Raw genomic sequence first — 115,343 nt, 5'->3', positions numbered from 1 at the left:
GAAACATTTAAGGCTTTTTCAAAGGAGACCGTTGAGGGCGAAGAAGATAAAGAAATTTTATTTCAGTGTGGTGTCTATGATTTTACAGGAGAGGAACTCTTTCATCTTGATTTTGTACGTCAGTTTACAATTTATGAAGAAGATGATTATTCTCACATGGAACAACTGCACTGTGAATTTTTATTTAAACCAACAAGCGAGTTAAAAAAGTTAAAGGTAGTAGAAGAATGGTCAATGGATTATGACGATATAGATCATTTTTTTCATCATATTGAAAGTATTCATGAGTTTAAAATTCCTTTGACTTTAAAGCCGATAAAATCAGCAATATATCAAGAAGAACTTTAACTCTTATTTCATTAACAGCTGCTTTACTTTCAGAGGGTATACCTTGCCTTTTTGAAATCATTTATCACGGAGTGCCGGTTCGACCCCGGTCACCGGTATCTATTAAAAGTTTGGTTTTTACCATGAACCTAACGTTTCACCCTCGTAGTGAAACGTTTTTTTGTGGTTTAAATGAGTTATTTAGATGAAAATAGAATCCTATTAGAACAGAATGAGCATGTACTACTTTTAACAGAATAAACTTTAGATGATTTGCAACATTTGGTACGATACATTTAACCATATAAGGAAACAGAATGGATTGGCGCATTCACATAAAACAGTGAATTACCTTTGTGTAACTAAATGAATATTTGTGGGTACATGCACATCTTTAGCTTGCATCATCATTGTGACCCAGTTTGGGGGAGAATTTATGAAAAAACAAAATGATCATGAAGAGTTATTGACAGGTGGAAATGTCTCCAACGTATATCGTTCGGGAGATACGGTTCGCAGAGAGGTAAAGTCAGACAATATGAATATACAAAAGCTGCTAAAGCATTTAGAAAAAAAGAATTTCTCCTATGCTCCAACATTTTTAGGGGTTGATGAAAAAGGTAGAGAGATCTTGTCCTTCATTGAAGGGGTGGCCGGTCATGATCCCTTAAAAGAATACATGTGCTCTCACAATGCTTTAAAAGAAATAGCGAAAATGCTTAGACTGTATCATGATGCTGTTTGTGATTTTCCCATTTCAGACGATTGGGAACGAATGGACAATACGCCTAACAACATAGAGGTTGTGTGCCATAATGATTTTGCGATGTACAATATTATTTTCAAAAATAAAAAGCCAGTGGGAATCATTGATTTTGATGTAGCCGCCCCTGGTCCAAGGCTTTGGGATATTGCATATACTCTCTATACTTGTGTCCCTCTCAGTAGGTTTTTTCGTACAGTAACAGGGGAGGTCGTAAATTATCATTCGTTAGAGCATGCAGCCCATATAAAGTATAGAGTCAAACTGTTTTTTGAAGCTTATGGTGAGGAAATACCAGAAGATTATGTGGACATGGTGTTGCTGCGTTTAGAAGGTCTATGTCAATACATGAAGCGAAAAGCGAATGAAGGGGATAGAGCCTTTCAAAAAATGATTCATGACGGGCACCTTGAACATTATCAAAAAGACATACAATTCATTCATGAACACAGAAAAGAATGGATTTGAGGATGCCAAGGGTTTTATAAAAGAAAAAGGACAACTCATTTTTTTACTAGTTTCATGTGGATGTTACAATTGGTTATAATAGTTCAATAAAATGAATGTAAAGAGGCGGAGTTGTTATCTTGCAAATGAAGACGATATTACAGACTATGATTGAAGATGAGCGATCACATGATTATCCGCTTTTTAGACAGTACTGTGTAAGGAAAGAACAGGGGCTGCGTAAAGATGCGTTAAAGGTTCTTCAGTCTTTTGTTGAAGAGATGAATAAGAATGAATTTGCAGCACGGCGTTCATTTGTTGCTTGGCTGTTTGATTACATTGAACGTTTTGAGGATGGTCATTTGCTTGTGTATCCATTGGTACATGGGGTGATCCACCCTGTTCTTCGCGAGTGGGAAAATATTGATCCAATGGATGTGAGACCGTATCGCTGGCAAGGCTTGTTTGTGCATCAGGGGGAAGGTCTGCCCTATTTATTGAAGGCATTAGAGATGGGAGGCAGCAAAGAGCAGCGAGTGATTGTTCAAATTTGCGAAACCTATTTCTCGGCTTTGTGGTATTCGTTTCATCATATACATGAAGATCTTTATTTAAGCACCTATGAGAAAGATCATGAGCGAATTCAAGGGATTCAAGATGTCATGAAACTGATCGAAGATAAAAATGTTCAAAGCAATGTTGAAAAACTAGCAGTCTACTATAACCAGCTTTTATCGGACTGGAAGGAATTTCAGCAGACGGAGACAAGAGGCTTTGTGAAATGGTGTGCGGATCGTAAGAAGCCCTATGAGTGGGTACAGACATTTTACTATAATCAATAGTTGTTTTTCATAAGAAAAAGGCTGGGGTCAACCCTGCCTTTTTTATTTATGCCATATTCTTTCTATTTCTACATGGTCTGCTTTAAAATATTTCAGGATGTAGACATCTGGATTGCTTAGTTGTTCCCACTCCTTGAATCCAATTGCGGGATCGGCGTGTTTTAGAAGCAGGCTCATAATATTGCCATGAGTGGCGAATAAAGTATGATCTCTTCCTAATTTTATTTGTTCATAGAGTGCCTCTACAATACGATTCATCGCTTCTTGGCTCGACTCTCCGCCTTCACAGGTCATATGCATGTCCGAAAAACTGAGCTTTAGTTTTTCATACCAATCTTCCATTGGTTGACTGCTTAACCTACGTTCAGAGAGCCGTTTGTCAATTTGTACCTTTATCTGTTTGGCATGAGCAAGGGGCTCAGCGGTTTGAATCGCTCGTTTATAAGGACTTGAGATGATCTGGTTGAGCTGAATGCCGGAAAAAAACTGTGCGAGTTCATGCGATTGTGTGATGCCTTGAGGCGTTAAAGACGCATCCTCGGATTGTCCATCTGCTTGACAGTGTCTGACGAAATAATATGTCTTCATAGGGGGGACACCTTCCTCTAAGTATAAAAAAATCATCCAATATTGGATGAGGGTTCACGAAAGTTGAGGTTCTATTTGTTCGTGTCTGCTTCTTTGTATGGATTTATCAGTTTTGAGGTTAGGTCTAAGTTGAACAAAAAATCATCTATGGTGTCTGTGCCAAAGGGAAGGGTGGAAAAATTAATTGGGATGCTGTCTTCTTGCGTATCTGAAGTAATCGGCTGTTTGTGCTGCTTTTTTCTCCAGTTCTTAAACAAGCGCATGTGAGGCCCCCTTTTCTAAAAAAAAAGATGGATTTATACATAATATACGGGGAGAGTTGTCCGAGCGTCAATTGTTTTCTTCAAAAGGATTTATTACATTTGTACGGAAAGAGCCACAGCTAAGTGCGGATCTTCCCGTGTTTTGACATGGCACGGTGTATGGCTTGTTGTACCTTTCGTTCGCATCTGATGTTGTATGGCTTCTTATGGAGTTTACTCGTCTTAAATTGACCAATTACACGGCGGACTCCTTGATCATAAATGATCAGCTCTCTGCTCGTTTGATCACTTAATAACGCTTGAAACCAGCTGTATTTTTTTAGCTGTGCTGCATTCCGTGATATATCATCTTCATCTACCTGTAAAAAAGGGATATACAGAGCAAGATTGAAGATGTCTAAAATGAATCCCATATCACTGACCCCCTTCATATCGTTTATTACGTTTAGAAAGGGGAATGGTTCCTTTCAATTGGTTTTAAAAACAATCCCAGTGCATGAACCATTCTTTATTTTCTTTGTCGTAATAGAAATACATCGTCCCGTTATCACCAATCATGAACCGAGGTTTTTCTTCTGATGCGATTTGCAGCATGAATTCTCCTGACATCTGGTGGGGAGGAGATTGGATGTAAGCTCCGTATCCACCGATTTTTGTAAACGAGTAGTTTGAGTAATGCTCGAAGAAATGATCTGTCGCTTCTTCACTTTCATTAACCTCTGATAAGTCAACGTATGACCAAGCTTCCTCCCAGCATGGATAATCCGGTTGTTCCCCTTCGAGCCACTCTATCTGGAAAGGTTTCATTCCTTTCACGTCTTCAGGGGGCTCAGCGATTTCTAATCCTTCCATTGATGAATATTCAATGAGTTTCCAGCCCTCACCGTTTTTGGCGATATCGATCGGAAGGGTTTTCTTGTTGATGAAAATTTGAATCATCTTATATTCATCAAAGCCGTTCATTCCCCCTGGTACTTCGGGTAAATACATTTGTAAAATGGGAATCATAGCTCCATCTTGATCTGCCGGCCACCCTTTATCACGTTGGATGAAAAAATGACCAGCAAACCAGCTGTACTTAGATGGATCAGGGCGAAACCCGCCTATTTTGGCTACAATAGGAGTTTTTCCTAGTTGATTTAATTCGTCAAAAGCTTTGATCTTCATTTATCCATCCCCCATTCTTTAGCCAGCAATGTGTGCATCTTGAAACGTTCCATTCATATTGCCAGAGACAATGATGACATGTCCCCAAAATAAATCTCCGTCATGATAGTAGGCTTCGAATTCTCCATTTGGATAAGCATGGAGGCTTTCAAGAGAGATGCGGCTGATAAATTGATCCGGTGTGATCTCTTCTGAATTTTCAGCGGAGTCGTCTTGTTCCTGCCAATCTTTTGCTAGTTCAAGCAGCTGATTTGCTGCATATGACTTCATGGAGGCATCCCATGTTGTCTGCTCTTCTACGAGTTGTCTAGCCGTTTTCAGAGAGTCATTCGTTTCTTCCTCTTCTTCAAGATTGAAGTAAAGTAGGCACTCCTCATTGCCCCACTGGATGGTTGTTTCAAATAAGTCTAGTCCTTTCACTAATTCAAAGGTACCCAGCTTGTCATCGTGGTAAAAGATAGGTTGTTGAGCTTCTTCTAATATTTCTTGAAGTTCCTTATCTTCAGTATCTGTATCAACAAGTGAAACGAGCATAAATTCACCTTCACCTTTACGTACTTGAAGTGTGACGATAGATTCTTTATGTAATTGCGCTTGTTTTTCTCGTAATCCCTTTTCATCTGTTAACCAGCACAGTCTCACTTTTTCGGTTATGATGCGGTCTTTTTCCTTCCATGCAATGAGTGGGATTGAAGCAGTCCAAAGAGTTTCTTTTCCTGCTTTTCCTGCGCCGACTCCAGAAGGTCCTGTAACAGCCATGATGTCTATCACTTCTTCTGAGAATCTTTGTTCAAATATGTTGATTTGTTTGTTTGATTTCATAGGATGTCCCCCAGCTTGATTTATTTGATGGAGCTATACCTTTATCACACCGTACATTGGCAGAGGAAATCAAGCTTTTTTTGTTTAAAACTGTTTTTTAGGTTTGTGGCAACAGAGAGGATACATGGATTGCTGGAGGTTGAGTCACAATAAAAAAGCAAATCGGTTCGGATTTTGTATAAATTTGGCTAAGTGAGTCGAAAAGCCTAGGTGATTCTTCCTTTTCTTTATAATTACTTTGACACGATTAGATGAAAAAAGTAAAGTAGTACTGAGTGATTTACAAAACCTTCATCATTCTCTCAAACATGAAGCGGCAGTAAATTTAATGTAAATGGATATTTTTCCTTTTATTTACTCGTATTTTTTTGAAACTTATGATGCTTCTTATTCGTTATATTAAAGGAGCACATGTAACCTGCGGAGAAAAGAGCATCGGAATGCTTGGTGCAGAAGATTTACATTTGCAAAATCAATGTAAATTTTTTATGATTTCATTTATATCAGATCGAAAATAAGAAAGAAGAGGTTTTATGAAAAAAATATTTGCGAACAAATATAGCTTTTTTGTTTTGGCTGTCCTTTTATTTTGGGCAAAATCGTACACAGCCTACAAAATGGACTTTAATTTAGGAGTGAAGGGATCTTTTCAAGAGGGTCTTCTCTTATTAAATCCATTCAGTTCAGCCATCGTGTTTTTAGGACTTGCTCTCTTTTTGAAGGGGCGTAAATCGGCCATTGTTTTAATTGTCATTGATTTTATTATGACCGCACTTTTATATGCGAATGTAGCGTACTATCGTTTCTTTGATGATTTTTTAACATTCCCGACAATGAAACAAGCCGGTAATCTTGGGGGAGGTATGACTGGCGGTGTGTTAGCAAGTATTAAGCCGCATGACCTTTTGTACTTCCTAGATATCATCATTTTAATTGCCATTGTCATTTGGAGACCAGAAGTGAAGAAGTTCCAAATGAAAAAAACTTTCGCACTGCTGATTGTGGCTACAGGTGTTGGACTGTTCTTCGTTAACCTACACTTAGCTGAAAAAGATCGTCCAGAATTATTGACGAGAACATTTGATCATAAGTACATTGTGAAATATTTAGGTGTTTATAACTATGCGATTTATGACGGCGTGCAAACCGCACAAAATGCAACGCAGGTAGCAAATGCGAGCAGTGATGATTTAACGGATGTCGTGAACTATACGACTTCTCACTATGCGAAACCAAATGCAGAATACTTTGGTCAAGCTAAAGGGAAAAACATCATCAAAATCCATTTAGAAAGCTTCCAGTCATTTTTAATTGACTACAAGTTAAATGGAGAAGAAGTGACGCCGTTTTTAAACAAACTAGCTCATGGAAAAGAAGATTTTACGTATTTTGATAACTTCTTCCACCAGACTGGTCAAGGGAAGACTTCTGATGCTGAGCTCATGATGGATAATAGTATGTTTGGCTTACCAGAGGGTGCAGCGTTTGTGACAAAAGGTGAAAATACCTTCCAATCACTTCCTGCCATCTTAGATCAAAAAGCAGGCTATACGAGTGCAGTGCTTCACGGGGATTATAAATCTTTCTGGAACCGTGATACGATTTATAAACATATGGGAATTGATCAATTCTTCGATGCATCTTATTACAACATGGATGAAGAAAACCTTGTAAACATGGGTCTGAAGGATAAGCCATTCTTTAAAGAATCAATCCCAATGTTAGAATCAATGAAAAAGCCATTTTATGCACACTTAATGACATTGACCAACCATTATCCATTTAATTTAGATGAGAAAGATGCGACAATCGCTAAGGCAACAACTGGCGATAAAACAGTGGATAATTATTTCCAAACAGCGAGATACTTGGATGAGTCATTAGAACAATTCTTTAAGGACTTGAAAAAATCAGGTCTATATAAAGACTCAGTGATTCTATTATATGGTGATCATAACGGTATTTCTGAGAACCATAACCGTGCAATGAGTGAGATTCAAGGGAAAGAAATTACGCCATATCAAAATGCACAAAATCAGCGTGTACCGCTCATGATTCGGATCCCTGGGAAACAAGGCGGCGTGAATCATACGTATGGCGGTGAAGTAGACGTGATGCCAACGCTTCTTCACTTACAAGGTATTGATTCAAATGAGTACGTGAATTTTGGAACAGATTTATTCTCTAAGAAGCATGATCAAACTGTTGCATTCCGTAACGGAAACTATGTGACACCAAAATATACCCTTGTAGATAATACGGTCTACGATACAAAAACGGGTAAAGTGGTGAAACAAAACAAAAAGACAGAAGCGATTAAAGCCCGTGTTGATAATCAGTTAAGCTTGTCAGATAAAGTACTGTACAGGGATCTTCTTCGATTCCATAAGCTATCTGATTTTAAACCAGTGAATCCATCTGATTATTTCTATGGTAAAACAAACAAAGAGACAGAAGCGGATTCTTCTGCTAACTAACTGAGTTTTGGGCAAGCACAGAAAGGTGCTTGCCTTTTTCTCTCTTACAGCTTGATTTGTTGGCAAAATATGTTTATATTTAGGGAGAAACAAGCGTGGCGTCAGCGGTCAGCTGGCGATAACTCATTTTGTCCTAGGGGATTTCAGGAGGAGCTTATGACAACAAATACAAAAACACAAAAAAAGAAATCAGAATTATGGGGCTGGATCAAAGCCATCTTAATCGCATTTATTGCTGTTTTTATCATTCGTAACTTTTTATTCGCACCGTATATTGTAAAGGGGACTTCTATGGAACCGACACTGCATAATACAGAGCGGGTGTTTGTGAATAAAACAGTCGATTACTTCGGCGATTATAAACGCGGACAGATCATCGTTCTTGATGGGGAAGACCGCAGTACTCACTATGTGAAACGATTGATTGGTTTACCTGGTGATAAAATCGAAATGAAAAATGACCAGCTATATGTGAACGGTCAAAAAGTGGCGGAGCCTTATTTAGCATCAAACAAAAAGAAAGCTGCCGCAGATGGCACCTTGCTGACACCTGATTTTGGTCCTCTTACAGTCCCTAAAGGAAAGTACTTTGTCATGGGTGACAACCGCCAAAACTCAATGGACAGTCGCAACGGTTTAGGTCTTTTTACAAAGAGTGATATTCAAGGGACAACATCATTCGTGTTTTATCCCTTCCAAGATATTCGATTAATCAATCACTAGTCAATAAGAAAAAGCACACAGGTGTGTGCTTTTTTTGTTTGGTTAAGACTGGCTTTTTGAAATCGCCTGTTCTAGATCTGCCAGAATATCTTCAATCGCTTCTGTTCCAACAGATAAACGAATAAGTTCTGGTGTCACCCCTGTGGCTTTTTGCTCTGCTTCACTTAATTGCTGATGCGTTGTGCTGGCAGGGTGGATGATGAGTGACTTAGAGTCGCCTACGTTTGCAAGATGTGAGAAAAGCTGAACCGAATCAATGAGTTTTTTTCCTGCGTCTTTGCCACCTTTAATGCCGAATGTGAGGATGGCGCCTTGCCCTTTTGGTAAATAAGTTTGAGCCAGCTCAAAGGATTCATGGCCTTCAAGACCTGGATAGCTGACCCATTCTACAAGAGGATGATCTTGTAAAAATTGTGCTGTCTTCAATGCATTTTCACTGTGGCGTTCAAGGCGAAGATGCAATGTTTCTAAGCCTTGCAAGAGTAAAAATGAGTTGAATGGTGATAAAGCCGCCCCTAGATCACGTAAGAGCTGTACACGTGCTTTTGTGATATAAGCTGCTTCGCCAATCGCTTCTGTATACGTCAGGCCATGATAGCTTGGGTCTGGTTCAGTCAGGCCTTTGAACTTATCGCTATCACCCCAAGGAAACTTGCCGCTGTCGACGATGACTCCGCCAATGGATGTGCCGTGGCCGCCGATGAATTTCGTCGCTGAATGGACGACAATGTCTGCGCCAAATTCAATCGGTCTTAACAAATAAGGGCTGGCAAGTGTGTTATCCACAATTAGCGGGATATGGTGCTTGTGTGCAATGGCTGATACGGCTTCAATATGTAAAATGTCGCCTTTTGGATTTCCGATGCTCTCTGCATACACTGCTTTTGTTTTATCTGTAATGGCTGCTTCAAGTTCTTCAAGGTTTGAGGAATCCACAAACTTTACTGTTATTCCAAGCTTTTTCAAGGTATGAGCAAATAAATTATATGTGCCGCCATACAGACTGCTGGAGGATACGATTTCGTCACCAGCTCCTGCAATGTTTAAAATGGAGTAAGTGGTCGCTGCTTGTCCTGAGGAGACAGCAAGTGCACCAATTCCACCTTCAAGCTCAGCGATCCGTTTTTCAAACACATCATTTGTCGGGTTCATAATACGTGAATAAATATTACCGGGTTCCTGAAGTCCGAATAAATTCGCCGCATGCTCACTATCTCTAAAACCGAAAGAGCTTGTTTGGTAAATAGGTACAGCTCTTGAATAGGTGGCTGAATCCAGTTCTTGACCTGCGTGTATTGCTTTTGTTTCTAAACGAAATTGAAGTTCTTCTGACATGTGTGTATCCTCCTTTTGTTAGATAAAACCAACTACTTTAATAAGAAATATTTAATAAGACTATAAATCTTGTTTACTGCCCGGTCAATCATTTTTTAGATAAATCTGAAAAAACAATAAATATAGTTGACATGTCGGAATAGTATGTATTAACATAAGCATACTGAAAATACCAACAAGAATTGCTGATCGGTCAACCGAAGGCTCGTTCACTCAGGCATGAGTGAAGGGCCTTTTTTTATTTTAATCTGAAGGGAAGATGAAGATGGAGAAAAAGAAAAAACGAAAAAAATACAGAAAACATTTGGATATCACATTAGACATTTTGATTGAGCGGAACAAATATGAAATTTACAGCAATCAAGAACGAATAGAAGAGATTTACGATCGTATTGATGAAAAGCATACAAGGTCGAAATAACTATTTTATAAAATATAGTTGATTTATAGGAATAATATGATTTAGGATGGTGCTAACAACTCAATATGAATAGCTGATCGGACAACACGAAGGCTCTTATCTCTCTTTTGGGATAAGGGCCTTTCTGTGTATCTATCTGATGACAAGAGGAGTGAACTTGCATTGACTATTTCCGTTGATATTGTGGATAAGTCTTTTTGGAAAGACAAACAAACCATTCAAGTGCTTGAAAACGTAAGGTTCACCATCGTTCCTGGTGAATTCGTGACGGTGATTGGTCCGAGCGGTTGCGGGAAAAGTACATTGCTGAAGATGATTGGAGGCCTTGATACAGATTATGATGGGGAGATCGTGATAGGAGAAAGGCGTGTGGTAGAACCAGGAATGAAACAGGGCTTTATCTTTCAAGAGCATCGCTTGTTTCCATGGCTGACGGTCGAAGAAAATATCGCTGCCAATTTCAATTTAAAACAGGCGGCTGTTCGCCGCAAAGTGGATGAATTAATTGAAATTGTTCGGTTAAAAGGTTTTGAACACGCCTATCCACATGAGCTTTCAGGCGGGATGTCACAACGTGTTGCTATTGCAAGAGCACTCCTGCATGATCCGGAGATTTTATTGCTTGATGAACCTTTTGGTGCGCTAGATGCATTTACACGGAAACACTTACAGGACGTGCTGCTGGATATTTGGCAGGAGAAAAGAACAACGATGGTGCTTGTCACTCATGATATTGACGAATCCATTTATTTAGCCAATGAAATTGTGCTGTTACAAGCAAGACCCGGCCGAATTCATAAAATCCTTCCCGTGAACTTACCATTCCCGAGGAATAGAACGTCAACAGCTTTTCAGAGCTTAAGACAAAAGGTGCTTTCAGAATTTGAGAAAACAGATGAGCTGTTACTGACGAATGGCTCAGGAATTTAAGGAGGTCAAATCGAATGAAAAGGCAAAAAAGGATCGTTCTCTTTCTGGGTATCCTCCTTGTATTAGCTGGGTGTGGTCAAGCAGCGAATGGATCAGAAGACAAGCCGAAAGAGGTTCGGATTGGGATTCAGCAAAGTCTAAGCCCACTTCTTTTAGCAAAGGAAAAAGGGTGGTTTGAGCAATCATTTGAAAAAGAAGGTGTGAAAGTCAAGTGGGTGGAGTTCCAAAGTGGTCCTCCCCAATTCGAAGGGCTTGCCGCCAATCAATTAGATTTTTCACAGGTTGGTAATTCACCTGTTATAGCTGGTCAGGCAGCAGGTATTGATTTTAAGGAAATTGGTTTATCTCAGGATGGGTTAAAGGCGAATGGGATTTTAGTGAATAAGAACAGTGAGATTCAAAAAGTAGAAGATTTAAAAGGGAAAAAAATCGCCGTTGCCAAAGGAAGCAGTGGTTTTGACTTTTTATACAAAGTATTAGATCAGGCAGGTTTATCTGCAAAGGATGTCCAGATCATTCAGCTTCAGCCGGATGAGGCAATATCTGCGTTTGAAAATGGGTCAGTTGATGCTTGGTCGATCTGGGAGCCGTTCTTATCACTTGAAACGATAGAAAAGGGAGCAAAGCTACTGGTTAATGGAGAAGCGACCGATTTATATTCACCTGGATTCACACTTGTCAGAACCAAGTTTGCCGATGAACACCCTGAACTAGTGGTGCAATTTTTAAAAGTATATGACAAAGCGGTGAAATGGCAGAAAGATCATCAACAGGAAGCCATTACACTTTATGCTCGTTTGAAACAATTAGATCAGAAGGTGGTGACACAAGTATTAAACAATACAGAGCCGCTCAATGAGCCCATTTCTAAGAAAATCATAAACGCCCAGCAGCATACAGCTGATTTTCAATATCAAACAAAGGCGATTCAGCGGAAGATTGATGTCAATCAGGTGGTAGATAATTCGTTCATTGAAAAAATGCTGAAAGAGGAGAAGAGTTGATGAAAGCTGCATCTAACCCAGCCCTTGTGACTAAAACCGAGCGAATGAAGAAAAAAAGGAGAAAAGCTTCATCCTTCATCATATTAAAAGGACTTGTTTTACCTGCTTTACTCATTGCAATTTGGCAGGGAGCTGCTGCTTCTCAAATCGTTTCTTCTACTGTACTACCTGCACCCACTGTCATTGCGGAATCTTTTCGTGAGTTGATTCGTTCCGGTGAGCTGTTTGGCCATCTTTACATCAGTCTCTACAGAGCAATATGCGGGTTTTTACTTGGGGGAGGTTTAGGACTTGCGATGGGTCTGTGTGTCGGTTTTTCTAGGAAAACCGAGCAGTATGTAGATCCGACCTTGCAAATGCTGAGAACAGTTCCTCATTTAGCGGTGACTCCTTTATTTATTCTTTGGTTTGGTTTTGATGAATCAGCGAAAATTTTATTGATTGCACTTGGGGCTTTTTTTCCAATCTATATCAATACCTTTCTAGGAATTCGCAGTGTAGATAACAAGCTGTTCGATGTGGCTCGCGCTTTAGAGTTTAATCTGTATCAAAATATCACAAAGCTCATTTTACCTGCTGCCCTTCCTCATATTCTTCTGGGCGTGAGGCTTTCATTAGGCATTGCCTGGCTTGGTTTAGTGGTGGCTGAATTGATGGGGTCGAGTAGTGGAGTTGGCTACATGATTATGGATGCAAGACAATTCTCGCAAACGGATAAAGTGTTTGTAGGGATTATCATCTTTGCGGTAGTTGGTAAGATGACTGATTCATTTGTACGGCTGTTAGAAAAGCGACTGCTCAAATGGCGCACAAGTTATCAAGGTGGAAAATAATAGGAGGCGATATGATGAATATTCTATGGTTTATTCCAACGCATGGGGATGGGCGTTATTTAGGATCATCGAAAGGGGCAAGACAGGCAGACTATCCGTATTTTAAACAAATTGCTCAAGCTGCCGATCAGCTTGGGTACACAGGGGTCTTGCTGCCTACTGGTAGATCTTGTGAAGATCCATGGCTGACAGCGACCGCTTTAGCTGCAGAAACAACTCATTTAAAGTTTCTTGTGGCTCTTCGGCCAGGGTTGATGCAGCCGTCTGTTGCTGCTAGAATGACCTCCACATTTGATCGGCTTTCAGGCGGGAGACTGCTGATCAATGTTGTAGCGGGAGGAAGTAAAGAAGAACTTGAAGGAGACGGGCTATTCATTTCTCATGATGAACGCTATGAGGCAACAGAAGAATTTTTGACCATCTGGAAGCGGTTATTGAAAGGAGAGAATGTTCAGTTTCAAGGGAAGCATCTGCAAGCACAAAATGGACGTCTGCTATTTCCACCAGCTCAAACACCACATCCACCCGTTTTTTTTGGAGGATCATCAGAAGCAGGCATTCAAGCCGCTGCAAAACATACAGATGTTTATTTAACTTGGGGCGAGCCGCCTGCACAAGTAAAAGAGAAAATCGCACAAGTGAAAAAGCAGGCTGAAAAGGAAGGAAGAACGGTGAGGTTTGGTATTCGACTTCATGTGATCGTGAGAGAAACGGAAGATGAAGCTTGGCAGGCAGCGGAACATCTGATTCGTCATTTAGATCAAGAGACTATTGATGAGGCGCAAAAGACTTTACAAGGGATGGACTCAGTAGGGCAAAAACGAATGGTTGAATTACATCAAGGGAATAAAGAGAAGCTTGAAATTAGCCCTAATCTTTGGGCAGGCATTGGCTTAGTTAGAGGCGGGGCAGGAACAGCGCTCGTCGGGGACCCGCATACAGTAGCAGAACGTATAATAGAATATCAGTCTCTAGGTATTGATACATTTATCTTTTCTGGTTATCCGCACTTAGAAGAATCTTATTATTTAGCAGAACTTGTTTTCCCGCTTCTCCCATTTAAAAGAAATGGTGATGCAGGACCACACGTTCCTGCTGGTGAAATTATTGGGAACAATTACTTTCCTGATACAGCCTCTGCTGCAAGTTCCTCATAAATGAAAGCAAAGCAGTCATACTTGTGTCGGGCTGCTTTGCTTTTTTTATAGAAAGAGATGCAAGTAAAATGATATGTGCTGTGGAAGAAGGCAAGGGCTTTTTTCCCAACAGAATTTCTTGTATATACATATTTTAAGAGACAAGAGAAGAAGGAAAATATGCTCACTCTTTTGTCGGAATTATCAGTTAATATGTCGTATTTGATGTGATAACAACATATAATTAGGACTTTTATATCTGATATATCGGGGGAATTCTTTCTATCTCAAAAAAATGAAAGATTAAATAGAAGAGATGATGAAAATGAACTATTTGAAAAAAGGCAGAAAAAAGATGGATTTATTGCCAATATTTGGGTCTTGTGGTTCTTATGTTGTGGTGAAAACTAGTAAAAAAGGGAGAATTTATACAGTTGAACATGAACAATTGAATAAAAAGTCACATTTTACACGAAAATATGTTCGGTCAAAAATGGGATCTTCTGTTGATGTTTGGAGTGTGACGCCTATGATACGATCATCATAAGCTGGGAGGTGAAAAGTATGACTTATGCAGCGCCGCAAGTTGACTATTCCACTATGGAACCTGCTATTATGGACCAAGCTTGGTTCTTAGTATTTGTTGCTGTCCTTCTTGGATTGGGAGCAACAGTTGTTCTAGGAGCAGCAGTTTGGTGTTTAGCAAACGGCAAGGGTAGCTTTACAGGAGCCGTTCAGTGGGAAAGTGGCTTAAAAGTCCAAATTGAATGTAAGTAGCTATACTTAGGATTCATCTTTTTACTTCTTAGATAAGACACCAGGGCTAAACCGTCTGTGGCGGGCGGTTTAGCCTGATCTGTTTTTAAAGAATATGCAGACACTTGGAGGTTATATGTTTACGATCGAGAATTTAACCAAGACGTATAAAAATAACGTGACTGCTGTCAATAATTTTCATTTAAAAATTGCCCCTCATCAAATCGTTGCTGTGGCTGGACCAAATGGATCCGGTAAAACAACGATGATTAACTGTGTACTCGGCATCATTAAGCATACAGAAGGAACCATTCATATCAAGGACGTCACAAATGATGATCCATCCTTTAAAAAACAAGTCGCCTATGTTCCAGATGATCTGCTGCTCCCTGAAGCATTGACTGGTGCTGAATATTTAGATTTCGTTTCTTCTATGTATGAATGTAAAACAATTCAAAGAAGAAATCAACTAATTGAATTGTTTGATATGGAATCAGCTTTATCAAGACCGATTGAAACCTATTCCCATGGAATGAAAAAAAAGACACAGCTGATTGCTGCCTTTATGCTTGAGAGTCAATTAGTGATCATGGATGAGCCCTTTAGAGGACTTGATATTGAAGCGGTTATAAACACAAAGAAACTAATGAAACGTTATGCCGAGCACCATGGTGCAATCTTGCTTTCAACGCATGATATGCTTTCAGCGGAAGAGCTGTGCCACAAGATCGCCATTATTTCTAAAGGAAATAAAATGGATGAAGGGACGGTTTCAGCCTTAAAAGAAAAGTATCAATCAAGCACATTGGAACAGGTGTTTCTGAAAGCTTCAATGTTAAGTGATAGGGGTGCACATTTTGATGAAATCATTAATCATTTCTAAAATGATGCTTAAAATGTGGCAGCAGGAGATGTATAAGCTCTTTGATACTCAAACGAAGCGAATCATTGTGGTCTTATTCTTTTTGTTTGCAGTCACAATGGGAGCCATCATCGGATACAGTTTTACGGGTGTCTTTATGAAGGCTTTCTTAAATGGAGATGAACGTTCACTTGGGTTGTTGGTTGTGTCGATGGCAATCAATGCATCCATTTTTACAAGCTTGTTATTTGTGCTGATCAAAGTCAGAACACCTGAACAAGATCGTTTTTCTATGCAGCTCAGCTGGTTTCCGCTGTCTACCTTTCAAAAAAGTCTTGGTTACTTCATTCCGATGGTGACAGTCGTGACAGGGCTTGTTTTATTTTTCATCGGGATCTTGCTTTTACCTAATTTTATTGCACAAGGGATCGGTATTTTCTTTATTCTTACGTTCTTTTTGATGGTGCTGTTGCAATCGCTCTTTGTCTTAACACTGCTTCAGCTCATTTACAACGTGACTTATTTACTCGTACTAAAATTAAAATTACCGTTGCAAAAATTTGCAGCGATATTTGTTTTATTAGCGCTAGTTGTAGCGTATGGAATGACACATTTCGACATCAATCAAATACAGCAATCATATGTACAGTTTGATTATCATTTGATGTATTTTACAGCACCGTTTTTCTTAGCGGCACAAGGGATGTCTCCTGACGGGGTGAATTATGCGATGTTGATCCTCTTCATCCTATTATCTGCGGGAGGCGCATTTATTTCTCTTGCTTTAATGCCAATTATGGCTGAGAAAAAAGCGTTAACCTTTCTGCACAAACTGCCATTTTCATCTTCGAAAAAGTGGTCACTCATTGTAAAGGAAATAAAGTCACAAGTGAGAAATGAAGAAAATATTTTAAACTTTCTCATTCTCCTTATTGTCATTTTATTTGTCCGTTATCAGTTTGCCTTCCGCTTTGAAGGAGAAGCTTATTTTGTCTTATGTGCGCTAGCTGGGTTAACAGCTTTTAATTCATTTGGCAATGACAAACGTATGCTTGGGATGTATAAAACGTTTGGTCTAAGGCCGTGGGAAGTGGCTCTTTATAAGTTCCTCGGGCTTTTGCTCGTTGGTGTGATCCAAATTGTTTTATTTATGATCACAACACTGACGCTCCCGGATCAGATATGGATCGTGTTGATTGGCGCTGCTGTCTTGTGTAATGCAACGGCTCTCTTTTATGTGGTAGGTATTTTATTGCCCCTTGATCGAAATAATCCATACACAGGTATTTTCTCGTTTGGAGCGCTTATTTTAATCATGATTCCGATTGTATTTATTGGAAACTATGTGATAGGGGAATCGAGTCAAATGCTTCAGTGGCTGCTTGTGGCAGGATTTGAATGTCTGCTCATCTTTGCCATATATAAAGGTTTTTCATGGAGGTATTCACATGATTCAACTTCTTAACAATAAGCTAAAGATTGAGCGGGTGCCGGCACTTGCGCCATATGTGACTTTACAAAAAAGGCATTTGACTGATACGCAGTACGGAAGCTCACTTCCAATTAACGAAAGTGCATATCATATGTTAACGAAAGTGGATGGTCAAAGGACAGAGGCGAGTATTACGGCAGAACTCGCCGATTTGTTTCAGGTCGATGAGTCTGTGATTGCCCGCGATTTTTATCAATTGATGATGGGGCTGAATCAGCATCACTTGCTGTCGATTCATTATCAATCGCCATATCGGACTGTCACAGCCTTCTGTCAATTTTTTAAGCAGTATCAAGTAAAGATGAAAGAGCGGTTTGACTGCACGGGTCATTCATTTCTTCACATATTGGGTACGGCTCTGCTGATGGTGACGCGCAAAATCATCTTTTTCTGGGTGCTCTTTATGATCATGGCGGGAATCGCCTTTTTATTTATTCCTGATTCATCGATTGCGGCCATTGCGATTTATTTTACGATTATTTATTTCGGATTAATTACTGGAACTGCCTTGCATGAGGCGGCACATGGGTATGCACATCGGAAGTTCGCCGGCCGGGATGGTCCTCAAGGCTTTTTTGCGAGCGATATGATGTCTGTGAAATTTGTGAGGCCTGTTTTAGACCCGTTTCAGAAAAAACAGGTGTGGATTACACTGCTTGGTCCGCTTTTGCCGGGGCTCATTGGCGCAGTCGGAATCATTGTGACTGTTTTATTTCTAAAAGAAAATCCAATTTCGACAGGGTTTTTCATTTTTTCAATCACGTATTTTATTCAATTGCTCTACCTTCTTCCGTTTATGGGGGATGGTAAGTCTATTATGAAGCAGTTATTGCTTGGTGGAATGGGAGGACAACGATCATGAACGTTCAGGCAATGAAACAAGGTGCAATTGTTGGTAGTTTCCTAGGTTTCTTAGGTTTTCCGATGCTGACCATTGGTGTTCTGTTCTATCACTTATTTCAATCAAAAACAAATAATGAATTATTATTTAACAGTCTTGCTTTTGAGATGGAAGGTTCGTCTGCATTTACGTTCCAAATCAAACCAAACTTTTTTATTTATATGGTTGTCATTTTTGCTGTCAGTTTTTTCATTGTGGCATTCCTATCAGCCATGAAACAGAAAAAAGCGAAAGATTAGGAGAATTCTCCTAATCTTTTTTTGTATATTAAACCAAATTTTAGTATAATAAAAAATAAATGTATAAAAGGGGATATCAATGATTAAGAAATGGAGCATTCTTTTATTGACTGTTTTTCTATTAGCAGGATGCGGCGAGAAGGCTGCAGAAACAACAACGACAGAGAAAACGGTCTCTAAAATAGAAACAGAGTCTGACTCTAAAAACCAAGTAACTATTGAAAAAATGAAATTGACAAAGAAAGAAAAAAACTTACTAGAGGCATCAACGACGAATGAAATAGTAGCTCTTACACTTAAAGGATTAACGAAGAATGATAAGAGTATTACTTTTATCGGGAGCCACTACAAAAATGGCCGGCTAGTTAATAAAGAGGCATCTTCTTCGACTTTTACGTTACATCAGGATGGTACCGACCAAACGATGAATGTACTTTTACAATTAAGGCATGAGAAAGATACATATGAATCACAATTTAGTATGTGGTCAGATAACAAGAATGAGGGAATGACAAAAGCAACAGCAAGCTTTCCATTCAAAGTAAGTGATTATGTTTTTTCTGCACAATCTGATACTGTCAAAGTAACTTCTGGAGGAAAGGCACTGATTGCGTATACAGCGGCAATGGGGAAAGACGGAAATTCACCGATGCTTGAAGAGATTGAGAAAAATCCTAAGCAAGCGCTGAAGAATAAGTCACATGCCTACTTATTTTATATCCAGCTAGACAAATAACTATCGTAATATATATGGAGAATATGAAATTTTTTGACGAAAAATCTTCATATTCTCTTGACGAATTGTTAAGAAAGTTGTAACATAATAAAAGTCAACGCAATGACGTTGTCTTTAAAAGATTGATGCGGGTGTAGTTTAGTGGTAAAACCTCAGCCTTCCAAGCTGATGTCGTGAGTTCGATTCTCATCACCCGCTCCAATACATAATTTTGTTTATAACGCAGTATTTCGTTTCATAGATAAACGAAGTGTTGCGTTTTTTATTATGTCAGTATAATGTAAAAAGCACTGTGACCTACAGTGCTTTTTCAATGAGTTCATATTTGCTTTCTCCACCATGTATTTGTATAAACATCTTCGTCAAGGATTGTATAAGTGCCTCACTCTTTTCCCGGTAAATAGATGGTGGGAAGAGAATGATTTGAAGAATGTTTTTTGTGTCTTGAGAAATTTGAGCTTTACTTGCTTGAGAAAATAACCCTTTAAGCTCTGCGCCATCCTGCCATTCAATATGACCAGTTTCATTTTTGGATAATGAAAGAGGCCCTTTCAATTGATCGGCATCTAATGTGAGGATAGGCAAGAAATATTTTAGTGAGAAAAATATCGACAAATCCTGTACGGAATTGGTCGAGTTAATAAATTGTTCTTTTTGAATATCAGCAAGAAGCGGAAGAAAGGGGATACCTTCTAGAAGATTCGTCCATTCTTTGATCGCTGGTACTTCTTCCAAAGTTTGATCTTCATATTCAAAAAACAAAGATTCTTGAAACAGGCGCAGTCGGCCTTTTAACATTTGAGGGGATTTCCCTATCTCAATATGTGAATATTCAATCTGTCCAACATGGATAGACGGGCTTTGAGGTTGGGAGATTTCCAGTTGTATCTTCACAGTGACTCACTCCAATCGGTCATGATACACTCGTATTATACTGAAAACAACTGAAGAAACAAAGAAAGGAGGTTTGCAAGGTGATTCATGTTGGACAATTAAAAGAAGAATTAATTCAATATGCGAACGAAATTGGTGTCGATAAAATTCGATTTGCAAGTGCTGATACATTTGATTCATTAAAGGACCGCCTCATCTTACATGAATCGTTAGGGTATTTGTCCGGTTTTGAAGAACCTGATATCGAAAAACGAACAAATCCTGCTTTGCTGCTTCCAAAAGCAAAATCAATTGTCGCCATTGCGCTCGCATACCCTTCCAAAATGAAAGATGCTCCCCGAAGTACAAAGGATGCAAGAAGAGGGATTTTTTGCAGGGCTTCATGGGGAACTGATTATCATGTTGTGCTGAAAAAAAAGCTCGACATGCTTGAAGAATTTTTGCGCAGTAAACACGAAGATATACGGACAAAATCAATGGTGGACACAGGTGAATTGTCTGACCGTGCTGTAGCTGAACGTGCTGGCATTGGCTTTAGCGCAAAGAACTGTATGATTATCACACCAGAGTTCGGATCTTATGTCTATTTGGCTGAGATGATTACAAATGTTCCATTTGAACCGGATGAGAAAATAGAAGACCAGTGCGGAACTTGTAATAAATGTGTGGATTCATGCCCAACGGGTGCTCTTGTGAATCCAGGCCAGCTCAATTCTCAAAGGTGTATTTCGTTTTTAACACAGACAAAAGGGTTTTTACCTGACGAATTTCGCTCGAAAATAGGGAATCGGTTGTATGGATGTGATACGTGCCAAACGGTCTGCCCAATTAATAAAGGGAAAGACTTTCATCTACATCCTGAAATGGAGCCGGACCCTGAAATTGCAAAGCCGCTCTTAAAGCCACTGCTGACAATCAGCAATCGTGAGTTTAAAGAGAAGTATGGTCATGTTTCTGGATCATGGCGAGGGAAAAAGCCTATTCAGCGGAATGCCATTTTGGCACTTGCTCACTTTAAAGATACATCTGCTTTGCCAGATTTGGTTGACCTGATGCATAAAGATCCAAGACCGGTCATTCGAGGCACGGCTGCTTGGGCAATCGGTAAAATTGGCGATGGTCAGCAGCTTTCAGAACTCGAAAAAGCCCTTGAACGGGAAAGTGATGAAGAAGCAAAACAAGAGATCATCAAAGGGATTGAATTGTTACAAACACCTTTAAATACTAAATAACCTCCCATTGAACATAGAATGAACCAAACAGAGATGTTAAAAAAAGTTTGGTGGTGTCTGTGTGAAACAATTATTAGAACAAACGTTAGAAGACAGACTGGCATATTTATTAAATGGCAGTACGATCAAACAGCCGCAGCTGATGTCTGATGTGGATGCTGTGGAGCGAAAGAAAGAGCTGTTTGCAAGAAGACAAGTTGAGATTGTCAAGGCGAAAGCAAAAGCAAAACTTCTCGATTCAGCTATTCAAGATGATGGAGCTCAGCAAGTACAATATCTCGCTCACCTCACTTATGTCTGTAAGGATATAGACGATTCTTTTTATTTAGAGGAACAGGTTGAGAAAAGAGAAGCGTTTCTTTATAACGACATGCTTGTGAAAGATCGGATGATGTTAGAAGAACGACAAAAGGAAGATCAGGTGGATGAGCGCTTCCAAAATGAAGACCAATTTGGAAGAGCTTTTCACTATGACCGGCGTGCAGCTGTTCAATATGCTGAGACGTATTGGAATAAACGGAATCCAGCCTATAAAAATTTCGAAGATAACTGTACGAATTTTATTTCACAATGTCTAAAAGCAGGGAATGCGCCAACGAGAGGATATCCGAACCGTGGATCTGGCTGGTGGGTTCGTCCACATACATGGAGCTACAGCTGGACGGTGGCACATTCGATGAAAAATTATTTAGCGAATTCCAAAGCGGGGTTGAGAGCGAAGAAGCTCAAGGAGCCGCAAGAGCTTCAAATAGGTGATGTGATTTGCTACGATTTTGAGGGTGACGGTAGGTATAATCATACAACCATTGTCGTTGATCATGATAAAGGCGGAATGCCTCTAGTGAATGCACAAACGTATGACAGCCGTATGCGTTACTGGTCGTATGAAGATTCAACGGCTTATACACCTAGTATTCGTTATACGTTTTTTCACATTTTGGACGATGCTCCAAAGGGTAGTTAATGGTATAATGTTGAGCGGAAAAGAAAATTAGAGGTGAACTTTTTTGGGACTTCATGTCGTTTTATATCAACCAGAAATTCCAGCTAATACTGGAAATATTGCGCGAACATGTGCAGCAACAAATACAACACTTCATCTGATTCGTCCGCTTGGTTTTTCGACAGATGATAAAATGCTGAAGCGTGCAGGACTCGATTATTGGAAATATGCCAATGTCGTCTATCATGATTCATTAGATGAATTGTTTGAGGCTCATCCGAAGGGGCAATTTTTCTATATCACTAAGTTTGGGCAAAAGCCGCATACAACGTTCGATTACTCGCAACTAGATGAAGACTACTTCTTCGTATTTGGCAGAGAGACAAGTGGATTGCCAAAAGATTTGATTGAACGGAATATGGATCGCTGTCTACGTTTACCAATGACAGAGCATGTTCGTTCACTGAATCTATCGAATACGGCAGCGATTCTTGTGTATGAGGCGCTTCGCCAGCAACAATACCGAGATTTGATATAAGAACATGATAAAAGCCGAGATCCCATCTCGCTTTCAGTGAATATGTAAGTGCTGAAAATATGAACGAAATGAAAAAGGATGTTCCGCTGATGGAACATCCTTTTTTTCATTTGCCAGGCTTGCCTTCGTAGCCAGCTGTGAAAATGGATACTAAAAACGTAATGATGACGCCCATCATAATGACCGTTCTCATATAAGCTCCCCCTTATCCCTTTGTTCCTTTGCTGCCGGTTTCATATGTTGCGAAGTTCGCCTTGAAAAGCAGGAGATGAAGATCATTTTTCTCCTGTTTTTCCTTTATTATGAAGGGTCTTGCGGATGGTTGTCAATTCAGTTTGCCAATTCGTCATTTTGAAGAACGAAAGCATGTAATAGGACGCCTCCGCATAGATTGTAAAACAGTATCTGATTTCTAGCTTCAATCTTGAAAGAGGAGGTTCATATGGATATTTTAAAGAAAATTGAACAGCACAGAGAAGAAGAGCAGCGACTGAAATGGGAAGGTACATTCAGCGAATATCTAGATATTATTAAAGAAAATCCACTTGTCGCTCAATCTGCTCATTCTCGCGTTTATCATATGATTAAGGACAGCGGGATTGAAGAGGAGAATGGGGTCAGAACCTACAAATTTTTTGATCAGGAGCTTTTTGGATTAGAGGAATCATTGGAAAGGCTAGTGGAAGAGTATTTTCACCCTGCGGCTAAACGTTTAGATGTCAGAAAGCGTATTTTATTGTTAATGGGTCCAGTCAGCGGCGGGAAATCGACGCTTGTCACAAGGCTGAAAAGAGGGCTGGAAGAGTATTCACTAACAGATCATGGCGCAGTCTATGCGATTAAAGGCTGCCCAATGCATGAAGATCCGCTTCATCTTATTCCGCAAAATCTGCGGGAGGATTTCTATAGAGAATACGGCATACGTGTGCAGGGGAATTTATCACCTTTGAACTTGATGAGGCTCGAAGAGGAATATGGCGGCCGCATTGAGGATGTGAGAGTGGAACGAATTTTTTTCTCAGAGGACAAACGGACCGGCATTGGTACCTTCAGCCCGTCTGATCCGAAATCTCAGGACATTGCCGACTTAACAGGAAGTATTGATTTTTCAACGATTGCTGAATTTGGTTCAGAGTCAGATCCGCGTGCGTACCGGTTTGATGGAGAGCTCAATAAAGCGAACCGTGGAATGATGGAATTTCAGGAGATGTTGAAGTGTGATGAGAAATTTCTATGGCATCTTCTTTCATTAACGCAGGAGGGAAATTTTAAGGCAGGGCGTTTTGCGTTGATTAGTGCGGATGAATTGATTGTTGCACATACGAATGAAACGGAGTACCGGTCATTTATTTCGAATAAAAAGAACGAGGCTTTACACTCAAGAATTATTGTGATGCCGATCCCTTATAATTTAAAGGTGACAGAGGAAGAACGTATTTATCATAAGATGATTTCAGAAAGTGATGTCTCAGATGTTCATATTGCACCGCATACGCTAAAGGTAGCTGCGATGTTCTCTATTTTGACAAGGCTGAAAGAGCCGAAGCGGTCTGATATCGATTTGGTGAAAAAAATGCGACTGTATGATGGGGAAAGTGTCGAAGGTTTCCAATCTGTTGATATTGATGAGATGAAAAAGGAATTTCATGACGAAGGAATGAGCGGAATTGACCCGAGATATGTCATTAACCGCATTTCATCCACCATTATTCGAAAGAACATGGAATCCATCAATGCACTGGATGTCCTCCGTTCCTTAAAAGAAGGACTCGATCAGCATCCATCGATCTCAAGTGAAGATCGGGAACGTTATTTGAATTTTATTTCTGTCGCACGAAAAGAGTATGACGATATGGCGAAGAAGGAAGTTCAAAAGGCATTTGTGTATTCCTATGAGGAGTCTGCGAAAACTCTCATGGATAATTACTTAGATAATGTCGAGGCGTACTGCAATAAAAACAAACTGCGTGATCCGTTAACAGGTGAAGAAATGAATCCTGATGAAAAGCTCATGCGTTCAATTGAGGAACAGATCGGCATTTCTGAAAACGCCAAAAAGGCATTCAGAGAAGAAATCCTCATTCGGATTTCGGCTTATGCGAGAAAGGGCAAACGCTTTGATTATAATTCTCACGAGAGATTACGAGAAGCTATTCAGAAGAAGCTCTTTGCCGATTTGAAAGATGTCGTGAAAATTACGACATCGACAAAAACGCCGGATGAGCAACAGTTGAAAAAGGTCAATGAAGTAGTGGCGCGATTGATTGATGAGCATGGCTATAATTCTACAAGTGCAAATGAACTCTTAAAATATGTAGGCAGTCTTCTGAATCGTTAATAAATGAAGGAGGCATTATTGGCGCAAACTAGCACCGGTAATGTCTTTTTTAAAAATCATCGTCATTTCGACGACGAGCAGCATACGATAATGGAATCGATGGGTACAAGAATTGTCCAAAAAGGTGAGGAGGGGGATGGATGTCCCGGCAAGAAAAAAGTCAGTTTATTGTGTCTCAGGAAGACTGGTCCCTCCATCGAAAAGGCTTTGATGACCAGCAGCGTCATCAGAAAAAAGTCAAAGAGGCGATTAAAAACAATTTGCCGGATCTTGTCACAGAGGAAAGCATCATTATGTCTAATGGCAAAGATGTGGTCAAAATTCCGATCCGTTCTTTAGATGAATATAAAATTCGGTACAACTATGATAAGAATAAGCATGTAGGTCAGGGGGATGGAGACAGCCAGGTTGGCGATGTGGTCGCTCGGGATGGATCTGACAGTAAGCAAGGGCAGGGAAAGGGGCAAGGTGCTGGAGATCAAGCCGGTGATGATTATTACGAAGCAGAAGTCTCATTAATGGATTTAGAGGAAGCGCTGTTTCGTGAGCTGGAGCTACCAAATCTTAAACAAAAAGAACTTGATGATATTGTTGTCGAGGAAATTGAGTTTAATGATATTCGCAAAACGGGGTTAACCGGTAATATCCATAAAAAACGAACAATGCTGTCAGCATTTAAACGAAATGCCATGACAGGAAGCCCTTCCTTTTATCCCATTTATCCAGAGGATATTAAGTATAAGACGTGGAATGAAGTCACCAAACCAGAATCGAAAGCGGTTGTCCTAGCGATGATGGATACGAGCGGAAGTATGGGGCTTTGGGAAAAATATATGGCGAGAAGCTTTTTCTTTTGGATGACACGTTTCTTGCGGACAAAGTATGAGACAGTCGAGATCGAATTCATTGCCCACCATACAGAGGCGAAGGTCGTAGATGAGGAGCACTTCTTTTCTCGGGGAGAGAGCGGGGGAACCATTTGTTCTTCTGTCTATCGAAAGGCACTAGAGCTCATAGACGAACGATATCCTCCGTCACGATATAATATTTATCCTTTCCATTTTTCTGATGGTGACAATTTGACCTCTGATAATGCACGGTGCGTGAAGCTCGTTTCTGAAATTATGAAAAAAGCCAATTTATTTTGTTATGGTGAAGTGAATCAATATAATCGGCATTCTACGTTAATGTCAGCATATAAACATATTCAGGATGAGAAATTTAAGCATTATATTTTGAAGCAAAAATCAGACGTTTTTCTCGCATTAAAAAAATTTTTTCAGCAGGAAGAAGTTCTTTCTTAAAGAGAACATTCAAAAAAACCTTTCAGCATAAGGGCTGAAAGGTTTTTTGTGTGGAGAAGGAAGGGATCACCAGAAAAAAAGTAAAACTTTCTCTTTGACATTTCAATTTTCATTTATTAATATTTAATCTTGTTAAATATAAGTTTTTCAAAAAAAGATGCCGATCGTCTTTTCTTCTTTTTCTGCTTTTTGCTCATAAGTGAACAATAAGTATAAATGGGCTGCACACCATTTTCAGCAGAGTAGAAAAAGGGGAAACAGGCAGCTCTATGAGCTTGTTTCATAATCTGTCAGATGATGGGCATTCTAAGTTTGCTAAAGCAGATGACACTATATTTTTATACATGAAAGGAGAAACAAAACATGAACAGAGGGCGTTTATTGCTAACGAATATTATTGGCCTTATTGTGATTCTTGCCATTATTGCCGGAGGTGCTTATTACTACTACGAAAGCACAAACTTCGTAAAAACAGATGAAGCAAAAGTGACAGGTGACATGTACCAAATTACAGCGCCAGCAGCTGGACAAATCAAAGGCTGGGACATCAATGAAGGTGACGAAGTGCAAAAAGACAGCACAGTTGCAAAAGTTGAAGGAGAAGCAAAAACAAACATTAAAGCAGTGGCTGATGGCACATTAGTCAAAAAAGAAGTACAAAACAACCAACAAGTGCAGCCTGGGACAGTTCTTGGTGAAACGATTGACCTAAGCAAGCTTTACATTACAGCGAATATTAAAGAAACAGACATTAAGAACATTGAAAAAGGCGACAAAGTGGACATCGTTGTAGACGGCGATCCTGATACAACATTTGAAGGAACTGTTGAACAAATTGGTTATGCAACAAACTCAACATTCAATATGCTGCCAGCAACAAACTCAAGTGGTAACTACACGAAAGTGACACAAAAAGTAGCAGTGAAAATTTCAATTAAAAATCCATCTGACAAAGTACTTCCAGGTATGAATGCTTCTGTCAAAATTTCATCTTAATGATGACTGATATCAAAAAATGAAAGGAGGTTGTCTGAGATGGCAAATCAACCTGCAGCGACAAAACAGGGAGCAGGCTCCTTGTCTTTACTGATCATTTTAATGGCCGGTTTGTTCGTAGCGATTTTAAACCAAACGCTTTTGAACGTAGCCATGCCCCATTTAATGACTGAATTTAATGTGAGTGCGACGACAATTCAGTGGCTTACAACAGGTTACATGCTTGTCAACGGTGTGCTCATTCCGTTATCTGCGTTTTTAATCACACGTTTTGGCCAGCGCAGCTTATTCCTCATGGCGATGATTTCATTTACACTAGGGACTTTTATTTGCGGTATTGCGCCAAACTTTTCTACGATGCTGATTGGTCGTTTGATTCAGGCAGTCGGTGGCGGTATCTTACAGCCGCTCGTCATGACAACAATCCTTTTTATTTTCCCTCCAGAAAACAGAGGGAAAGGAATGGGGATTTTTGGTCTTGCGATGATGTTTGCGCCAGCTGTCGGACCAACGTTATCTGGTTATATTATTGAACACTATTCATGGCGTATTATGTTTTATGGACTTGTACCAATCGGTGCGATTGTCATTATCGCGGCTTTCTTTATGTTTAAAAATATTGTAGAGCCTAAAAAAATCAAGCTGGACACTCTTGGTGCGATTCTGTCGATCGTTGGTTTTGCTTCGCTTCTATACGGAGTGAGTGAAGCGGGAAGTGATGGCTGGACAGATCCAATTGTTCTATCTACGATTATCATTGGTGCGATTGCGATCATTCTCTTTATTTTCCAACAGCTAAAAGCGGATAATCCGATGCTTGATTTCCGCGTGTTTAAATACAGCATTTTCTCATTATCAAGTGTTATTAACATTATTATTACCGTTGCCTTATACACTGGGATGTTCTTACTTCCGATCTACTTGCAGAACCTCGTTGGGTTTACTGCACTGCAATCGGGGCTATTAATGCTTCCAGGGGCACTTGCGATGCTGATTATGTCTCCAATTTCAGGGATCTTGTTTGATAAATTTGGACCTCGTCCACTTGCCATTGTGGGGATGCTGATTACGGTTGTCACCACATACGAGTTTACACAGCTGACGATTGATACATCTTATAGTCACATTGTGCTTATGTATGCAGTACGTGCCTTTGGTATGTCACTCTTGATGATGCCAGTCATGACTGCTGGGATGAACCAATTACCGCAGCATTTAAACAGTCATGGTACAGCGATGTCAAATACACTGAGACAAATCAGTGGTTCGATCGGTACGAGTTTGATCACGACGATTTATACAAATCGCACGACATTCCATTATTCCAATATGGCAGATCAAACGAATACGGCTGACCCGTTCTTTATGAATTCATTCCAGGCGGCTGTCTCTCATGTGATGCACCATATGGGCATGACAGCAGAAGCTGCTCAAAAATATGTGTCGACCCAGCTCTTTACGAAAGCACAAGTCGATTCCAATGTGATGGGCATCAATGATGCTTACATGTGGGTGACATTATTCTGTGCAGCTGGTGTGATTCTCAGCTTGTTCCTGCGAGATGTACGTAAGGATAAAAAGCGAAAAGAAAAGCAGGATAAGAAACAAGAAATGACATTGCTTCCAGCACCTAAGGAAGCAAACCAAGATGCAAGATAAGTGTGGAGGGACCGTACATGAAAATTTATGTCGTATACGATAGTGAAGGTGACCATACAAAAGCACTTGCAGAAGCGATTGCAGCTGGCGCAGGTGAAACAGAGCAAGCTGAAGTGTTCATTGATCATGTGAAAGACGCGGATATCCGCAAGCTTGATCAAATGGATGCAATCATTTGGGGCTGCCCTGGTCACTTTGGTACCATTAGTTCTGGATTAAAGACATGGATTGACCGTCTTGGGTATTTATGGGCAGAAGGAAAACTCATCGATAAAGTCGGTGCCGTTTTCTGTACCACTGCAACAACACACGGCGGATTAGAAATGACGATGCATAATTTGATTACGCCAATGTTCCATCAAGGGATGCTTGTGGTCGGCCTTCCTGGAAATGTTCCAGAAAATGCGTTATATGGCTCTTATTATGGAGCAGGTGTGACGTGCCCGATTGATTCTGATGAAGTGATTTCTGCAGAAGGCATTGAGCTGGGGAAAGCATTAGGAAGACGAGTAGCATCAGTCACTGCGTCATTTAAGCGATAAGGAGAGGGTTCTTTTGGCGACGATTATTGTAGCGTTAGTAGCTGCTGTTCTAGTCATTATCGGATTAGTAGCGTTCAATGTCAGACACGCTTCGGCCGAGAAGGAAGAGATCAAAGAAGATGTATCGAATCATCCTGACGTGCCGCATAGCGAGCCAGAAGTTGCGGCGAGACCTGTAGAGCCTGAAGTGGAAGAAAAAGCGTCAGAGCCTTCTCAGACAGATGATGCTCCGTCAGGTGATGATTTCTATAGACAGGCGCTTCAAAAGTTTAAGCAGCCAGAACCACCTGTCAAAGAAGAAGAACCAGAGACGAAAATGAATGATGATATGTATCGTTCTGCTTTACAGAAACTAAAGCAGAAGGACAAATAAAAAGAGAACCTCTCGTCAGGTTCTCTTTTTTTATTACACAAAAAAACCGCCGGCATAAGCCGAGCGGTTTTCCTTCACTCTATAAAGTGCTAAAAGAGCAGATGCTCTTAAATTACGCTTTGTTAACGTTAGCAGCTTGTGGTCCACGGTTACCTTCAACGATTTCGAAAGAAACTGATTGACCTTCTTCTAAAGTTTTGAAGCCTTCGCCTTGGATAGCAGAGAAGTGAACGAATACATCGTCTTGACCTTCTACTTCGATGAATCCGAAACCTTTTTCAGAGTTGAACCATTTTACTTTACCTTCTAACATGAAATTTCCTCCTAAAGCGATCTTAACGCTTAAATTCACTATTCTTGCTCTTACACAAACTTCAAAGACGAAAACTCTTTCAAAACTTTCTTCTTAAAGATGATACGAACAAAAATAATTACCTTTACTTTACCAGTGTTTGCGGGAAAAAACAACTGTTATACGAAAACTTTTTTAAAAATAATTAGCGCTAACAAATTGAGGAAAAAGCCTATGTTAAGTGTTCTCTTTTTCGTCCAGAAAAGCTCACTTGGTTTCTGCCTGACTGCTTCGCTTTATAGAGCTCCTGGTCTGCAATAATCGGTAATTGTTTCATGTTTTCACTTGTTCCTGCATCATAAGCACATCCAATTGACACCGTAATGTGAATAGATGTTCCGTTTTGCAAATAAATTGGCTGATCCGCCATTTTTTTTCGTAAACGTTCCGCAATTTGCCATGTTTTTTCAACGGAACAATTCGGTAAAAGCACAGCAAATTCTTCACCGCCGATCCGCCCAATATAGTCAGAGCTTCTTGTGTTCTTAATCAGCCTTGTTCCGATTTCTTTTAAAACGATATCTCCCTCATGATGTCCATACTGATCATTGATGGTTTTGAAATAATCGATGTCTAGGTAAATCAAGGACATTTGATGGATAGGTTGCTTTAAGTTCAGAGAAAAAGCATCACTTAATATTTCATCGAATTTCCGTTTATTTAAAACACCAGTTAAAAAGTCATAATGAGCTTGGAATTTATACAAATTTAACATCTGATACGCTTTTGTTTGATGCTCAATGACATAAAAGTTAAATAAACCGGCAATATACGAGAAAATCCAATAGGCAGCATGCAGTTCAAACGATCTTTCATTGACGATGGAGATAAATAAACTAGTCGCTATGACGTTGCTCATGGTAATAGATAACAGCATTTTTACGACGTGATTGATATGACGCTCAGCAATTAAAAAGGAAGCTGTGGCGATAAATATCATGGAAAAAATATTAATGAAAGAAGCGACATTGGCTTCGATTAATAATCTGCCAATAATAATCACACAGGCTGCAATGAACGTTTGTGCAATGCCTCCATAAAATGCCGTTAAAATAAGGGGGATATGTCTTAAATCGATGATGGCTGGTCCTGCTTTAATAGAGAAAAACATTAAGAGGACACCGAGTAACCCAGAAATGATTCCTTTAAAAATTTGTCTGAGCAAGGTGTCTTCCTTTTTTAAAAAATTCTCTTTAAACACAAGCATCAATAAATAATGGAAAGTGACAAGAATTGTTAAATTAATAAAGAGGTCTCTTAGCAAAATAAAATCACCTTTTTAAAATTACTAAAATTTGTTGCAAAAGAAAAGGGGAAACAAGATAATTAATAAAAATTTCACTTATGAGGGGTTTAAAATGAGGAGAAAACAATTTCCAGATCGAACAGACTGGCTTTCCTTTTTTGAGACGTGGCCTGATGAAGGATTTGAACGAGATATGCCCATTGAATATCAAGATCTAACGTTTCGGTTTGAGAATGAGGAAGAGCGATTTGTGGTGACGATGTCTCTTGGAGTACAAGAATTTTCTTTGAAGGCTATTCGTAAAAAGGACGCATCCGTTTTAGGAGTATATGCCTTTAAAACTGTGCGACATGTAGAAATAAAAAAGGATCGGCAGCATGAAAAAGAGCTGTTGATACTATTAGATGGTGTGGAACGGTTTGTTATCACGATCGAAATCACCTTCTTGCCTTCCTTCTGCATCATGGTGAAAGAGCATTTTTCAGGAGAATAAACAGGAGCCTTTCTGAAAAAAGGCTCCTGTTTTAGTTATTTGTGCTCGATGTCATTGAGCACTTGCTGAATGGATTCATCATCCATTACATTCATGACACTTTCATCAATGTGAAGAGACTGGGCGTAAGACTCTCTCGGCGGTTGATGAGTTTGGTATGTTTTTGATGATGTTTGATGCTGATTTGTTTCATTGGGCTGGACAGCGGTGAATGCCTGCTTGATCATTTGACCTACTTCAGCCGTGCCTTTTGAGTCTTTACGTGAATGCGAATGGGACTCATGGCGAGATGGCTCATGATGGTGTTGATCTTTGCCTTTCATCATTGAGGACAAATTCATTTGAGTCATGCTGCTTAGTCTTCTCCGTAATAGTGGTGAAAATAATGCAATGATGGCTGTTGATGCTGCGATCATTGCACCAGTACTCATACCTTTTCTCTTTTTAAACAAACGAATCCCTCCATTTGATCGTGATGATACTTCTTCATCATGTTTAGGATGACCAATCAAGGCTGATTTATGAATTCATTGCTGAAATAGAGGATGTGTGCATAAAAAGTCTGCTGGATGAAAAACCTATGAGCAAAAGGAGGGAATCAATTGATGAATAAGAAATGGATGCTATCTTTATTACTCGTTCCAACATTGATAACTGCTGGGTGTGGAATGAACAACCAAGGCGATGAACGAAGAGGAACAATGAAACGACAGTATGAAAATGTCACATATAAGAACGACAACATGAGACAGGATCAACCAAATGTGCAAACACCTCAGAAGGTGAAAGTGGCAGATAAGGCATCAGAGCTTGTTGCCAACATGTCTGAAGTGAAAACAGCGAACGTACTTGTCACAGGGAAAAATGCATTTGTTGCTGTCGTGCTTGAAGGCAATAAAAGCGGAGATGTAACAGACGATTTGAAAAAGAAAATTTCAGACAAAGTCAAATCGACGGATCAACAAATTGATAATGTGTATGTATCTGCTAATCCAGACTTTGTCGATCGTATGGCAGGGTACGGAAAACGTATTAGAAGTGGAGAGCCAATTTCAGGATTCTTCGACGAGTTTACTGAAACGGTTCGACGTGTCTTCCCTGAATCAAAATAGCTACGACAAAAGCCGTATGTCATATGCGGCTTTTTTGTTTGGAACAGCACCTTGCGCACCTGACTGCATAAAGTAAAAAATATATCACCTCTTGTTGATCTTTGTTTTTTCATAGAAAGAGAAAGAGGTTGCAGGATGAATTCAGGTGGGGAGTAAATGAAAGCAAAACCGTCATTAATTCATAAAAAACTTGTAAGCGGAATGATTGCAGCAGGTTTGATTTTTTATGCGTTCACTGCGTACTTGATTTATGTAGCGTTCCAGCTGGCAGGGCAATATCTAGAGGAGCATTCTTCGCCTAAAACGGTCTTAACGGAAGGACTCAATAAGCAAGTCTATGAACATATTCGAATCTACTATGCAGAGGATGAGGGCGCCTTTGTCGATCTGACCATAGAAGCGCTTGAGCAGGCAAAGAAGAGAACGATGTCAGTGTTTCAGTATGAAGCTGATAAACCGTTAGATATTATTTATTTTGATGATAAAGAGACGATTGAGCAATTTGCTGGCATCAAGCATATTACAGGTTTTTATTCTGATGTTGATCATATGATTGGATTATACCCAGATAAACGGGAAGAATTGTTGAAGAAAGAGACACTGCCTTTATACTTTTTCAACACGTTATTCATTCATGAGTATGCCCATTTCGTTTTCTATGAAAAGGTGCATGCATATAAGGTATCTCCAGTCGTCTTTCCCCTTTGGTTCCATGAAGGGACAGCAGAATGGACGGCCTATGATGTGCTGAACGCCACGTCTGAACGGTTTGACGTCATTCCTTTCAAATCTCTTTATTCTGATCAAGACTGGCAAGAATCTCGCACGACGTATGAGACAGATGTTTATTTACAAAGCTACTATATGATCTATGAGCTTGTGCAGCTTTATGGACGAGATGTCATACATGAGATCATGGAGGAAACGGCGAAAACTAGTCGTTTTGATAGAGGGTTTGAACAAGCGACAGGACAACGTCTCACAGATTTTGAAGAGCAATTTAAACTGAATTATCAAAGAAAAAACGGCTGACCTGTAAATAGGTCGGCCGTTGTTTTTATTTAATGAAGCGGTTTTTGCTGATTGACTTTGCTTGGCGGCATCTGCACTTGTCCCTGCATAGGGGCAAATGTAGACGTCATCGCCTGCATATCTTGAGCTGTAAGCTGTGGAACTTGATAATAGCTATGTTTGTTTTGATATAAGAAAATTTCATATGCCATTTCAATAAAGTTCGGAATTTGCGCTGCAAGCACACGTCGCACCACAGGGTTTGTGACCTCTAATGCAGTCATTGAGAGTAATCCAGCATGAGATTTCACGAGACCAAGCATATGTCCTGTAATTCCCGCATCTTTTACATCCTGTAATGATTGATTTGGCTTCTTAGGCTGAGATGGTTTTATTCCGTATGTCACCTGCGTCTGTTCTTTCATCATATAAGTAGATGTTTCTTCACTAGGCTTTTGACCAGTAGAAAAGCAATCTACCGTGACGTTGTACTGGGACAATACAAATTGATATTGTCGATCTAACATGTCGGATAATGCGGGATCTTGGATAAATTGCCGAAAGATCATGTATTGATCCAAAATATTAATGGTCCCTGCCAATACCTCATGTAAATCAAATAACTCATGCCCGCCATGATTGAATTGGGACTGCTGGGCATGTCCTTGAACATTTGTCTGCTGATCGTTTTGCATAAAGAATCCTCCTTCTGTTTATACAGTCTGTTTTAATGTGAGGAAGTTTTCCTCCTTTCATGCAAAAAACATTATTTACAATTAGAGGGTTTTCTTCCTTTTTGTCGAAAAAATGTATCAGACGAATGAACATGGGGGTACCAGATGCAGGACAAAATCATTAATCGTTTGATAGAAGACGAACATGTGCAGGCACCAGTGATTGGCATCGGTGTTTCGCCGTTTGAACAGCATCATCTTGAGGCTTTTTTTCAATCATTTCCGCAGGAATTAAATGCCTCTTTTATTGTTGTGCAAAATCATGTGACAGGCGATTGTGTAACTGATTTGGAAGCACTTGTTTTACCGATTGGCTACCGAGCAAAGCCGATTAAGCATGGTGAGAAAGTCATGAAAAATACGATTTATTTTTGTCCGCAGCATGCAGCTGTGACATTGACAGAAGACAAACGGCTACACATAACAGAGCAGCATCCTACGAACAAGGCGTGTGCTGTGAATTCGTTGTTTCAGTCACTTGCCAATGTGCAAAAGGAAGAGGCCTATGCGATCTTTTTTCAAAAAGGCTATTGTGTAGGAAGTGGTTTGCTTCAAATCGTTGAGCAAGGCGGTACAGCCATATCGTGCAGTGAGACAAATAGTGGGTTTGATCGTATGTATCATCAAACATTTCAAGACCCTTCTGCACTTGCGTCATATATAGCCAACATCATCAACATTCCGCATACATATGTTGCAGACCCTGTTTTGATCAGAATGATTGAACGTCTTGAAATGCATAAAGGAATTGCTTTTTCAACCTATGAGAAGCGCAGGCTGCTCTCTGTCATTCAAAAAAGAATGAGGAGTGCGAACCAATCGATCTCCTTATTGTCCGAGTACGATCGTTTATTAGAGAGAGAACCAGATGAGCTTGATCGCCTGCATGTACAGCTTTTAAGCGGAACGACTTCCTTTTTTAGAGATATGGAAGCCTTTCGAGTATGTGAACATCACATCATTCCGTCGATCATTCAAAACACAATGAAAAATGGGAAATCTCGATGCCGCATTTGGATTGCAGGATGTTCTACAGGTGAAGAAGCCTATTCTTTTGCGATGTTATTTTTAGAAGAAATGAAACGAAGACAAGTGTCCATTGAACTTCAAGTGTTTGCAACAGACATCAACCGGAAAGCCATCCAAAGTGCAAGCAAAGGTGTTTATTCGCTTGAGTCTATGGCACGGATGCCAGAAAAATGGAGGGCGCGATATTTCGAAAAAAAAGGTGACGCTTTTATTGTGAAGCAGTCGCTTAGAAAACATATTGTCTTTGCTCCTCACAATTTATTGATTGATTCACCTTTTATCCACCTCGATTTTATCAGTTGCCGAAATGTTCTGATGTACTTCCAGCCAGAAGTACAAAAACGAGTCTTATCTCGATTCCAATATGCACTAAAGGATCAAGGGATGTTGATATTAGGACCGAATGAAAAGGTACCCAATATCCCTCGTTTATTTCATTTGTTAAATGAAAAGTGGAACATTTACACCCACTCAAACGTTCCTAAATACAATGCAGGTCGTACGGAGTTAAAAGAACGAGCTGTCCAATATATGAAAGAAGTAGAGCAGGAGTATGATGCATGTTTCATCATAGACGATTGCGAGCAAATTCTCGCGATATCAAACGGTGCCTATTCTTTCTTAGCGCATGCAGAAGTTTCAGATGAATTATGTGAATATGTAACCCCTGATTATATGAAAGAGATACTAAGTCAAAGCTTTCAAAAGGTGTGGACTGAAGAGACTGAGGTTGTTTTTCAACATGTCCTCATTTCGGAAAATGGAAGAAAGCAGTATGCAGATTTTACAGTGAAACATTTTGATCGCCGTTTTAAAGGAGTATACGTCATTCTCATTCGGATGAGTGAGAGAGGAAAAAATCAAAAGAACGGCAGGGACAAAGGGATGTCAGAGCAGAATTCGGTTTATCAACAGCGAATTGTCGATTTAGAAAATGAGCTCAATGAGGTCAAACAAAAGGAGCAAGAAGCAAGGGCTCAATTAAAAGAAAAAAACAAGCAAATAGAAGTGCGCGAGAAAACAAACGAGCATTTTATTAATATCATAAACAACTTAAAGGTGACAAGAGAAGAACTGTACCGGCCGTCTGTGAAGCCAGAACTTGCCACGTTGTTTGTGGACCGGGAAATGAATATTCGCTATCACACTCCTACAGCTGCCTCTTTATTTACTTCAGCTCAAACCCGGCACCAGCAAACTTTTCAGTCGATGGTGAAGAAGCTATCGAAGGAAATGCTCTATCATGATATTCAATCTGTCATTTCAGATAGGCGCGTGATCGAACGTGAAATTGAAACGAACGAAGGAGAACAATTCACGGTTCATATGACGCCGTTCTATGATCAAGATCGCGAGGGAGCAGTGATGACCTGGATCAAAATGACCGAAATGACGAAATTGAAGCAGGCTCTTCATCTTGCGGTGACAGCACTTGATAACAGCCATATTCATATTGTGGTTGCAACAGGAGAAGGTGTCATTCAGTGTGTCAACCAGCGCTTTTGTCAGTTTGTACAGCAGCATGAATATGACTTGATCGGAAAAGATATTTTTTCTGTTTATTATGCGTTGTGTCAATGTGATGATCTAGCGAAACAATGGGACGTGTGTTTAAGAGAGGGCAGCTGGACAGGTGAGTTGTATTTTCAGGACTTATCAGGGCGTGAGCGATGGGAAAGAGTCTCTTTACACCGAATCGATGACCCTGACAAAATGCAGTCTACTGTCATGCGGATTTCAGAGGATATTACAAGTCAAAAACAGTCTGAGAAAATGCTGATGAAGTCTGAAATGCTGTCAGCAGTTGGACAGCTGGCAGCTGGTATTGCCCATGAGATACGTAACCCACTTACGTCGTTAAAAGGCTTTTTACAGCTAATGATTCAAAGTAAAAAGTATCAGAAGGATTATGCCGATGTGATGATGTCAGAGTTTAATCGGCTTGAGTCTATTATTAACGAGTTCCTTGTGCTCTCTAGAAGCAAATCTGTTAAATTTAAACCGGTGAATGTGAATCTTCTGCTCGAAGAAGTCATTATGGTCGTTGAATCTCAGGCGGTCTTAAAAGGAGTGTCGATTCAAAAGAATCTGGCTCCCTCTCTGCCTCATATTCAAGGCATTCCAAATGAACTAAAACAAGTGTTCCTTAACATTCTTAAAAACGGAATTGAAGCGATGGATGGAGTAACAGGTGTGATCCAAGTGACTTCATTATTGAAAAACGACCAAATGATGCTGATATTTGAAGACCAAGGAAAGGGCATACCAGAAGACGAGATTGGAAAATTAGGTGAACCTTTTTACACAACGAAAGAAAAAGGCACGGGTCTTGGATTAATGATGACCATTAAGATTATTGAAAGCCATGGCGGTACCATTCGTTTTGAGAGCAAAAGCTTTGAAGGGACACGTGTGATTATTACGTTTCCAAGTAATTGAGATAAGTTTTACACGAAATCCATCCAGTCTCAATATTTGCTTTGTACACTAGAAGAGATGAAGTTCAAAGGGGAGAAATCTAATGAAACGTATACAATCCATTCGAATGGTCTGTTGTTTGATTTTGGTGATATTTAGCCTGCAATCTTTACTGCCTAGTATCATGACAGCTGAGCCGTTTAGTGTTTCTGAGAAGAAGGACACTTTGTGGAAACAAACAAAGCCGATGAACATAAAAAAAGCTCGCAAACTGATAGGAGAAACGGTGACGGTGAGCGGTATCGTAACAGCAGATCAATCCGCTATAGGGAATGGGAAACTATCAACATATATTCAAGACAAAACAGCTGGTCTCAATATTTATTCTGCGCAGCCTAAAAACTTCCCAGAACTAAAAGCTGGCATGAAGGTCACGGTGACAGGCAAGATCACGACTTATAAAGGGCTCATTGAAATTGTGCCAGATCAAGACCATCTGAAGATTGATGCTGTGAATCAACCATTGCCTTCGCCAAAAAAAGTTTCAGTGAAACAATTGGAAACGGATCAGGCAGGTAAATATGAAGGGAGATTAGTGACGGTAAAAGGCTATGTAGAACAGGCGCCAGATCAGCCGGCTGGCGGTGGATACAATGTGGCCATCATCGATAAAAAATATCATAGCACAGTCCTTAGAGTCATGATTGATACGGGTGCCATTGATCAAGTGAAGACCGGAAAATGGTATGAGTTTACTGGCGTTTTAAGCAGATACGATACGCTGCAAGTACTTCCAAGACACAAAACCGATGTCAAATTGCTGAAGCACCAGCCAAAGCCACCAAAAATCAAAAAAGAATATGAGGCAACGGTAGATCGTGTTGTGGATGGAGATACCATTCATTTGAAGAAGCCTGTGCTCGGCACAACAAAGGTACGCTTCGTGAATATGGACACACCAGAAACCTACCACAAGCCAAAAAATGAATTAGATCAAAACCAGCTGCGTTTTGGACAAAAAGCGACGGATTATTTAAAAACCCTTCTTTCAAGTGGTGATCGAGTCACATTAAAGATTGGCCCGGAAGCAAAGGATGGATATGGACGTCTTTTAGCTCAAGTCAAAACCAAAAAAGGGCTGAATACGAACCTAGAGCTTGTGAAAAAAGGATATGCCCCTACTTATTTCATTTGGCCTGTTGGAGATGAAAAAGAGTATCTGATGTTCCAGCAAGCAGTGAAAGATGCCAAGGAAAAAGGGCTTGGTATTTGGAATGAAGAAGATCCTCTGCTAGAACAGCCGTTTGAATTTAGAGCACGCGAGCAGAAAAAAGGGCTCACACGTTATGTGGGTGATTCATCTGCAAAAACCTACGTATCACCTGACAGCTGGAATGAGATCGATGTGGATAAACGTATCTTTTTTGCTTCTAAAGAAGAAGCAGAGCAGGCTGGATATCAGGCGTCAGAATCATCCAGTGAAGTCCCATTAACCATTTTAAGCATGAATGATTTGCATGGTAAAATTGATCAGCAATATGAGCTGGATGTAAAAGGTGATGGCAGTAAAGGAACGTATGGACGGATGGATTATGTGGCGGCTTATATGAAACAAAAGCAGGCTGCGCAAAAAAATACGATAACAGTTCATGCAGGAGATATGATAGGCGGAAGCTCGCCAATATCTTCTCTTTTACAAGATGAACCAACCGTTGAACTAATGGAGAACATCGGCTTTGATGTTGGGACAGTCGGCAACCATGAGTTTGATGAAGGTGTAGATGAATTATTGCGCATCTTAAAAGGTGGAGATCATCCTAAAGGCACAAAAGGGTACGATGGGCAGAACTTCCCGCTTGTTTGTGCAAACTGTGAATATAAGGATACTGGCAAACCACTTTTACCAGCCTATGAAATCATGGATGTCGAAGGAATTCCTGTAGCTTTTATCGGGGTTGTGACAACATCAGCGGCAGGTATGGTCATGCCAGAAGGAATTAAAGACATTCAATTTACTGATGAAGTCAAAGCTGTGAATGAAGCAGCGAAGGAATTAAAGCAAAAAGGGATTAAAGCGATAGCGGTTCTGGCTCATATGACCGCCTCTCAAAATGGTGATACCATTACTGGAGAAAGCGCAAGGCTCGCCAAAGAAGGTGATGACGAAATTGATGTCATTTTCGCTGGCCATAATCACGAAGTGGTCAATGGAGAAGTGAATGGAAAATTAATTGTCCAAGCCTTTGAATATGGAAAGGCGATTGGAGAAGTCAATGTCACACTTGACAGGAAAACAAAAGATATTGTCAAAAAGAGTGCAAACATCCAGTATGTAGACCAGGCTGGTATTGAAAAGGATAAGGAAGCAGCGGACATTTTAGCTCATTACGGAAAAGAAGTGGAGCCGATTATTAGTGAGGTTGTTGGAGAAGCAGGGGTCAAGCTGGAAGGTGGCTATTCCAATGATGGTGATACACCACTTGGCAACCTCATTGCGGATGGCATGAGATATTCAATGAAAAGTGACTTTGCCATGATGAATGGCGGCGGCATCAGACAAAATCTCGAAAAAGGGCCGATTACTTGGGGAGATCTCTTTAATATTCAGCCATTCGGAAATGTGTTAGTGAAGCTGGACATCAAGGGGAAAGACTTAGTTGATATCATTGAAGCTCAAATATCTCCTCAATTTGGACCGGATTATAGCATTTCAGGCTTTTCTTATTCGTACGATCCGTTAACATATAAAGTAGTCGACTTAAAACTGCCTGATGGTTCTTCCGTTGTTTTCGACAAAACGTATACACTCACAGTGAATAATTTCATGGCGACTGCCACTGGAAATAAGTATGCGCCGATTGGACGGCTAGGGAAGAATCCGGAGACAGGTCCAGAAGATTTAGAAGCAACAGTCGCTTTTGTAAAGAGCTTCGAGGGAGCTTCTATTGTGTATCAAAAAGAGGGCCGAATTCAACAAGCAAAACAAGAAGAAAAGGCAGCAGCAAGCTAAAGAATCATCAGCAAAGACAAAGGAGTTAACGCATGAAAAAATGGCTTGCAGTGATTGTCATGTCAGCGGGGATTGTGCTGCTTGGCTGGGGAATTTGGCAAATCGCTTCTACTCACTTACAAACAGCACAATCGTTAGAGGAAGCAAAGAAGGTCGTAAAAACTGATCAAGGAATGACAAAGAAAAAGTTTGCACCTGAAATGGGGAAAGCCTCTGGCATCCTGACCATTCCGAAATTAAAAGCCGATTTGCCGATTGTTGAAGGGACAGATGCGGACGACCTTGCCAAAGGAGTCGGTCATTATAAAGGCAGTTATTACCCTGATCAAAATGGACAAATCGTTTTGTCGGGACACAGGGATACGGTCTTCCGCCGGACTGGTGAACTGGATATTGGGGATCAACTGAAAATCACTGTACCGTATGGTGAGTTTGTTTATGAAATCACGCATACGAAAATTGTGGATCAGCATGATACATCCATTATTACCTTACAAAATAAAAAGGAAGAGCTTGTGTTAACCACATGCTATCCATTTCATTTTGTCGGCAACGCACCAGAGCGGTACATTATTTATGCGAAAAGAGCATCTGTCTAACGTCAAAAGAGCCTGGATGATCAGGCTCTTTTTTCTACATATTGTCCATTTTTAATTCAGCCATATCAGGTGGGAGCGGTGCTTCTATCGTCAGCTTTTCACCTGTGAATGGATGGTTCATGTCTACTTGTTTGGCATGAAGGGCGCATCTGTTTATCAGGTCACGCTTCCCGCCATATAATGTATCGCCAGCTAAAGGATGCCCGAGACTGCTAAGATGGACCCGAATTTGATGCGTTCTGCCTGTTTCTAATCGCAGCTTAACGGCCGTCAACTGTAAACGTTTATTGAGATGGAAGACCTCATAATGAGTCTTGGCGCTTTGACCAGTAGGAGAAACCCTCCTTCTGACGGCATGGTGTTTATCACGTCCAATGGCTGCTTGGATCGTTCCTTTCTTTTTTTTAAACAGTCCTTGTGCGATGGCAAGATACGTTCTGTTAATCGCTTTTTTTGAAAGCATTTGATCGAGTACAGCATGTGCCAACCTGTGTTTGGCAAAAATGACGGTGCCGCTTGTGTCTTGATCCAGCCTATGTATATGTCTGACCCGCTTTTCTTCTCCATTTGCTTGAAAATGGAAAGCGACTAGGTTCGCCAGCGTACCTGTTTGTCCTTTTTCATTTGGATGCGTCGGCCTTCCAGCAGGCTTTTGGACAACTAATAAATGCTCGTCTTCAAAGAGTACCTCTAATTCACCGTATTCTGGCGTCACATCACTTTCTTCCGTCTCAAATAAATCAATGAGAATCTGATCACCTGTACTCACTTTTGCAGCATGGTGGGCAGTTTTTTGATTGAGACGGACTTTTTGGTGCTCCATCCAAAAATGGATAATCGGTTTAGAGGCAGACACTTCGCCTTTTAAAAATTGACTTAAGGAAATGCCATTTTGCTGCTCTCCTACTTTTAGGGAGAGCGTGTGTCCTTTTATGATCATGATATTCGTCCTCTCTTTGGGTATATATAGGAAACACTTACCTTAGCGAATGACTTTTTTTCTGTGCTATTCTGAATGGAGTAATAACGACAGAGAGGTAGATGCCACGTGAGATTAATGAAAGCTGCGACAGACCTTCAGGAGCAGGAAATTGAAGAAATATCAAAGGAAATTGAAGATCTTTTATCCCATTCCGTAAATGGAGAAGAGCAGGAAAAACAACCCCCGCTTACATTCATTGATGGTGTGTATAACGGGACAATGGATGATGCTTTTCGTATTTTATCAGGTCTTCAGTTATTACATACCATTATTTTAAAGCCGAAGCGTCATATCACAAAACGAGATCGTGAGTTATTTGAACTCAACCGTGAACAAGTTAATGCGTGCGGCTTTTCTTTCCCGTTTGATTTAGATGATTTTGCAGGCCGTCACCTTCAAAATGCGTAAAAGTTGGTGTGAACTTCCTTGTTAACTTACAAGGTCGTCGCACATACTATTTTTAAGGGAACGGAGAAACCTTCAAGATCTGTAATACCAATTCCGCTCTTTTTCAACAATGTCTATTCTCCACGAATCGGAGCGCTTGGATCTCTTGCAGAAAGAATCGAACATGACAGGAGCCTGACAAAACGATGCAGGCTCCTTTTATACATAATCATTTTAGCAGACATTCATCTTTGAAAGTCAATTTTATTCACGATATGATAGCAGTATGGAAGATATTTCAGACTTTCGGAAAAAAGGAGTGGCCTCTTTGGTAAAGGCGATTATATTTGATTTTGATGGATTAATTTTAGATACAGAAACACATGAATATGAGGTTCTGCAGGAAATGTTTGCGGAGCATGAATCGGAGTTGCCTCTGTCTGTATGGGGAAATGTGATTGGAACGCAGGCAGGTTTTAAGCCTTTTGAATATTTGGAAGAGCAGTTAGGAAAGACATTAGATCATGAGGCACTCACAGAAGATCGGCGTTCACGTTTTCAAAAGAGAATGAAGGACGAAGCAGCAAGACCTGGTGTAGAAGCTTATTTAGAAGCGGCAAAGGAGCTTGGAATTAAGATTGGACTTGCTTCCAGCTCAGATTATAAATGGGTGTCTGATCACCTGAAACAAATTGGACTTTTCGATTACTTTGAATGTATCCGCACGTCAGACGATGTGGAAGAAGTGAAGCCTAACCCAGAACTTTATTTGCAAACCGCACAATGCTTAGGCGTTGAGCCAAAAGATTGCGTGGCATTTGAGGACTCTGTGAATGGGTCAATCGCTGCTAAAAGAGCGGGTATGAAATGTGTCATCGTGCCAAATAAAGTGACGAGCACACTGCAGTTTGAAGAATATGACGCGAGATTAGAATCCATGGCTGAAATCGAATTGCTCCAGCTATTCCATCAGCTTGAAAAAGAGGATCAGTAAGGGGGCAATACATCATGGCAGAAAAACTAGATTTAACGCGATTTGAAAAAAGAATGGTGATTCGAAATATTAGAGAAGAAGATATCGACCGAATCATCGCATTGCAAGAGGTATGCTTTCCAGGCATGGACCCTTGGAAAAAAGAGCACCTTGAAAGCCACCTTGAACATTTCCCAGAAGGCCAGTTCTGTGCGGAATTCGAGGGAGAAATCATTGGCTCATGTTCAAGTTTATTAATTAACTTTGATGAATACGATGATCGTCACACATGGCAGGACATCACAGATGATGGATATATCACAAACCATAATCCAGATGGGATGAATATGTACGGAATTGAAGTAATGGTCAGTCCTGAGTACCGCCGGATGAAAATCGGTCATCGTTTATACGAAGCAAGAAAAGACTTAGCGAGAAGATTAAATTTAAAAAGCATCATCATTGGCGGACGTATCCCGAATTATCATAAATATCAAGAGGAAATGACGCCTCGCCAATATGTAGAGCAAGTCATGCTGCACCAAATTTATGATCCTGTGCTATCTTTTCAGCTGTTAAATGAATTTAGCCTGATGCGGATCAATCCGAATTACTTGCCGGATGATAAAGCTTCCAGCACGTACGCAACGCTAATGGAATGGAATAATGTCGATTATCGCCCGCAATCGAAAAGATATTATAAATCGGCGTTCCCAGTGCGAATTTGTGTCATTCAATATGCAATGAAGCAAATTCATTCCTTCGAAGAGTTTATGAATCAAGTGGAGTATTACGTGGATGTGGCATCAGATGCGTCAGCTGACTTTGCCGTTTTCCCGGAAATCTTTACAACGCAACTTATGTCATATTTAGAAGAGAGATCACCAAGTCTAGCAGTGCAGCGGATCACAGAATATACCGAGGACTACATCAATTTGTTTACAGATCTCTCGGTCAAGTACAACATTAATATCATCGGTGGTTCTCATTTCGTTGAAGAGGAAGGGAAAATCTATAATATCGCCTATTTATTTAGACGTGATGGAACGATTGAAAAGCAATATAAGTTGCATATCACGCCGAATGAAAGAAAATGGTGGGGGATTTCAGCTGGTGACCAAGTCCGGGTATTTGATACGGACTGCGGTAAAATTGCGATCCAAATTTGCTACGATATTGAATTCCCTGAGCTTGCTCGAATTGCAGCTGACAAAGGAGCGAAAATTATTTTCACTCCATTCTGTACAGAAGACCGTCAAGGCTATTTACGAGTGCGTTATTGTGCGCAGGCGAGAGCGGTTGAAAATCAGATATATACGGTCATTTCTGGAACGGTCGGAAACCTTCCGCAAACAGAAAACATGGATGTCCAATATGCACAATCAGCCATCTTTGCACCATCTGATTTTGAATTCGCAAGAGATGGCATTGTAGGAGAATGCAACCCGAATATTGAAATGGTGGTTGTCGGTGATGTCGACTTAGAAATATTAAGAAGGCAGCGTCAAGATGGGACGGTTCGTCAGCTGAAAGACCGAAGAAGAGACGTGTACCATATTGAATATAAGAAATAACCAAAAAAAGCGCCCCGCAGTTATGCGAGGCGCTTTTCTGTATGTTTACATTTTCTTTAATGCCACTGTAGCAAAATGGGCAATGCTTTTGGCAGCTAAAAATGGAACGTCTGATTTAACAAGAGATTGATAAATCGTTTTTTCTACTTGTTTCCATGTAAGATCAGACTCTTCTAAAAGATTTTTTAAATCAGGTCCTACATGCTGGTTGAAAAACTGTTCAAATTGTTCACGTTTTTCTTGTCCGGCAATCACTTCTAATTTTTGTAGCCACTTTTCTTGTTTTTGGAAAGATTGTTCGATGTTTTGTTTAATGGTGTCTGTTGTTGAAGGAAGCTGAAAATCACTTTCTGCTGTCACCTGCTTCGTTTGAATAGATGCAGCATCAGCTGTCTGTGTAATAGGTGAAGCGAATAAAAGGACAGTGGTGGAGAGCATCAAAGATTTTGCGATTGTTTTCATTAAGAAAACCTCCTAGTTCATTTAGTATTGTGCACGAGATTTATTATACATTTTTGTTAAAAAAAGGTAATGAGACTTACCGCTTATTTTTTCATGCGACAAAGGGATGCCAAATGAAAAGACGAATATACTGAATGGAAATGATGTTTTACAAAGGGAGAGGGATATGGGGCGACAATCTAAACATCTGTATATCAATTTGCCGGTTAAGCATGTGAATGAGTCAAAGGCTTTCTTTGAACAGCTGGGGTTTGACTTTCAACAAGAACTGACGAATGAACATGCTGCTTGTTTTGTGATGAATGAGACGATCACAGTCATGCTGTTATCACTTAAGCATTTCCAATCCATTTCAGAGAAGGAATTGGTAGATGCCAGAAATGGCGCAGAGGTCATTATCTCTTTACAGGTCGAGACGAGGGAAGAGGTTGATGAGCTTGTGGAGCGTGCGATTGCAGCTGGTGGTTCACCGTTTAAAGAAAAACAAGACCATGATTTCATGTATGGCTGGAGCTTTCAGGATCGTGATGGTCATTTATGGGAAGTGTTTTATATGGATGAGGAGAGAAGCGACCTTTCATAAGGAAGCTTCTTTTTTATTGATGATCAGTGGTATGATAAGAGGGTAGAAAAAATAAGGAATTCATCTAGAGAAAAGTAGGTGCTTCATGGAATTTTTACTTGTCTTAATGCCAGTGTTCGGCATATTCCTTATAGGGTATATTGGGCAGAAGACAATCGGTTTTGATATACATACGCTTTCATCAATGTCTTTATATTTAATGTCACCATTTCTTGCATTTGAAACCTTTTATCAAAATAAAGTATCGATGGACTATGTGTACTTATCTATATTTGTCGTAGGGCTTTGTCTTTCACTTGTTTTATGTGTCTTCATTTTATCTCGAATTTACGGGTATTCGAATGAAACGTATTGTGCCATGATTTTGTCATCAGCATTTATGAATAATGGAAATTACGGCACGCCTGTTGTCCTTCTTGTTTTTGGAGCAGCTGGTTTAGATATTGCGATTGTGCTAATGGTCCTTCAGCAGCTCGTCATGAGTACGATCGGCATGTATTATGCAGCAAAAGGTGGAGAGGACGCGGGAGACTTGAAGGTCGTTCTAAAAAAAGTGCTGCGTATGCCGGTTGCTTACGGGGCTCTTCTTGGTCTATTATTTCAGCTCATTGACCTTTCATTACCTAAAGAGCTTATGACAGGTGTTCAGCTGGTCGGGGATGCAGCGATACCAACGATTATGCTAATTTTAGGTATGCAGCTCGCAGTGATTTCTTTTAAGCAAGTGGATTATCGCAATATTTCCTATGCGGTGCTGCTGAAGCTGTTTATCTCACCACTCATCGCATTCGGCTTTACGCTTATTTTACCGGTAGATGATTTGGTGAAACAAATTATGATTTTAGTTGCAGCGATGCCGACTGCGGCGAATACAACGCTGATGGCTGTGCAATTTCGAACGAAACCTGAGTTTGTCTCAAGCACGACGTTTCTCAGTACGATTTTAAGTATTGTGACTTTACCTGTTTTATTATGGATTTTATCCATGCACCCTCTGGGATAGGGGACGGCAAACAAAGGGGGACTTATGAATGAATGTAGATGTTCATTTTCAAGTAAGTGATGTGTTAAAAACGAAGCATTTTACGCATGCGAAAGTGTTAGCTGGGGAAAAGGGATTGTTTCGGCAGGTAAAATGGGTACATGTACTTGAAGTGCCTGCTGTAGAGGATTTGTTAAACGGAGGCGAGCTGATCTTAACGACGGCCGCAGGCTTCCATGATCAATTGGAAGTCTTTCAGGCGTTTTTAAGGCAGTTGATTGACTCAGGTGCGGCTGGATTATGTATTGAATTTGTACCGCTCCGGTTTGATGTACCGGAAGAACTGATTATTTATGCAGAAGAACGTGATTTTCCGCTAATTCTGTTTACAAAAGAAGTGAAGTTCGTCAATATTACACAGCATCTCCATACGATGATGATTGAACGTCAGTATCAGATGATGGCAGATTTAGAAGCCTTGTCGTCAAAGCTGAATGAGCTTTTACTAACTCCTCATCCGCAGATGGATATTTTGGATCAAGTGTATCAGCACGTGAGAGGGATACTACTGCTGATCCCTGTTCAAGGTGAGCCGATTATTTTATGTGATTCTTCCAAACAAACAGAAGAGCTTGTGATGAATTATTTGCAATATGCTTCATTACCAAAAGGATATGAAGTGACGCAAAAACAAGTCCTTGCACTCAAACAAACCTTTGCAGACCTCGTCCTCATTCATCAATCGAACACGCTCTCGGAATTTGAACTGCTTGTGATGGATAAAGGAGCGAATGCCCTTGCCCAGCAAACATTAAGAGAGCTGTATACAGAAGAGCTGAAGAAGACAAAAGAGAATGAATGGCTGCAAAAATGGTTTCATGAAGATCATACAGAAAGAGAGATCATAGAACACCTTGAGGAGACAGAAGGACTGAAAAAACCGACCGGCTGTGTGGTGATGCTCTTTCAAAAAAACCACCAAATAGAAGAAATCGCAGGGAATCTTTATTTTCTTGTCTCTTGCCGTTCTATTTTTCAGCGTGCTGGTTTCTATTTGATTGTGTACGAGCATCAAGGACAAACCTTATTTATTTTATTGAATACAAGAAAAGTTGAGGACTGGAAAGAGCGTGCAGAAAAAGCGGCAAACGACATCACGCAATTATATGACCGTGAGAAGCCCGGCGAGGCAGTCATCAATTATGGAATCGGTTCATATTGTGAGCAATTTCAGCACATGAGAAAAAGTTTTCAAGCAGCAAAAGAAGTGCTGCATTTAAAGAAAGTGATGCCGCAACGGATCAAAAGCCCATTTTATCAAGATTTACATATGCTTCGATTGATGCCTGTCATGAAAGAAAGCGGGTTATTAGAATGCATGGTGAAAGAGTATTTGGAGCCGGTGATTTTATATGATAAACAAAATAGCGGCAGGCTCTATCAGACGCTGAATATCTTTTTACAGACAAACGGTTCTAAAAAAGAAACCGCAAGCCAGCTCTATATTGTGAGGCAGACGCTTTATCACAGATTGGATAAGCTTCATGCTTTACTTGGTGGGGATATGATGCAAGCGCCAAAACGTCAAGCGCTTGAATTTGCGATCCTTGCTTATGAATTTTTACAGGGGAATCGCCATTAACGGTATATGTTAGATTTGCTAAGGGATCAAGTAGAGTGTCTCATGGTTCTTTTCAATCAGTTGACGATCTGTCTAATGTAATGTGTCTGGCCCCTTTTTTATAATGAGAGTAACGACACGGGCGGTCTTGTTTCAGTTTCATATGCCTCACTTTTTATCCATATAATGAATGGAGAGGTCATATGCAGGACCGGTTTAAGCTTCTTTGATGATGAAAACGGATACATGGGGGCGTGGGAAGATGAAAACACATAACGCACAAAATCTTCAAGCGAAAGATGATCAGTTCATTTGGCATCATATGAAAGGGACAAACAAAGAAAATGAAAGTATGGTGATTCATGAGGCAGAAGGCGCTTGGGTGACAGATATTCATGGAAATCGCTATTTAGACGGGATGTCAGGACTATGGTGTGTAAATGCCGGATATGGACGTAAAGAGCTTGCAGAAGCGGCGTATAAGCAATTAAATACGATGCCTTACTACCCACTGACACAAAGCCATGTGCCAGCGATTCAGCTGGCTGAGAAGCTCAATGAATGGCTAGACGGGGACTATGTGATCTTCTTTTCTAACAGTGGTTCTGAAGCGAATGAAGCGGCATTTAAGATTGCCAAACAATATCATGCGCAAAAGGGAGAGAGTACACGCACAAAATTTATTTCCCGATATCGATCGTATCATGGCAACACAGCAGCAGCTCTAGCCGCAACGGGTCAAGCGCAGCGTAAGTACAAATATGAACCGTTAGGACAGGGGTTTATCCATGTCGCACCGCCTGATATGTATCGTCATCCTGAGGATCAAGAGAATCTGGCAAGTGCTGCGGCAATAGATCAGGCCATGACATGGGAACTAAGTGAGACGATAGCTGGGGTCATTATGGAGCCGATGATTACAGGAGGCGGTATCTTAATGCCGCCAAAAGGATATTTGAAGAAGGTGAAAGAAGTCTGTGAAGATCATGGGGCGCTCCTCATTGTGGATGAAGTGATATGCGGCTTTGGCCGGACAGGAAAGCGGTTTGGATTTATGCATGAGGAGGTAAAACCAGATATTATCACCATGGCAAAAGGGATCACAAGTGGATATTTACCGCTATCTGCAACGTGCGTGAAACGAGACATTTATGAAGCGTATGCAGGAGAAGATACGTATGACAGGCTACGGCATGTGAATACATTTGGCGGTCACCCTGCTTCCTGTGCGGTTGCGCTTGCTAACTTAGAGATCATGGAAAACGAGCAATTAGTGGAGCGGTCACGCACGCTTGGCCAAGACATGCTCGAACGTTTGCAAGAGTTAAAAGAGCATCCATTTGTCGGTGATGTGAGAGGAAAAGGCCTGCTGTTTGGAATTGAGCTTGTGCAGGATCAGGCGTCAAAAAAGCCAGCTGATCCAAGTGTAGTCGGTCAATTGATTGCAGAATGTAAAAAGCGAGGATTGATCATCGGGAAAAATGGCGATACAGTGGCTGGCTATAATAACGTGGCACAGCTCGCCCCACCGCTAAATATCACTGATGAAGACGCCTCATTCATTATCCATACTTTAAAAGAAAGCATGGCGCAATTATAGCAGAGAGATTTCTCTGCTTTTTTCTATGCCCTGAAAGGATCAGGTTTTGATCGATCTGCTAGGCTGAATGGTCAATGGGCACACTAGGTGTATTGAAAAAAACATGAGATTCTATTACTGTAAGGAGAAGATAGAACCAATACACACGAGAAGGAGACGGCATATGAGTTTTCATGATCAACCCATTCTACCTGCTGTTCGCAATATGAAGCAATTTGAGGAATTTTTAAAAAGTCCATTTACATATGGGGTCTTACTAGATGTTCATTTAGGGCGGCTTAAGGGCATCATGAATGAGGCGAATGCGCATCATAAAAAAATGTTTGTCCATGTCGATCTCATTCACGGAATCAAACATGATGAGTACGGAACGGAATTTATTTGTCAGGAAATGAAACCAGCTGGCATTATTTCTACTAGGTCTTCTGTCATAGTAAAAGCCAAGCAGAAAAAGGTATATGCCATCCAGCGAATGTTTTTACTTGATACAAGTGCGATGGAAAAAAGCATGGAGTTTGTCGGAAAACATCGTCCAGATTTTATTGAAGTATTGCCGGGTGTCGTGCCAGATTTAATTACAGAAGTGCGCGAAAGAGCTGGAATACCAATATTTGCAGGAGGATTTATCCGAACAAAAGAAGATGTAGAAAGGGCGCTTGCAGCAGGGGCGACAGCTGTCACCACATCGAATACAGAGCTTTGGAAAGCATTCCAAAAGTGAAAAAGATAAAATGTGAAAATTGATTGACAACGTTTTCATCCTCTGATACTATAGCACTAAGTTAATATCATGTGATGGAGAAACGGAGATCCACAACGACGCTTTACTAGGTGACAAATGACCCTGATGTAAAGTATGTTTGTTGTGGATCTTTTTTTCTGTATCTTTTCTACACATTTATAGGGGATGGCAACTGAACCAGAGGAGGAATTTTTCATGACACCATTTTGGGGTGAAGTCGTTGGTACAATGCTTCTGATTATTTTTGGAGGCGGTGTGTGTGCGGCAGTCAGTTTAAAGAAATCGCTTGCTTATCAGTCCGGTTGGATTGTAATCGCTTTCGGATGGGGATTTGCAGTAGCGATTGCAGCTTATGCCACTGGAGGAATCAGCGGTGCACATTTAAACCCGGCGCTGACAATAGGTCTAGCATTAGAAGGAAGTTTTCCTTGGGCTGATGTTCCAATGTATATTGTCGGTCAAATGCTTGGCGCATTACTCGGAGCTATTATTGTCTTCTTACATTACTTACCGCACTGGAAAGCGACAGACGATCCAGGTGCAAAACTAGGCGTATTCTCAACTGGTCCTGCGATTCCGCATACTTTTGCAAACGTGCTCAGTGAAGTCATTGGTACATTTGTATTGGTGGTAGGAATTTTAGCGATTGGTGCAAATAAATTTGCAGACGGAGTCAATCCGTTGATTGTTGGTTTCTTAATTGTTGCGATTGGTCTTTCATTAGGTGGTACAACTGGTTACGCAATTAACCCTGCACGTGATTTAGGTCCAAGAATCGCACATGCCATTCTGCCGATTCCAGGTAAAGGTCCATCAAATTGGAAATATGCTTGGGTTCCTGTTGTTGGTCCAATTTTGGGCGGTGCATTTGGCGGTGTTTTCTATAATGCAGCCTTTAAAGCGAACGTCACACCAGCCTTTTGGATTGTAAGCGTTATTTTAGTTGTGGTATTGTTAGGACTCTATGTTTCTACGAAAAACCAGACAAATGCTGTCAATGAAAGTATGTAAGGGGAGGAAAACACCATGGCAAAAGAAAAATATATTCTCGCATTAGATCAAGGGACAACAAGCTCAAGAGCGATCTTATTTGATCAAGAAGGTAAAATTGCACATACAGCTCAGAAGGAATTCAATCAATATTTTCCGAACCCAGGCTGGGTAGAACACAATGCAAATGAAATTTGGAGCTCTGTTCTATCAGTTATTTCAACTGCTTTAATCGAATCAGGAATTGAAGCAGATCAAATCGCCGGTATCGGAATTACGAACCAGCGTGAGACAGCTGTTGTTTGGGATAAACATACAGGCGCACCTGTTTACAATGCAATTGTTTGGCAGTCACGACAAACATCTGGTATATGTGATGAGCTAAAAGCGCAAGGGCACGATGAAACGTTTAGAAATAAAACGGGTCTACTCATTGATGCTTATTTCTCAGGCACTAAAGTGAAATGGATTTTAGACAATGTAGAAGGTGCTCGTGAGAAAGCAGAAAATGGTGACTTGCTGTTTGGCACAATTGATACATGGCTCATTTGGAAAATGACTGGAGGTCAATCACACGTAACAGATTATTCAAATGCATCAAGAACGTTAATGTTCAATATTTACGATCTGAAATGGGATGAAGAACTACTTGATATCTTAGGTGTTCCAGCTTCCATGCTGCCAGACGTCAAACCATCATCACACATTTATGGTGAAACAACAGACTATCACTTCTTCGGTAAAAATATTCCAATTGCAGGAGCGGCAGGAGATCAGCAGTCTGCGTTATTCGGTCAGGCTTGCTTTGAAGAAGGAATGGCGAAGAACACATATGGTACAGGATGTTTCATGTTGATGAATACAGGGGAAAAAGCAATTAAGTCGGATCATGGATTGTTAACGACGATTGCATGGGGCATTGACGGCAAAGTTGAATATGCTTTAGAAGGAAGTATTTTCGTTGCTGGCTCAGCGATCCAGTGGCTGCGTGATGGACTTAGAATGTTTAAAGACTCAAAAGACAGTGAAGCTTATGCTGAGCGCGTTGAGTCAACAGACGGCGTATATGTCGTACCAGCATTCGTTGGTTTAGGCACACCATATTGGGATAGTGATGTCCGAGGCGCTGTATTCGGTTTAACACGCGGTACTTCTAAAGAGCACTTTGTTCGTGCAACGTTAGAATCACTTGCTTATCAAACGAAAGATGTTTTAGATGCGATGGAAAAAGATTCAAACATCTCACTTAAAACATTGCGCGTCGATGGCGGGGCTGTAAAGAATGATTTCTTAATGGGCTTCCAAAGTGATTTGCTCGATGTACCAGTAGAACGTCCAGAAATTAATGAAACGACGGCACTCGGTGCGGCCTATCTTGCGGGAATAGCAGTTGGCTTCTGGAACGACCGTTCAGACATTGCAAAACAATGGAACCTTGACAAGCGCTTTGAACCTAAAATGGAAGAAGACAGCCGTGACTCGTTATACAGCGGGTGGAAAAAGGCTGTAAAAGCAGCTCAAGCTTTCAAATAAACAAAAAGTATGGTATACTTCAAGTAAGTTAATAGAACGGTTGGAGAACTGGAGAGACCGCAAGCACCGAAGTGTAGAAATACGCTTTGGGTGTTTGCGGTCTCTTTTTCTTTACCGTACAACATGGGAGGAACAAGAGATGACTTTTTCTAGCTTAGAAAGAGAACAAATGCTTCAGGACATGACAAAAAAACCATATGATGTGTTTATCATTGGTGGGGGTATTACTGGCGCTGGTACAGCACTTGATGCGGCTTCACGCGGAATGCGTGTCGGTCTTGCGGAAATGCAGGATTTCGCAGCGGGTACGTCTAGCCGCTCAACGAAACTAGTGCACGGTGGACTTCGTTATTTAAAACAATTTGAAGTGAAAATGGTCGCAGAGGTCGGTAAAGAGCGTGCCATCGTATACGAAAACGGTCCTCATGTGACAACGCCAGAATGGATGCTTCTTCCGATGCATAAAGGCGGGACATTCGGTAAGTTTTCAACTTCAATCGGACTTAGAGTATATGACTTTTTAGCTGGCGTTAAGCATAGTGAACGCAGAAGTATGCTAAGTGCAAAAGAGACACTTGCAAAAGAACCACTTGTGAAAAAGGATGGCTTAAAAGGCGGGGGCTACTATGTTGAATACCGTACAGATGATGCACGCCTGACAATTGAAGTCATGAAAGAGGCTGTGAAATTCGGGGCAGAAGCGGTCAACTATGCGAAAGTAAAAGAATTTATTTATGATAAAGGCAAAGTTGTCGGTGTTGTCATTGAAGATGTCACAACACAGAAAACATACGATGTATATGCGAAAAAAATCGTCAATGCGACAGGTCCATGGGTCGATCAGCTAAGAGACAAGGACCACTCAAAAGAGGGGAAACATTTACAGCATACAAAAGGAATTCACTTAGTATTTGATCAATCTGTTTTCCCATTAAAACAAGCAATCTACTTTGACACACCTGATAAACGAATGGTCTTTGCGATTCCAAGAGAAGGAAAAACGTACGTGGGAACAACAGATACCGTTTACAAAAAACAGCTGGAACATCCGCGTATGACAAAAGCAGATCGTGATTACGTGATCAAAGCCATTCAATATATGTTCCCAGATCTTAACATTACAGAGAAAGACGTTGAATCTAACTGGGCTGGTCTTCGTCCACTCATTCATGAAGAAGGGAAAGATCCTTCAGAAATTTCTCGTAAAGATGAGGTATGGACATCATCTTCAGGCTTAATCACGATTGCCGGCGGTAAATTAACAGGTTACCGTAAAATGGCTGAACACATTGTGAATCTTGTACGTGATGGACTGAAAGAGGAAACTGGAAAAGATTTCGGACCATGTAAAACGAAACATATGCCTATTTCAGGTGGGCATGTAGGCGGTTCGAAAAATATGGCATCCTTTGTTCAAGCGAAAACGGCAGAAGGAGCATCCGTTGGTTTGACAGAACCGATTGCACAAAAATTAGCTGAGAAATATGGCTCAAACGTCAGCAATGTCTTCAAGCGTGTAGAGCAGCTTCAAGGGGAAGCAGACAAACGAAACATTCCCGCATATGTGTTGGCTGAACTTGTCTATGCGATCGAAGAAGAATTGGCTGTAACACCTGTCGATTTCTTCTTGAGAAGAACAGGCAGCCTATTATTTAATATCAATTGGGCAAAAACGTATGCACAGCCTGTTGTTGACTATATGGCAGATCGTTTTGGCTGGGATGAAGCGACAAAACAGAAACATCAAACTGAATTAGACCGACTATTCCATGAAGCAGTCGTACCGCTTGATGCTGAATAAGTAAAAAGCCGATCGTGTATCGGCTTTTTTTATTTTGTTCATCGTTTTTTCATATGTTCATGATATAACATGACATGAAGGATAATTCCATATAAAATAACAGTAGATGTTATTTTATTGATGATAAGAGCTGGGAGGACGACCATGAGTTGGAATACGAATTATGAGCGTTGGATCAATGAGAAGCACCTGGATACTGAACTAAGGGAATGGCTGGAGGCACATCAAGATGATCATCAAGCGCTTGAAGACTGCTTCTACAAAAACCTTGAGTTTGGTACTGGAGGAATGCGCGGAGAAATTGGTGCTGGAACGAACCGAATGAATGTTTATACTGTTCGAAAAGCATCTGCTGGTCTTGCTGCGTATATTGCAGCACATGGAGAGGATGCAAAAAAAAGAGGTGTCGCCATTGCCTATGATTCACGCCATAAATCTCCTGAATTTGCGATGGAAGCGGCCAAAACACTTGCTTCACATGGCATTCAAACATACGTATTTGACGAACTGCGTCCGACACCAGAACTCTCTTTTGCAGTTCGAGAACTGAATGCCTTTGCAGGGATTGTTGTGACAGCAAGTCACAATCCGCCAGAATATAATGGCTATAAAGTTTATGGAGAAGATGGAGGCCAAATGCCCCCATTTGAAGCAGATCAAGTCATTAAAGAAGTAGATGCCATCGAAAATGAATTAGCCATTTCAGTGGAATCAGAAGAAGTATTGAAGCAAAATGGTTTGATCCGCATGATTGGTGAAGAAATCGATCAAGCGTATATGGAAAAATTAAAAACCATTCGTGTGCACCCTGAGCTTGCAAAAGAAGTCGATGTCAAAGTGGTGTTTACCCCGCTTCACGGGACGGCGAATAAACCTGTCCGAAACGGACTTCAGGCCTTTGGTTATGAGCATGTGACGGTTGTACCTGAACAGGAAAAACCAGATCCGCAATTCTCGACGGTCACATCTCCAAATCCAGAGGAGCATGCCGCTTTTGAATACGCCATCAAGCTTGGCAAAAAGCAAAATGCTGATATGTTGATTGCGACAGATCCAGATGCAGATCGATTAGGTATCGCTGTGAAAAATCACGATGGAGAATTTACCGTTTTGACGGGCAACCAAACAGGCGCCTTACTACTTCATTATTTATTATCTGAAAAACAAAAACTAGGTCAGCTACCGCCTCGCCCCGTTGTGATGAAAACGATTGTGACAAGTGAGCTTGGGCGTGCTGTTGCCTCAGCATTTGGAGCTGACACGATTGATACGCTCACTGGCTTTAAATTTATCGGAGAAAAAATCAAGCAGTTTGAAGAAAGCGGAGAATACACGTTTCAATTCGGCTATGAAGAAAGCTACGGCTATTTGATCGGTGATTTTGCACGAGATAAAGATGCAGTTCAAGCTGCGTTATTAGCAGTTGAAGTCGCAGCCTTTTATAAGAAACAAGGGAAGTCATTATACGATGCGCTTGTTGATATTTTTAAGGAATTTGGATTTTACAGAGAAGGCTTAAAGTCATTAACCTTAAAGGGGAAAGTAGGAGCAGAGCAGATTTCTGCTATTCTTCATACCTTTAGATCAAACCCGCCAGCTTCTATCGCCGGTCAGCGCATTACGGTCATTGAGGATTATCAATCAAGTCAAAGGCACCTTGTGGCTGAAAAGAAAGAAGAAACGATTCATCTGCCGGCATCAAACGTTCTGAAATATTTCCTTGAAGATGGCTCATGGTTTTGTTTACGACCTTCTGGTACGGAGCCTAAAGTCAAATTTTATATTGCAGTCAAAGGCACATCGTTAACAGACAGCGAAGAAAAGCTGAAACACTTATCAGAAGAAGTCATGAAAGTCGTCTATGACATTGTGGAAGAAACAGCTAAATAAAACATCACAAAGCCATCATGTCATGCATGATGGCTTTTTCTCAGTCAAAAGGATGAGAAAAAATCATCCTTTTTGAGAAAGAGCCGCACAGATGCTCATGATATAATGAGCATAATGAAAAGAGAAGGCAGAAAATGCCGGGGGTAAACAGAATGGGAGAATATCAGGAGAAGGTTGAAACATTAAAAACGTTAAAAGAAATTGCTGAAAAGCTGAATGAAGGCACTGAAATGAAAGATACACTTCATGAAGTGCTCCATATGCTGATGGATGTCACAGGCTTTCACTCCGCATGGATTTATTTTATAGAAAAAGACGGCTCGTACGAACTGATGGCAGAGGTTTCCTTACCCGAAGCGCTGGCAAAGCATCAAAAAGAGCTCATGTGTCAAAACGATTGCTATTGCATCAACCGCTACACGAAAGGCTCACTGCAATCAGCGACCAATATCATCAATTGTAAACGGATTGAAACGGCGATTGAGCAAAAGCTTGGAGATACAGAAGGAATTACCCATCATGCAACCGTTCCGCTCCAAGCATGTAAGCGTACGTTTGGCTTATTAAATGTGGCGGCAAAAGGGAAGGTCACATTTACACAGGAGGAGCTGAATCTGCTTGAAAGTATTGCACTGCAAATAGGTACGGCTATTCAGCGCATGAAGCTTGTGCAAAATGAGCAGCAGCATGCACTGCTAGAAGAACGAAACCGGCTTGCGCAGGATTTACACGATTCTGTGAATCAAATGCTGTTTTCCGTGAGTTTGACTGCAAAGGCAGCGCGTCAAATGACAAGTGATCAACATTTAGGGGAAATGATTGATTTTATTCAGCATTTATCACAAGATGCCCTCATTGAAATGCGTTCACTCATATGGCAGTTAAGACCAAAAGGACTTGAAAAAGGATTTACGACAGCGATTGAAGAGTATGCACAGCTTTTAGGTCTAAATTGTTCATTGTCTTTATCAGGCTGTATGGAAATAGATCATTCAAAGCACGAGACTTTATTTCGCGTATGTCAAGAAGCTCTAAATAACTGCCAAAAGCATGCGGGCGTTGAGAAAGTAGAGGTCAAACTGGAGCAATCAGGAGATACGTTTGGTATGAAAATCATCGATCAGGGAAAGGGATTTCAGTATGATGAACAAATGAGTCTTCCTTCATTTGGGCTGAAAGGGATGGCTGATCGTATCCGAAGAGCAGGCGGTACATTTTGCATCAATTCTGAGCTAGGTAAGGGAACGACGATTGATGTGAAAGTACCATTTTCTCAAGAAAGGAAGGGATTGTCATGAGGGTAGTTATTGCAGATGATCATCATATTGTCAGAAAAGGGCTGGTCTTTTTCTTGCAAACTCAGCCAGATGTAGACATCGTCGGTGAGGCATCCAATGGGGAAGAGGCACTGCAGGTAGTTAGGCAAACAAAGCCTGACATTGTCTTGATGGATCTCTCTATGCCTGTAATGAATGGAATTGAGGCGACAAAGCAAATGACGCTGGATATGCCGGATGTCCGCATTGTCATTCTGACAAGCTATGCAGATAAGGACTATGTGATCCCTGCTATCCAAGCGGGAGCGAAGGCTTATCAGCTCAAGGATGTAGCACCTGAAAAGCTTCTCACGACAATGATTGAGGTGCAAAATGGTACGTATCAATTAGACGGTCATATTACGACGTTTCTCGTCCAGCATCTAACTGAACCTAAAGAGCAGAAATGGGCATTGATGAACGAACTGACCAATAGAGAACGTGATGTCTTATTTGAAATCGCGAAAGGGAAAAGTAACAAAGAAATTGCCTCATCGCTTTTTATTTCTGAAAAGACTGTGAAAACTCACGTGTCTCATGTGTTATCAAAGTTAGAGCTGGCAGATCGAACTCAGGCCGCTCTCTATGCAGTAGAATATCAAAAAAATCAGCCGAAAGAGCTTTTGTAAACAGTGACATTTCAAAAGACTTCATGAGTATTTCTCATGAAGTCTTTTCTTCTTTATGAAAGGCGGTTAGTAAAAGGCTGAAAACAAAGAGCTAAAATAAAGTTCATTTTAGCCCTTTGTCAACAATCGAAAATCAACCTTTTCCTTTATGTGTACATTGGTTCAGCATATGCTTCAGCAACGGCAGCTTCTGAAGCATGGTCGATATACTGCAGGAGTCCATATAAACATTTTTCAACATCTGCATCGTTCCGGTTAAATTGATACGCATGTAAGAAATGCTCAATACGTTTCGAGAGCAAATCATCTTGCGTACGGACCATAAGAATAAGTAAATTATCCCATTGCGAGCGATGCGTATAATAAAGTGCCTTATCATAATCTGCCACATTCATTAAACCTTCTCCTTTCCCTTGAGAAGTCCTCATTAGTTTGCTCGGATCAGGTCGACTTTTTCAGGGGAAAAGTTGGTGTCTGCATAAACTGGGTACCGGGAATTATAGGCTGAATAAATGCTTGATGTATGAAAAAGAACCAACCAGCAAAACCTAAACAAAATAGACATGAAAGTGAGAATATTGATATTATGCACCCGAAATTATGGATGCTTTTTGCAGCAGGAATTGTTTTATTTGGCAGTCTCATGGTTCATCCATCTTCACAAGCAGCTGTGCAGCCGGCAGAGAATTGGGAAAGACTTGCGTATACTGCCTTGCAAGATGAATATGAAGGCGCCGCTTTAAACGATTATCATTACATTGGACGTACACAAGTGAATGAAGATCAAACAAAAGATGTGTTTCGCGTGACCGTGAAGGAAGGCTCCACACGATTTGCAGCACATGCAGAAATTTATTTTCATCCAGTGACGGGTCATTTGATTAGTATTAACATATTTCGGTTATAAAAAAGCACCTCTTTTAAAAAGAGGTGCTCCAGCTGAAAAGAAGATTTATTTCATGCTTCCTTGAAGATATGAACGAATATCCACACCGAGTGAATCCGCTAAACGCTGTCCATAATCTTCATCTGCACGATAGAAGTTGCAGATCGCAAGTAATTTCGTTTTTTCATTTACGCCTTTCAAGTCAGCTGTCAGGTTTTTGATCAATGCTTGTTTCTCTTCTTCAGAGTAGCTTCGATATTTTTCTCCAGCTTGTTTGAAATCATTTGGTTTTTCAATTTTTTGTCTCACCATACGGTCACCATGAAGAACTGGTTCACTTTCTTTGTAGTGAGGGTTTTCTTTTGGCTGATCTTCATAACGGTTTGGTTCATAGTTGATATGACCGCTTGGACGAGTTGTTGTCATAAAGCCATCCTGTTGGTTATTGTGTACAGGCGCATAAGGACAGTTCACTGGGATGCGCATGTAGTTTGCACCTAGGCGGTGACGCTGCGTGTCAGGATAAGAGAACAAACGACCTTGAAGCAGTTTGTCTTCAGATGCTTCAATTCCTGGTACTAGGGCACTTGGCGTGAAAGCAGCTTGCTCTGTTTCAGCAAAGAAATTTTCTGGATTGCGGTTCAGTGTCATGCGGCCCACTTTTTGCAGCGGATAATCTTCCTCGCTCCACGTCTTCGTCGGATCACATGGATCATAATCTAGTTCATCATAATCACTGAGCGGCATAAGCTGAACGTAAAGATCCCATGCTGGATAATTTCCTTTTTCAATACGATCATACAAGTCTCTTGTCGCATGCTGGAAGTCGTTTGCTTGAATTTCTGCAGCTTCTTCCATTGATAAATTGCGAATGCCTTCTGATGGTCTCCAGTGATATTTCACATATTTTGTTTCTCCGTATTTGTTTACCCATCTAAACGTATGAACACCAGAACCGCGCATTTCAGCGTAGTTCGCAGGAATACCTTCGTCAGAGAATAGCCATGTGAGCATGTGAGTGGATTCAGGTGTTAACGTCATAAAATCCCAATAACGGTCAGGATCTTGAATGTTGGTTACAGGATCTGGCTTGAGAGAGTGAACCATGTCAGGGAATTTGAGTGCATCACGAATGAAGAAGATCGGCAAGTTGTTCCCAACTAGATCATAGTTGCCTTCTTCTGTATAAAATTTGACAGCGAAACCACGAGGGTCACGTAATGTTTCAGGTGAACCTTTAGGGTGAATAACCGTTGAGAAACGGACAAAAACGTCTGTTTGTTTTCCTTCTTCACTTAAGAAGGCTGCTCTTGTATGTTTCTCCATGCTATTTTCTACTTCAAACACACCATAAGCGCCGGCGCCCCTTGCATGAACAACACGCTCTGGAATACGTTCACGGTCAAAGTGTGCAAGTTTTTCAATCAAATGGTAATCATCAAGAAATGAAGGCCCTCTGTGACCAGCAGTTCTTGAGTTTTGATTATCGCCAACTGGCACGCCTTGATTCGTCGTCAAATTTTTATGATTAGAATTTGTCATTCTTTTTCTCCTCCTGTAAACAAAAAATGGTTTCTAGCAATCTATATACCCTAATTATATTGAATCAAACATGATAGTCAATATTTATTTATAATAATTTTAAATAAATTATTATTACAAGGAGGTAAAGAAAAAGACGAAAGAAATAAATTCTTTCGCCTTAGAGCAGAAGCTCTCTTAGAGCATCTTTGTTTTGTGTTAAATCACTTAATGTGTATTGGTCAAGAACGCGTAAATAAGCAGTGAGAGCTTCATGAAGTACGTGCTTTAATGAACAAATCGGGGAGATAATACAGCTGTTTTTCTTCGGATCAAAGCATTCAACCATGACTAAATCATCCTCTGTATAGCGGACAACCTCACCAATATTAATGCTTTCTGGGCTTTTCCCCAGCCTAATTCCACCATTTCTTCCGCGGATCGTTTCTACATAACCACGTTTTCCTAGATGGTAAATGACCTTTGTCAGGTGATTTTTCGAAATGCCATAAATATCGGCAATCTGCTGAATATTTGACAGTTCATTGTTTTCTCTCGAAGCTAAATAAATGAGTACCCTTAATGAGAAATCTGTATAATTCGTAAGTTTCATTTGGACGACCTCTAAACCTAATAGAGTTTTGTATCATCGTAACACATTTTAGACAAAAACTGTTCGAGAAAGTACTAAATGTGACAACATTTAAAACATGCATTTTAAATATTGCTTTTATAAGCTGTCATCCATTACGATAAAGATGTATTTAAAATACATCTTTTGAAAGAAGGAATAACGATGTTATCCACAGATCAAATGAATGCCATAAAACAATCAGCCCCTCTTCTAAAAGCTGAGGGAACAAAACTTGTGACTGTTTTTTATCAAAATATGATTAGACAGCACCCAGAGCTACTCAATCAGTTTAATAAAACAAATCTCATGAATGGAAGCCAGCCAGAGGCGCTTGCCGCAACACTCTATCAAGCTGCACTGCACATTGATCGCTTGGCAGACTTGTTACCTGCTGTGAAACAAATTGCCCATAAGCATGTCAGTGTCATGGTGAAAAAAGAGCAGTACCCAATCGTCGGATATCACCTTCTTGAAGCAATGAAAGAGGTATTTGGGTTATCAGAGGAAGATGACACATTGTTGGCTTGGAAGGCTGCATATGACATCATTGCGAATATATTCATCACCATTGAGGCAGAAATGATGGCTGAAAATGTGAAACAAACGGGTGGATGGGCAGATGTCAAACCGTTTATTCTGAAGAAAAAGAAACAAGAATCTCCATCACTCATTTCCTTTTATTTCGTACCAGAGGATGAATCTGAGCTACCAATGTATGAAGCTGGTCAATACATTACGGTGCAGGTAGATATGCCGGGTGAAGCCTATGTATGCAGCAGACAATACAGTTTATCAGATCAATATCACCCATCTTACTATCGCATCACCGTGAAACGAGATGGGCATGTCTCCACATTCCTGCATGATGAAATGAGAGAAGGCGATATTCTTCACGTCAGTATGCCGCAGGGAATGTTCTGCTTGCAAGATGACACAAAAGAACCCGTTTATTTGATTAGTGCCGGTTCTGGTGTCACACCAATGATTGGTTTAGTGAAAACAGCGTCGCATAACAATCAGCCATTCACGATGATTCATGCAGACAGACTAGAGGATGTAACCGCTTTCGAACAAGAGTTTGAACACGTTCTCACTTCATCTCCAGAGGGGCGTATTATCCTTTGTAACGAACAATTTGAAAAGAGTGGAAAGAGTGAGCTGGTTGAGAAGGTGGCTACGCGGATTGACCGACCTTTCCTTCAATCAGTCATTGGTGAAGGAAAAGGCCAATTTTATGTTTGCGGTTCTCCAGCATTTACTCAAGAGATGATCCTTATTCTAAAAGCGATGGACATCCCAGAAGAGAATATCCATTTTGAAGCGTTCGGCGGGCAGTCCATGAAAGAAATGGAAGTCGTCTAAACAACTGGCTGAACATCATGTTTTTTTAGGTACGCTCATATAGTAGGGATAAGTCCGATGAGGAGGGATGGTTTCCTTGAGCGTAACTGAAAAGCGTCTTTTACAACGAGCCATTGATGAAATTACAGAAATTGCAGAAGGATTTGGTCTAGATTTTTATCCGATGAGGTATGAAATCTGTCCCGCGGAGATTATTTATACATTCGGTGCATATGGCATGCCAACACGATTTAGCCACTGGAGCTTTGGAAAGCAATTTCACAAAATGAAGCTTCATTATGATTTAGGATTAAGCAAAATTTATGAGCTGGTGATTAATTCAAATCCTTGCTATGCCTTTCTCCTTGATAACAATTCGCTTGTTCAAAATAAACTAATTGTGGCTCATGTCTTGGCACACTGCGATTTCTTTAAAAACAACTGCCGTTTCCAAAACACAAAACGAGATATGGTGGAAAGTATGTCAGCGGCAGCAGAGCGAATTAAAGAATATGAACATATCCACGGTACAAAAGAAGTCGAGTCTTTTTTAGATGCTGTATTGGCATTGCAGGAGCATATTGATCCGTCGCTTGTTCGTTCAAAATTAAGCTGGAATCTCGACGATGAAGATGAATATGAAGAGGACAAACCAAAACGTCAAACGCCATATGATGATTTGTGGGGAATGGATGAATCAAAAACACGTGAGAAAAAGAAAACGATCAAGCAATTCCCCCCAAAGCCAGAAAAAGATATTTTGCTCTTTATCGAGGCACACTCCCGGGAGCTAGAGCCTTGGCAGCGGGATGTGCTGACGATGCTGAGAGAGGAAATGCTCTATTTTTGGCCACAGCTAGAAACGAAAATCATGAATGAAGGCTGGGCATCGTATTGGCACCAGCGGATTATGCGTGAACTTGATTTAGATTCAAGTGAATCGATTGAATTTGCCAAATTAAATGCAGGTGTCGTGCAGCCATCTAAGACAGGAATCAATCCTTACTATTTAGGGCTGAAGATTTTTGAAGATATTGAAGAGCGCTACGATCATCCATGCGAGGAATTAAAAAAAGCAGGAGTGACGGAAGGGTCCGGTCGCAGCAAAATGTTTGAAGTGCGAGAAATTGAATCAGACATTTCTTTTATTCGAAATTACTTAACGAAAGACCTTGTGATGAGGGAAGATTTGTACTTGTTTCAAAAGCAGGGGAGAGACTATAAAGTCATTGATAAAGAATGGAAGGCAGTCCGTGATCAGCTAGTCAGCATGAGGGTCAATGGCGGCTTTCCGTATTTGACAGTCATCGATGGCGACTATTTAAAAAACAATGAACTCTATATTAAACATTGGTATGAAGGCATTGAGCTCGATCTCAAATACTTAGAAAAGGTGCTTCCATATTTGTATCAGCTATGGGGAAGAAGTGTGCATATCGAGTCAGTTCTTGAAGGAAAAGAAGTGATGTTTTCATACGATGGAAAAGGGGTTCATAGGAAGTATCTCACTTAATGATCAAAAAAGATGTCTACGACTAGACATCTTTTTTTGTGATTAGCACTTTATTGGTTTTTCAGCAGTTTGAAAATGTGTTTCGCTTGATCTGTATTTTCCATGAGCCCTTTTAGCTGCTCACTTGTTGGTCCATAAGCATAAAATGGTACTTCATCCCCTGTATGACCCGATGTGGTCCAGCCTGTATGAGACCTCGTATTGATGACCTTTTCGATGGCATCATCAATTTGAACAGGATCTTTTGTTTCAGCTGCCTTTTGAATAGAGGCGATTTCCTCTTTTGAGAAATCAAGGTCGATGTATTGTTTGAGCGCAGTCTCGACCGTCATACCCCCAACAATTTTGTTTGCAATAAAATCAGGTGTCTTCTTTGCTGCTTTGACAGGCTGATAATCCCAGCTTCCCGAGCCGTCTGCCCCGAAGGAAAGGCCGCCAGTTGAATGATCTGCTGTCGTGATGACTAATGTATTTTTATCCTTTTTTGCGAAACGAATGGCTTCTTCAAATGCTTTTTCAAAATCCTTCATCTCACTCATCGCACTGACAATATCGTGGTCATGTCCAGCCCAGTCAATTTGACTGCCTTCAACCATGAGGAAAAATCCTTTTTTGTTTTTAGACAGCTGTTTGATGGCTGAGGATGTCATGTCTTGCAAAGAAGGGGTCGTTTTATCACGATCAATTGCTTTATCGAGACCACCGTCAGCAAAAATGCCTAACAATTTTTGCTGTTTGTTTTTTTGTAAGTCAGCTTTATTGGTTACGTAACGATAGCCTGCTTTTTGAAATTCTTTCGTCAAATCACGATCTTTTCGGACAAAATCGATCAGTCCTCCGCCAAGCATGACATCGACTGTATGCTGTTTGCCAATTTTCTCATCGAAGAAATCATCAGCAATGGCTGCTGTGTTTTTTCTAGACACATCGTGGGCGGCATACGCAGCAGGTGTCGCATTGGTTAATTCAGATGTGACGACGAGACCAGTAGACTTTCCTTTGCGTTTTGCTTCTTCTAATACTGTTTTTAGTTTTTTGCCATTTTTGTTTACACCAATGGCGTTGTTGTATGTCTTTTGACCAGTTGCCATGGCTGTACCAGCTGCTGCTGAATCAGTAATGTTACTTTTAGAATCATCAGGGTATGTTTTATGCATGCCAGTGAGGTAAGGGTCAAACGCTGTTTGCTTGGAAAGATCACCGTTGTGTTTAAATGAGCGGTAAGTTGAAAGGTAAGGTGTTCCCATGCCATCTCCAATGAGCACGATCACATTTTGTACGTCATTTTTTGGTTTCTTTTTAGCCTCAGCTTTGTCAGCCTGTCCAAATTCAATTCCTGAAAAAATACCAATCGATAACACTGATGCGGCTGCGATTGCAGCTATTTTCGTTTTCGAGCTTTTCAACACACTCATTCATTTTGCCTCCTCATTGTTTATGTATCGCTCTCACGTTTACAATGGTAGAGCAGAAGTGTGGATTCCAAATGACAGCACCGTAAAGTTCACTTTAAAATTGTAAAGGTCCACTTTACATAGAATGAACCAAAAAGAGAAATGAATGTATGATTTATCTATGACAAGATGCATTTGTTTTGTCATGATTGTGTAATAAAAATGAAATAAAAAGAACCCTAAAAAAAAATAATTTTTGCCGAATTAATAAGCATAATGTCGTAGGAAGTCAAGACTATTTCTTCTGGTATTCGATCCTTATAATAGAAAGTAGATAAAAATTCGGATCACGATAGAAACATACAGGAGGAACAAATGAAAAAACAATTGATCACAGCTGCAAGTGCAGTTCTACTTGGGACGACATTATTTGCCGGAGCTGCCTCAGCACAATCAGTAAAGGTTCAAAAAGGTGACTCTCTTTCTGTTCTAGCGAAAAAATACAAAACAACCGTGAGTAAGATTAAATCAGACAATAAGTTGAAATCTAACACGATTTATGTTGGACAAACTTTAAAAGTGAATGGTACTTCTTCAAAAAAGGTAACGAAAACATCAAAAACAACAACAAAAGTAAAAGCGTCTTCAGCGACAGCCACTCATAAAGTTGTCAAAGGTGATACTTTATCTAAAATCGGCAAAAAATATGGAATGACAGTGAAAGAGCTGAAATCGTTAAATAAACTCAAAACAGATCTGATTAAAATTGGACAAAAGCTGAAAGTGAAAAAGACGTCCAAAGTGAAACCAACACCTGTCAAAGAAAAAACAGTTGCTACTTCTTCTTTAAACACGTCTAAACTCGTAGCAGATGCGAAAGCACAAAACGGTACACCATATAAATGGGGTGGAACGACACCGAAAGGCTTTGATTGCAGCGGTTTTATGTGGTATATCATTAACAAACAAACAAAGATTTCAAGACAAACGACTGAAGGTTTTTGGGGATCAATGAAAAGCGTCTCAACACCTAAAGTTGGAGATTTTGTCTTCTTTACAACCTATAAATCTGGCCCATCTCACATGGGTGTCTACCTTGGGAACAACAAGTTTATCCACGCTGCTTCTGATGGTGTGACGATCAGCGATATGACTTCAAGCTATTGGAAGCCAATTTACCTTGGCGCAAAGACATTTGTAAACTAATAATGGATCTTAAGAGACTGCTTACTAGGCAGTCTCTTTTTTTGTATATCGTTTGCGCAGCTAAATCAGTCCTTTATCATAGCTCTCTATGAGTCTAAAGGCTTTTAAATAAGCAAAAGTGAAGACAAGTTATCAAAAGAATAATTTTATTTTCACTTTATAAAAATTATATCAAAAAAGTATAATTTTGTATGTTGTATAATAAATAGAAGAAGCCAAGCTATGATTTGAATAAAGATTGAAGAAAATCTACCCTGATGATTGACAAATATTTTGTTGATAAATAAGAATTTTCACTCTATTTCGAAAAAAAGTGTTTTCATTTTTTAATTTTCATATATAATAATTTTACGCCACTAATTTATTGCGCTAAATTAAATCTAAATATTCAGAAAATAAAGTGAATTACGAAGTGGTGGCGTCTTTAGACGGATACTAAGTTTTGGGAGTGATGGTATGAGCAATTCGTTGTTTAGAAAGAAGAGCATTTCAGAGCTAATTGCGGCAACACAAGGGGAAAAAGCGTTAAGAAAGGAATTAGGTTCATTTGACTTAACGATGCTTGGTATTGGTGCGATTATCGGTACAGGGATATTTGTTCTGACAGGTACAGGCGCCGTCACAGCAGGACCAGGACTTGTTTTATCATTTGTGATTGCAGGTCTTGCATGTTTATTTGCGGCATTGTCATATGCGGAATTCGCTTCCACAGTGCCAGTATCAGGATCTGTTTATACATTTACGTACGCATCTATGGGAGAATTTTTAGCGTTTATCATTGGCTGGGATTTGATATTAGAATATATGCTAGCCGCTAGTGCCGTTTCAGCAGGCTGGTCAGGCTACTTTGTGTCGTTTTTAAATGGGATAGGGATTCATATACCGGTTGAATTAACAGCAGCACCAGGTGGTTTAAAGGGTCAAGTGACATATTTTAATCTTCCTGCATTTATTATTTTAATGATCATCACCTTCTTGCTTTACTTCGGTATTAAAGAATCAAAACGAGTCAACAACATTATGGTCATTATGAAAATTGCGGTGATTCTGCTCTTTATTTTAGTCGCTGTGAAATATGTAAAACCTGAAAACTGGACACCATTCGTTCCTTTTGGAACTTCAGGCGTGTTAAGTGCAGCAGCTCTCGTATTCTTTGCATTTATCGGATTTGATGCAGTTGCTTCTGCGGCAGAGGAAACAAAAAATCCATCCCGCAACTTGCCAAGAGGAATCATCACTTCCTTATTGATTTGTACCGTGTTGTATGTGGTAGTCAGTGCGATCATGACAGGCATTGTTCCATTTATGAACTTTGAGGGAGTATCCCATCCAGTGTCTCTTGTTTTACAAGTAGCCGGTCAAAATTGGGTGGCGGGTATTGTAGATGTTGGGGCGATTTTAGGGATGACCACGGTCATGCTTGTCATGCTGTACGGCCAAACACGTGTCATGTTTGCCATGTCTCGTGATGGCTTGGTACCAAAGGTTCTTTCAAAGGTTCATCCAAAACATAAAACACCTTATATCAATACTCTTTTCTTTGGAACATTGTCAGCATTAATGGGTGGATTCATTCCGCTTGATGAGCTGGCAAGTCTAGTGAACATCGGAACACTTTCAGCTTTCATTTTGATTTCAGTTGCTGTCATTGTCATGAGAAAAACACAGCCTGATTTACCGAGAGCATTCAGATGCCCCGCAGTGCCGCTCATTCCAATCTTGGCTATTCTATCTTGCGGACTGCTCATTTATAAGCTGGGCACCATCACATTTGTTCGTTTCTTAATCTGGCTTGCCATTGGGCTTGTTGTCTATTTCTTATATTCAAGAAAGCACTCCGAATTAAACAAAAAATAAGAGTGTACAGAAAAAGCCAGTCAAGTATGACTGGCTTTTTTAGTATTAAAAACCTAATTGAAGATCGACATCAATGGAGACGATCGCATAGACACAAACGATGACAAAAATATTCAGAACGACGCCTAGGAAACCTGGTCCAGTGCGGCCTTTTTTAATGAACAGTTCAATCACACCGAATGGAACTGCGGCCATTGCAAAAGGAAGCATTTGAAACGAATAAAATGTCACATTGCTAATAATGGCGAGGTTCAGCATGAGCAGCGATAAAATAGCGGTGCCGACCGAAATCCAGCCAAACACATTATGCTCTTTAAAAATTCTTACCAATTCCATAATTCCACCTCGCTCACTTTGGCCGTTTTAATGCGTTTTGTCTTCACAAATTTCTCTATTTCTTTAGAAGGACCTGTGACAACAGAACCGTAAACCGTGACACCATTTTGATTGATGTAGCGTATTCTGTTAGAGAGGTCAAGTTCAGGTCTGCCAGAGATCGTTTTTGCCCAGGATGGATGCTGGTTGACATAGGCGAGGGCATCTTTGAACTGATCAACCTCTGTTTTTGATGTGTGCTGAAGCTCTTTTAAAAATTCAGAGTCTTTCCCGGGAAAACCGATTGGACGCTGATTTCCACTTAATGAATCTTCTGTTTTTATCGCATTCCAAAGCACTTTCATATCATATTTTTTAGCAAATGAATACACGTCTTTCGGTGTGTATGCTTTGTCATAGGATACATACACTTCACTCACTGTTCCTTCAGGTAGCTTGTCTAGAGTAGTGAGTGTTTGTTTTTTAGATGTATCTGCCTGAGACGAAGGGTGCGTAAAGAAATCCTCCGTATTACGTGCGCTGTCGCCATAATAAGAGATCGTAGGCTGCTTTAATTTATCGAAAAACATTTCGATTTGTTCACTACCGATGGCTTCTGTTTTATTGCCAATTTGTTTTTGCAGCTTAAGTTCTGTGTTCATACCAAACAGTTTGACTTGCCCTTTTAAATCCTTCATATCAATGGCGACATTCGGTTTTGTTAGGGCGACTGTTACAGCGGCCGTTTCCATAAAATGATTGCCTTTACTGTCTGCTCCGCCAACGCCGTAGTATAGATAACTACCTAGTGTACAAAGCGGTAAAATAATCAGTGTAGATATAACAGCAAGCACAGAAATACGTAAATAGGATTTTCTTTTTCCGTATTGTAAAATGGCTTTTTGTTTTTCAGGACTGATGGAGAAGTCTGTCCAATCTGAGTCATTCAGTTCTTGGCTTAAGCGTTTTTCATTTTCTTCGAGCTCTTCTTCAAACGCCATCATTTCTTCCTCGTTCATCTCGCCATTATTATATTGTTCCCATCGCTTATTAAACTCTTCATTCATCATTAACACCTCTGTTATATAGTGCTTTTAGGCGCTGCCTTGCACGAAATAAAACACTTTTAAAATTTGCTTCAGTAATATTCATGACCTTGGATGCTTCTTTGTAATTCAGTTCTTTTAAATAATACAATGTCAACGCTTCCTTGTAGTTATCTGGAAGCTGCTCCAAATACATGTTGAGGACTTCTTTTATTTCAATCTGTTCAGCAGGACTTTGTACAGACGTTTGTAAAAGGCCGCCAATGAGATCATCCGATATGGTCACTTCTTTTTTATGTTTCCTGACATAATCAATAAAAGCATTTCGTGCCACCTGAAATAACCAAGGTTTCACTTTGCTATGGTCGTAGGAATGAATATGTATATAAGCACGCATAAAGGTTTCCTGCAATAAGTCCTCTGCCAAATGTTTGTCTTTTGTCATGGAGAGCAGAAACCTGTAAACATCGTTCATATACATTTGATAAATTTCATCGATCGTCACTGATTTTTCTCCCCTCTATGTTATACACGCATAAGAAAGGCATAAAGTTGCACGAAACTTCTCATAGGCCGTACATTACTCATCTCTTTCGCCGAATCAAAATCATTTCTCCTTATCATAGCGAAATTTGCATCATTTATAAAGTGTTTTCAATAGAACAAATCAGGAAAAAAACTCAAAAAACGACAATTTTGGACACATTTCTTCCTCTATTCTCTCCTAAAAACACATACTTGAATACAGAAGGAGCGGTCATCTTAAGTGAAAAGATGATTTTAGTGAACCGTCTCTATTTTATCAGCAGGAGAAAGTTTTTAGTACCAGGTAATAAAAAATTTGTTATAATAGAAACAAATCCTTCATTCTTCAAACAAAGGAAGTGCACTATGTATAAATTTTCAGGCTATACCGTCAAAGCATTTTTTGCTCTCCGAGGCGGAATCAAAGTATATCAAAAAGAGAATCTGCCAACAGACCGAGGGTTTGTCATTGCTTGTACGCATGAGGGTTTTGTGGATGTTCTTGCATTAGGCGCAGGAATTCTTCCGTTTGAGATCCACTACATGGCGAAAAAAGAATTGTTTGCAAATAAATGGATCGGCGGATTTTTAAAGAAGATTCATGCTTTTCCAGTTGATCGAGAGAATCCTGGGCCAAGCAGTATTAAAACGCCCATTAAATTATTAAAAGAGGGGAAAATCGTTGGGATTTTTCCAAGCGGAACACGTACAACAGAAGATGTTCCTTTAAAAAGAGGGGCCGTTACGATTGCGCAGCTCGGCAAATCACCAATCGTACCAGCAGCGTACAAAGGACCTTCTAATGCGAAAAGCCTTTTTAAGAAGGGGAAAATGCGCTTAATCATTGGTGAACCGATTGAGCTGTCTGAATTTGATCATCTGCCGCCAAAAGAAAGATTAGGTGCGATGACAGAAGTATTAAACACAAGAATCAAAGAACTTGAAGCTAAGTTAATCGAAAAGGGATAAAGAAAACGACCACTTGCTAAGGCAAGGGTCGTTTTTTTCTTAAGAAGCGCCTTCTTCAGCTGCTTCTAATAGTTGTTCGTTTAGTTTTTTGACTTCGATGTATGCCACATGGTGTCCATCGACTTCATTAATGATAAATTCATAGCCTTGTTCACGAATCGCGTCATTTTTCTCGACTTCATATTTTTGTGTAAGGAACCAGCCGCCGATTGTGTCGACTTCTTCGTTATCAAGCTGAATACCTAGTAGCAGGTTAACTTGATCTACAAGGACCTTTCCATCAAAGATATAGTGGTCTTCTCCCAGTTTACGCACTTCGTTGATTTCATCAATATCGAATTCATCACGAATCTCACCGACGATTTCTTCAAGGATGTCTTCAACCGTTACAAGTCCTGCTGTACCGCCATATTCATCTGATAAAATGGCCATGTGTACACGCTCACGCTGCATTTTAAGCAGTAGATCATGAACAGGAACTGTTTCAATTACATGAATAATCGGGTTTACAAAATGTTCGATCGTATCACTTGTGGAACATTCACCACTAATACATGCAGTGAGTACTTCTTTAATATTCACAACACCGATGATGTTGTCTTTATCGCCATCTTCAATTGGATAACGTGTATATTTCTCGACCTTTGTCACTTTCAGCATTTCCTCAATCGTAATATCATGAGGGAAGCTGACGACTTCGGTACGAGGAATCATAATTTCTTTCGCCAGACGGTCATCAAATTCAAAAATTTTATTCACATATTTGAATTCAGACTGGTTAATCTCGCCGCTCTTATAGCTCTCTGATAAAATAATCCGCAATTCTTCTTCAGAGTGCGCCATGTCATGCTCAGATACTTGTTGAAGACCAAATGCTTTCGTTAATAAACGAGCAGATCCATTTAACACCCAGATAAAAGGGAACATCACTTTGTAAAAAATCATAAGCGGTCTAGCAAATAGAAGGGACACTTGCTCAGCCTTTTGAATGGCGAGTGTTTTTGGTGCAAGCTCTCCAACCACGACGTGTAAAAACGTCATAATACTAAACGCAATAATAAAAGTGACAATATGACTGGCTGATTGAGGAATCGACAGCTCTACAAATAGTGGAGCAAGCATGTGCGCAATTGTTTCTTCCCCTAACCAACCAATCCCAAGGGCGGTAATGGTAATACCGAGCTGACAGGCCGACAGATACTCATCAAGGTGAGTCGTGACGTGCTTGACAGCAACTGCTGTTTTATTACCTTCTGCAATTAATTGATCAATTCTTGAGCTTCTTAAGCGAATGATCGCAAACTCCGATGCAACGAAAAACGCGGTTAAAGCTATAAGTAAAGCAACTATGAGTAAATTCACTATGTCCAATTAAGGCCTTCGTTCTGACTTTGAGAACGAAGGTAACACCTCCTGTTTAGTAAAAATTTTAACTTAACAGCAGTAAAAATGATTGGACAGCCGTCATTTTTTCAGGAGTAAGCTGCTCTTTTAGTTTTTCACGTTGTTCTGGCTGAAGCTGCTTACAACGTGCCAAAATGCGGTCCATATGCTCATTCATCCGATCGATATCAGAGGTTAAATGGACAAGTTCGTCATGTTCTTCCTTTTGAGAAGGGAATTGTTCATCTAATCTGGATTTGATGTCAGAAAGAGCCAATCTCTGCTGTTTGCAAAGAACGATTAATTGTAATCGTTTTAAAGCATGTTCATCGTAATAACGATAATTAGAGCAAGATCTAACAGGCGCAAGCAACCCTAGATTCGTATAATAATCTACAGTTCGTTTCGTCACCTGTGCAATCTGTGCTAGTTCACCAATACGATACTTTTTCTCAGCCCCATCTGAACATCTCCTCCTAACCGTCACGTTATAGTTTATGAAAATAGTTTAATATAATTCGAGTCTGAAATACAAGATAATTGTTCAGATTTCCTGCCAATATGAAGAAACAAAGGGCATTTCCATCAATTTAGGTTGTCATCTCTAAAATACTGTAGCGATACAGGAATTTTCAGATTATTTATGGTAAGATAAAATGAATACCGTTTCATATATATGTAGAGAGACGGATTTTACGTGAACCGGAGGTGGTTAAGTGGGGCCCTCAAAGTAGTCTTATTTAATCAGTTAACCGTTTTGCAAAAGACAACATCATCAATCAGGAGGTGACTCCTTGTTCTTCTAAGAAAGAGCAAGGTTAAATGGACGATATTGTTAATCTGAGTATAGTCGGAGTTTTGATTGCTTTAACAGCTTTCTTTGTTGCATCTGAATTTGCCATTGTAAAGGTGAGAAGTTCAAGAATTAATCAGCTTGTTGCCGAAGGGTCCAAAAAGGCTATCATGGCGAAAAAGGTGACATCAAGGCTAGATGAATATTTGTCAGCCTGTCAGCTCGGTATTACAGTGACATCCCTTGGTTTAGGGTGGATCGGTAAACCGGCAGTAAAAGAACTTTTAGTTCGAGGTTTTGGTTTGACAAACATTCCTGATTCAGCAATCAGCCTGATCTCAGCAACACTTGCGTTCTCTATTATTACCTTTTTGCATGTAGTTGTTGGCGAGCTTGCACCAAAAACACTTGCCATACAAAAGGCAGAAAAAATGACGCTTTGGCTGTCAGGACCGCTGCATGCATTTTATATCCTTATGTACCCTTTCATTTATGTGTTGAACGGGTCAGCCCGTGTACTAACGAAAATGATGGGTATCGATATGGGGTCTGAAAAAGAACATTCCCATTCCGAAGAGGAATTAAAGATTTTATTATCTGAAAGCTTAAAAAATGGGGAAATCAACTCATCAGAGTATAATTATATGAACAAGATATTCGATTTTGATAATCGAATCGCAAGAGAAATTATGATACCGCGAAGAGAAATTTGTGCGATTCCAGAAGATATGCCGTTAGACGAAATACTGGCGATCATGACAAAGGAAAAGTACACACGTTTCCCCGTGTTTTCAGGGGATAAAGACCATGTCATTGGCATGCTCAACAAAAAGCAGCTCTTTGCAGATATTGTGTATCTAGGAGAAAAAGATCAACTGAAGCTTCAAGATTATATTTATCCAGTGATTGAAGTGATTGACACGATTCCAATTCAAGAGCTTCTCGTCAAGATGCAGCGCGATCGAATGCATATGGCGATTTTAACGGATGAATATGGCGGGACATCTGGACTTGTCACAACGGAGGATATTTTAGAAGAGATTGTTGGAGACATTCGAGATGAATTCGATGAAGATGAACAGCCGGTCATTCAAAAGAGAGCGGAGCATCATTATATATTAGATGGAAAAGTGAGATTAGAGGAAGTTCAAGATTTGATCGAAATGTCATATCATGATGAAGAAATTGATACGATAGGCGGGCTAATCTTAAATGAGAACATTGATATCCGAGAAGGACAATCCATTTACCTTGATGATATTCGGATGAAGGTCTTGGAGATGGATGGACGCTATGTGAAAAAGATCGACCTGAAAAAAGGCGTCACATCATCAGAAAAAGAAAATACACGCACAGGGCTTGATATAAAAGAGCCGCTGTTAGTAAATGAAATGACCTTGAGCGAAAAATAAGCTCAAGGTTTTTTTAGGTATTTAGCCTCTTTTTTGAGAATATATGTTCGTATATAATAAGAACAAACGTTCGTAAAAGGGGGATGGACATGCTCTGGTATGAAACAGCAAGTATCACGGAGAAAAAAACCTCAATGAAACGTATTGAGTTTCATTTAAAAAATTTCAAGAACTATCAAGCAGCCATTTTAAATATTGAAAGACAGCTTGAAAAACGAAGTTCTCTCCAACATCATCATATGGCACGTCAAAAATTAGAAGAGCAGAAAAGTCAGTATGAACTGATTGTTGCTTGTATTGAAACGGCTTTAAAAGAATTGGATGAAATAGAGCAGCAGCTCATTGATTATAAGTATTTTCGAGATTGGCGCATGGCAAAATGTGCAATCGAAATCGGCTATAGTGAGAAGACACTATTTTTAATGAAGCGACAGCTGATGGATCAACTGCTCATCAGCCTAGCTGCCATCACAGATATTTAAAACAGAAGTTGTCCTATTTGATAAAACGCCGCAAAAAGGCATAAAGAGCCGATAATTGTCACAAGTAAATAGGCAGCAAGCTTTCCTATTTGACGCTGCATCAGCATCGTCGCAGATTCTACACTAAACGTAGAGAATGTGGTAAAGCCGCCAAAAAAACCGGTTCCTATGATCACTAGCAGTGGATGATTGGACGTTAAAGCTCCTGTGAGAAAACCCAAACCGGCTGCACCTAATAAATTAATGAAAATAATACTGTACGGGAAAAGGGCATGGGATGGAGTTTTCTGGATTGTTTGGCTGATGAAGAAACGACATGCACTACCGATCCCTCCAGCTACAGCTGTACAAAAAACAATCATTTATCTGCTTCCTTTCTGCTGCTTATTTTGATGAAAGAGCCGTTCAGCAAGGATCAGGCCAGCTAAAGCAGCGGCTACTCCAGCAATGACTGAGAGCAGGATGTACATCATACTTAAATTGAACTGCCCTGCCTGTAACAGAAGAACTGTCTCTTTAGAAAAGGTGGACATGGTCGTAAACCCGCCGCAAAAACCTGTTCCAATCAAAGCTGCAAGATCTTTTTTTCCTTTCTGAAATAGAAAGTATCCTGTCGCAAAACCAAGAAGCAGGCTGCCGGAAATGTTTTCAATCATCGTTGCATAGGGGAATGTCTGGCTGATGACAGTTTGACTTAGTTCATATCTGCAAAGTGTACCAATCAATCCACCGATAAAAACGGCGAAATAAGTTTTCATCTGCATCATTTCTCCTTTTGAAAAAATAGCGGGTTATCGGTTACCACACCATCAATTGGATATTTTTTGATTCGATCCGCTGTTTTTTGATCTTTTACAGTCCATATAAACACATCCATCCCGAATGTTTGGATGCGGTCTATCCACCATCTATTGATCATCGTTTTCTTCATATTAAGACAATTTGCAAACGAGCTGTATGTCGTTAACTTTCGTTTCGTTAGTTTAAATGCATCGGGCTTTATAATCAAAGCTGTGCGAAGAGAAGGGGCAAATGCTTTGATTCTTTGTAGTGCATGAACATCAAAAGATTGAATCATGATATGACGAGAATAGGCAAACCGATTGATGATGCGGGCAACGGCCTTTTCGATTCCTATCTGCCGTTTTGGGTGTTTGATCTCGATCAATATCCCAATCCGCTGACTGTATCTTTCAAGAATTTCTTGTAATGTTGGAATTCGTTCATTCGTATACTGGTGGTCAAACCAGCTTCCTGCGTCCAATTTTTTCAACTGATCAAGTGTATAGCTTTTGACTAAACCGTTTCCATTCGTCGTTCGATCAACGGTATCATCATGGATGACGACGACGTGCTGATCCATTGTCATTTGTACGTCTAATTCAATATAATCTGCTCCTTGCTCGACAGCTACATCAAACGCAGCGATTGTATTTTCTGGGGCTGCGCTTGATGACCCTCTATGTGCGATAATATACACTTGCTCCAGCTCCCTGACATAAGTTCTGGTCTTATCATATCAAATGCTTTGGTGGTTTTCCTTCTTTACTATATGGAGAAGAAGAGCGCCGTATTATCATGGAACCTCAGTACTGAAAAAGCTTGATGTATCATTTTGAAAAGTTTACAGGAATAGAGCAAGCTTTGATTGAGTAAACCTGAATTACATCAATTTTTCTTCGATCAATTTTGTCCAAATCGTCAGCGTTCGTCAAAATATTAGTGCTTTCGTCATGTTGACTGAAAATTCTGATGTTTTATAATGATGAAAAGGAGGCGAGATGATTGGGTAAAGGGAGAATTAGAGTGGAAGAACGTATTAAGGCCGAAACGGATGCTGAAATGTTTAAAGCGACTCTCCTTGATCAGGCTCAGAAGAAAAAGTAGTTTGCTGCCCGTCGATATGTCTCAAGCCAAAATTTCATAATTGAACATCATGCCTCGGGATAGGTCCCGAGGCTTTTTATATAGAGGTCAGACATTTAAGAGAGGACATAAACGAAGGTTATATTATAAACTAGAGAGGATTGTTTTAAAGGAGAGAGACAGAGATGTTTACACAAAAATGGATGGATACATATTTTACAGTCGATATTGCGATCCAAATAGGCATTAGCCTTTGTATTTTATTGCTTTTTTTATTACTTCGAAAAGTATTTACGAAATACTTGTTTCACCTGCTCTTTAAGCTGACAAACAGGTCTAAAACCGAAGTCATTAATCAAATTGTCGTGGCGTTTGAAAAACCTGCGAGACTGTTTTTTGTGGCACTAGGTTTATATTTTGCGTTAAGACAAGCCCCATACTTTGAGCACCATATGGATGTCATTGTCAAATTGTATAGATCCTCTATTATTTTGATGCTGACGTGGGGACTTTGTAATCTAACCGCAGCTTCTTCCTTCTTATTTCAAAAAGTGAATTCAAAATTTGAATTAGAGATGGATGATATTTTAGCGCCATTTTTATCAAAGGTTCTTCGTTTTATTATTATTGCACTGAGTATTAGCGTCATTGCACAAGAGTTTAATTATGATGTGAACGGACTTGTGGCTGGGCTTGGTCTAGGTGGTCTTGCTTTTGCGCTCGCTGCGCAGGATACAGTGGCGAACTTTTTTGGAGGAATTGTGATTATTACAGAGAAGCCTTTTACAATGGGCGATTTTGTAGAGACTCCAAGTGTACTTGGGACTGTAGAGGACATTACCTTCCGAAGCACAAAATTTAGAACACCTGCTGAAGCGGTGGTGACTGTGCCAAATTCGACCCTTTCAAAGGAGCCGATCACAAATTGGACGAGAATGAATAAACGTCAAATTACGTTCTCCGTTCGCGTATCTTACAATACACCGAAAGAAAACATTGATAAGTGCATCAAACGTCTGAAACAAATGCTTTATGAGCATGATGGGGTTCATAAGGAAACGATTATGGTGAATCTCGATGTGCTGGCAGACAGCTATTTAAACTTATTCTTCAACTTTTATACAAACACAACCGCTTGGTCTGAAAACCTGGATATTAAGCAGGATATTAACTATCGCATTATTGATATTTTCCATGAAGAAGGGGTAGAATTTGCTTTCCCTGGACAGACCATTTATATGAAACAAAAAGGTGAGAAACAGCTGGGTGAATAAAGGAGGAATGGTGGTTGGATCAAACAAAAGTGGCAGCGCTAAGAGAGAGATTATCAAAGGCCTCACATATTACAGTCCTTTCAGGTGCTGGGATGAGCACAGAATCGGGAATTCCCGATTTTAGATCAACGGGTGGACTATGGACAGAAGATACTTCTCGCATGGAGGCAATGAGCCGGTCCTACTTTTTATCACATCCTCATCAATTTTGGCCGAAATTCAAAGAATTGTTTCAAATGAAGATGAGTGGAGAGTACGAGCCAAACGCTGGACATGCTTTTTTAGCCAATTTAGAAAAGCAAGGAAAACGCGTGGATATTTTCACGCAAAATATCGATGGTCTGCATAAAAAAGCGGGAAGCCAGCATGTGTATGAACTGCATGGTTCCATTCAAACAGCTACATGTCCATCATGCGGGTCAACATACGAACTGCCTTATTTATTACAAGAAGAGGTACCGGTTTGTGAGCGGATTTCATCAGACGGCCGCACATGTGGACGAGTACTTAAAACAGATGTTGTCCTTTTTGGAGACATGGTGAAGCACTTTGATCAAGTGGAGAAATCGCTCCAGCAAACGGACATGCTACTCGTCATGGGAACTTCCTTAGAAGTGGCACCAGCCCGATATATTCCAGAAGATGCTGCTCATCATCCTTCCATCTTTAAGGTCATGATGAATTTAAGTGAAACGGAATTCGATCCGCTGTTTGATCTTGTCTTTCACGAACGAATTGGCGAGCTTGTGAATGCTTTATAAATCATAAAAAACCCGCATCCAATAGGTGCGGGTTTTCTTTATTGCTGTAGTGGCTTCATTGTTTCATCAAGGACTTCAAACGTGTAGCCCTTCGCCTTTAATTGTGTGATCAGACTGTTTAAGTATTTTGCGGTAGCTGGCTGATCATGCATTAAGATGATTTTTGGCTCTTTCGGGTACTTGGTTTCAAGCACTTGCAGCTGATTTAATACTTCTGGTACATATTTTGAGCTTTTATATTTCCAGTCAAGACTGTCAATGGTCCAGTCCCAGTATACAAAGCCTTTTTGTTTTAAACGTGTTTTTTGCTGGTCTGTTAAGTTTGGAGAACTGCCATAAGGTGTTCTCACAAGATGTGTATATTCACCAGTAACAGAAGCCAATATACGTTGATCTTCTTTCATCTCATTTACAGGAGAATCACTTTTTTGATAAAAGCGTTTCACATCATGCGTGATGCCATGAAGTCCTAATTGATGCCCTTCTTGATGAAGTCTTTCCACAGCTGCTGGGTGTTCTTTGATTTGCGGCCCGAGCATAAAGAATGTGGCCTTCACTTGCTGTGATTTTAGCACATCTAACATCTGATTTGATGTAGCAGAAGGGCCATCATCAAAGGTCAAAAAGATCGTTTGATCCGTTACATGTTTGTTTGGATTGATCTTAAAATGTGCATCTAATGTTTTTGGCGAATCATCTTTTGGTTTCAGACTTGTACTTGTGTCTCGAAATGGACTGCTCGCAGACACTTCATTCGGTTGATCTGCTGCCTGCATATTGGTTTTAGATATATCCCAAATGAAAAAAAGGATCAATGTCAGAATGACTAGACCAATTGCCTTTGAGAGCAGCATCGTGTTTGAAGGTGTCTGTTTTTTCGTAACCCGTTGCATTACAATCGCTCCAATAAATCAGTAGTTTGTGTCGAATCATGTAGTGGATTCTGTCTTTTTTCGCTGTTTTTTGTCGTGCTCATATGGAGTAAGTATACAGGAAAAAAGAGCCTATGAATATAGAAGATGCTAAAAAATTGGAATCTTTTTGGTTATGAATCTATATTTGTTACAATAGAAGGTTATCCAATCAAATGGATATGAAATAATTCTGAATAATCATTGAAACGTTTACATTTATCCGCTAAGATAGCATCAGATTCAACCATTAAGCGAAGCGAAGGGGAGATTCCATATGAAAGTATTGTACAATGGGGATTTTATTGAAAAAAAAGATGCACATGTTGATATTGAAGACAGAGGCTATCAATTTGGCGACGGAGTCTATGAGGTCATCCGCGTATATAATGGGACTTTGTTTACATTAAAAGAGCATACTGAGCGTCTATTCAAGAGTGCAAAGGAAATCGGCATTCATCTGCAAGGTACAGTATCCGATATGGAAGAGAATTTGAAGAAGCTAGTCGCAGATAATCAAGTGATTGATGGTGGCGTGTATATTCAAGTCACGCGAGGCGTCGCACCTCGTAAACATCAATATGGTGCACTTACCCCTCAGATTACGGCATATACATTTCAAGTGAAAAAGCCTATTCAAGAGCAGACAGCTGGTGCGAAAGCTCTATTGTCTGAAGATCTTCGCTGGTTAAGATGTGATATTAAAAGCTTAAACCTTTTATATAACGTCATGGAAAAGCAGAAAGCGTCTGAAGCTGGTGCGTTTGAAGCGATTTTAATAAGAGACGGCTTTGTGACAGAGGGAACGTCCTCGAATGTGTATGCCGTCATTGACGGTGTCATTCGTACACACCCAGCAAATAACCTGATTTTAAACGGCATTACACGTAGAAAGCTGCTAGAGGTTTGTCAGGAAGAAGGATGTCGTGTGGAAGAAACCCGCATGAGTAAAGACGAACTTTTGCATGCGCAGGAAATTTTCATTAGTTCAACGACAGCTGAAGTGATTCCAATTGTAGAGATAGATGGTCAGCCAGTTGGGGAAGGTGTTCCAGGGGAGATCACGAAGCGTGTACAGGAAGGGTTCCAGAAAAAAATTAAGCATGAAAGCGAAGCATCTATTTCTTCGTAAAAGGAAAAAGGCTGTAAACCAATGTTTACAGCCTTTCAGCGTGTAGACAAACCCTCGCATTCGGTGTCAGTCCTGCGTGCTGGTGCTCACGAATGTCAAATTCGCTCCGCGCCAGTACTCGTCCTTCCTAGGGCTGCAAAGGTTTTCTATCACGCTGAAAAGAAGACAAAGGGCTAAAATAAAGTTCATTTTAGCCTTTTGTGATGACATTTATTTCACGATCAGTACAGGTATATCTGATTTGGACGATAACTTTTCACTCACACTGCCAAAGAGCATTTTTTTCAATCTGCTTTGGTCACGTGCTCCCATGACGATGAGGTCTGCTGAAATCTCTTCAGCGTATTCGATAATCGCTTCTGCAGGCTCCCCTTCAACAATTTCAATTGCAGCTTCAAACTGCTCTTCATTTAACAGCATTCTTGCTTCTGCAACGACCTCTTCTGTATGATCTTCAAAAATCAAGGGACTTTGCTGTTCATCATGAGGTACATACACAGGGGGTGTTTGAAGGTCTGCCATGCCGCCTCCGATATAAGCGCCGCCAGTCATTGGGCGAGGTGCATCAAACACCTGTCTGCTGGATTTCCCATCATGAGCGTAGGCAACGGTTAGCTTGGCATGCAACGTTTTGGCTAAAGCGATTGCCTTCTTTAATGCTTTCTTACTGTCTTCATGTCCATCAAACGCAACGACCATCCGATCAGCTTGAAACAATGTCCTCATTCCTTTCAAAAGGAGTCTATACGTTCATGGTATACCCGATATCTGAAAAAGATACACATAAAGGGTGTGAACTTTTTGTTAGAAAATTTCATTTATTGAAAAATATTTATTGACAAAATAGTGACAGCCACTATAAGATAAAAAAAGATTCAAGAGCCAAAAGGAGGAAATGTCATGTGCAACATCATTGGAAGAATGAAATCAAACTGCATGAATGGGTTGATTCACGTGACAATTACACCTTCATTGGTCATTGAAAAGGGACTCGTATGTTCCAATTGATCGGATGAATCAAGGCGTATGTTGCGTATTTGTCAACATGCGCCTTTTTATCATGTATAAAAGAGGCGTACCAGTCAGCTGGTTGCCTCTTTTTTTGTTGTATACATTTCGTATCTCGAAATAATGGAATGCATCAACAACTAAATGAAGAGGAGTGAAAGCATGTGAACATGCCAAAGGCAAGACAAATGACAAAAGCTCAAAAAACGAAACAAGGTGACAATCAGGAAAATATAGAAAGCGGCTAGCTTTAAAAGGAGAGACAAACATGTTTTCAGTATTTGTGAAATTAGGCTGGTTCTTTAAACAAGAGTGGAGGCGCTATACAATCGCCATTACGCTGCTGCTCATTGTGAATGTGCTTGAAATGCTGCCACCGAGGTATCTAGGTCAAGCAGTTGATGACATTCGGTCTGGTCAATTTACAACATCCAGTATTCTGTTTTACGTAACCATTTTTTGCTTACTTGGTGTCAGTGTCTATGCGCTCACCTATTTTTGGATGTATCAGTTATTTGGCGGCGCAAATGTCATGGAGCGTGTGATGCGCGGAAAATTAATGCGCCACTTACTTAAGATGACACCCACCTTTTATGAAAAGAAAAAAACCGGAAATCTAATGGCACTAGGTACAAATGATTTGAATGCTGTGGCTTTAACAACAGGATTTGGCGTTTTAACATTAGTCGATTCCACTGCTTACATGCTCATGATCTTTTTTACGATGGGGCTGACGATCAGCTGGAAATTAACTTTAATGGCCATTATTCCAATGCCACTGATGGCGATTTTGATAGCGTTTTATGGCAGTAAAATTCATGAACGCTTTACAGTCGCTCAAGATGCATTTGGTGATATGAATGATCGTGTATTAGAATCAGTTGCCGGCATTCGGGTGATTCGGTCTTTTGTACAGGAAAAACAAGATGTTAATCGCTTTCGAGAAATGACAGATGATGTTTTTCAAAAAAATATGAGAGTGGCGATCATTGATTCATTGTTTGAGCCGACGGTGAAATTGCTTGTGGGGATCAGTTATTTAATCGGTATCGGTTATGGCGCATATCTTGTGTTCCAAAGTGATTTAACCATTGGTGAGCTTGTCGCATTTAACGTCTATCTGGGGATGATGATCTGGCCAATGTTTGCCATTGGTGAATTGATTAATATCATGCAAAGAGGAAATGCCTCATTAGACCGGTTGAATCATACACTCAGTTATCAACCGGATGTAACTGACGCAGCCAAGCCAAAAAGATTACAAGAGCCTGGCGATATTCAATTTGAACATGTGACATTTAGATATCCAACTTCCTCTAAAGATAATCTAACGGATGTCTCCTTTACTGTACGAAAAGGGCAAACGATTGGTATTACAGGAAAAACGGGAAGCGGAAAAACAACGATTGTCAAACAGCTTCTTCGTCAGTATCCGACAGGTGATGGAAAGATCTTGTTTTCAGGTGTTCCAATTGATGACATTGAATTGGATCAACTGTTCCAATGGATTGGCTATGTTCCGCAAGATCATGTCCTTTTCTCAAAAAGTGTAGAAGAGAATATGCGTTTCGGTCATAGAGACGCGAAAGAAGCTGAATTAGCACAAGCGATTAAAGATGCTTACTTTGAAAAGGATTTACGCCTTTTACCAGAAGGCTTGGAAACCATGGTTGGAGAAAAGGGAGTGGCGCTGTCAGGAGGACAGAAGCAGCGGATTTCCATTGCACGTGCATTATTAATTGATCCAGACATTTTGATTTTGGATGACTCGTTATCTGCAGTTGATGCAAAAACAGAAACGGCTATTTTAGAGAATTTAAGACAAAATCGTCATGGAAAAACGACATTTATTACAACCCACCGTCTATCAGCTGTTGAGCATGCGGATCTCATTCTTGTCATGGAAGAAGGGCGTATTGTTCAAAAGGGAACCCATCAAGCGCTTATTCAGCAAGATGGCTGGTATAAAGAGCAATTTCTGCGTCAGCAGCTGACAAATCAGCTGGAAGGAGGGGATGAGGCATGACAACAGGGAGAAGACTTCTTGCCTATGCACTCCTATATAAAAAAGTATTGTCTGTTGCTTTGATCTTTCTGATCATTGCAGTTGGTGCTGAGTTGACAGGACCTTTCATTGGGAAAAAAATGATTGATGATCATATTTTAGGTGTAGAAAAACCGTATGTTGAGGTAGATGAAAAAACAGATAAAACGGTTTATTACCAGGGAAATAACTATATAAGAAGTGACCGGCTACAGAATCAAAATGAAGCTGGAAAGCAAATCAATGTCGTGCAAGTCGGATTTGGGTACTATTTTGTGAATGAACCGATTCGCTTTGACGGGAGCCGGACAATAGAAGGGGATCAGCTCACCATTGAAAATGGGAGCGAGCGTGAGACGTATCAGGTACAGCGTTTATCCAAAGAGGAAATCTTCGCTTTTTATCAGCCGGAAATCAGTGGTTTGGTGCAGCTTGTTCTATTTTATTTTGGGATGCTCGTCATTGCGATTTTCTTTCAATATGGGCAGCACTATTTACTCCAGCGTATTGCAAATCGCATTATTCAAAAAATGCGAGTGGACGTATTTGAACATATTCAAACGCTTCCGATTCGGTATTTTGATAATTTACCGGCTGGAAAGGTTGTCGCGCGGATTACCAATGACACAGAAACCATTCGTGATTTATATGTCACAGTACTAGCGAATTTCGTCACGAGTGCCATTTACATGATTGGCATTTATATCGCCATGTTTTTATTAAATGTGAAGCTGGCGCTCATTTGTTTAGTGGCTGTTCCGATTATTTTCCTATGGTCGATGACTTACAGAAAGTTTGCGTCGGTTTACAATCATCGCATTCGATCCATCATCAGTGAAATTAATGCCAAGCTAAATGAAGCCATTCAAGGAATGACGATTATTCAAGCATTTCGACATGAACAAGCAACAAAAGAAGAATTTGATGAGCTGAATAACAATCACTTTCGATATCAGCGAAAGATGCTTCATTTAAATTCACTACTCTCACATAACTTGGTGAATCTGCTTCGGAACTTAGCATATGTCGCACTCATTTGGTATTTTGGCGGTGCGTCCTTAAGTGCCACGGGCATTGTATCGATTGGGGTGCTCTATGCATTTGTCGATTATTTAAATCGTTTGTTCCAGCCGATTACAGGCATTGTGAATCAATTTTCTAGATTAGAATTAGCAAGGGTTTCATCTGAACGGGTCTTTCGATTATTAGATGAGCCTGGTACTGAAGTGGAAGAACCGGTTCAGAAGAAAATCGAGGGGCACGTTCAATTTCAGGATGTTACCTTTGCGTATAATGAAGGGAAAAATGTATTAAAGAACATCACCTTTGAGGCGAAAAAAGGTCAGACGGTGGCACTCGTTGGACATACCGGTTCTGGGAAAAGTTCGATCATGAATTTGCTACTGCGTTTTTATGATATTCAGCATGGGGATATCCTCATTGATGGAAAAAGCATCTATGATCAGTCGCGCCAAACGTTGCGTAAACAAATGGGCATTGTACTTCAAGATCCTTATTTATTTTCTGGAACGATCGCATCCAATGTCAGTTTAGGAAATGAAGACATTAAAAGAGAAACGATTGAAACATCGTTAAAGCAAGTGGGCGCAGCAGAACTATTAAAGCATTTGCCTGAAGGTTTTGATGAACCAGTTGTTGAAAAGGGGAGTACTCTTTCCTCTGGGGAACGTCAATTGATTTCATTTGCCCGTGCACTGGCATACGATCCAGCGATCTTAATTCTAGATGAAGCGACGGCTAACATCGATACAGAAACAGAAGCCATCATTCAGCGGGCACTGGATGTCGTCAAAGAAGGACGAACCACTTTTGTCATTGCACACCGATTATCTACTATTAAGAAAGCTGACATGATTTTGGTGTTAGAAAAGGGTGAAATTGTCGAACGCGGCAGCCACGAAGAGCTCATGGAGCAAAGCGGACTGTATGCGCAAATGTACGAATTACAAAAGGGAGCTGTGACGAGCAGCTGATAGGATAAGCAGCAAAAGCCTCTTTCAATTTGAAAGAGGCTTTTTCATGGCAATGAAAAAAGTCGAGGCTTCATGATATGATCTCGACTTTTACTGGTTGTATATCATTTACACGAACTAAATGGTCAATAAGCGATACCGACGCGTTGATGCACAAATTCCTTTGAGTTTAACTGCTGATACAAAAAGTGTGCGGTATCTTCAACTGAAATTTTCTGTCCATCTATAGGGAGAAAATTCTTTTCATAGCGATATGACCGTGTCACTTCTCCATCTGGTAAATAGGTTGGGCAAATGATTGTCCAATCTAGTTCAGTTGATTGAAGAATTTCAAATGCTTTGGCATGTTCTTTAGCAGCTCGGGAAGTGGTTCGCCTTGATTCATTTGTTTCAAAGCGGTAAAGCTCAGGCTGCCGCCTTGCTTTTAAAATCCCCGCAGTGCCAATCGTTATAATTCTTGATGTTCCTGTTTGCTTCATGGCTTGTACGATATGCTCCATTGAAACAGATAAAGTATCATCACCATCTGTTGATAGACAGCTCACGACAATATCTGATCCTTTAATCGTTTCAAGGACATCCTCTTGATTTCTGGAATTGCCGGTGACTTGAAACATACCCGCAAGCATTTCTTCCCGGTTTGTCCGAATTAACGAGCGAACCATGTAACGATCATCTTCTTTTACGAAACGAAGAAATGCTTGTCCTACACGTCCATGAGCACCGAAAAGAGCTATTTTCATCTGATCGATCCCTCCACTACATACTATAAGTGAAAAGAACTTAAAATGGTACAGTTTTATGTCATGCTTTTTTTATAAAGATGAAAGGACCGAATACTATGAGCATATTCACATAATAGAGAGAGACCAACAAATTGTAGAAGTTCAAAATTCACACCTGAAATAATGTCCATGAAGATCCGCTCCTTTCTAATACATCATATGAATTCAAAAGGAATCGGTGAGGGATAAAACCAAAAAAAGAAGACACCATAAGAGGTGCCTTCTATGATCCAGATATGAAATTAAGCTTTTGTTCCGCCAAGGTTTTGCTGAGCGTAAGATACAAGACGTTTCGTGATTTCTCCACCAACTGAACCGTTAGCACGAGCTGTTGTTTCTGCTCCAAGGTTTACACCAAACTCAGAAGCGATTTCGTATTTCATTTGATCGATTGCTTGCGCTGCTCCAGGAACTAGTAATTGATTTGAACTATTAGAATTTGCCATGATGTGAATCTCCTTTTTATATATGATTTTTTTGGTTGGGTTTGCTGGAGTCGCACCAGCGAAATGACCAAGTCATTTGCCACTTGGCGAAACCCAATGCGGTAACTGCTTTGTACTAAATATTATGGTTCGCATCGAAAAAAACATACGGAAAAAGAACATGGTAAATGTTGTTTTCACATACAAAAAACCACCACCCAATGGTGATGGTTTGTGGAACGTCTTCTTATTCAGCTGAGCGGATGCGGAGCTCAGTCTCTGTATCAAAGAAGTGCGCTTTATTCATATCAATGGCAAGAGGGATCGTCTGACCTGCCTGAATATCTGTGCGAGAATCAACACGTGCAATAAACGTTTGACCAGCGAGAGAAGAATAAAGCATCGTTTCGGCTCCCATTAATTCAGCCACTTCTACGTTTGCTTCAATTTTTGTTCCTTCAGAAGCCTCTATAAACACAGGCTCATCATGGAAATCTTCTGGTCTGATGCCTAGAATCACATCTTTTCCGATATAGCCCTGACTGCGTAATACTTTCATTTTTCCTTCTGGTACACGAATGTGCGTATTCCCAATGGCAATGGCTCCGTCAGACAGTTTTCCTGTAAAAAAGTTCATCGCTGGAGAGCCAATAAATCCTCCTACAAAGACATTCTCTGGGTTTTCATACACATCCTTTGGTGCGCCAACCTGCTGAATAAAGCCATCTTTCATGACAACAAGCCGAGTAGCCATTGTCATAGCTTCTGTTTGATCGTGTGTGACATAGATGAATGTCGTCTGCAGCCGCTGATGAAGTTTAGAAATTTCGGCACGCATCTGAACACGAAGTTTAGCATCTAAATTAGAGAGAGGTTCATCCAAAAGAAAGACTTTTGCATCTCGCACAATGGCCCTTCCAAGTGCAACACGCTGTCTTTGACCTCCAGACAATGCCTTAGGTTTTCGATCTAAGTATTGTTCAAGTCCTAATATTTTTGCAGCGTTTCGTACCCGCTCATCAATTTCTGCTTTAGGAAATTTTCGAAGCTTTAATCCAAAAGCCATATTATCGTACACATTCATATGAGGGTATAAGGCATAGTTTTGGAAAACCATCGCAATATCCCGATCTTTTGGTGCCACATCATTCATTCGCTTGCCGTCTAATAGAAAATCCCCTTGTGAAATTTCTTCAAGGCCTGCAATCATGCGGAGAGTTGTTGATTTTCCGCACCCAGATGGACCAACAAACACAATAAATTCTTTATCCTCAATATGTAGATTAAAGTTATCTACTGCTGTTACTTTGTTATCGTACACTTTATAAATTTGATTTAGCATCATTTCAGCCATAGGTGGTAGCCTCCCAGTCTTTTTTGAAAGCGCTTTACTTATAAATGAAGTGTATAAAAAGGAAGGGTGTCTGTAAATGGACAACGTGCACAACATCTTATTTTCATTTTTAGGCAAGGTGCTCATGATAGGATCATTTAAGAAAGATCGAGAAGATTCATCATGAAATAAGCAGCTGACGCTTCTTGAAAATGCCGTATATCTAGCCCTGTCCGTTCAATAAATTTATCAATCCGATACTGAAGGCTGTTTCGATGAACATATAACGCTTTTGCTGCCTGCGATGCATTTAAATTACACTGCATATAGGTCGTGAGAGTCCGGTAAACGTCCCGATCAAAGATTGTTTCTATAAATGCATCTGAAATAGCGGCAGAAACCATGTCTGTATCATGGCGAATGAAAGCAGGTAGACATTGATAAAATGTTGCAACCCCTGACCTAAGTTTTCCTTGCTTCAGATGCCATAAAAAGAGCTGATGTTCATTTAATAATCTCATTTTTAAATTTCCATTCGGCAAATGCAGCTGTCCTTGCATGAAGACAACGTCTGTTAAAAAATCACTTGTGATGGCTTGAGACAAATCATGTAGCTGTTCAAGTTGACCATTTTCTGATGTAGCATTTGTTTGAATGAGCATAGCTGTTTCAGTGCCTGTCCATATGAAATGAATATGTTCGAGGCTGCTGTTCACAGCCTCTTTTATTTGCTGCCTTTGTTCTGCTTGGTGCTCCATTTTAAAAAAATGAACACGGACAGATTGATCAATGGTGATTGATTTGTTTTCAAAGAGATAGCTGTACCATTTCTGTTCTTCTTCCGTCTCCTGCGTATGAGGTACATCAATTGGTGTGAGGAATGAATTGAGAAGAAGCGTTTCTCTTTCTGTTAGCTCCGTTTTGTTTACTCCGAAAATTTCGCCTTCGTCTGTTTGATACCAGAGAATTTGTTTATCATTTGTTGGTGAACTGATGATATGGTGTCCGTAAACAAGTTTTAGTTTTTCTAACATGGCGAGGCTCCTTAAACAGTTTAATCATACACATGGAATAGCATTAATTCGTGGATTTCTTCTTTTAAGGTTGGTTCAACTTCATGAGGCGGAAGCTGAGAGCCCCATTCAATATCACCCGTTTTGTGATAAATGCCTTCATAGTGTGAACCATTATGAAAAAAGGATATTTTCCAGCCAGGTAATTGCGCTTTTTTAAAGAGAGGTTTCCATTGAAAATGAGAAATCATATCATCATTGCCTCCTTGCTTTTATTGATGAAACAATAAATACACACGACAATCCGGAAACAACCTTGAACTTGGTTTTATTGTATCTCATCTGATGAAAAGAGCATAGGGAAAGCACAGATTTCAGAGACATGAAAAGAAAACATCAGTAGGCGTTTGCATGGTCTATAGGAGTAAGAGCCATTTGTGTTAGGTAAGATGCGTATTCAACGATTCTTTTCCCAATCAGCCATTCTGAGTTTTTCAATGGTGCATGCAGAAAAATCTCGCGGCCTGGACGAGAATTGGCTTCAAACATCCAGATAGCACCCAAGTGATCAATACCTAAGTCAAAGCCAATTTCCCCAATCAGACCAGGCATTTTTTCATCTATCACACGACTAAGTGCGAGGGCAGTATCAGAGAGCTCTTGCAAAATCTTCAAACGTTTCTCTGCATCAGGAAAGATATCATACAGTGTTTTTACTGAACCACCATGCAGTTGATGGGTTGTGACAGTGTGATCTCCTGAAACTTTTCCAGCAACGGCTGTAACAGTCCAATGACCATACTTATTTTTATTCGTATGAATTCTGAAATCCAGTGGTTGATTGTCTATTTGAAGAAGCTCAATGCCTTGTTGTGCAATCAAGTCTTGCATTGCACAATCTTTTCGCAGTTTTTTCACGAAATGGTCTACGGAATGATATGAAGTGCATTTCCCTTTATTTGAGCAGACAGTGATCCCGTTTTCCGTCTTCTTTAACTGATAAATACCGTCTCCGTGACTGCCGTTTGTTGGTTTTAAATAAATGACATGATGCAGATGAAGGAGTGTTTCTATTTTATTTAAAGCATCAACAGGATCTAATCGTATGGAATGTGGTAAGAAAGAGCTTGTTTTTTCATCTGTTAATAGCTGTTCATGAATGTCCCATTTATTAAAAAAATAAGGGTTGAACCAAGGGATATCGTAGTCTTGAGTGAGTTTTCGTTTTGTTTCTTGAATGAATGCCGACTGAGCAGCCTTTCTATTAGGCAGCCGGTCATAAACAACGGATGGGAGGGGCATCTGCTTTTTTACCCAGCGCTCCTCTTGGTAAAGCAAACCGTCTACTATTCCTTTATCCCAATCGATCGAATGAGTACCAAAAAGATATGCAAAACCAGCATGCTGCCTGCAAGATTGCAGCAGTTTTATAAAATAGGAAGATCTTGCGCCTAAAGGTGCTGTATTTTGTTCGAATCCTGCAGTGAAAATGCCGATGAGAGGTCCTATATAGAGTGTATGTTGAACTAATATGACATCAGCTTTCGTTTTGTATGGAATGAGTAAAGTGCGATAAAGGTCTTCTGATAATAAAATCCTTTGTGATTGATGATGATAGGAAATGGTGAAATCATCTACTAAACAAGAACCTAAAGCAATAGATAAAATTGCCTCCTGCTCTTTAAACTGAGCAGGGAGATGTACTGTTTTTTCACTTGCTGAATGAGGAGCGATGATGTAGCGTTTTCTCTTCATAAGGAACCTCCTTTTCTTCAGCCATCATCGATTTGGCATGTTCAAGTATGGTCTGAATCAATTGATTCTCCCTCTCAGGGTAAGCTTTTAAAAAAGAGGATCGTCCTGGCTTTGATCTTACATTTGAGATGAAAAGTCTGCCTTCATTTGTATGAAGCAAGTCTATAGCGAATTCAATACACGGTGAGAAAGTTTTGTCTATAAACGCTGGAAGAGATGACTGAATGGAGGCAATATCATCTAACAGCAGCTCTTTGATGTGTGGCTTTAATGAGTTTAAGTAGTGATCAAAGGCTACCACATGAATGGAATTTTGTGTATTGCTTAAAAGGCTGTTTTCTACTGATGGTTTTGTATGAATCCCCATGCTATTCCATTGATTTTGTGAATTTTTTATAAGAAAAATCCTAATTTCATTGAATATAACGTCTTTTTGATCATTCGTGTTAAAAAATTGAAGGAAAGATCGGCCGATATACTTTTTGCACCAGCGCACAACCTCTGCTGAATGTGAAAAGGTGATGATTTGCTTAGCGTTTAGCTGCACAGTAATGAGTGATTTGTCTCTTAAAGAAATGAAGCAAGAGGGTGCTGCGTGCTGTTGAGAAAGCGGCTGTATTTTACAATATCCGCCCTTTCTAACCAAGTTGAGAAGGTCTGAAGGCTCTGTCAATAGAGAGCAGACAGGTAAGTATGGTTGTAAAGAAGGGAGGAGACGGAGCTGCTCGAATAGCCGCATTTTATTTGAAATTCCAGTATTCAAAAAAACGGTTTTTGGATACTTTTTTAACCAATTCATGATAGGTTTTGCTTTTTTTGATTGTGCGTCATGCTGATAAAGACAACGATCATAAATCAAGTCAGGAATCTGAAATTCTGACGCTTCAAATCCTTTGCCAGTCTTAAATTTTTGACCGTGAATGACATTTGAAGCAGGCTTTAAATCTAGAGGTGAAAAACGAACAACTTCTAAATCAAAAGAAGAGGCTGCTTTGGCAAGCTGATGTGTGAATGCTTCTTCATGCTTCGGAGAAAGAGTGACAATGCCGAGCGTTGACGTCATGAAACAACACCTACTTTTCAAATTCTTTTTTTAACATCTGAAAAACACTTTTTGGTGATTTTACATAAACTTGGCGTTCCTATATCATTACGACAGATCGTTGTCTCATATGTCACATTGAATGCTTCATTTGCTTGGACTCTTGACAACAACTATAATACGTATAGAAAAAAACAATAAACTTCAGGTGTTGTTTGAAAGGTAGATGACGACTTTGGATATATTCACAACGTTTATCTTTATGATTGTGATAGGTGCAGTGATAGGGGCAGCAACAAACCATCTCGCAATTAAAATGCTTTTTCGTCCGTATAAGCCATATTATTTATTTGGGAAGCAGCTCCCATTTACACCGGGTCTCATTCCTAAAAGAAGAGATGAAGTAGCCAAGCAGGTTGGCGTCATGGTGATGGAGCATTTACTAACGCCAGAGGGTATTAAAAAACGATTTGAATCATCAGAGGCAAAGCAAGAGATATTGCAGGCAGTGCACCGATATATTGATAAAGGTGCTGATATGGAAATGACGGTTTTCTCTATGTTAGAAAAATACGGTTTTTCACAGGCTGACGTTAAAGCTGACGCATGGCTTCATCAGTGGACTGATCATAAGCTCCACTCACTGCTTGAAAAGTATGATCAGCAAACGCTGTCTGAGCTGTTGCCACAGGATGTAGAAAATAAGCTTGCATCCAAAATTCCAGATGCCGCAGATTATATTTTAAAGAGAGGCATTCATTATTTTGAAAGTGATGAGGGAAAAGCAAGACTCGGTCATATGATAGATGATTTCTTAAAAGAACGAGGAATGCTTGGCAGTATGGTCCAAATGTTTTTAGGGAATTCAAGTTTAATTGATCGCGTGCATCCTGAAATGATGAAGTTCTTAAAGAATGCAGAGACAAAAAGGTTTTTATCAGATCTACTTGTTCAAGAATGGGACAAGGTAAAGCAATTTTCTTTACATGAGCTTGATGAAAAATGGAATGTGAAAGAGCTTCTATTTAGTGTGAAAAAGCAATTGCTTTCACATTTTTCTACAAAGGTTCTGTTAGATAGACCAGTAGGAGTTTACATCAGTGCAGTAGCGGATGATCTTAAGACCAAATTTGCTCCATCTCTCATTGATAAAGGGATTGAAGCCGCATCTAATGCGCTTGAGGGACTGCTCGCAAAGCTCCAATTTGAAGAAATTATTCGTGAACAAATTGAACTTTTCCCGCTTGAAAAAATGGAAGAGCTTGTGATCAGCATATCTAATAAGGAGCTGAAGATGATCACATTTCTAGGCGGTCTTTTAGGTGGATTGATCGGTGCTGTCCAAGCGATTTTTGTCACCTTATTCTAAGGCAAGATCGAGAAATTTCGATGAATTTATTGTATATATGTGAAACGAAAGCCATAGTTTGTTATAGTGGAGTGGTGTCCGCCGATCCATATCGGTGATAACGGATAGAAAGGAGACATAACATGTCTGTAAATCTTTATGATGTTGCATATGACCTTGAAAAAGCACTGCGTCATAGCGAAGAATATTCAGCTTTAAGAAATCTTTATGATGAGGTAAATGGGGATGAGTCCTCTAAAAGAATGTTTGAGAACTTCCGTGACATTCAAGTAAACCTTCAACAAAAACAAATGACTGGGCAAGAGATTACACAAGAAGAAGTAGAGCAAGCGCAAAAAACGGTTGCACTTGTGCAGCAGCACGATAAAATCTCTCAGTTGATGGAAGCAGAACAACGCGTAAGTGTTCTCATCGGTGAATTAAATAAAATTATCATGAAGCCTCTTGAAGAGCTTTATGGAAATGCAGAAGAAAATTAATTGAAAGGGCGATCATATTCGCCCTTTTTTTCATTCATATCGCCGCTTGTATATCTTTAAAAAAAGGGTTGTCGAAGCTCGTAAATTCTGCGATAATACTTATTGAAAGTGCTTTCAAAAAAGCGCTATCGTGATGAATTGGGTGCGTTCCACTTTGGATTTACGGCGATGAGCCAAATGAGAGAGAAGCGCTTCTGGGAGAAAAGCAAAGCATAAGGGGATATGATATAAGCAATGCTTTGGTGTGTGAAAGATGAGGGGATCATGGGGAGCTTCATCACGCCATTGTTACGCATCCAAACCATACATAAAAAAAAGCCTAGGGGTAGGCTTTTTTTATTTGCGATTGAGGCATAAAACAAGGGCTGCTTCAACTGCATGTTCTAAAGCGCTAAGCTAGGGCATATCCTCATCGTAAGTACAGTCATCAAGAAGGGGGATGCCTCAGTGTCAAAAAAGCTACTTGCACTCAATATAGATGGAACGTTACTTCGTTCCAATGGGAAAATCCATTCCGCTACAAAAGAAGCTGTGGAATATGTTAAGAAAAAAGGGGTTTACGTGACGATTGTCACCAACCGTCATTTTCGATCTGCACAAAAAATTGCCAAGGCGTTGAAAATACCAACTTCAACTCTTGTGACGCATAGTGGTGCATTTATCGCGGATAAGCTTGATGAGCCGCTCCATGTGAAGAAATTAACGGAAGAGAAAACATTTAATCTTGTGCAGATCCTTGAAAGCTTTGATTGTAATGTTCGCTTGTTACATGAAAAATTCTCAATCGGCAATCGGAAAAAAACACAGTCTCAATTGATGGGAAAAACGTTGATTCATCCGTCTGATCCCATTTTCTATCCCGTTCAATTTGTTGAATCATTAAGTGATATGCTCATGGATGAACCGGTTAGCACACCTGTCATTGAAGTGTATTCGACGGCAGCACTTCAGCCTGAAATCCACACAACCATTCAACAAGCATTCCCATCTGTGGATCTGATTAAGATCAGTGATGAGAAAATGAACATTGTATGCAAAGGGGTATCGAAAGAAGCAGGACTTTCTCTTTTAACTTCAGCACTAGGTTTTACATTAGAAGATACGGTCGTGATCGGTCACGGGACAGACGACATCCCGATGCTTGAGTTAGCTGGCTTAGGCGTTGCGATGGGGAATGCACCTCATTCGGTCAAACGTAAAGCCGATTGGGTGACACGTTCTCATGATGAACAGGGTGTTGCTTATATGATCAAAGAATACTTTAGAATGCAGCAAAGGGAAGGTTTTTTACATCAATTTGATATTAAACGATAATACAGTGAAGGCCCTGTCTATTAAGAAATGGCAGGGCCTTCGTCTGTTCTCTTCATTGCTTTTCCTAGATGAATTTTGTAAAATGAAACAAGTTTGAAGATAAAGGTGATACGATGCGAATTTTAGTTAAAGGGCTGTCTGATGAACGATTTCATCGACCGCTTGTCAATATAGCCAATTTATTCGAGGAAGATAGTGAAGTGCTGTTTGATTCAGGTGAAGCAAACGATGGCCTAGTGATGGTGTTTGATTGGAAAGAAACCCATGGTATGGTGGAGGCTTCTGGCCATATTGCTGGATCAGATATGACGAGCCGTTTTACAAGAGAGATGCCAGAGGGCTTGAACGATAAAGAGCGCTGGAAGCAAATCAAAAACACTGTGCTGTCTGTTTATTTACATCTGCTTCAGGAATATACAGGAATGACGCAAAAATGGGGGATTCTTACGGGGATACGCCCTACGAAATTACTTCATAAGATGCTAAGAGAAGGCATGACAAAGGAAGAAGCACATGCTGCGTTAAAGCGCGATTACTTGATTCATGATGAAAAGATCCATTTGATGCAGGAGATTGTTGATCGTCAAATCAAAGCCATTCCAGATCTGTACGATCTACAGGAGGAAGTGAGTATTTATATCGGTATTCCTTTCTGTCCAACAAAATGTGCTTATTGCACGTTCCCTGCTTATGCCATTCAAGGACAAGCTGGAAGAGTGGGAACGTTTCTTTTTGGGCTGCATTATGAGATGCAAAAAATGGGCGAATGGTTAAAGGAACATGGGATTAAAGTGACGACTGTTTATTTTGGCGGAGGTACTCCAACGAGTATTACAGCAGAAGAAATGGATTTGCTGTATGAGGAGATGTATCGCTCTTTTCCAGATGTGAAACATATTCGGGAAGTCACTGTAGAAGCGGGACGACCTGATACGATTTCACCTGATAAGCTGGAAGTGCTCAACCGTTATCATATTGACCGGATTAGTATCAATCCGCAATCATATGAGAATGAAACACTGAAAGCGATTGGCCGGCACCATAGTGTGGAAGAAACGATTGAAAAGTATCATTTATCAAGGCAGTATGGCATGAATAATATTAACATGGACTTAATCATTGGGCTGCCAGGAGAAGGGCTAAAGGAATTCCAGCATTCCTTGAACAAGACAGAAGAACTGAAGCCTGAATCTTTAACGGTGCATACACTTTCCTTTAAGAGAGCGTCTGAAATGACCCGCAATAAGGAAAAGTATCAAGTGGCAGACCGAGAAGAGATCACACGTATGATGGATGAAGCGGTTGCTTGGACAAAGGCACATGACTATCATCCGTACTATTTATACAGACAAAAAAACATTTTGGGGAATCTCGAAAATGTCGGGTATTCGTTAGATGGACAGGAAAGTTTGTATAATATTATCATTATGGAAGAGGTGCAGACGATCATTGGCATTGGATGCGGCGCTGCGAGTAAATTCATTGATCCGCGAACCGGAAAAATTACGCAGTATGCCAATCCAAAAGATCCAAAGTCTTATAATGATCGTTATGAGCACTATACGGAAGAGAAGATTCAGTTTCTTGAGTCATTATTTGTTTCTCACATGTAAACACTGCGGTGACGCAGTGTTTTTTTCATTTGTAAAAGGGTATATAGGGGGTAAAAAGGTAAAGCAGGTGTACATATGATGGATGTGATCGGAATTGGGATTGGGCCAGCAAATTTAGGATTGGCCGCTTTATTAGAGGAGTATGAAGATGTGACATGCTGTTTTTTTGAACAGGAAAGCGAATTTGCTTGGCATCCTGGTATGCTCATCAAAGGAACGGACTTACAAGTTTCCTTTCTAGCGGACCTTGTGACAATGGCTAATCCAAGGAGCAAGTATACATTTTTAAATTATTTACATGAATCAAACAGGCTTCACCGCTTTTATACATTTGAACAATTTGATATCCCCCGGAGAGAATTCAATGAGTATTTATCATGGGTTGCAGGTGAATTAGATAGCTGTCAGTTCGGGATGAAGGTGGAAGAAGTGACCGACTGTGAAGACGGGTATCTTGTAAAAGTTCGGCGGTTGAAAGATGGGGCGCTTTCTGAATATCGTGCAAAGCATGTCGTCCTTGGAACTGGAAGCAAGCCGATGATTCCTGTCGATGTGCCAGAAGCTGCGTTGCCGCATGTGACCCATAGCAGCCGTTATGTAGATCAACAAAAAGAACTTCATGAAGCTGAAACGGTGGCGGTGATTGGTTCAGGTCAAAGTGCAGCTGAAATTTTCTTAGACCTGCTTCAGCATCAGAAGAAAGGACAGAAGCTTTCATGGTTTACACGTTCAAGTGAATTTAGAGAACTAGAGACAGCGGAGCTTGGTCAGGAGCTATTTACACCTAAGTATGTGGAATATTTTCATTCCCTTCCTTATGAAGAACGGATGAACACATTGCCTAGACTGGCAGGATTAAGGAATGGCATAGATGCATCGACGCTTTCTCGTATTTATCAGGAATTGTACCATCGCTCCGTTTCAGGAGAAGAGCCTTCTGTACTCATTCAGCCAATGACGGAGCTTGAAGCGATACATATGGAGGATGAGCAGCAGGTAGAGCTGCATTTGAAACAATGGCAGCTGAAGAAAGAAAAGAAAATCACAGCCGATCATGTGGTATTGGCTACAGGATATACGCCTAATATTCCGGAATGGTTTAGCGTATATGAACCATTGATTGAATGGGAGAGCGATAAGCATTTTAAAGTGACAGACGACTTCAGGCTTGTGTTTAAAGACAAACGGTCTCATCATTTCTTTACATTCACGAACCTCGATCACTCTCATGGAACAGCGGCGACCAATTTAAAACTATCGATCTACCGCAATCAGAAAGTCATCCGAACCATTCGCGGGGATACGAAAGAACAAGTGAAGCAAGAAACGGCATTTCAGCAATTTGAATAGATATAAAAAAAGGGCCCCAGCACAGGGCCCTTTTCAATTAAATGGTTGTTTCTCTTTTTACTTTTGGTTTTTCAGTTTTCCATTTGAAGATTTTGTTTAGGATTTGATAGATACGCTTTGATTCTTTCGTCACTAGCGGTCCTAAAATCGCAAGGATTAATACATATAATGCAGCAAATGGCTTCAATGTAGCGGCAAGCCCGCCTGCAATCCCAAGTTCGGCTACAATGATGGAAAACTCTCCTCTTGATACGATGGTTAATCCAATATTAGAAGAGGCTTTATGAGAGAAACCGGCTCTTCTTCCAGCAAACATCCCGGCGGTGAAGTTCCCGATCAAGGTGAGAATGACAGCACCGATCGCAAGCCAGAAGGCATCTCCTAATGTAAATGGATCAATACTTAGTCCAAAGCTGAAGAAGAACATGGCGCCAAAGAAATCTCTAAAAGGAACAACGAGATGTTCAATGCGGTCTGAGTGCTCTGTTTCTGAAAACACAAGACCGAGTAAGAGAGCGCCAATGGCCTCTGCGACATGAATCGTCTCTGAAAAACCAGCCACGAAGAACAAAGCGGCAAAAATGACAATGATAAATACTTCATTTGAACGGATATCGAATAGTTTGTTTAATAGTTTTGGCAGCTTACGCGCGATGATAAAGAAAATCATCATGTAACCAAAAGCGATTAAAATAGATAATAAGGCACCGCCAACGGACGTGGCATCTCCAAGGACAAGACCGGATACGACAGATAAATAGACGGCGAGAAAAATATCCTCAAACATAATAATCCCAAGAATTAACTCTGTTTCAGGGTTCGCTGTCCGTTTTAAATCGACAAGGACTTTGGCGACAATGGCGCTGGATGAAATGGTGATAACGCCTGCCATAATGAGAACTTCAAGGAATCCAAAGCCTGTGATAAACCCATAAAGCAATCCTAAGCTAAAGTTGATCAAAATATAAATAGATCCGCCGACTGCAATGGATTTACCCGATTTTATGAGTTTGCCGACAGAGAACTCAAGCCCGAGGTAGAATAGAAGGAACAGGACACCCATTCTACCAAAAAACGAAATAATCTCGGTGCTCTCGATAAACTTCAAATCAATGATCCCGATGGTTGGTGCATGCGGACCAACAATCATCCCGAGGACAATGAGAAAAGGAATGATAGAAAATTTAATTTTATTGGCGATTAAGCTGGCAATGGCGATGAGAATAAGCGCCGTTCCAACTTCAAAGACTAAATGATCCATTCATCACTCTCCCCCTCTAGAAAGAAAATCACGTATCAATCGCTTCAAGTGTTTTCTTTCGCCTGAAATGACCATCGTATCATTTGCTTGAATTATCGAATCGGCACCGGGGTTGAGTAATTTTTCATTTGTATGTTTAATGATCGCAATGACGGTGACTTCATAATTTTGTCTCACATCTAAATCGCCGAGTGTATGTCCAACCGCTTTTGCGTCTTTTTCTACCTTAAACCATTCAATGATCAAATCATTGAACGCCATTTCAATCGTTTCAAGTGCTTGCGGCTTATACACCATACCGCCAATAATGGCAGCAATTTGCCGGGCTTCAGCATCATCGAGAGAAATGGTGGACAGTACTTCATCTGGATCTTCATCGTCGAAACGATAAATCTCCCGTCTGCCATCATCATGAATCACAATCGTCATCTTTTCTCTATTTCTCGTTTCAATTTCAAATTTCTTTCCAATCCCAGGAAGATCATTTTCTTTAATGTTCATTTTATCCCTCCGAATATGATAGGTTTTGTTTTTCATATAGTGAGTACGGATGAAATAAAATGAATCAGTCGAGGTAATTTGATTGGTACATAATGGGGATTGCACACTTCATTTCTAAAAAACATAAATCAATAGATAACGCAGTGGCTGGTGCAAGCTTTACAAGAAAAGCTTTTGAAGCGCCTATTGATAACCTCTGTTTTAACAGAAGAGATGCGGCATGTTTTTTTGAGAATGGAGGTGTCTTCACAGCGTTGATTTCTTCATCATAAATCGATGGAGAAATCAGGCCTGGTGTGCTCGCTTCTGCTTGTGAAGCAAAAACGACATTTGAAAAGGGAGAAAACATGACGATGCAGCTAATCAATATACATATGGAACTTCTTATCAATCATTCTCCCCCTTTCATATGATGTTTTATTTCTTATTTTACTATATAAAAATATATTTCTCGTTTCAACAATTATGCTTATTTTAGTATCAGTTGATCTTGAAATTTTTTATGTAGAGGAAAAGGAATTGCTTGATGGAAATTGAAGTAAGTGATGAGCTTGAAAAGAAAGAGGGGGAATGGATGATGACATATATCAATTGTCAGGTAGATGGGGATATTTTTGAAATCGTTTTCAATAGGCCTGAAGCGTATAATTCGTTTCATGTTGACATGTTTGCTGAATTGAAGGAAGCGTGTGATACAGCGAGTGAGAGCAGTGCGAAAATTGTTGTACTCAAGGGGATGGGCAAAGGGTTTTCAGCAGGCGGAGATATTGGCATGATGCTAAAGCAAGATCGTGAAGAAGATTTTCATCGCGTGATGGATCTGATCGAGGGAATTACACTTTCTTTAGCCAGTATGAAAAAAGTGACGATTGCACTTGTCCACGGGGCAGCGGCTGGTCTTGCTTTTAGCTTTGCCCTTAGCTGTGACTATTTGTTTATGCATCAAGATGCTAAACTTGCCATGAACTTTAATGGAATCGGGTTAATCCCAGATGGCGGAGGGCATTTTTTCCTCACCAAAAGAGTTAGTGAACAAACCGCTAAACAATTGATTTGGAGCGGGCAAAAGCTGCCGGCTGAAGAAGCGCTCAAGCTTCGCCTTGCAGACGGCGTGTTTCAAGATGAGGTGGATACGTATCAGAAAGCGTGCGTCAAGCCGTTTTTAAATATGCCGCTTCAAGCCTTTGTTGAAACAAAGATGATTTATTTTCAGCAGTCAGAATCACAGCTGTTAGCCGTTCTTCAAAAAGAGCGTGCTGCACAAGCTAGACTGAGACAAAGCCGTGATTATCAGGAGGGTGTTCAAGCGTTTTTGGAAAAAAGACGTCCTGTGTTTCATTAAATAGAAGAATGAATGGCCGGCGGATGCCGGCTTTTTTAACGTTCAAATAAAAGAAGTTTACCTGCATCATTTACGAGCCGGTGAGAATGCTTTGTGTATTGTTGTTCGATTAAACGATGACGTCCTAATTCTTTTGCTTTTTCATCACTATCTGTGGTGATTTTTTCGTTTAATAAGGTTTCACCTGACGAATCAAATACAGTCAAAAAGTAGGTTTTCTCCATCTCTGATCTTCCCTTTCTTCTTGTTTTTTAATGAATTATACAAGGAGGAAGTTAAAACCTCTTTTTTTACCCCTAAAAATGTGTTTTTTAGAATAAGAGCGATAGAACGTGCATTCGTAAAAACGGCGTGATAAAATATGGACAACTACAGTAACGTACAAGGAGATAGACGTTTGACGAAGCTCACTTTTATTCATGCCGCAGATCTTCATTTAGATAGTCCGTTTGCGGGAATGTCCAATATACCGAACCGAATTTTTAAGAGGTTGAAAGAAAGTACATTTCAAAGTGCCAAGAACATGTTTGAACTTGCAATTGATCGAGAAGTAGACTTTATGCTGCTTAGCGGAGATCTATTTGACGAATCGAATCGTAGCCTAAAAGCACAGCTTTTTTTAAGAAATCAGTTTCTTCAGCTGCAATCACACGGGATTGAAGTGTTTATTATTTATGGTAATCATGATCATTTAGGTGGTGAATGGACACCAATTGAATGGCCAGAGAATGTTCACGTTTTTTTGAGCAGTACGCCAAGTGAGCAAGCCTTTTATAGAGAAGGTCAGCTTGTGGCAAGTATTTATGGGTTCAGCTACAAAGAGCGAGCGGTCCATGAAAATATGACACCTTATTATGAAAAAACAACAGATGCCCCCTATCATATTGCCATGCTTCACGGCACATTAGCAGGTCAAGAAGGGCATGATGCATATGCACCATTTCAGCTACAGCAGCTTCTAGCGCGGGATTTTGATTATTGGGCGCTTGGACATATTCATAATCGGGCTCTTCTGCATGAAGATCCAATGGTGATCTATCCTGGAAACATGCAAGGAAGACATATAAAAGAAACAGGAGAGAAAGGCTGTTATGTCGTTTACCTATCTGAAGATGCTCAAAGAGCGGAGTTTATGAGCTGTTCAGATGTCATCTTTGAGACATTGACAATAGATATCACACATACCGCTCATATGACCGATCTTGTGATACTTGTGGACAAAAAGATGAGTGGACTGAAAGAGAGAGGTGTTCCTCATTTTGTGAAAATCGAACTAACTGGCGATGCTCCTGCTTATATGGAGCTCACGCAGCTTGAAGTGCTTGAGGAGCTGATGGCTGTTCTTCATGAACAGGAGGAAGATGAAGACTTGTTCGTTTGGGTGATGTCGATTGACTGCCGGACACATGAAGATGCCGTCTATCCAGAAGATTCTTTTTTGACAGAACTAACAGCAGAAATTGCCGAGTTTGATGCGTATGATGAGCTGCTTTCACCGATCAAGCGTCATCCAACCTATAGAAAGGCAGGAAGAGCTTTTACAAAAGAGGACGAGATCGATATTAAAGAAGAGGCACAAAGGCTGCTGGCAGAACAGCTGAAGCAATTATGAGAAAAGGAGAGGCATGATGAAAATACGTTCACTCCATATTGCGAATTTCGGGAAATTTTCCAATCAAACCTTCCACTTTTCTGATGACGGTTTTCAGTTAGTTTATGGCCTGAATGAATCGGGGAAAACGACATTGAAGGCGTTTATTGAATCGATGTTATTTGGTTTTTCCAAAAGCCATATGTATAAGCCAAAGCATGGCTCATTTTATGGCGGGTCTCTTACATGTTTAGATGAGGAATTAGGTGTGATTCATATTGAAAGAACATCTGATCATGGCGGCCAAGCTCAGGTGTTGCTGCCAAATGGTGAAGTGAAAGATGAAGCGTTTCTACATGCGATGTTAAAGGGAACGGATCGCAGATTATACCAATCGATCTATTCTTTTGACGTGTTTGGTCTGCAAAATGTACAAGCATTAAATCAAGATCAAATAGGGGAATTTCTACTCTTTTCAAGTTTGTTTGGCTCAGATGCGGCATCCAAAATGGACAGTAGGTTGCTAAAACAGCAGGAGCAGCTTTTTAAACCGAATGGACGTAAGCCTGAATTAAATCAGCAGCTTGATCATGTAAAAGAGCTGTCAAGTAAGTTGAAACAGGCCAAATTGGTAGAAAGTCGTTATACCGCAAAGAAAAAAGAACAAGCTGAATTAACCGAAAAGGTAGAAATGCTTCAGCATGAAATGAGACAGACTGAAGAAGAGATTCAGCTTTTGACTGAACATATTCGACTTTATCCTATGATAGAAAACAAGATAGAGTTAAAAAAAGATTTGGCTAGTTATCCAGAACGAGTCAAACGGTTTAGACCGGAAACCGCGCATGAACTTGATAAATTAGAATCACACCTTCAGCCAAAAAAGGCGCAAGTGACGGCACTGAAACAAAAATTAGATCATTTGCAAACGTCGCTCACGCAAGTTCAGCCACTCTATGACAAGGATACGGTATTGGAGATGAAGCGAGTCATAGCTGAATCATCTGATGCTGAACTTGTGAAGAAACGCTTAGCAGAAGGGAAAACAGAGCAGAATTCTTTGAAACAAAAAATAGAAGAAGCATCAGCGAAGCTGAAGTGGCAGCGTCCAATCAAGCTTGACCAGCTGGATGATTCACTTGACTTTGAGTGGGAATTAAAAGAGGCTGTGAGCCAATACGTTCGTTTAATGGATAGGAAAACGCAGCTCGATGACCGGTTTGATCATGCAAGACATGAGCTAGAAGAAGCGGAAACCGCTCTAAAAGGATTAAAGGAACAGTCCGTTAAAGAGCAAGATGCAGAAGATGTCAGGGGCACAAGGGCTACAGTGAAACAGAAGCATTCCAGAGTGTGGTTATTCCCGCTGATGTTCGTGCTATGTGCTATCATTCTCACGGTCTTATTCGTTTTAGCAGAGAGCTGGGTGACGTTACTGTTTGCAGGATTTTCCGTATTTATCTTGATTGCTATTTATCCAGTGCTTAAACAGACTCAGATGAAGGAAGCAAACGACAGTAACGCCTATCATTCTTTTCAAGTTCAAACAGCTTCAGCTGAAACGCTAGTGAAGCAAAAGGAGCTTTTATACGAAAGAATGATACAGCAATATGAAGACTGGGAGCGGGAACTGGAACCTGTACAGCAGCAAGTAGAAGATATGAGAAGGCAGCTGGGGTTGTCCTCAGAGCTCTCATTCCTTGTGGAAGCTTTCCATATCTTGAAACAATTAAAAGCGAATACAGCGGCATATGAGGCGCTTAACAAGGAAATAGAGATGCTCACACAGCAGCAATCGACCTACGAGCAAAGAGTTTCAGCGCTCATGAGTCTCCTTCAAAGAAAAGAAGGGACCATTCAAGAGAATATCTCAGCCTTTCAAGAGATATTGAAAGATGAGGAAAAAAGAGAAAAAGAACGTCAGACATTGCACGTATCCATTCAGCATGTAGAGCACCAGCTGACAACATTAGAAGGAGAAGTTCAATATTATGAAAAACAAACGGACGAGCTTTTTCGAAAAGTAGAAGCAGCGTCAAAAGAAGATTATCATGTCCTATCTCATCTATCCAAAGAATACCGGGAGCGGCTGTACAATTTGCAGCAGCTGAACCAAGAGCTGCACAAAAGCGGTTATATAGATGAGGAAGAGGTCATTGTCCGTAAAGGTTTACGCACCCTTGAGGAGCAGTGTGCACAAGCAAAAAGACGTCTGAATGACATGCAAGAGAATGTGACGAATATGAAAAAGTGCTTGGCAGAATTAGCAGTAGAAATACGCCAAATAGAAGTATCAGGTACAGTGTCTGATTTGACTCATCAGCTTGCTGTAGAGCAGGAGCAGGCAAAGCATCTAGCGAAAAAATGGGCGGCTATTCAGCTCGTTCGTTCCGTCATTCGAGAGAAACTCAATGAGCATAAAGAAACGAGGCTACCAGCACTCCTCCAAACAGCTTCCCGATTTATTCAGCCGTTAACGAATGATCGATATGAAGTGATTTTATTTTCTGCCGAAGATGACCGTCTGATTGTGAAACGGAGGGATGGACGCCTATTCCGCCCGGAGGAGCTTTCACAAGCAACATGTGAGCAAATTTATCTCTCGATTCGTTTTGCACTTGCTTTGTCCCACCAGCAAGATTGTCAGCTCCCATTTATGATGGATGACAGTTTCGTTCACTTTGATCATGTCCGTCTAGACAGGGTGCTGGAGCTGATGAATGAACTCACTCGTTTTGAAACACAGCTGTTTTATTTCACTTGTCATCATTATATGAAACAAGCAGCGGAAGACGGGCAGATTACGAGTTTAGTAGTGGAATGATTGACAAATTATGACTTATGTTATACTTATATGAGCAGAAACATGGAAGGAGCATTTATTGAATGGCTAAAGGGATCATGACCTATGACGTCGGCGAACAAGTTGACCTGCATTTATTAATTAAATCATCTACTAAAGGGATTGCGAGTAATGGCAAACCATTTTTAACGTTAATTCTTCAAGATCAAAGTGGAGATATTGAGGCGAAGCTATGGGATGCAAAGCAGAATGATGAACTCACATATGCCGCGCAAACCATTGTGAAGGTAGTAGGTGATATTCATCATTATCGCGGAAGGAATCAGCTGAAGCTTAGGAATATACGTCCTGTTGCTGAAAACGAGCAAATCCGCATTGATGATTTTCTAGAAACAGCTCCTATTCCAAAGCACGATATGATGGATACCATCATGCAATATATTTTTGATATGAAAAACCCTAATATTCAGCGTGTCACAAGACATTTGCTGAAGAAATATGGACAGGAATTCGCTGATTACCCAGCAGCTACGAAAAACCATCACGAGTTTGTTTCGGGTCTTGCCTATCACGTGGTATCGATGCTTCATTTAGCGAAATCCATTGTTGATCTATACCCATCACTAGATCGAGATCTTTTATATTCAGGGATCATTCTACATGATTTAGGGAAAGTCAAAGAGCTTTCGGGTCCTGTCTCCACCACATATACAGTAGAAGGGAACTTAATTGGCCACATTTCTATTATGGTGACAGAAATTGCGAAAGCCGCAGAGGAGCTTGGCATTGATTCTGAGGAAATTCTGATTCTGCAGCATTTAGTGCTGAGTCATCATGGAAAAGGGGAGTGGGGCAGTCCTAAACCACCAATGGTGAAGGAAGCCGAAATTCTCCACTATATAGATAATTTAGATGCAAAAATGAACATGATGGATCGTGCGCTTGAGCATGTGAAGCCAGGAGAATATACAGAGCGTATTTTTGCACTAGAGAATCGTTCGTTTTATAAACCAACCTTTCACAATGAATCATCATGATAAAACGCCCGTTTGATGCGGGCGTTTTTTTTCATAACTTGTCTTCTTTTCGCATAAGCATGTAACACAAAGGAAGAGAGATTAGTCCTACAAAAGGAGGGGAAGACAATGTTATTTTTTCCATGGTGGGTATATGCATGTATCATTGGCATTATTTTTTGTGCCTATAAATTAATGACGACAGCCAAAGAGGAGCAAGAGATTGATCAATCCTTTATTGAAAAAGAGGGAGAAATCTTTATCGAACGAATGGAGCAGGAGAGAGAGCGTAGACGTCAAGGACAGCAAATGAAACGATCACAGGAAATGGCGAAGCATGAGGACCATTCGATTGCATAATCAATAAGAATACAAACAACCCCTCTACAAAGTCATGTAGAGGGGGTGTTTTTCGTTCATTATTGGTTTGTTGTTTGTTGTGTGGTTTGCTCAGATTTTTCTTTGAAAGTATTCTCAAGTTCTTTATCTTTTACTTTCACATCAGCATCTTTCACCAATTTGTTTAAGATCGTCTGAATTTCATTGTTATCTGCTTGTTTTTGATCAAGCAGTTCTTTTTTCAAGTCTGCTTTCATGTCATCGTATTTACCGCGTTCTTCGGTCTTTTTAATGATATGGTAACCAAATTGAGATTTTACTGGTTTGCTGATTTCGTTTACTTTTAGTTTGAAGGCAGCTTTACTGAAGTTCTCATCCATTTGGCCATCTTTTGCGAACCAGCCTACATCGCCGCCTTGTGCTGCTGAAGCAGTGTCAGTTGAATATTCAGATACAAGGTCATCCCATTTTTCGCCTTTATCTAATTTCTTTTCTACTTCATCTGCTGTTTTCTTGTCAGCAACTAAAATGTGGCTTGCACGGATTTTCCCTTTTAGGTCATCGTAATACGCTTTTACTTCTTTGTCAGTGATTTTGATGTTAGCTTTGGCAGCCTTTTGAGTCAGCAGCTCATATTTTACTTGATCTTTGATGTAATCTTTTCCGAATTCATCTTGAAGTTGTTTTAAACGATCTTCACCAAGTGTCTTTTTATATTCTTCCAATTTCTTATCAATTTCTTTATCTGATACTTTGTATTTGTCAGCAAGAACCTTTTGTTGAACAAGTAGGTTTAAAGCATCTCCACCTGCTTGTTTCTTAAGTGTTGTGTAAAGCTCTTCTTTTGTGACATCTCCTGATTTTGTTGTTGCGATCACTTCTTTGTCACCGCTACTGCATGCGCCAAGAGTTAAAACACTTACTGCTGTTACAGCTGCTAAAGCCATTTTTTTCATTCAAAAAACACTCCTAATCTTTCCAATTTATTTATCATTGCTTGTATCATAACATATTGTGACATGCTGTAAAAAGAAATGCAAATGGGAGGGCATTCGTCTAGTCAAATTTTTGCGACCAACATACACATATATTGATCACAAAAAGGAGGCTGAATTATATGGGAGCAGGATATTCTAATGGGTTTGCTTTATTGGTCGTGCTATTCATTTTGCTGATCATCGTTGGTGCAGCATATCTTTATTAATTAAATCGCTGTAACAGAAAGGAGCCGTCCTGCCATGCGTGCGGGCGGTTCTTTTTTAAAACGATGACAGGTGCCTAAACGTTTTAAAATTTTCTGCATACACTGAGCTTAGAACAGAGGAAGAACTGGCAGGAGGTGTTTTCACATGGGAGGAGAAGTCTTTGCTGGCGGTTTTGCACTAGTCGTCGTATTATTCATCTTATTGATCATTATCGGTGCATCTTGGATTTGCTAATAGATCATCATACACAAAAAGCTGCCATCAAACAGGCAGCTTTTGCTTTGATCTTAAATAGATATGGTAATTTCAACAAATGATGAGATCAGTAAGATCAGTATCGATACATTGATAAAGCGAAACACCTTATCTTGCCGTTCTTCAGGAATCTCTCTGACAAGGCATAATGTATTAGTAAGCCTGTTTATTGAATACACAATAAACGCGGCAAAGACGATGAAGTAAAATAAAACTATCGGAGATCCCCCCTCTCTATGCTATTCCCATACTACATTACCAAATTTTTTATGAAAAAGATAGAAGTTGGCTTTAAAAACCTCATGATGAGGAAGTTGGGTCAACTAAAATATCAAACTCGTCTTGGGCTTGATCAATGATGCATGATTTTGGCGCTTTGAGCAGTTTCCAAGCAAATAAAAAGTCAGGCAAACAATAGCCTGCATGAATACTTGCGATCATGATAAAATAGTGTGCGTACATTGGAAATGCCATTCCTAAAACAAAGTAAACAGGTGAGATGACACAAAACGGGCTGAGCAGTGAGAAAAGCATCACTCTCTTAGGCACGCGCTGCCAGCAATTTCGTTTAAATAACGTCATTTTTTTCTTATGTTTCATGACTGGGATCAAGTGAACCACGCGATGGACAAGCAATGTCGCAAGTAAAAGCACGACAAAAAGTGGTGCATTGTGACTGCTGAGTCTCGTTTCAGGATGAGTCAGTTGAAAACATAAAAATGCCATAATGAAAAAAAATACAGTCAGACATATGGCTGAAATCATCATTCTCGTATAACCATAATCCTTTTCAAGATTAATGGTCTTCCAACAATTCATTTTTCATCCTTCCAATCTCAAAAAAACTAATTGAATATCTCAAGATAATTTACTCTTCCTGAGGATAAAAATCAATGGTTTTCAAGAAAAAAAATAAATTGTTACATTCATATGGAATAAAGAGAGGAAACTTTGGGTTTTTCAAGAAAAAAAGACATAAGGGGGAGGTTCGTCTCTTTCGTCAATGAGTAATTTCGGCTAAAATAGAGTGACTAAGAGAAAGAGGGAACGTACATGAGTATTGAGGAACGAATGAGCCAGCTCGAATATTATATGGAACTGTTACTGACGGCAACAGATATGAGCCGTTATCCATATTATGCGCTATTGATCCGGCAGCGTGTATCGAAAGAAGAGGCAAAGGACATTGAGCGTATTTGTGCTGAGCTCTCAGATGAAATGGACAAGCAAAAAGCACAAGGCTACGTCATGTTCGACGATCTCCTTGCGCTGTTTGCGGGACAGTTAATTGAAAAGCTGGATGTTCATGAGACGATTTTTGCTTTGCATGATCAAGGGCTGTTTCAGCCGTTAATGAATGAATTTATAAAGATCATTAAACAATTTGATTTGCTTTAGAAGCTTTTTCCTCTGCTGAGTCTTCAAGTTCTTCAGGCTTTTTCGTGACTTTCCCACGTTCATTCAAAAAGTCCTTCTCAATGTTTGAAAACGATTTCTCAAAAATCTCCATGAAATCCTCACCATAAATGTTTCGGATAATACACATCATTTCTAAAATTTCAGGGAACTTTCCGTAAATGTCATGAAGCGGCTGTGCGCCTTTGACAATACCAGTTCGGGCCGGGTCGTAATCTTCGAGTAGTTTATGGAATGTCTCTTCGCCTTTTGGCGTTAGTTCAATATACGTATTGCGTTTATCGTTTAACTTTTTAGAAAATTTTAAAAATCCTCTTTCCTCTAATTTTTTAGAGAAGTTAAACGCCGTTGATACATGCATGACGCCAAACTTTGCAATTTCTGATATTGAAGCTCCTTTTAATTGATACGCAATCCACAAAATATGATGTTCATTGATATTTAGGTTATACGGTTTGATCCACTGCTGCCAGTCCTTTTCAATGGATTTCCAAAGAGCTTTGCTCAATTGGGCCATTCTTTGACTGAATAAAAGTGCTTCTTTTACATCGAAAGGCTGTTCCGAATGATTCATCCATTTCACCTACTTCTCTTTTTCTTGTAATTCTATTATGCCAATAAAATAAAGATTAATAAAGCTGAAAATTCAAGAATTTTTAAAAGTCATGAAAAACATTGACAAAATAACCTTTTTTCAACAAAAAAAGTGCGGGATACGCACCCCGCACACTTTTGTAAACGAATATTTTTTTGTGAGTATATTAGTTTTGTAAGGTTTTCTCCAGTTGTTTGAGCTTTTCCTCAATTTCCTGAATTTCCTTTTGTAAGTCCTGCTGATGAGGTTTGATTTCCTCGCGCCATTGCTGAATGGATGTTTGCAATTCAGTTCCGACCTCTTTAATGACCTCAGCACTTTCTTTTGCGGTTTCAACAATCTGCTCTTTTAAAGCTTGTCCATCTCTTTTTAATCTTGTCAGCGTATCTTCGAATTTGTCATAGCCGTCTTTCATCTTTCCGCGTACATCTCTGCCAGAAGAGGGAGTCGTCAGGAGCACTGCCGCACCTCCGAGGAGACCGCCTACAAATAATCCTGTTAATAAAGAACGTCCACTAGCCATTCCAATCACCTCTAGTCAAATTTTACACATTCGCATGTTCTCTCTGAGCTGACGATCAGCTTCATTGAACTTCCATACATAGCTTGCTTTATTTTAGCATACTTTTGAAGAAAAGGGAGGGGAGAAGGTTGTCTGTCTTTCTGTTCGTTTTTACGTGTATGTGTGTGATTTTCGCAGGTGGTTCTATTCATTATGTAAGGCAGCTTGGGTATACAGGGTCTTATCCGCCAAAACATGTATTAAGACAAAAAGCAATTGTGTGTGCTGCAGGTGCAGGGATTTCGCTCTCCATTTTGCTGCTTACCCTTTTTCTTTTATAGAAGCATGAAAAAAACCTCTTCATCTAATGAAGAGGTTCCAGCATGTAGACAAACCCTCGCATTCTTTGTCAGTCCTGCGTGCTGGTGCTCACGAATGTCAAATTCGCTCCGCGCCAGTACTCGTCCTTCCTAGACTTCAAGGGCTTTCAATCATGCTGAAAAGAAGACAAAGGGCTAAAATAAAGAATCATTTTAGCCCTTTGTCAACAATATGAAAAAACCTCTTCATCCAATGAAGAGGTTCAGTTATTCGTTAAGCGACTTCAATCATTCTTGCGCGCTTTAATATGGACTGAGCAATCGGGAAGACAAATACCATAGCTATCGTATTGATCACAGTTGCTGGCAGGACAACACCTACAAGAAGTGCTGGTAACGCAGCCGGCAGTCCAGTAATCAGTAAAGCGGCAGATAGGAAAATCACGCCCGATACGACGGTCCCAACAGCGGTGAGTACAGCGGTCAGAACGACTTTGTTCTTGATCTTCAGGCAAGATAAGAAAAGGGCTAAGAAGATAAAGGCTGTCACCGGTTTATCAATCATATTTGGAATTTGTCCGCCTGGAAAACCTGTTGTCAAAGCGGAAATGACCCCAGTGACTAGGGCGATCACAACGACATGCTGTACCTTCGGAAAAAGGATGATGCTTAAAAACATCATGACCAGCATCATATCAGGTTTCATTCCGAAAAAGATGGGTGGGAAAATCGTATGCAAAACAGCTCCCATTGCTGCAAGCAATGACATAATCACTAATTCTTTTGTTTTCATTTCTATGCTCTCCTCTGCTAAGCTCTTAGAACTCTCCAATAATATGGCTGATCATTTATTGCAAGAGTCATGACTTTATATTTCTCGTTATTATAACAAATTTATTTCACGATAGAAAAGCCTTTTTACTCATTTTCTTGCTGGAACTTTTTCATAAAGTCCGCAAGCTTTTGGCAGTCTTCTATAGAGACGGCGTTGTAAATCGAGGCTCTGCATCCGCCAACAGAACGGTGGCCGGCGAGTCCAACCATTTGTTCTTGTTTTGCTTTCTCCACAAAGGATGCAGTGAGTGCATCATCACGAAGGGTAAACGTGACATTCATATGCGAACGGCTATCAGCACGTGCATGTCCTTTGTAAAAACCGCCGCTTTGATCAATCGTATCATACAGAAGCGCTGCTTTTTGTTCATTGCGTTTTTCTGCTGCTTCTACACCGCCCGCCTGTTTCACATGCTCCAGGATAAGGGACAGCATATAAATCGCAAAAGTTGGTGGTGTGTGATAAAGAGAATTGGCTTTGGCATGTGTTGAATATTTTAAAATTTTAGGTGTGCCGCTTTTTTCTTTCTCTAATAAACGTTTGCGCGCGATCACAATCGTGATACCAGAAGGCCCTAGATTTTTTTGTGCCCCAGCATAAATGAAATCAAATGAAGACACGTCTATTTTTTTGCTGAGAATATCACTGGACATGTCGGCAATAAG

At 40.2% G+C, this 115,343-nt stretch carries 118 protein-coding genes and 1 tRNA gene (2 of these 119 cut by a window edge); 74 read left to right on the top strand and 45 right to left on the bottom strand.

All coding sequences use genetic code 11. The features are described 5' to 3' along the window. The 3 genes from ACSBQP_RS08375 to ACSBQP_RS08365 all read left to right on the top strand — a co-directional run. Positions 1-348, top strand: the 3' portion of a protein-coding gene (locus tag ACSBQP_RS08375) for a hypothetical protein (RefSeq protein ID WP_017360396.1). Its footprint begins 78 nt before the window's first position; 348 of the gene's 426 nt are visible here — the last part of the coding sequence; its start codon lies off the left edge, out of view; it ends in the stop codon at positions 346-348. 415 nt (positions 349-763) lie between these two features. Beyond that, complete coding sequence (locus ACSBQP_RS08370) at positions 764-1,558, top strand: phosphotransferase (RefSeq protein WP_046343022.1); 795 nt, start codon at positions 764-766, stop codon at positions 1,556-1,558. A gap of 119 nt (positions 1,559-1,677) precedes the next feature. Continuing rightward, entirely contained in the window at positions 1,678-2,379 is a 702-nt protein-coding gene (locus ACSBQP_RS08365) for a hypothetical protein (protein WP_046527439.1), read from the top strand. A gap of 42 nt (positions 2,380-2,421) precedes the next feature. Here ACSBQP_RS08365 and ACSBQP_RS08360 read toward each other — a convergent pair whose 3' ends face one another. From ACSBQP_RS08360 to ACSBQP_RS08340, 5 genes are all read right to left on the bottom strand, one after another. After that, positions 2,422-2,967: a histidine phosphatase family protein gene (locus tag ACSBQP_RS08360; RefSeq protein ID WP_019743958.1), complete on the bottom strand. Its 546-nt coding sequence runs from the start codon at positions 2,965-2,967 to the stop codon at positions 2,422-2,424. Between the two features lie 71 nt (positions 2,968-3,038). Continuing rightward, positions 3,039-3,230, bottom strand: coding sequence for a hypothetical protein (locus ACSBQP_RS08355; protein WP_046527438.1), 192 nt, complete (start codon positions 3,228-3,230; stop codon positions 3,039-3,041). 119 nt (positions 3,231-3,349) lie between these two features. Next, positions 3,350-3,643 carry a hypothetical protein gene (locus ACSBQP_RS08350; RefSeq protein ID WP_024719925.1) on the bottom strand — a complete coding sequence of 98 codons (294 nt, stop codon included), beginning with the start codon at positions 3,641-3,643 and terminating at the stop codon, positions 3,350-3,352. A gap of 64 nt (positions 3,644-3,707) precedes the next feature. Beyond that, positions 3,708-4,397 carry a DUF1963 domain-containing protein gene (locus ACSBQP_RS08345; RefSeq protein ID WP_046527437.1) on the bottom strand — a complete coding sequence of 230 codons (690 nt, stop codon included), beginning with the start codon at positions 4,395-4,397 and terminating at the stop codon, positions 3,708-3,710. 18 nt (positions 4,398-4,415) lie between these two features. Next, positions 4,416-5,219, bottom strand: coding sequence for a DUF2262 domain-containing protein (locus ACSBQP_RS08340; protein WP_046527436.1), 804 nt, complete (start codon positions 5,217-5,219; stop codon positions 4,416-4,418). 533 nt (positions 5,220-5,752) lie between these two features. Here ACSBQP_RS08340 and ACSBQP_RS08335 point away from each other — a divergent pair. Together ACSBQP_RS08335 and lepB are read left to right on the top strand one after the other, a co-directional pair. After that, positions 5,753-7,696: an LTA synthase family protein gene (locus tag ACSBQP_RS08335; protein WP_046527435.1), complete on the top strand. Its 1,944-nt coding sequence runs from the start codon at positions 5,753-5,755 to the stop codon at positions 7,694-7,696. A gap of 156 nt (positions 7,697-7,852) precedes the next feature. After that, the gene (lepB, locus tag ACSBQP_RS08330; RefSeq protein WP_017360387.1) at positions 7,853-8,419 is read left to right on the top strand and encodes a signal peptidase I; all 567 of its coding nucleotides are present in this window, start codon (positions 7,853-7,855) and stop codon (positions 8,417-8,419) included. Between the two features lie 42 nt (positions 8,420-8,461). Here the strand turns inward: lepB and ACSBQP_RS08325 are convergent, their stop codons facing one another. After that, positions 8,462-9,754 carry a homocysteine synthase gene (locus ACSBQP_RS08325; protein ID WP_019743963.1) on the bottom strand — a complete coding sequence of 431 codons (1,293 nt, stop codon included), beginning with the start codon at positions 9,752-9,754 and terminating at the stop codon, positions 8,462-8,464. Between the two features lie 265 nt (positions 9,755-10,019). Here ACSBQP_RS08325 and ACSBQP_RS08320 point away from each other — a divergent pair, with 265 nt between their 5' ends. The 12 genes from ACSBQP_RS08320 (at position 10,020) to ACSBQP_RS08265 (ending at position 19,265) form a co-directional block, all read left to right on the top strand. Then, the gene (locus tag ACSBQP_RS08320; RefSeq protein ID WP_034647783.1) at positions 10,020-10,175 is read left to right on the top strand and encodes an FbpB family small basic protein; all 156 of its coding nucleotides are present in this window, start codon (positions 10,020-10,022) and stop codon (positions 10,173-10,175) included. A 162-nt stretch (positions 10,176-10,337) separates the two neighbouring features. Next, complete coding sequence (locus ACSBQP_RS08315) at positions 10,338-11,105, top strand: ABC transporter ATP-binding protein (protein WP_048001791.1); 768 nt, start codon at positions 10,338-10,340, stop codon at positions 11,103-11,105. Between the two features lie 14 nt (positions 11,106-11,119). After that, positions 11,120-12,109 carry an aliphatic sulfonate ABC transporter substrate-binding protein gene (locus tag ACSBQP_RS08310; protein WP_048001790.1) on the top strand — a complete coding sequence of 330 codons (990 nt, stop codon included), beginning with the start codon at positions 11,120-11,122 and terminating at the stop codon, positions 12,107-12,109. A 44-nt stretch (positions 12,110-12,153) separates the two neighbouring features. Beyond that, the gene (locus ACSBQP_RS08305) at positions 12,154-12,942 is read left to right on the top strand and encodes an ABC transporter permease (protein ID WP_420952221.1); all 789 of its coding nucleotides are present in this window, start codon (positions 12,154-12,156) and stop codon (positions 12,940-12,942) included. Between the two features lie 14 nt (positions 12,943-12,956). Further along, positions 12,957-14,099: an FMNH2-dependent alkanesulfonate monooxygenase gene (ssuD, locus tag ACSBQP_RS08300; RefSeq protein ID WP_035392606.1), complete on the top strand. Its 1,143-nt coding sequence runs from the start codon at positions 12,957-12,959 to the stop codon at positions 14,097-14,099. A 543-nt stretch (positions 14,100-14,642) separates the two neighbouring features. Beyond that, a complete protein-coding gene (locus tag ACSBQP_RS08295) occupies positions 14,643-14,855 on the top strand; it encodes a hypothetical protein (RefSeq protein ID WP_003211695.1) in 213 nt (70 codons plus the stop codon). A gap of 115 nt (positions 14,856-14,970) precedes the next feature. After that, complete coding sequence (locus ACSBQP_RS08290) at positions 14,971-15,717, top strand: ABC transporter ATP-binding protein (protein WP_079920571.1); 747 nt, start codon at positions 14,971-14,973, stop codon at positions 15,715-15,717. Beyond that, on the top strand, positions 15,695-17,161 hold the full coding sequence (locus ACSBQP_RS08285; protein ID WP_041093321.1) for a hypothetical protein: 1,467 nt from the start codon (positions 15,695-15,697) through the stop codon (positions 17,159-17,161). The genes ACSBQP_RS08290 and ACSBQP_RS08285 overlap by 23 nt, the downstream gene beginning before the upstream one ends. Next, positions 17,145-18,050: a PqqD family protein gene (locus tag ACSBQP_RS08280; protein ID WP_035392602.1), complete on the top strand. Its 906-nt coding sequence runs from the start codon at positions 17,145-17,147 to the stop codon at positions 18,048-18,050. The genes ACSBQP_RS08285 and ACSBQP_RS08280 overlap by 17 nt, the downstream gene beginning before the upstream one ends. Then, complete coding sequence (locus ACSBQP_RS08275) at positions 18,047-18,328, top strand: hypothetical protein (RefSeq protein WP_035392600.1); 282 nt, start codon at positions 18,047-18,049, stop codon at positions 18,326-18,328. The genes ACSBQP_RS08280 and ACSBQP_RS08275 overlap by 4 nt, the downstream gene beginning before the upstream one ends. Before the next feature lie 79 nt (positions 18,329-18,407). Beyond that, positions 18,408-19,064 carry a hypothetical protein gene (locus tag ACSBQP_RS08270; protein WP_081114732.1) on the top strand — a complete coding sequence of 219 codons (657 nt, stop codon included), beginning with the start codon at positions 18,408-18,410 and terminating at the stop codon, positions 19,062-19,064. A gap of 127 nt (positions 19,065-19,191) precedes the next feature. Further along, positions 19,192-19,265, top strand: a tRNA-Gly gene (locus tag ACSBQP_RS08265). A 96-nt stretch (positions 19,266-19,361) separates the two neighbouring features. Here ACSBQP_RS08265 and ACSBQP_RS08260 read toward each other — a convergent pair. Continuing rightward, the gene (locus ACSBQP_RS08260) at positions 19,362-19,958 is read right to left on the bottom strand and encodes a hypothetical protein (RefSeq protein WP_435028309.1); all 597 of its coding nucleotides are present in this window, start codon (positions 19,956-19,958) and stop codon (positions 19,362-19,364) included. A gap of 83 nt (positions 19,959-20,041) precedes the next feature. On the opposite strand from ACSBQP_RS08260, the gene queG reads away from it, so the two are divergent. The 9 genes from queG to ACSBQP_RS08215 all read left to right on the top strand — a co-directional run bounded on the left by queG (position 20,042) and on the right by ACSBQP_RS08215 (position 29,883). Further along, positions 20,042-21,190, top strand: a complete 1,149-nt coding sequence (gene queG / locus ACSBQP_RS08255; RefSeq protein WP_026050065.1) for a tRNA epoxyqueuosine(34) reductase QueG — start codon at positions 20,042-20,044, stop codon at positions 21,188-21,190. A gap of 61 nt (positions 21,191-21,251) precedes the next feature. Beyond that, complete coding sequence (locus ACSBQP_RS08250; protein WP_017366902.1) at positions 21,252-22,154, top strand: amidase domain-containing protein; 903 nt, start codon at positions 21,252-21,254, stop codon at positions 22,152-22,154. A gap of 43 nt (positions 22,155-22,197) precedes the next feature. Then, on the top strand, positions 22,198-22,671 hold the full coding sequence (gene trmL, locus ACSBQP_RS08245; RefSeq protein WP_003211950.1) for a tRNA (uridine(34)/cytosine(34)/5-carboxymethylaminomethyluridine(34)-2'-O)-methyltransferase TrmL: 474 nt from the start codon (positions 22,198-22,200) through the stop codon (positions 22,669-22,671). A gap of 442 nt (positions 22,672-23,113) precedes the next feature. Then, a complete protein-coding gene (locus ACSBQP_RS08240) occupies positions 23,114-25,009 on the top strand; it encodes a PrkA family serine protein kinase (protein ID WP_017360374.1) in 1,896 nt (631 codons plus the stop codon). Between the two features lie 140 nt (positions 25,010-25,149). Beyond that, positions 25,150-26,313 (top strand): sporulation protein YhbH, encoded by a 1,164-nt coding sequence (yhbH, locus tag ACSBQP_RS08235; RefSeq protein ID WP_007497035.1) that lies wholly within the window; start codon positions 25,150-25,152, stop codon positions 26,311-26,313. Between the two features lie 363 nt (positions 26,314-26,676). Further along, entirely contained in the window at positions 26,677-27,309 is a 633-nt protein-coding gene (locus ACSBQP_RS08230; protein WP_007497037.1) for an HlyD family efflux transporter periplasmic adaptor subunit, read from the top strand. A 39-nt stretch (positions 27,310-27,348) separates the two neighbouring features. After that, entirely contained in the window at positions 27,349-28,968 is a 1,620-nt protein-coding gene (locus ACSBQP_RS08225) for a DHA2 family efflux MFS transporter permease subunit (RefSeq protein WP_435028308.1), read from the top strand. Between the two features lie 17 nt (positions 28,969-28,985). Then, positions 28,986-29,510: an NAD(P)H-dependent oxidoreductase gene (locus ACSBQP_RS08220; protein WP_008358701.1), complete on the top strand. Its 525-nt coding sequence runs from the start codon at positions 28,986-28,988 to the stop codon at positions 29,508-29,510. A gap of 13 nt (positions 29,511-29,523) precedes the next feature. Beyond that, positions 29,524-29,883, top strand: a complete 360-nt coding sequence (locus ACSBQP_RS08215; RefSeq protein ID WP_017360371.1) for a hypothetical protein — start codon at positions 29,524-29,526, stop codon at positions 29,881-29,883. 112 nt (positions 29,884-29,995) lie between these two features. On the opposite strand, the gene cspB is transcribed toward ACSBQP_RS08215, so the two are convergent. After that, the gene (gene cspB / locus ACSBQP_RS08210; protein WP_008349061.1) at positions 29,996-30,196 is read right to left on the bottom strand and encodes a cold shock-like protein CspB; all 201 of its coding nucleotides are present in this window, start codon (positions 30,194-30,196) and stop codon (positions 29,996-29,998) included. Between the two features lie 211 nt (positions 30,197-30,407). Then, positions 30,408-31,499, bottom strand: a complete 1,092-nt coding sequence (locus ACSBQP_RS08205; protein ID WP_017366905.1) for a GGDEF domain-containing protein — start codon at positions 31,497-31,499, stop codon at positions 30,408-30,410. Between the two features lie 94 nt (positions 31,500-31,593). Between ACSBQP_RS08205 and ACSBQP_RS08200 the strand changes: the two genes are divergently transcribed. Beyond that, positions 31,594-31,974, top strand: coding sequence for a hypothetical protein (locus ACSBQP_RS08200; protein ID WP_017366906.1), 381 nt, complete (start codon positions 31,594-31,596; stop codon positions 31,972-31,974). Between the two features lie 35 nt (positions 31,975-32,009). Here the strand turns inward: ACSBQP_RS08200 and ACSBQP_RS08195 are convergent, their stop codons facing one another. Next, on the bottom strand, positions 32,010-32,426 hold the full coding sequence (locus tag ACSBQP_RS08195; protein WP_019743740.1) for a hypothetical protein: 417 nt from the start codon (positions 32,424-32,426) through the stop codon (positions 32,010-32,012). 153 nt (positions 32,427-32,579) lie between these two features. Between ACSBQP_RS08195 and ACSBQP_RS08190 the strand changes: the two genes are divergently transcribed. Both ACSBQP_RS08190 and ACSBQP_RS08185 read left to right on the top strand, forming a co-directional pair. Further along, positions 32,580-33,086 (top strand): YhcN/YlaJ family sporulation lipoprotein, encoded by a 507-nt coding sequence (locus ACSBQP_RS08190; protein WP_008349054.1) that lies wholly within the window; start codon positions 32,580-32,582, stop codon positions 33,084-33,086. A gap of 156 nt (positions 33,087-33,242) precedes the next feature. Further along, complete coding sequence (locus ACSBQP_RS08185; RefSeq protein ID WP_058213957.1) at positions 33,243-34,118, top strand: hypothetical protein; 876 nt, start codon at positions 33,243-33,245, stop codon at positions 34,116-34,118. A gap of 29 nt (positions 34,119-34,147) precedes the next feature. Here ACSBQP_RS08185 and ACSBQP_RS08180 read toward each other — a convergent pair whose 3' ends face one another. Continuing rightward, complete coding sequence (locus tag ACSBQP_RS08180; protein WP_060780917.1) at positions 34,148-34,792, bottom strand: spore coat protein; 645 nt, start codon at positions 34,790-34,792, stop codon at positions 34,148-34,150. A 144-nt stretch (positions 34,793-34,936) separates the two neighbouring features. Here ACSBQP_RS08180 and ACSBQP_RS08175 point away from each other — a divergent pair, with 144 nt between their 5' ends. The 3 genes from ACSBQP_RS08175 (at position 34,937) to ACSBQP_RS08165 (ending at position 41,887) form a co-directional block, all read left to right on the top strand. Then, on the top strand, positions 34,937-38,299 hold the full coding sequence (locus ACSBQP_RS08175) for a CheR family methyltransferase (RefSeq protein ID WP_236810338.1): 3,363 nt from the start codon (positions 34,937-34,939) through the stop codon (positions 38,297-38,299). A gap of 82 nt (positions 38,300-38,381) precedes the next feature. Continuing rightward, positions 38,382-41,288 carry a 5'-nucleotidase C-terminal domain-containing protein gene (locus ACSBQP_RS08170; protein ID WP_026050066.1) on the top strand — a complete coding sequence of 969 codons (2,907 nt, stop codon included), beginning with the start codon at positions 38,382-38,384 and terminating at the stop codon, positions 41,286-41,288. A 32-nt stretch (positions 41,289-41,320) separates the two neighbouring features. Further along, complete coding sequence (locus tag ACSBQP_RS08165; RefSeq protein ID WP_008349043.1) at positions 41,321-41,887, top strand: class D sortase; 567 nt, start codon at positions 41,321-41,323, stop codon at positions 41,885-41,887. A gap of 34 nt (positions 41,888-41,921) precedes the next feature. On the opposite strand, the gene ACSBQP_RS08160 is transcribed toward ACSBQP_RS08165, so the two are convergent. Continuing rightward, complete coding sequence (locus ACSBQP_RS08160) at positions 41,922-42,827, bottom strand: RluA family pseudouridine synthase (RefSeq protein WP_017360363.1); 906 nt, start codon at positions 42,825-42,827, stop codon at positions 41,922-41,924. Positions 42,828-42,935: 108 nt separating this feature from the next. Here ACSBQP_RS08160 and ACSBQP_RS08155 point away from each other — a divergent pair, with 108 nt between their 5' ends. The 3 genes from ACSBQP_RS08155 to ACSBQP_RS08145 all read left to right on the top strand — a co-directional run bounded on the left by ACSBQP_RS08155 (position 42,936) and on the right by ACSBQP_RS08145 (position 45,803). After that, positions 42,936-43,277 (top strand): DUF5365 family protein, encoded by a 342-nt coding sequence (locus ACSBQP_RS08155; RefSeq protein ID WP_017366912.1) that lies wholly within the window; start codon positions 42,936-42,938, stop codon positions 43,275-43,277. A gap of 307 nt (positions 43,278-43,584) precedes the next feature. Continuing rightward, complete coding sequence (locus ACSBQP_RS08150; RefSeq protein ID WP_073415963.1) at positions 43,585-44,250, top strand: HAD family hydrolase; 666 nt, start codon at positions 43,585-43,587, stop codon at positions 44,248-44,250. A gap of 14 nt (positions 44,251-44,264) precedes the next feature. Continuing rightward, complete coding sequence (locus tag ACSBQP_RS08145; RefSeq protein ID WP_007497061.1) at positions 44,265-45,803, top strand: bifunctional GNAT family N-acetyltransferase/carbon-nitrogen hydrolase family protein; 1,539 nt, start codon at positions 44,265-44,267, stop codon at positions 45,801-45,803. Between the two features lie 45 nt (positions 45,804-45,848). Here the strand turns inward: ACSBQP_RS08145 and ACSBQP_RS08140 are convergent, their stop codons facing one another. Beyond that, on the bottom strand, positions 45,849-46,265 hold the full coding sequence (locus ACSBQP_RS08140; RefSeq protein WP_007497062.1) for a hypothetical protein: 417 nt from the start codon (positions 46,263-46,265) through the stop codon (positions 45,849-45,851). 166 nt (positions 46,266-46,431) lie between these two features. On the opposite strand from ACSBQP_RS08140, the gene ACSBQP_RS08135 reads away from it, so the two are divergent. The 11 genes from ACSBQP_RS08135 (at position 46,432) to ACSBQP_RS08085 (ending at position 59,952) form a co-directional block, all read left to right on the top strand. Then, positions 46,432-46,848, top strand: a complete 417-nt coding sequence (locus ACSBQP_RS08135; protein ID WP_008349030.1) for a VOC family protein — start codon at positions 46,432-46,434, stop codon at positions 46,846-46,848. 85 nt (positions 46,849-46,933) lie between these two features. Then, complete coding sequence (locus ACSBQP_RS08130) at positions 46,934-47,851, top strand: AEC family transporter (protein ID WP_007497064.1); 918 nt, start codon at positions 46,934-46,936, stop codon at positions 47,849-47,851. Between the two features lie 28 nt (positions 47,852-47,879). Continuing rightward, complete coding sequence (locus ACSBQP_RS08125; protein ID WP_129548194.1) at positions 47,880-49,472, top strand: PucR family transcriptional regulator; 1,593 nt, start codon at positions 47,880-47,882, stop codon at positions 49,470-49,472. A 241-nt stretch (positions 49,473-49,713) separates the two neighbouring features. Next, complete coding sequence (locus ACSBQP_RS08120) at positions 49,714-51,051, top strand: aspartate aminotransferase family protein (protein WP_129548195.1); 1,338 nt, start codon at positions 49,714-49,716, stop codon at positions 51,049-51,051. A gap of 163 nt (positions 51,052-51,214) precedes the next feature. Continuing rightward, positions 51,215-51,772, top strand: a complete 558-nt coding sequence (locus ACSBQP_RS08115; RefSeq protein ID WP_017360356.1) for a glycerol-3-phosphate responsive antiterminator — start codon at positions 51,215-51,217, stop codon at positions 51,770-51,772. 216 nt (positions 51,773-51,988) lie between these two features. Beyond that, the gene (locus ACSBQP_RS08110; RefSeq protein WP_008349011.1) at positions 51,989-52,804 is read left to right on the top strand and encodes an MIP/aquaporin family protein; all 816 of its coding nucleotides are present in this window, start codon (positions 51,989-51,991) and stop codon (positions 52,802-52,804) included. 15 nt (positions 52,805-52,819) lie between these two features. Next, complete coding sequence (gene glpK / locus ACSBQP_RS08105) at positions 52,820-54,316, top strand: glycerol kinase GlpK (RefSeq protein ID WP_007497075.1); 1,497 nt, start codon at positions 52,820-52,822, stop codon at positions 54,314-54,316. Positions 54,317-54,455: 139 nt separating this feature from the next. Beyond that, a complete protein-coding gene (glpD, locus tag ACSBQP_RS08100) occupies positions 54,456-56,117 on the top strand; it encodes a glycerol-3-phosphate dehydrogenase (RefSeq protein ID WP_017360355.1) in 1,662 nt (553 codons plus the stop codon). Positions 56,118-56,261: 144 nt separating this feature from the next. Further along, positions 56,262-58,007, top strand: a complete 1,746-nt coding sequence (locus ACSBQP_RS08095) for a phospho-sugar mutase (protein WP_050827093.1) — start codon at positions 56,262-56,264, stop codon at positions 58,005-58,007. A 152-nt stretch (positions 58,008-58,159) separates the two neighbouring features. Beyond that, entirely contained in the window at positions 58,160-59,305 is a 1,146-nt protein-coding gene (locus ACSBQP_RS08090; RefSeq protein ID WP_435028307.1) for a GAF domain-containing sensor histidine kinase, read from the top strand. Further along, a complete protein-coding gene (locus ACSBQP_RS08085) occupies positions 59,302-59,952 on the top strand; it encodes a response regulator (RefSeq protein WP_277687824.1) in 651 nt (216 codons plus the stop codon). Before ACSBQP_RS08090 ends, ACSBQP_RS08085 begins: the two co-directional genes overlap by 4 nt. A gap of 146 nt (positions 59,953-60,098) precedes the next feature. Here ACSBQP_RS08085 and ACSBQP_RS08080 read toward each other — a convergent pair whose 3' ends face one another. After that, on the bottom strand, positions 60,099-60,347 hold the full coding sequence (locus ACSBQP_RS08080; protein WP_008349000.1) for a YhdB family protein: 249 nt from the start codon (positions 60,345-60,347) through the stop codon (positions 60,099-60,101). Positions 60,348-60,475: 128 nt separating this feature from the next. Between ACSBQP_RS08080 and ACSBQP_RS08075 the strand changes: the two genes are divergently transcribed. After that, positions 60,476-60,859, top strand: coding sequence for a YqzG/YhdC family protein (locus ACSBQP_RS08075; protein ID WP_008348999.1), 384 nt, complete (start codon positions 60,476-60,478; stop codon positions 60,857-60,859). 45 nt (positions 60,860-60,904) lie between these two features. On the opposite strand, the gene ACSBQP_RS08070 is transcribed toward ACSBQP_RS08075, so the two are convergent. Together ACSBQP_RS08070 and ACSBQP_RS08065 are read right to left on the bottom strand one after the other, a co-directional pair. Next, positions 60,905-62,380 carry a catalase gene (locus tag ACSBQP_RS08070; RefSeq protein ID WP_203085379.1) on the bottom strand — a complete coding sequence of 492 codons (1,476 nt, stop codon included), beginning with the start codon at positions 62,378-62,380 and terminating at the stop codon, positions 60,905-60,907. Positions 62,381-62,540: 160 nt separating this feature from the next. After that, complete coding sequence (locus tag ACSBQP_RS08065; RefSeq protein WP_007497090.1) at positions 62,541-62,972, bottom strand: Rrf2 family transcriptional regulator; 432 nt, start codon at positions 62,970-62,972, stop codon at positions 62,541-62,543. 183 nt (positions 62,973-63,155) lie between these two features. Between ACSBQP_RS08065 and ACSBQP_RS08060 the strand changes: the two genes are divergently transcribed. Then, positions 63,156-64,355: a globin domain-containing protein gene (locus ACSBQP_RS08060; protein WP_008348994.1), complete on the top strand. Its 1,200-nt coding sequence runs from the start codon at positions 63,156-63,158 to the stop codon at positions 64,353-64,355. Between the two features lie 67 nt (positions 64,356-64,422). Continuing rightward, positions 64,423-65,847 (top strand): SpoVR family protein, encoded by a 1,425-nt coding sequence (locus tag ACSBQP_RS08055; RefSeq protein WP_411859175.1) that lies wholly within the window; start codon positions 64,423-64,425, stop codon positions 65,845-65,847. A gap of 50 nt (positions 65,848-65,897) precedes the next feature. On the opposite strand, the gene ACSBQP_RS08050 is transcribed toward ACSBQP_RS08055, so the two are convergent. Next, positions 65,898-67,262 (bottom strand): alkaline phosphatase, encoded by a 1,365-nt coding sequence (locus tag ACSBQP_RS08050; protein WP_008348991.1) that lies wholly within the window; start codon positions 67,260-67,262, stop codon positions 65,898-65,900. A 354-nt stretch (positions 67,263-67,616) separates the two neighbouring features. Between ACSBQP_RS08050 and ACSBQP_RS08045 the strand changes: the two genes are divergently transcribed. Next, on the top strand, positions 67,617-68,447 hold the full coding sequence (locus ACSBQP_RS08045) for a C40 family peptidase (RefSeq protein WP_008348987.1): 831 nt from the start codon (positions 67,617-67,619) through the stop codon (positions 68,445-68,447). A 456-nt stretch (positions 68,448-68,903) separates the two neighbouring features. Continuing rightward, positions 68,904-70,304, top strand: a complete 1,401-nt coding sequence (locus ACSBQP_RS08040; protein WP_008348986.1) for an amino acid permease — start codon at positions 68,904-68,906, stop codon at positions 70,302-70,304. Between the two features lie 45 nt (positions 70,305-70,349). Here ACSBQP_RS08040 and ACSBQP_RS08035 read toward each other — a convergent pair whose 3' ends face one another. Genes ACSBQP_RS08035 through ACSBQP_RS08025 form a run of 3 tightly spaced genes read right to left on the bottom strand, consistent with a single transcriptional unit; the run spans position 70,350 to position 72,170 of the window. Continuing rightward, complete coding sequence (locus ACSBQP_RS08035; RefSeq protein WP_008348984.1) at positions 70,350-70,640, bottom strand: hypothetical protein; 291 nt, start codon at positions 70,638-70,640, stop codon at positions 70,350-70,352. Next, complete coding sequence (locus ACSBQP_RS08030) at positions 70,628-71,686, bottom strand: anti-sigma factor (RefSeq protein ID WP_024719964.1); 1,059 nt, start codon at positions 71,684-71,686, stop codon at positions 70,628-70,630. The genes ACSBQP_RS08035 and ACSBQP_RS08030 overlap by 13 nt, the downstream gene beginning before the upstream one ends. Further along, complete coding sequence (locus ACSBQP_RS08025) at positions 71,679-72,170, bottom strand: sigma-70 family RNA polymerase sigma factor (RefSeq protein ID WP_008348979.1); 492 nt, start codon at positions 72,168-72,170, stop codon at positions 71,679-71,681. The genes ACSBQP_RS08030 and ACSBQP_RS08025 overlap by 8 nt, the downstream gene beginning before the upstream one ends. 386 nt (positions 72,171-72,556) lie before the next feature. Between ACSBQP_RS08025 and ACSBQP_RS08020 the strand changes: the two genes are divergently transcribed. Beyond that, on the top strand, positions 72,557-73,159 hold the full coding sequence (locus ACSBQP_RS08020; RefSeq protein WP_017360344.1) for a lysophospholipid acyltransferase family protein: 603 nt from the start codon (positions 72,557-72,559) through the stop codon (positions 73,157-73,159). 39 nt (positions 73,160-73,198) lie between these two features. Here ACSBQP_RS08020 and ACSBQP_RS08015 read toward each other — a convergent pair whose 3' ends face one another. Then, a complete protein-coding gene (locus tag ACSBQP_RS08015) occupies positions 73,199-74,530 on the bottom strand; it encodes a hemolysin family protein (protein WP_007497105.1) in 1,332 nt (443 codons plus the stop codon). 58 nt (positions 74,531-74,588) lie between these two features. Beyond that, a complete protein-coding gene (locus ACSBQP_RS08010) occupies positions 74,589-75,029 on the bottom strand; it encodes a MerR family transcriptional regulator (protein WP_076821966.1) in 441 nt (146 codons plus the stop codon). Positions 75,030-75,364: 335 nt separating this feature from the next. Between ACSBQP_RS08010 and ACSBQP_RS08005 the strand changes: the two genes are divergently transcribed. Together ACSBQP_RS08005 and ACSBQP_RS08000 are read left to right on the top strand one after the other, a co-directional pair. Next, entirely contained in the window at positions 75,365-76,747 is a 1,383-nt protein-coding gene (locus ACSBQP_RS08005; RefSeq protein WP_025207018.1) for a hemolysin family protein, read from the top strand. An 89-nt stretch (positions 76,748-76,836) separates the two neighbouring features. Next, positions 76,837-77,229: a hypothetical protein gene (locus ACSBQP_RS08000; protein WP_017360342.1), complete on the top strand. Its 393-nt coding sequence runs from the start codon at positions 76,837-76,839 to the stop codon at positions 77,227-77,229. On the opposite strand, the gene ACSBQP_RS07995 is transcribed toward ACSBQP_RS08000, so the two are convergent. The 3 genes from ACSBQP_RS07995 to ACSBQP_RS07985 are packed head-to-tail and all read right to left on the bottom strand — an operon-like array spanning position 77,226 to position 78,709. After that, on the bottom strand, positions 77,226-77,591 hold the full coding sequence (locus ACSBQP_RS07995; RefSeq protein ID WP_046527367.1) for a CrcB family protein: 366 nt from the start codon (positions 77,589-77,591) through the stop codon (positions 77,226-77,228). The two genes, ACSBQP_RS08000 and ACSBQP_RS07995, sit on opposite strands and share 4 nt — an antisense overlap. Then, a complete protein-coding gene (gene crcB, locus ACSBQP_RS07990) occupies positions 77,592-77,993 on the bottom strand; it encodes a fluoride efflux transporter CrcB (RefSeq protein ID WP_017366925.1) in 402 nt (133 codons plus the stop codon). It lies immediately after the preceding gene. Beyond that, entirely contained in the window at positions 77,993-78,709 is a 717-nt protein-coding gene (locus ACSBQP_RS07985; RefSeq protein ID WP_250027056.1) for a glycerophosphodiester phosphodiesterase, read from the bottom strand. The genes crcB and ACSBQP_RS07985 overlap by 1 nt, the downstream gene beginning before the upstream one ends. A gap of 305 nt (positions 78,710-79,014) precedes the next feature. Here ACSBQP_RS07985 and ACSBQP_RS07980 point away from each other — a divergent pair, with 305 nt between their 5' ends. The 3 genes from ACSBQP_RS07980 to ACSBQP_RS07970 all read left to right on the top strand — a co-directional run bounded on the left by ACSBQP_RS07980 (position 79,015) and on the right by ACSBQP_RS07970 (position 81,130). Beyond that, on the top strand, positions 79,015-79,116 hold the full coding sequence (locus tag ACSBQP_RS07980) for a YhdX family protein (RefSeq protein WP_017360338.1): 102 nt from the start codon (positions 79,015-79,017) through the stop codon (positions 79,114-79,116). A 164-nt stretch (positions 79,117-79,280) separates the two neighbouring features. After that, on the top strand, positions 79,281-80,369 hold the full coding sequence (locus ACSBQP_RS07975; protein ID WP_007497114.1) for a mechanosensitive ion channel family protein: 1,089 nt from the start codon (positions 79,281-79,283) through the stop codon (positions 80,367-80,369). 29 nt (positions 80,370-80,398) lie between these two features. Then, entirely contained in the window at positions 80,399-81,130 is a 732-nt protein-coding gene (locus ACSBQP_RS07970) for an NAD-dependent protein deacylase (protein WP_026050067.1), read from the top strand. Positions 81,131-81,168: 38 nt separating this feature from the next. Here ACSBQP_RS07970 and ACSBQP_RS07965 read toward each other — a convergent pair whose 3' ends face one another. Further along, on the bottom strand, positions 81,169-82,023 hold the full coding sequence (locus ACSBQP_RS07965; protein WP_435028306.1) for a polysaccharide deacetylase family protein: 855 nt from the start codon (positions 82,021-82,023) through the stop codon (positions 81,169-81,171). A gap of 295 nt (positions 82,024-82,318) precedes the next feature. Between ACSBQP_RS07965 and dat the strand changes: the two genes are divergently transcribed. Next, positions 82,319-83,173, top strand: coding sequence for a D-amino-acid transaminase (dat, locus tag ACSBQP_RS07960; protein ID WP_008348952.1), 855 nt, complete (start codon positions 82,319-82,321; stop codon positions 83,171-83,173). Positions 83,174-83,383: 210 nt separating this feature from the next. Here dat and ACSBQP_RS07955 read toward each other — a convergent pair whose 3' ends face one another. Beyond that, positions 83,384-83,890, bottom strand: coding sequence for a universal stress protein (locus tag ACSBQP_RS07955; protein ID WP_017366927.1), 507 nt, complete (start codon positions 83,888-83,890; stop codon positions 83,384-83,386). A 559-nt stretch (positions 83,891-84,449) separates the two neighbouring features. Between ACSBQP_RS07955 and ACSBQP_RS07950 the strand changes: the two genes are divergently transcribed. Next, positions 84,450-86,207, top strand: a complete 1,758-nt coding sequence (locus ACSBQP_RS07950; protein WP_017366928.1) for an ABC transporter ATP-binding protein — start codon at positions 84,450-84,452, stop codon at positions 86,205-86,207. Then, the gene (locus tag ACSBQP_RS07945) at positions 86,204-88,219 is read left to right on the top strand and encodes an ABC transporter ATP-binding protein (protein WP_435028305.1); all 2,016 of its coding nucleotides are present in this window, start codon (positions 86,204-86,206) and stop codon (positions 88,217-88,219) included. The genes ACSBQP_RS07950 and ACSBQP_RS07945 overlap by 4 nt, the downstream gene beginning before the upstream one ends. Before the next feature lie 125 nt (positions 88,220-88,344). Here the strand turns inward: ACSBQP_RS07945 and ACSBQP_RS07940 are convergent, their stop codons facing one another. The 7 genes from ACSBQP_RS07940 to ACSBQP_RS07910 form a co-directional block, all read right to left on the bottom strand. Continuing rightward, positions 88,345-88,962: an NAD(P)-dependent oxidoreductase gene (locus tag ACSBQP_RS07940; protein WP_017360329.1), complete on the bottom strand. Its 618-nt coding sequence runs from the start codon at positions 88,960-88,962 to the stop codon at positions 88,345-88,347. A gap of 284 nt (positions 88,963-89,246) precedes the next feature. After that, the gene (locus tag ACSBQP_RS07935) at positions 89,247-89,450 is read right to left on the bottom strand and encodes an alpha/beta-type small acid-soluble spore protein (protein WP_008348940.1); all 204 of its coding nucleotides are present in this window, start codon (positions 89,448-89,450) and stop codon (positions 89,247-89,249) included. Positions 89,451-89,676: 226 nt separating this feature from the next. After that, the gene (locus tag ACSBQP_RS07930) at positions 89,677-90,783 is read right to left on the bottom strand and encodes an ABC transporter ATP-binding protein (RefSeq protein WP_024719977.1); all 1,107 of its coding nucleotides are present in this window, start codon (positions 90,781-90,783) and stop codon (positions 89,677-89,679) included. Positions 90,784-90,920: 137 nt separating this feature from the next. Further along, positions 90,921-91,796, bottom strand: a complete 876-nt coding sequence (locus ACSBQP_RS07925; RefSeq protein ID WP_017360327.1) for a helix-turn-helix domain-containing protein — start codon at positions 91,794-91,796, stop codon at positions 90,921-90,923. A 20-nt stretch (positions 91,797-91,816) separates the two neighbouring features. Beyond that, positions 91,817-92,026 (bottom strand): YheE family protein, encoded by a 210-nt coding sequence (locus tag ACSBQP_RS07920; protein WP_008348933.1) that lies wholly within the window; start codon positions 92,024-92,026, stop codon positions 91,817-91,819. A gap of 145 nt (positions 92,027-92,171) precedes the next feature. Then, complete coding sequence (locus tag ACSBQP_RS07915) at positions 92,172-93,530, bottom strand: YheC/YheD family protein (protein WP_435028304.1); 1,359 nt, start codon at positions 93,528-93,530, stop codon at positions 92,172-92,174. Further along, positions 93,487-94,593, bottom strand: a complete 1,107-nt coding sequence (locus ACSBQP_RS07910) for a YheC/YheD family protein (protein WP_146269871.1) — start codon at positions 94,591-94,593, stop codon at positions 93,487-93,489. The genes ACSBQP_RS07915 and ACSBQP_RS07910 overlap by 44 nt, the downstream gene beginning before the upstream one ends. A gap of 214 nt (positions 94,594-94,807) precedes the next feature. Between ACSBQP_RS07910 and ACSBQP_RS07905 the strand changes: the two genes are divergently transcribed. The 5 genes from ACSBQP_RS07905 to ACSBQP_RS07885 all read left to right on the top strand — a co-directional run bounded on the left by ACSBQP_RS07905 (position 94,808) and on the right by ACSBQP_RS07885 (position 100,697). Then, entirely contained in the window at positions 94,808-95,941 is a 1,134-nt protein-coding gene (locus ACSBQP_RS07905; protein ID WP_017366934.1) for a DUF445 domain-containing protein, read from the top strand. A 122-nt stretch (positions 95,942-96,063) separates the two neighbouring features. Further along, positions 96,064-96,420 (top strand): YlbF family regulator, encoded by a 357-nt coding sequence (locus ACSBQP_RS07900; protein WP_007497132.1) that lies wholly within the window; start codon positions 96,064-96,066, stop codon positions 96,418-96,420. A gap of 447 nt (positions 96,421-96,867) precedes the next feature. Continuing rightward, complete coding sequence (locus ACSBQP_RS07895; protein WP_008348923.1) at positions 96,868-97,734, top strand: Cof-type HAD-IIB family hydrolase; 867 nt, start codon at positions 96,868-96,870, stop codon at positions 97,732-97,734. A gap of 113 nt (positions 97,735-97,847) precedes the next feature. Next, positions 97,848-99,347: a coproporphyrinogen III oxidase gene (locus ACSBQP_RS07890; RefSeq protein ID WP_007497137.1), complete on the top strand. Its 1,500-nt coding sequence runs from the start codon at positions 97,848-97,850 to the stop codon at positions 99,345-99,347. A gap of 75 nt (positions 99,348-99,422) precedes the next feature. Further along, a complete protein-coding gene (locus tag ACSBQP_RS07885; RefSeq protein WP_058213973.1) occupies positions 99,423-100,697 on the top strand; it encodes a lysine N(6)-hydroxylase/L-ornithine N(5)-oxygenase family protein in 1,275 nt (424 codons plus the stop codon). A gap of 37 nt (positions 100,698-100,734) precedes the next feature. Here ACSBQP_RS07885 and ACSBQP_RS07880 read toward each other — a convergent pair whose 3' ends face one another. The 3 genes from ACSBQP_RS07880 to ACSBQP_RS07870 form a co-directional block, all read right to left on the bottom strand. After that, a complete protein-coding gene (locus ACSBQP_RS07880) occupies positions 100,735-101,958 on the bottom strand; it encodes a cation:proton antiporter (RefSeq protein ID WP_007497140.1) in 1,224 nt (407 codons plus the stop codon). Between the two features lie 3 nt (positions 101,959-101,961). Next, a complete protein-coding gene (locus ACSBQP_RS07875; protein ID WP_017366937.1) occupies positions 101,962-102,459 on the bottom strand; it encodes a cation:proton antiporter regulatory subunit in 498 nt (165 codons plus the stop codon). A 64-nt stretch (positions 102,460-102,523) separates the two neighbouring features. Continuing rightward, the gene (locus ACSBQP_RS07870) at positions 102,524-102,850 is read right to left on the bottom strand and encodes a potassium:proton antiporter (RefSeq protein ID WP_223255612.1); all 327 of its coding nucleotides are present in this window, start codon (positions 102,848-102,850) and stop codon (positions 102,524-102,526) included. A gap of 135 nt (positions 102,851-102,985) precedes the next feature. Between ACSBQP_RS07870 and ACSBQP_RS07865 the strand changes: the two genes are divergently transcribed. After that, a complete protein-coding gene (locus ACSBQP_RS07865) occupies positions 102,986-103,801 on the top strand; it encodes an enoyl-CoA hydratase (RefSeq protein WP_435028303.1) in 816 nt (271 codons plus the stop codon). Between the two features lie 35 nt (positions 103,802-103,836). On the opposite strand, the gene ACSBQP_RS07860 is transcribed toward ACSBQP_RS07865, so the two are convergent. After that, positions 103,837-104,025: a YhzD family protein gene (locus tag ACSBQP_RS07860; RefSeq protein ID WP_008348907.1), complete on the bottom strand. Its 189-nt coding sequence runs from the start codon at positions 104,023-104,025 to the stop codon at positions 103,837-103,839. A 173-nt stretch (positions 104,026-104,198) separates the two neighbouring features. On the opposite strand from ACSBQP_RS07860, the gene ACSBQP_RS07855 reads away from it, so the two are divergent. The 4 genes from ACSBQP_RS07855 (at position 104,199) to ACSBQP_RS07840 (ending at position 109,571) form a co-directional block, all read left to right on the top strand. Beyond that, positions 104,199-105,413 carry a metallophosphoesterase family protein gene (locus ACSBQP_RS07855; RefSeq protein ID WP_435028302.1) on the top strand — a complete coding sequence of 405 codons (1,215 nt, stop codon included), beginning with the start codon at positions 104,199-104,201 and terminating at the stop codon, positions 105,411-105,413. A 16-nt stretch (positions 105,414-105,429) separates the two neighbouring features. Beyond that, the gene (locus ACSBQP_RS07850; protein ID WP_212356574.1) at positions 105,430-108,216 is read left to right on the top strand and encodes an ATP-binding protein; all 2,787 of its coding nucleotides are present in this window, start codon (positions 105,430-105,432) and stop codon (positions 108,214-108,216) included. Between the two features lie 62 nt (positions 108,217-108,278). After that, a complete protein-coding gene (gene yhaM / locus ACSBQP_RS07845; protein ID WP_007497151.1) occupies positions 108,279-109,232 on the top strand; it encodes a 3'-5' exoribonuclease YhaM in 954 nt (317 codons plus the stop codon). Between the two features lie 108 nt (positions 109,233-109,340). Further along, complete coding sequence (locus ACSBQP_RS07840; RefSeq protein ID WP_081114754.1) at positions 109,341-109,571, top strand: sporulation YhaL family protein; 231 nt, start codon at positions 109,341-109,343, stop codon at positions 109,569-109,571. A 59-nt stretch (positions 109,572-109,630) separates the two neighbouring features. On the opposite strand, the gene ACSBQP_RS07835 is transcribed toward ACSBQP_RS07840, so the two are convergent. Continuing rightward, positions 109,631-110,506 carry a peptidylprolyl isomerase gene (locus ACSBQP_RS07835; protein WP_007497153.1) on the bottom strand — a complete coding sequence of 292 codons (876 nt, stop codon included), beginning with the start codon at positions 110,504-110,506 and terminating at the stop codon, positions 109,631-109,633. Between the two features lie 161 nt (positions 110,507-110,667). Between ACSBQP_RS07835 and ACSBQP_RS07830 the strand changes: the two genes are divergently transcribed. Continuing rightward, entirely contained in the window at positions 110,668-110,754 is an 87-nt protein-coding gene (locus ACSBQP_RS07830; RefSeq protein WP_008361129.1) for a YjcZ family sporulation protein, read from the top strand. Positions 110,755-110,899: 145 nt separating this feature from the next. Continuing rightward, complete coding sequence (locus ACSBQP_RS07825) at positions 110,900-110,989, top strand: YjcZ family sporulation protein (RefSeq protein ID WP_017360317.1); 90 nt, start codon at positions 110,900-110,902, stop codon at positions 110,987-110,989. Between the two features lie 53 nt (positions 110,990-111,042). Here ACSBQP_RS07825 and ACSBQP_RS07820 read toward each other — a convergent pair whose 3' ends face one another. Both ACSBQP_RS07820 and ACSBQP_RS07815 read right to left on the bottom strand, forming a co-directional pair. Further along, the gene (locus tag ACSBQP_RS07820) at positions 111,043-111,228 is read right to left on the bottom strand and encodes a hypothetical protein (protein ID WP_072368131.1); all 186 of its coding nucleotides are present in this window, start codon (positions 111,226-111,228) and stop codon (positions 111,043-111,045) included. Positions 111,229-111,310: 82 nt separating this feature from the next. After that, positions 111,311-111,829 carry a DUF3267 domain-containing protein gene (locus ACSBQP_RS07815; RefSeq protein ID WP_007497155.1) on the bottom strand — a complete coding sequence of 173 codons (519 nt, stop codon included), beginning with the start codon at positions 111,827-111,829 and terminating at the stop codon, positions 111,311-111,313. Positions 111,830-112,063: 234 nt separating this feature from the next. On the opposite strand from ACSBQP_RS07815, the gene ACSBQP_RS07810 reads away from it, so the two are divergent. Beyond that, positions 112,064-112,408 (top strand): YhaI family protein, encoded by a 345-nt coding sequence (locus ACSBQP_RS07810; protein WP_007497157.1) that lies wholly within the window; start codon positions 112,064-112,066, stop codon positions 112,406-112,408. Here the strand turns inward: ACSBQP_RS07810 and ACSBQP_RS07805 are convergent. Both ACSBQP_RS07805 and ACSBQP_RS07800 read right to left on the bottom strand, forming a co-directional pair. Continuing rightward, entirely contained in the window at positions 112,386-113,000 is a 615-nt protein-coding gene (locus ACSBQP_RS07805) for an HTH-type transcriptional regulator Hpr (RefSeq protein WP_007497158.1), read from the bottom strand. The two genes, ACSBQP_RS07810 and ACSBQP_RS07805, sit on opposite strands and share 23 nt — an antisense overlap. Positions 113,001-113,187: 187 nt before the next feature. Beyond that, positions 113,188-113,544 carry a YtxH domain-containing protein gene (locus ACSBQP_RS07800; protein ID WP_007497160.1) on the bottom strand — a complete coding sequence of 119 codons (357 nt, stop codon included), beginning with the start codon at positions 113,542-113,544 and terminating at the stop codon, positions 113,188-113,190. Positions 113,545-113,672: 128 nt separating this feature from the next. Here ACSBQP_RS07800 and ACSBQP_RS07795 point away from each other — a divergent pair, with 128 nt between their 5' ends. Further along, positions 113,673-113,864 carry a hypothetical protein gene (locus ACSBQP_RS07795; protein ID WP_017366942.1) on the top strand — a complete coding sequence of 64 codons (192 nt, stop codon included), beginning with the start codon at positions 113,673-113,675 and terminating at the stop codon, positions 113,862-113,864. Positions 113,865-114,117: 253 nt separating this feature from the next. Here ACSBQP_RS07795 and ACSBQP_RS07790 read toward each other — a convergent pair whose 3' ends face one another. Then, a complete protein-coding gene (locus tag ACSBQP_RS07790) occupies positions 114,118-114,636 on the bottom strand; it encodes a tryptophan transporter (RefSeq protein ID WP_017360314.1) in 519 nt (172 codons plus the stop codon). A 125-nt stretch (positions 114,637-114,761) separates the two neighbouring features. Next, a protein-coding gene (gene serC / locus ACSBQP_RS07785) for a 3-phosphoserine/phosphohydroxythreonine transaminase (protein WP_435028301.1) crosses the window boundary here: on the bottom strand, positions 114,762-115,343 show its 3' portion. It continues 498 nt past the right edge of the window; the window shows 582 of its 1,080 coding nt (coding positions 499-1,080); its start codon lies off the right edge, out of view — the gene reads right to left on this strand; the stop codon is at positions 114,762-114,764.

The sequence above is a fragment of the Bacillus sp. G402 genome (genome assembly GCF_051172515.1).
Classification (GTDB): Bacteria; Bacillota; Bacilli; order Bacillales; family Bacillaceae; genus Bacillus; species Bacillus altitudinis.
The sequence above is the reverse complement of the archived record's forward strand: the minus strand, read 5'-3'. Positions and strand labels throughout refer to the sequence as shown.

Excerpts from the sequence above, each read along its gene's own strand:
- ACSBQP_RS08335 (WP_046527435.1), top strand. The coding sequence starts at position 5,753 with ATGAAAAAAATATTTGCGAACAAATATAGCTTTTTTGTTTTGGCTGTC.
- ACSBQP_RS08230 (WP_007497037.1), top strand. The coding sequence starts at position 26,677 with ATGAACAGAGGGCGTTTATTGCTAACGAATATTATTGGCCTTATTGTG.
- ACSBQP_RS07885 (WP_058213973.1), top strand. The coding sequence starts at position 99,423 with ATGATGGATGTGATCGGAATTGGGATTGGGCCAGCAAATTTAGGATTG.
- ACSBQP_RS08070 (WP_203085379.1), bottom strand. The coding sequence starts at position 62,380 with ATGACAAATTCTAATCATAAAAATTTGACGACGAATCAAGGCGTGCCA.
- ACSBQP_RS08190 (WP_008349054.1), top strand. The coding sequence starts at position 32,580 with ATGAATAAGAAATGGATGCTATCTTTATTACTCGTTCCAACATTGATA.
- ACSBQP_RS08355 (WP_046527438.1), bottom strand. The coding sequence starts at position 3,230 with ATGCGCTTGTTTAAGAACTGGAGAAAAAAGCAGCACAAACAGCCGATT.
- ACSBQP_RS07950 (WP_017366928.1), top strand. The coding sequence starts at position 84,450 with ATGTTTTCAGTATTTGTGAAATTAGGCTGGTTCTTTAAACAAGAGTGG.
- yhbH (WP_007497035.1), top strand. The coding sequence starts at position 25,150 with ATGTCCCGGCAAGAAAAAAGTCAGTTTATTGTGTCTCAGGAAGACTGG.
- ACSBQP_RS07900 (WP_007497132.1), top strand. The coding sequence starts at position 96,064 with ATGTCTGTAAATCTTTATGATGTTGCATATGACCTTGAAAAAGCACTG.
- ACSBQP_RS07995 (WP_046527367.1), bottom strand. The coding sequence starts at position 77,591 with ATGATTGTTTTTTGTACAGCTGTAGCTGGAGGGATCGGTAGTGCATGT.
- ACSBQP_RS08095 (WP_050827093.1), top strand. The coding sequence starts at position 56,262 with ATGAGTTGGAATACGAATTATGAGCGTTGGATCAATGAGAAGCACCTG.
- ACSBQP_RS08075 (WP_008348999.1), top strand. The coding sequence starts at position 60,476 with ATGAAAAAGAACCAACCAGCAAAACCTAAACAAAATAGACATGAAAGT.
- ACSBQP_RS08225 (WP_435028308.1), top strand. The coding sequence starts at position 27,349 with ATGGCAAATCAACCTGCAGCGACAAAACAGGGAGCAGGCTCCTTGTCT.
- ACSBQP_RS08270 (WP_081114732.1), top strand. The coding sequence starts at position 18,408 with ATGATTAAGAAATGGAGCATTCTTTTATTGACTGTTTTTCTATTAGCA.
- ACSBQP_RS08055 (WP_411859175.1), top strand. The coding sequence starts at position 64,423 with ATGGTTTCCTTGAGCGTAACTGAAAAGCGTCTTTTACAACGAGCCATT.
- lepB (WP_017360387.1), top strand. The coding sequence starts at position 7,853 with ATGACAACAAATACAAAAACACAAAAAAAGAAATCAGAATTATGGGGC.
- ACSBQP_RS08110 (WP_008349011.1), top strand. The coding sequence starts at position 51,989 with ATGACACCATTTTGGGGTGAAGTCGTTGGTACAATGCTTCTGATTATT.
- ACSBQP_RS07930 (WP_024719977.1), bottom strand. The coding sequence starts at position 90,783 with ATGGCTGAAATGATGCTAAATCAAATTTATAAAGTGTACGATAACAAA.
- ACSBQP_RS08045 (WP_008348987.1), top strand. The coding sequence starts at position 67,617 with ATGAAAAAACAATTGATCACAGCTGCAAGTGCAGTTCTACTTGGGACG.
- ACSBQP_RS08340 (WP_046527436.1), bottom strand. The coding sequence starts at position 5,219 with ATGAAATCAAACAAACAAATCAACATATTTGAACAAAGATTCTCAGAA.
- ACSBQP_RS07965 (WP_435028306.1), bottom strand. The coding sequence starts at position 82,023 with ATGCAACGGGTTACGAAAAAACAGACACCTTCAAACACGATGCTGCTC.
- ACSBQP_RS08050 (WP_008348991.1), bottom strand. The coding sequence starts at position 67,262 with ATGAGTGTGTTGAAAAGCTCGAAAACGAAAATAGCTGCAATCGCAGCC.
- ACSBQP_RS08145 (WP_007497061.1), top strand. The coding sequence starts at position 44,265 with ATGGCAGAAAAACTAGATTTAACGCGATTTGAAAAAAGAATGGTGATT.
- ACSBQP_RS08170 (WP_026050066.1), top strand. The coding sequence starts at position 38,382 with ATGAAACGTATACAATCCATTCGAATGGTCTGTTGTTTGATTTTGGTG.
- ACSBQP_RS08125 (WP_129548194.1), top strand. The coding sequence starts at position 47,880 with ATGAATGTAGATGTTCATTTTCAAGTAAGTGATGTGTTAAAAACGAAG.
- crcB (WP_017366925.1), bottom strand. The coding sequence starts at position 77,993 with ATGCAGATGAAAACTTATTTCGCCGTTTTTATCGGTGGATTGATTGGT.
- ACSBQP_RS07925 (WP_017360327.1), bottom strand. The coding sequence starts at position 91,796 with ATGTTAGAAAAACTAAAACTTGTTTACGGACACCATATCATCAGTTCA.
- ACSBQP_RS08000 (WP_017360342.1), top strand. The coding sequence starts at position 76,837 with ATGCTCTGGTATGAAACAGCAAGTATCACGGAGAAAAAAACCTCAATG.
- ACSBQP_RS08135 (WP_008349030.1), top strand. The coding sequence starts at position 46,432 with ATGGGGCGACAATCTAAACATCTGTATATCAATTTGCCGGTTAAGCAT.
- ACSBQP_RS07815 (WP_007497155.1), bottom strand. The coding sequence starts at position 111,829 with ATGAATTGTTGGAAGACCATTAATCTTGAAAAGGATTATGGTTATACG.
- ACSBQP_RS07805 (WP_007497158.1), bottom strand. The coding sequence starts at position 113,000 with ATGAATCATTCGGAACAGCCTTTCGATGTAAAAGAAGCACTTTTATTC.
- ACSBQP_RS07850 (WP_212356574.1), top strand. The coding sequence starts at position 105,430 with ATGAAAATACGTTCACTCCATATTGCGAATTTCGGGAAATTTTCCAAT.
- ACSBQP_RS08200 (WP_017366906.1), top strand. The coding sequence starts at position 31,594 with ATGAGGAGAAAACAATTTCCAGATCGAACAGACTGGCTTTCCTTTTTT.
- ACSBQP_RS08370 (WP_046343022.1), top strand. The coding sequence starts at position 764 with ATGAAAAAACAAAATGATCATGAAGAGTTATTGACAGGTGGAAATGTC.
- ssuD (WP_035392606.1), top strand. The coding sequence starts at position 12,957 with ATGAATATTCTATGGTTTATTCCAACGCATGGGGATGGGCGTTATTTA.
- ACSBQP_RS08160 (WP_017360363.1), bottom strand. The coding sequence starts at position 42,827 with ATGATCATAAAAGGACACACGCTCTCCCTAAAAGTAGGAGAGCAGCAA.
- ACSBQP_RS07800 (WP_007497160.1), bottom strand. The coding sequence starts at position 113,544 with ATGGCTAGTGGACGTTCTTTATTAACAGGATTATTTGTAGGCGGTCTC.
- ACSBQP_RS08305 (WP_420952221.1), top strand. The coding sequence starts at position 12,154 with ATGAAGAAAAAAAGGAGAAAAGCTTCATCCTTCATCATATTAAAAGGA.
- ACSBQP_RS08325 (WP_019743963.1), bottom strand. The coding sequence starts at position 9,754 with ATGTCAGAAGAACTTCAATTTCGTTTAGAAACAAAAGCAATACACGCA.
- yhaM (WP_007497151.1), top strand. The coding sequence starts at position 108,279 with ATGGCTAAAGGGATCATGACCTATGACGTCGGCGAACAAGTTGACCTG.
- ACSBQP_RS08180 (WP_060780917.1), bottom strand. The coding sequence starts at position 34,792 with ATGCAAAACGATCAGCAGACAAATGTTCAAGGACATGCCCAGCAGTCC.
- ACSBQP_RS08175 (WP_236810338.1), top strand. The coding sequence starts at position 34,937 with ATGCAGGACAAAATCATTAATCGTTTGATAGAAGACGAACATGTGCAG.
- ACSBQP_RS08345 (WP_046527437.1), bottom strand. The coding sequence starts at position 4,397 with ATGAAGATCAAAGCTTTTGACGAATTAAATCAACTAGGAAAAACTCCT.
- cspB (WP_008349061.1), bottom strand. The coding sequence starts at position 30,196 with ATGTTAGAAGGTAAAGTAAAATGGTTCAACTCTGAAAAAGGTTTCGGA.
- ACSBQP_RS07860 (WP_008348907.1), bottom strand. The coding sequence starts at position 104,025 with ATGGAGAAAACCTACTTTTTGACTGTATTTGATTCGTCAGGTGAAACC.
- ACSBQP_RS08020 (WP_017360344.1), top strand. The coding sequence starts at position 72,557 with ATGTATAAATTTTCAGGCTATACCGTCAAAGCATTTTTTGCTCTCCGA.
- ACSBQP_RS08065 (WP_007497090.1), bottom strand. The coding sequence starts at position 62,972 with ATGAAACTTACGAATTATACAGATTTCTCATTAAGGGTACTCATTTAT.
- ACSBQP_RS08140 (WP_007497062.1), bottom strand. The coding sequence starts at position 46,265 with ATGAAAACAATCGCAAAATCTTTGATGCTCTCCACCACTGTCCTTTTA.
- glpK (WP_007497075.1), top strand. The coding sequence starts at position 52,820 with ATGGCAAAAGAAAAATATATTCTCGCATTAGATCAAGGGACAACAAGC.
- ACSBQP_RS07890 (WP_007497137.1), top strand. The coding sequence starts at position 97,848 with ATGCGAATTTTAGTTAAAGGGCTGTCTGATGAACGATTTCATCGACCG.
- ACSBQP_RS08080 (WP_008349000.1), bottom strand. The coding sequence starts at position 60,347 with ATGAATGTGGCAGATTATGATAAGGCACTTTATTATACGCATCGCTCG.
- ACSBQP_RS07940 (WP_017360329.1), bottom strand. The coding sequence starts at position 88,962 with ATGAAAATAGCTCTTTTCGGTGCTCATGGACGTGTAGGACAAGCATTT.
- ACSBQP_RS07865 (WP_435028303.1), top strand. The coding sequence starts at position 102,986 with ATGGAAATTGAAGTAAGTGATGAGCTTGAAAAGAAAGAGGGGGAATGG.
- ACSBQP_RS07835 (WP_007497153.1), bottom strand. The coding sequence starts at position 110,506 with ATGAAAAAAATGGCTTTAGCAGCTGTAACAGCAGTAAGTGTTTTAACT.
- ACSBQP_RS08120 (WP_129548195.1), top strand. The coding sequence starts at position 49,714 with ATGAAAACACATAACGCACAAAATCTTCAAGCGAAAGATGATCAGTTC.
- ACSBQP_RS07915 (WP_435028304.1), bottom strand. The coding sequence starts at position 93,530 with ATGAAGAGAAAACGCTACATCATCGCTCCTCATTCAGCAAGTGAAAAA.
- ACSBQP_RS08185 (WP_058213957.1), top strand. The coding sequence starts at position 33,243 with ATGAAAGCAAAACCGTCATTAATTCATAAAAAACTTGTAAGCGGAATG.
- ACSBQP_RS07935 (WP_008348940.1), bottom strand. The coding sequence starts at position 89,450 with ATGGCAAATTCTAATAGTTCAAATCAATTACTAGTTCCTGGAGCAGCG.
- ACSBQP_RS07910 (WP_146269871.1), bottom strand. The coding sequence starts at position 94,593 with ATGACGTCAACGCTCGGCATTGTCACTCTTTCTCCGAAGCATGAAGAA.
- ACSBQP_RS08350 (WP_024719925.1), bottom strand. The coding sequence starts at position 3,643 with ATGGGATTCATTTTAGACATCTTCAATCTTGCTCTGTATATCCCTTTT.
- ACSBQP_RS08130 (WP_007497064.1), top strand. The coding sequence starts at position 46,934 with ATGGAATTTTTACTTGTCTTAATGCCAGTGTTCGGCATATTCCTTATA.
- dat (WP_008348952.1), top strand. The coding sequence starts at position 82,319 with ATGAAAGTATTGTACAATGGGGATTTTATTGAAAAAAAAGATGCACAT.
- ACSBQP_RS07945 (WP_435028305.1), top strand. The coding sequence starts at position 86,204 with ATGACAACAGGGAGAAGACTTCTTGCCTATGCACTCCTATATAAAAAA.
- ACSBQP_RS08030 (WP_024719964.1), bottom strand. The coding sequence starts at position 71,686 with ATGAATGAAGAGTTTAATAAGCGATGGGAACAATATAATAATGGCGAG.
- ACSBQP_RS08285 (WP_041093321.1), top strand. The coding sequence starts at position 15,695 with ATGAAATCATTAATCATTTCTAAAATGATGCTTAAAATGTGGCAGCAG.
- ACSBQP_RS08220 (WP_008358701.1), top strand. The coding sequence starts at position 28,986 with ATGAAAATTTATGTCGTATACGATAGTGAAGGTGACCATACAAAAGCA.
- ACSBQP_RS08295 (WP_003211695.1), top strand. The coding sequence starts at position 14,643 with ATGACTTATGCAGCGCCGCAAGTTGACTATTCCACTATGGAACCTGCT.
- ACSBQP_RS07825 (WP_017360317.1), top strand. The coding sequence starts at position 110,900 with ATGGGAGGAGAAGTCTTTGCTGGCGGTTTTGCACTAGTCGTCGTATTA.
- ACSBQP_RS07880 (WP_007497140.1), bottom strand. The coding sequence starts at position 101,958 with ATGGATCATTTAGTCTTTGAAGTTGGAACGGCGCTTATTCTCATCGCC.
- ACSBQP_RS08060 (WP_008348994.1), top strand. The coding sequence starts at position 63,156 with ATGTTATCCACAGATCAAATGAATGCCATAAAACAATCAGCCCCTCTT.
- ACSBQP_RS07975 (WP_007497114.1), top strand. The coding sequence starts at position 79,281 with ATGTTTACACAAAAATGGATGGATACATATTTTACAGTCGATATTGCG.
- ACSBQP_RS07790 (WP_017360314.1), bottom strand. The coding sequence starts at position 114,636 with ATGAAAACAAAAGAATTAGTGATTATGTCATTGCTTGCAGCAATGGGA.
- ACSBQP_RS08165 (WP_008349043.1), top strand. The coding sequence starts at position 41,321 with ATGAAAAAATGGCTTGCAGTGATTGTCATGTCAGCGGGGATTGTGCTG.
- ACSBQP_RS07810 (WP_007497157.1), top strand. The coding sequence starts at position 112,064 with ATGAGTATTGAGGAACGAATGAGCCAGCTCGAATATTATATGGAACTG.
- ACSBQP_RS08240 (WP_017360374.1), top strand. The coding sequence starts at position 23,114 with ATGGATATTTTAAAGAAAATTGAACAGCACAGAGAAGAAGAGCAGCGA.
- ACSBQP_RS08115 (WP_017360356.1), top strand. The coding sequence starts at position 51,215 with ATGAGTTTTCATGATCAACCCATTCTACCTGCTGTTCGCAATATGAAG.
- ACSBQP_RS08040 (WP_008348986.1), top strand. The coding sequence starts at position 68,904 with ATGAGCAATTCGTTGTTTAGAAAGAAGAGCATTTCAGAGCTAATTGCG.
- ACSBQP_RS08005 (WP_025207018.1), top strand. The coding sequence starts at position 75,365 with ATGGACGATATTGTTAATCTGAGTATAGTCGGAGTTTTGATTGCTTTA.
- ACSBQP_RS08310 (WP_048001790.1), top strand. The coding sequence starts at position 11,120 with ATGAAAAGGCAAAAAAGGATCGTTCTCTTTCTGGGTATCCTCCTTGTA.
- ACSBQP_RS08090 (WP_435028307.1), top strand. The coding sequence starts at position 58,160 with ATGGGAGAATATCAGGAGAAGGTTGAAACATTAAAAACGTTAAAAGAA.
- ACSBQP_RS07840 (WP_081114754.1), top strand. The coding sequence starts at position 109,341 with ATGTTATTTTTTCCATGGTGGGTATATGCATGTATCATTGGCATTATT.
- ACSBQP_RS08320 (WP_034647783.1), top strand. The coding sequence starts at position 10,020 with ATGGAGAAAAAGAAAAAACGAAAAAAATACAGAAAACATTTGGATATC.
- ACSBQP_RS08360 (WP_019743958.1), bottom strand. The coding sequence starts at position 2,967 with ATGAAGACATATTATTTCGTCAGACACTGTCAAGCAGATGGACAATCC.
- ACSBQP_RS08275 (WP_035392600.1), top strand. The coding sequence starts at position 18,047 with ATGAACGTTCAGGCAATGAAACAAGGTGCAATTGTTGGTAGTTTCCTA.
- ACSBQP_RS08290 (WP_079920571.1), top strand. The coding sequence starts at position 14,971 with ATGTTTACGATCGAGAATTTAACCAAGACGTATAAAAATAACGTGACT.
- ACSBQP_RS07830 (WP_008361129.1), top strand. The coding sequence starts at position 110,668 with ATGGGAGCAGGATATTCTAATGGGTTTGCTTTATTGGTCGTGCTATTC.
- ACSBQP_RS08280 (WP_035392602.1), top strand. The coding sequence starts at position 17,145 with ATGATTCAACTTCTTAACAATAAGCTAAAGATTGAGCGGGTGCCGGCA.
- ACSBQP_RS07920 (WP_008348933.1), bottom strand. The coding sequence starts at position 92,026 with ATGATTTCTCATTTTCAATGGAAACCTCTCTTTAAAAAAGCGCAATTA.
- ACSBQP_RS08035 (WP_008348984.1), bottom strand. The coding sequence starts at position 70,640 with ATGGAATTGGTAAGAATTTTTAAAGAGCATAATGTGTTTGGCTGGATT.
- ACSBQP_RS07875 (WP_017366937.1), bottom strand. The coding sequence starts at position 102,459 with ATGAACATTAAAGAAAATGATCTTCCTGGGATTGGAAAGAAATTTGAA.
- ACSBQP_RS08085 (WP_277687824.1), top strand. The coding sequence starts at position 59,302 with ATGAGGGTAGTTATTGCAGATGATCATCATATTGTCAGAAAAGGGCTG.
- glpD (WP_017360355.1), top strand. The coding sequence starts at position 54,456 with ATGACTTTTTCTAGCTTAGAAAGAGAACAAATGCTTCAGGACATGACA.